Origin of the sequence: Micromonospora inyonensis, from assembly GCF_900091415.1 — a bacterium.
GTDB classification, from domain to species: Bacteria; Actinomycetota; Actinomycetes; order Mycobacteriales; family Micromonosporaceae; genus Micromonospora; species Micromonospora inyonensis.
This window is the reverse complement of sequence record NZ_FMHU01000001.1, coordinates 2908504-3022089: the sequence shown is the minus strand read 5'-3', so window position 1 is coordinate 3022089 and position 113586 is coordinate 2908504. Positions and strand designations below refer to the sequence as shown.

107 protein-coding genes, 1 tRNA gene and 5 pseudogenes (2 of these 113 cut by a window edge) are annotated in these 113586 nt (G+C 72.0%); 58 read left to right on the top strand and 55 right to left on the bottom strand.

The genetic code is table 11. From position 1 onward, the window contains the following. Positions 1-1320, bottom strand: partial view of a copper resistance CopC/CopD family protein gene (locus tag GA0074694_RS13690; RefSeq protein WP_091457980.1) — the 5' portion only. 357 nt of this gene lie to the left of the window's left edge; only the first 1320 of its 1677 coding nucleotides appear in the window; the start codon lies at positions 1318-1320; its stop codon lies beyond the left edge, outside the window. A 43-nt stretch (positions 1321-1363) separates the two neighbouring features. Further along, entirely contained in the window at positions 1364-2008 is a 645-nt protein-coding gene (locus GA0074694_RS33645) for a zf-HC2 domain-containing protein (RefSeq protein WP_141714095.1), read from the bottom strand. A gap of 164 nt (positions 2009-2172) precedes the next feature. Here GA0074694_RS33645 and GA0074694_RS13680 point away from each other — a divergent pair, with 164 nt between their 5' ends. From GA0074694_RS13680 to GA0074694_RS13650, 7 genes are all read left to right on the top strand, one after another. Continuing rightward, the gene (locus GA0074694_RS13680; protein WP_091459134.1) at positions 2173-2751 is read left to right on the top strand and encodes a sigma-70 family RNA polymerase sigma factor; all 579 of its coding nucleotides are present in this window, start codon (positions 2173-2175) and stop codon (positions 2749-2751) included. Between the two features lie 57 nt (positions 2752-2808). Then, positions 2809-3333: a MauE/DoxX family redox-associated membrane protein gene (locus GA0074694_RS13675; protein ID WP_091457972.1), complete on the top strand. Its 525-nt coding sequence runs from the start codon at positions 2809-2811 to the stop codon at positions 3331-3333. Then, positions 3326-4042 carry a DsbA family protein gene (locus GA0074694_RS13670; protein WP_091457967.1) on the top strand — a complete coding sequence of 239 codons (717 nt, stop codon included), beginning with the start codon at positions 3326-3328 and terminating at the stop codon, positions 4040-4042. Before GA0074694_RS13675 ends, GA0074694_RS13670 begins: the two co-directional genes overlap by 8 nt. After that, on the top strand, positions 4039-5160 hold the full coding sequence (locus GA0074694_RS13665) for a hypothetical protein (RefSeq protein WP_245714676.1): 1122 nt from the start codon (positions 4039-4041) through the stop codon (positions 5158-5160). Before GA0074694_RS13670 ends, GA0074694_RS13665 begins: the two co-directional genes overlap by 4 nt. A 35-nt stretch (positions 5161-5195) precedes the next feature. Continuing rightward, positions 5196-5672, top strand: a complete 477-nt coding sequence (gene bcp, locus GA0074694_RS13660; protein WP_091457963.1) for a thioredoxin-dependent thiol peroxidase — start codon at positions 5196-5198, stop codon at positions 5670-5672. A 73-nt stretch (positions 5673-5745) separates the two neighbouring features. Next, the gene (locus GA0074694_RS13655; RefSeq protein WP_091457960.1) at positions 5746-6660 is read left to right on the top strand and encodes a helix-turn-helix domain-containing protein; all 915 of its coding nucleotides are present in this window, start codon (positions 5746-5748) and stop codon (positions 6658-6660) included. Further along, positions 6646-6728 (top strand) — tRNA-Leu (locus GA0074694_RS13650). The genes GA0074694_RS13655 and GA0074694_RS13650 overlap by 15 nt, the downstream gene beginning before the upstream one ends. Positions 6729-6811: 83 nt before the next feature. On the opposite strand, the gene GA0074694_RS13645 is transcribed toward GA0074694_RS13650, so the two are convergent. The 5 genes from GA0074694_RS13645 to GA0074694_RS31615 all read right to left on the bottom strand — a co-directional run bounded on the left by GA0074694_RS13645 (position 6812) and on the right by GA0074694_RS31615 (position 10815). Further along, complete coding sequence (locus tag GA0074694_RS13645; RefSeq protein WP_091457956.1) at positions 6812-7636, bottom strand: MOSC domain-containing protein; 825 nt, start codon at positions 7634-7636, stop codon at positions 6812-6814. After that, positions 7633-8466 (bottom strand): class I SAM-dependent methyltransferase, encoded by an 834-nt coding sequence (locus GA0074694_RS13640; RefSeq protein WP_091457952.1) that lies wholly within the window; start codon positions 8464-8466, stop codon positions 7633-7635. The genes GA0074694_RS13645 and GA0074694_RS13640 overlap by 4 nt, the downstream gene beginning before the upstream one ends. 207 nt (positions 8467-8673) lie before the next feature. Then, entirely contained in the window at positions 8674-9102 is a 429-nt protein-coding gene (locus GA0074694_RS13635; RefSeq protein WP_091457948.1) for a hypothetical protein, read from the bottom strand. Further along, positions 9099-9944, bottom strand: a complete 846-nt coding sequence (locus tag GA0074694_RS13630; RefSeq protein WP_091457945.1) for a SurA N-terminal domain-containing protein — start codon at positions 9942-9944, stop codon at positions 9099-9101. The genes GA0074694_RS13635 and GA0074694_RS13630 overlap by 4 nt, the downstream gene beginning before the upstream one ends. Positions 9945-9984: 40 nt before the next feature. Beyond that, positions 9985-10815, bottom strand: coding sequence for a DUF8213 domain-containing protein (locus GA0074694_RS31615; RefSeq protein WP_176737897.1), 831 nt, complete (start codon positions 10813-10815; stop codon positions 9985-9987). 727 nt (positions 10816-11542) lie between these two features. Here GA0074694_RS31615 and GA0074694_RS13620 point away from each other — a divergent pair. The 6 genes and pseudogenes from GA0074694_RS13620 to hutH all read left to right on the top strand — a co-directional run bounded on the left by GA0074694_RS13620 (position 11543) and on the right by hutH (position 18758). Beyond that, entirely contained in the window at positions 11543-11956 is a 414-nt protein-coding gene (locus tag GA0074694_RS13620; protein WP_091457937.1) for a MurR/RpiR family transcriptional regulator, read from the top strand. Positions 11957-11970: 14 nt separating this feature from the next. After that, entirely contained in the window at positions 11971-13650 is a 1680-nt protein-coding gene (gene hutU / locus GA0074694_RS13615) for a urocanate hydratase (RefSeq protein WP_091457934.1), read from the top strand. A gap of 28 nt (positions 13651-13678) precedes the next feature. Further along, positions 13679-14926, top strand: coding sequence for an allantoate amidohydrolase (locus GA0074694_RS13610; RefSeq protein ID WP_091459129.1), 1248 nt, complete (start codon positions 13679-13681; stop codon positions 14924-14926). Continuing rightward, complete coding sequence (locus GA0074694_RS13605) at positions 14923-16284, top strand: formimidoylglutamate deiminase (protein ID WP_091457930.1); 1362 nt, start codon at positions 14923-14925, stop codon at positions 16282-16284. Before GA0074694_RS13610 ends, GA0074694_RS13605 begins: the two co-directional genes overlap by 4 nt. Next, positions 16281-17158: pseudogene (locus GA0074694_RS13600) on the top strand (amidohydrolase family protein). The gene GA0074694_RS13605 and the pseudogene GA0074694_RS13600 overlap by 4 nt, the downstream one beginning before the upstream one ends. A gap of 61 nt (positions 17159-17219) precedes the next feature. After that, positions 17220-18758, top strand: coding sequence for a histidine ammonia-lyase (hutH, locus tag GA0074694_RS13595; RefSeq protein ID WP_091457926.1), 1539 nt, complete (start codon positions 17220-17222; stop codon positions 18756-18758). Between the two features lie 144 nt (positions 18759-18902). Here hutH and GA0074694_RS13590 read toward each other — a convergent pair whose 3' ends face one another. The 4 genes and pseudogenes from GA0074694_RS13590 to GA0074694_RS13575 form a co-directional block, all read right to left on the bottom strand. Then, positions 18903-19826 (bottom strand): AEC family transporter, encoded by a 924-nt coding sequence (locus GA0074694_RS13590; protein WP_091457923.1) that lies wholly within the window; start codon positions 19824-19826, stop codon positions 18903-18905. A gap of 171 nt (positions 19827-19997) precedes the next feature. Continuing rightward, positions 19998-20614: pseudogene (gene rdgB / locus GA0074694_RS13585) on the bottom strand (RdgB/HAM1 family non-canonical purine NTP pyrophosphatase). 55 nt (positions 20615-20669) lie between these two features. Then, the gene (rph, locus tag GA0074694_RS13580; RefSeq protein ID WP_091457920.1) at positions 20670-21398 is read right to left on the bottom strand and encodes a ribonuclease PH; all 729 of its coding nucleotides are present in this window, start codon (positions 21396-21398) and stop codon (positions 20670-20672) included. A gap of 67 nt (positions 21399-21465) precedes the next feature. Next, positions 21466-22215: an MBL fold metallo-hydrolase gene (locus GA0074694_RS13575; protein WP_091457918.1), complete on the bottom strand. Its 750-nt coding sequence runs from the start codon at positions 22213-22215 to the stop codon at positions 21466-21468. A gap of 207 nt (positions 22216-22422) precedes the next feature. On the opposite strand from GA0074694_RS13575, the gene GA0074694_RS13570 reads away from it, so the two are divergent. Further along, on the top strand, positions 22423-22938 hold the full coding sequence (locus GA0074694_RS13570; RefSeq protein WP_091457914.1) for a hypothetical protein: 516 nt from the start codon (positions 22423-22425) through the stop codon (positions 22936-22938). A gap of 65 nt (positions 22939-23003) precedes the next feature. Here the strand turns inward: GA0074694_RS13570 and GA0074694_RS13565 are convergent, their stop codons facing one another. The 3 genes from GA0074694_RS13565 to GA0074694_RS13555 form a co-directional block, all read right to left on the bottom strand. Beyond that, positions 23004-23969 carry a PLP-dependent cysteine synthase family protein gene (locus tag GA0074694_RS13565; protein WP_091457911.1) on the bottom strand — a complete coding sequence of 322 codons (966 nt, stop codon included), beginning with the start codon at positions 23967-23969 and terminating at the stop codon, positions 23004-23006. 11 nt (positions 23970-23980) lie between these two features. Next, on the bottom strand, positions 23981-24328 hold the full coding sequence (locus GA0074694_RS13560) for a MoaD/ThiS family protein (protein ID WP_091457907.1): 348 nt from the start codon (positions 24326-24328) through the stop codon (positions 23981-23983). 69 nt (positions 24329-24397) lie between these two features. Continuing rightward, positions 24398-24886: a M67 family metallopeptidase gene (locus tag GA0074694_RS13555; protein WP_091457903.1), complete on the bottom strand. Its 489-nt coding sequence runs from the start codon at positions 24884-24886 to the stop codon at positions 24398-24400. Positions 24887-24923: 37 nt separating this feature from the next. Between GA0074694_RS13555 and GA0074694_RS13550 the strand changes: the two genes are divergently transcribed. After that, entirely contained in the window at positions 24924-25952 is a 1029-nt protein-coding gene (locus tag GA0074694_RS13550; RefSeq protein ID WP_245714675.1) for an aldo/keto reductase, read from the top strand. A gap of 116 nt (positions 25953-26068) precedes the next feature. On the opposite strand, the gene GA0074694_RS13545 is transcribed toward GA0074694_RS13550, so the two are convergent. The 4 genes from GA0074694_RS13545 to GA0074694_RS13530 all read right to left on the bottom strand — a co-directional run bounded on the left by GA0074694_RS13545 (position 26069) and on the right by GA0074694_RS13530 (position 28624). After that, positions 26069-26563, bottom strand: coding sequence for a DUF2017 domain-containing protein (locus tag GA0074694_RS13545; RefSeq protein WP_176737945.1), 495 nt, complete (start codon positions 26561-26563; stop codon positions 26069-26071). A gap of 2 nt (positions 26564-26565) precedes the next feature. Next, entirely contained in the window at positions 26566-26856 is a 291-nt protein-coding gene (gene clpS, locus GA0074694_RS13540) for an ATP-dependent Clp protease adapter ClpS (RefSeq protein WP_091457894.1), read from the bottom strand. Positions 26857-27020: 164 nt separating this feature from the next. Beyond that, positions 27021-28169 (bottom strand): hypothetical protein, encoded by a 1149-nt coding sequence (locus GA0074694_RS13535; protein ID WP_141714091.1) that lies wholly within the window; start codon positions 28167-28169, stop codon positions 27021-27023. Next, on the bottom strand, positions 28079-28624 hold the full coding sequence (locus GA0074694_RS13530) for a hypothetical protein (RefSeq protein ID WP_091457885.1): 546 nt from the start codon (positions 28622-28624) through the stop codon (positions 28079-28081). The genes GA0074694_RS13535 and GA0074694_RS13530 overlap by 91 nt, the downstream gene beginning before the upstream one ends. 205 nt (positions 28625-28829) lie before the next feature. Between GA0074694_RS13530 and GA0074694_RS13525 the strand changes: the two genes are divergently transcribed. From GA0074694_RS13525 to GA0074694_RS13495, 7 genes are all read left to right on the top strand, one after another. Next, a complete protein-coding gene (locus tag GA0074694_RS13525) occupies positions 28830-31508 on the top strand; it encodes a LuxR C-terminal-related transcriptional regulator (RefSeq protein WP_091457881.1) in 2679 nt (892 codons plus the stop codon). A gap of 16 nt (positions 31509-31524) precedes the next feature. After that, positions 31525-32811: a nicotinate phosphoribosyltransferase gene (locus tag GA0074694_RS13520; RefSeq protein WP_091457876.1), complete on the top strand. Its 1287-nt coding sequence runs from the start codon at positions 31525-31527 to the stop codon at positions 32809-32811. A gap of 18 nt (positions 32812-32829) precedes the next feature. Next, positions 32830-33411 carry an isochorismatase family protein gene (locus GA0074694_RS13515; RefSeq protein ID WP_091457873.1) on the top strand — a complete coding sequence of 194 codons (582 nt, stop codon included), beginning with the start codon at positions 32830-32832 and terminating at the stop codon, positions 33409-33411. 64 nt (positions 33412-33475) lie between these two features. Beyond that, positions 33476-34693, top strand: coding sequence for an MFS transporter (locus tag GA0074694_RS13510; RefSeq protein ID WP_091459124.1), 1218 nt, complete (start codon positions 33476-33478; stop codon positions 34691-34693). A 56-nt stretch (positions 34694-34749) separates the two neighbouring features. Further along, positions 34750-36408, top strand: a complete 1659-nt coding sequence (locus tag GA0074694_RS13505; protein ID WP_091457869.1) for an NAD(P)/FAD-dependent oxidoreductase — start codon at positions 34750-34752, stop codon at positions 36406-36408. Beyond that, positions 36405-37892: an ATP-binding protein gene (locus tag GA0074694_RS13500; RefSeq protein ID WP_091457865.1), complete on the top strand. Its 1488-nt coding sequence runs from the start codon at positions 36405-36407 to the stop codon at positions 37890-37892. Before GA0074694_RS13505 ends, GA0074694_RS13500 begins: the two co-directional genes overlap by 4 nt. Positions 37893-37983: 91 nt before the next feature. Further along, positions 37984-40023: a cation:proton antiporter domain-containing protein gene (locus tag GA0074694_RS13495; RefSeq protein ID WP_091457861.1), complete on the top strand. Its 2040-nt coding sequence runs from the start codon at positions 37984-37986 to the stop codon at positions 40021-40023. A 212-nt stretch (positions 40024-40235) separates the two neighbouring features. Here GA0074694_RS13495 and ctaD read toward each other — a convergent pair whose 3' ends face one another. Both ctaD and GA0074694_RS13485 read right to left on the bottom strand, forming a co-directional pair. Beyond that, positions 40236-41996: an aa3-type cytochrome oxidase subunit I gene (ctaD, locus tag GA0074694_RS13490; protein WP_091457858.1), complete on the bottom strand. Its 1761-nt coding sequence runs from the start codon at positions 41994-41996 to the stop codon at positions 40236-40238. A gap of 142 nt (positions 41997-42138) precedes the next feature. After that, complete coding sequence (locus GA0074694_RS13485; protein ID WP_091459122.1) at positions 42139-43245, bottom strand: FAD-dependent monooxygenase; 1107 nt, start codon at positions 43243-43245, stop codon at positions 42139-42141. 148 nt (positions 43246-43393) lie between these two features. Between GA0074694_RS13485 and GA0074694_RS13480 the strand changes: the two genes are divergently transcribed. Next, a complete protein-coding gene (locus GA0074694_RS13480) occupies positions 43394-43555 on the top strand; it encodes a cellulose binding domain-containing protein (RefSeq protein WP_245714674.1) in 162 nt (53 codons plus the stop codon). A gap of 74 nt (positions 43556-43629) precedes the next feature. On the opposite strand, the gene GA0074694_RS13475 is transcribed toward GA0074694_RS13480, so the two are convergent. Beyond that, positions 43630-44463 carry an aldo/keto reductase gene (locus GA0074694_RS13475; RefSeq protein ID WP_091459120.1) on the bottom strand — a complete coding sequence of 278 codons (834 nt, stop codon included), beginning with the start codon at positions 44461-44463 and terminating at the stop codon, positions 43630-43632. Positions 44464-44535: 72 nt separating this feature from the next. Between GA0074694_RS13475 and GA0074694_RS13470 the strand changes: the two genes are divergently transcribed. Beyond that, a complete protein-coding gene (locus GA0074694_RS13470) occupies positions 44536-45603 on the top strand; it encodes a DNA polymerase ligase N-terminal domain-containing protein (RefSeq protein WP_091457852.1) in 1068 nt (355 codons plus the stop codon). Between the two features lie 21 nt (positions 45604-45624). On the opposite strand, the gene GA0074694_RS13465 is transcribed toward GA0074694_RS13470, so the two are convergent. Further along, the gene (locus tag GA0074694_RS13465) at positions 45625-47406 is read right to left on the bottom strand and encodes a glycoside hydrolase family 15 protein (protein ID WP_091457849.1); all 1782 of its coding nucleotides are present in this window, start codon (positions 47404-47406) and stop codon (positions 45625-45627) included. A gap of 66 nt (positions 47407-47472) precedes the next feature. Further along, entirely contained in the window at positions 47473-47871 is a 399-nt protein-coding gene (locus tag GA0074694_RS13460; protein WP_091459118.1) for a cupin domain-containing protein, read from the bottom strand. Between the two features lie 456 nt (positions 47872-48327). Here GA0074694_RS13460 and GA0074694_RS13455 point away from each other — a divergent pair, with 456 nt between their 5' ends. From GA0074694_RS13455 to GA0074694_RS13425, 7 genes and pseudogenes are all read left to right on the top strand, one after another. Further along, on the top strand, positions 48328-49443 hold the full coding sequence (locus GA0074694_RS13455; RefSeq protein WP_091457846.1) for a transporter substrate-binding domain-containing protein: 1116 nt from the start codon (positions 48328-48330) through the stop codon (positions 49441-49443). Next, on the top strand, positions 49329-50405 hold the full coding sequence (locus GA0074694_RS13450; protein WP_176737896.1) for a hypothetical protein: 1077 nt from the start codon (positions 49329-49331) through the stop codon (positions 50403-50405). Before GA0074694_RS13455 ends, GA0074694_RS13450 begins: the two co-directional genes overlap by 115 nt. A 186-nt stretch (positions 50406-50591) precedes the next feature. After that, on the top strand, positions 50592-52799 hold the full coding sequence (locus GA0074694_RS13445; RefSeq protein ID WP_091457840.1) for a serine/threonine-protein kinase: 2208 nt from the start codon (positions 50592-50594) through the stop codon (positions 52797-52799). 18 nt (positions 52800-52817) lie between these two features. Next, positions 52818-53756 carry a zinc ribbon domain-containing protein gene (locus GA0074694_RS13440; RefSeq protein ID WP_091457832.1) on the top strand — a complete coding sequence of 313 codons (939 nt, stop codon included), beginning with the start codon at positions 52818-52820 and terminating at the stop codon, positions 53754-53756. Then, positions 53753-54928 (top strand): hypothetical protein, encoded by a 1176-nt coding sequence (locus GA0074694_RS13435; RefSeq protein ID WP_141714090.1) that lies wholly within the window; start codon positions 53753-53755, stop codon positions 54926-54928. Before GA0074694_RS13440 ends, GA0074694_RS13435 begins: the two co-directional genes overlap by 4 nt. Beyond that, positions 54925-56229, top strand: coding sequence for an ABC transporter substrate-binding protein (locus tag GA0074694_RS13430; protein WP_091457826.1), 1305 nt, complete (start codon positions 54925-54927; stop codon positions 56227-56229). Before GA0074694_RS13435 ends, GA0074694_RS13430 begins: the two co-directional genes overlap by 4 nt. Before the next feature lie 62 nt (positions 56230-56291). Continuing rightward, positions 56292-57071: pseudogene (locus GA0074694_RS13425) on the top strand (beta family protein). A gap of 88 nt (positions 57072-57159) precedes the next feature. Here the strand turns inward: GA0074694_RS13425 and GA0074694_RS13420 are convergent. Next, complete coding sequence (locus GA0074694_RS13420) at positions 57160-57447, bottom strand: adhesin (protein ID WP_091457822.1); 288 nt, start codon at positions 57445-57447, stop codon at positions 57160-57162. A gap of 403 nt (positions 57448-57850) precedes the next feature. Here GA0074694_RS13420 and dacB (GA0074694_RS13415) point away from each other — a divergent pair, with 403 nt between their 5' ends. Continuing rightward, positions 57851-58855, top strand: a complete 1005-nt coding sequence (dacB, locus tag GA0074694_RS13415) for a D-alanyl-D-alanine carboxypeptidase/D-alanyl-D-alanine endopeptidase (RefSeq protein ID WP_091457818.1) — start codon at positions 57851-57853, stop codon at positions 58853-58855. A 44-nt stretch (positions 58856-58899) separates the two neighbouring features. On the opposite strand, the gene GA0074694_RS13410 is transcribed toward dacB (GA0074694_RS13415), so the two are convergent. After that, positions 58900-59760 (bottom strand): recombinase zinc ribbon domain-containing protein, encoded by an 861-nt coding sequence (locus GA0074694_RS13410; protein WP_091457815.1) that lies wholly within the window; start codon positions 59758-59760, stop codon positions 58900-58902. 387 nt (positions 59761-60147) lie between these two features. Between GA0074694_RS13410 and GA0074694_RS13405 the strand changes: the two genes are divergently transcribed. Further along, entirely contained in the window at positions 60148-60588 is a 441-nt protein-coding gene (locus tag GA0074694_RS13405; RefSeq protein ID WP_141714088.1) for a hypothetical protein, read from the top strand. Between the two features lie 121 nt (positions 60589-60709). Here GA0074694_RS13405 and GA0074694_RS13400 read toward each other — a convergent pair whose 3' ends face one another. Next, the gene (locus GA0074694_RS13400; RefSeq protein WP_141714086.1) at positions 60710-61150 is read right to left on the bottom strand and encodes a type II toxin-antitoxin system HicB family antitoxin; all 441 of its coding nucleotides are present in this window, start codon (positions 61148-61150) and stop codon (positions 60710-60712) included. Between the two features lie 15 nt (positions 61151-61165). Beyond that, positions 61166-61357 carry a type II toxin-antitoxin system HicA family toxin gene (locus GA0074694_RS13395; protein WP_091457805.1) on the bottom strand — a complete coding sequence of 64 codons (192 nt, stop codon included), beginning with the start codon at positions 61355-61357 and terminating at the stop codon, positions 61166-61168. Positions 61358-61672: 315 nt separating this feature from the next. Here GA0074694_RS13395 and GA0074694_RS13390 point away from each other — a divergent pair, with 315 nt between their 5' ends. The 4 genes and pseudogenes from GA0074694_RS13390 to GA0074694_RS13370 all read left to right on the top strand — a co-directional run bounded on the left by GA0074694_RS13390 (position 61673) and on the right by GA0074694_RS13370 (position 65740). Then, positions 61673-62062, top strand: coding sequence for a transposase (locus GA0074694_RS13390; protein ID WP_141714084.1), 390 nt, complete (start codon positions 61673-61675; stop codon positions 62060-62062). 161 nt (positions 62063-62223) lie between these two features. Then, positions 62224-63492 (top strand): IS110 family RNA-guided transposase, encoded by a 1269-nt coding sequence (locus GA0074694_RS13385; protein ID WP_091457801.1) that lies wholly within the window; start codon positions 62224-62226, stop codon positions 63490-63492. Between the two features lie 75 nt (positions 63493-63567). After that, a pseudogene (locus tag GA0074694_RS13380) lies at positions 63568-64434 on the top strand (transposase); the annotation flags it as partial. Positions 64435-65032: 598 nt separating this feature from the next. After that, the gene (locus tag GA0074694_RS13370) at positions 65033-65740 is read left to right on the top strand and encodes a reverse transcriptase domain-containing protein (RefSeq protein WP_091457795.1); all 708 of its coding nucleotides are present in this window, start codon (positions 65033-65035) and stop codon (positions 65738-65740) included. On the opposite strand, the gene GA0074694_RS13365 is transcribed toward GA0074694_RS13370, so the two are convergent. Further along, positions 65737-66627, bottom strand: coding sequence for an IS3 family transposase (locus tag GA0074694_RS13365; RefSeq protein ID WP_091457792.1), 891 nt, complete (start codon positions 66625-66627; stop codon positions 65737-65739). The two genes, GA0074694_RS13370 and GA0074694_RS13365, sit on opposite strands and share 4 nt — an antisense overlap. Further along, positions 66624-66920 carry a transposase gene (locus GA0074694_RS13360; protein ID WP_091458880.1) on the bottom strand — a complete coding sequence of 99 codons (297 nt, stop codon included), beginning with the start codon at positions 66918-66920 and terminating at the stop codon, positions 66624-66626. Before GA0074694_RS13360 ends, GA0074694_RS13365 begins: the two co-directional genes overlap by 4 nt. Before the next feature lie 8 nt (positions 66921-66928). Here GA0074694_RS13360 and GA0074694_RS34180 point away from each other — a divergent pair, with 8 nt between their 5' ends. Together GA0074694_RS34180 and GA0074694_RS31610 are read left to right on the top strand one after the other, a co-directional pair. After that, a complete protein-coding gene (locus GA0074694_RS34180) occupies positions 66929-67261 on the top strand; it encodes a group II intron maturase-specific domain-containing protein (protein WP_091459114.1) in 333 nt (110 codons plus the stop codon). Between the two features lie 164 nt (positions 67262-67425). Next, entirely contained in the window at positions 67426-67596 is a 171-nt protein-coding gene (locus GA0074694_RS31610) for a hypothetical protein (RefSeq protein ID WP_176737893.1), read from the top strand. 788 nt (positions 67597-68384) lie between these two features. Here GA0074694_RS31610 and GA0074694_RS13345 read toward each other — a convergent pair. After that, on the bottom strand, positions 68385-69041 hold the full coding sequence (locus GA0074694_RS13345; RefSeq protein WP_091457789.1) for a hypothetical protein: 657 nt from the start codon (positions 69039-69041) through the stop codon (positions 68385-68387). A 12-nt stretch (positions 69042-69053) separates the two neighbouring features. Here GA0074694_RS13345 and GA0074694_RS13340 point away from each other — a divergent pair, with 12 nt between their 5' ends. Continuing rightward, positions 69054-69284, top strand: coding sequence for a hypothetical protein (locus GA0074694_RS13340; protein ID WP_141714082.1), 231 nt, complete (start codon positions 69054-69056; stop codon positions 69282-69284). A gap of 21 nt (positions 69285-69305) precedes the next feature. On the opposite strand, the gene GA0074694_RS13335 is transcribed toward GA0074694_RS13340, so the two are convergent. Beyond that, the gene (locus GA0074694_RS13335; protein WP_091457782.1) at positions 69306-70199 is read right to left on the bottom strand and encodes an IS982 family transposase; all 894 of its coding nucleotides are present in this window, start codon (positions 70197-70199) and stop codon (positions 69306-69308) included. Between the two features lie 68 nt (positions 70200-70267). Between GA0074694_RS13335 and dacB (GA0074694_RS13330) the strand changes: the two genes are divergently transcribed. Then, positions 70268-70840, top strand: a complete 573-nt coding sequence (gene dacB, locus GA0074694_RS13330; protein ID WP_091457779.1) for a D-alanyl-D-alanine carboxypeptidase/D-alanyl-D-alanine endopeptidase — start codon at positions 70268-70270, stop codon at positions 70838-70840. Positions 70841-70911: 71 nt separating this feature from the next. Here the strand turns inward: dacB (GA0074694_RS13330) and GA0074694_RS13325 are convergent, their stop codons facing one another. From GA0074694_RS13325 to GA0074694_RS13315, 3 genes are all read right to left on the bottom strand, one after another. After that, positions 70912-71229, bottom strand: a complete 318-nt coding sequence (locus tag GA0074694_RS13325) for a hypothetical protein (protein WP_176737892.1) — start codon at positions 71227-71229, stop codon at positions 70912-70914. Positions 71230-71386: 157 nt separating this feature from the next. Continuing rightward, entirely contained in the window at positions 71387-71836 is a 450-nt protein-coding gene (locus tag GA0074694_RS13320) for a pyridoxamine 5'-phosphate oxidase family protein (protein WP_091457777.1), read from the bottom strand. An 80-nt stretch (positions 71837-71916) separates the two neighbouring features. Continuing rightward, positions 71917-72531 carry a pentapeptide repeat-containing protein gene (locus GA0074694_RS13315; protein WP_245714673.1) on the bottom strand — a complete coding sequence of 205 codons (615 nt, stop codon included), beginning with the start codon at positions 72529-72531 and terminating at the stop codon, positions 71917-71919. A 41-nt stretch (positions 72532-72572) separates the two neighbouring features. On the opposite strand from GA0074694_RS13315, the gene GA0074694_RS13310 reads away from it, so the two are divergent. From GA0074694_RS13310 to GA0074694_RS13300, 3 genes are all read left to right on the top strand, one after another. Next, positions 72573-73805: a serine hydrolase domain-containing protein gene (locus GA0074694_RS13310; protein ID WP_091457774.1), complete on the top strand. Its 1233-nt coding sequence runs from the start codon at positions 72573-72575 to the stop codon at positions 73803-73805. A 261-nt stretch (positions 73806-74066) separates the two neighbouring features. Then, the gene (locus tag GA0074694_RS13305) at positions 74067-74708 is read left to right on the top strand and encodes an NAD(P)-dependent oxidoreductase (protein WP_091457771.1); all 642 of its coding nucleotides are present in this window, start codon (positions 74067-74069) and stop codon (positions 74706-74708) included. Between the two features lie 455 nt (positions 74709-75163). Further along, positions 75164-75427 (top strand): EamA family transporter, encoded by a 264-nt coding sequence (locus GA0074694_RS13300; protein WP_091457767.1) that lies wholly within the window; start codon positions 75164-75166, stop codon positions 75425-75427. Positions 75428-75435: 8 nt separating this feature from the next. Here GA0074694_RS13300 and GA0074694_RS13295 read toward each other — a convergent pair whose 3' ends face one another. Then, entirely contained in the window at positions 75436-76077 is a 642-nt protein-coding gene (locus GA0074694_RS13295; RefSeq protein WP_091457765.1) for a DUF6642 family protein, read from the bottom strand. A 420-nt stretch (positions 76078-76497) separates the two neighbouring features. On the opposite strand from GA0074694_RS13295, the gene GA0074694_RS13290 reads away from it, so the two are divergent. From GA0074694_RS13290 to GA0074694_RS13280, 3 genes are all read left to right on the top strand, one after another. Continuing rightward, the gene (locus GA0074694_RS13290) at positions 76498-77910 is read left to right on the top strand and encodes an amino acid permease (RefSeq protein ID WP_091457761.1); all 1413 of its coding nucleotides are present in this window, start codon (positions 76498-76500) and stop codon (positions 77908-77910) included. Between the two features lie 194 nt (positions 77911-78104). Continuing rightward, positions 78105-79295, top strand: a complete 1191-nt coding sequence (locus GA0074694_RS13285; protein ID WP_091457759.1) for an endonuclease — start codon at positions 78105-78107, stop codon at positions 79293-79295. A 157-nt stretch (positions 79296-79452) separates the two neighbouring features. Then, positions 79453-80400: a GlgX family protein gene (locus tag GA0074694_RS13280; protein ID WP_091457756.1), complete on the top strand. Its 948-nt coding sequence runs from the start codon at positions 79453-79455 to the stop codon at positions 80398-80400. On the opposite strand, the gene GA0074694_RS13275 is transcribed toward GA0074694_RS13280, so the two are convergent. Beyond that, positions 80323-81543 (bottom strand): RNA-guided endonuclease InsQ/TnpB family protein, encoded by a 1221-nt coding sequence (locus GA0074694_RS13275; protein WP_218105680.1) that lies wholly within the window; start codon positions 81541-81543, stop codon positions 80323-80325. The two genes, GA0074694_RS13280 and GA0074694_RS13275, sit on opposite strands and share 78 nt — an antisense overlap. 38 nt (positions 81544-81581) lie before the next feature. Between GA0074694_RS13275 and tnpA the strand changes: the two genes are divergently transcribed. The 3 genes from tnpA (at position 81582) to GA0074694_RS13260 (ending at position 84173) form a co-directional block, all read left to right on the top strand. After that, a complete protein-coding gene (gene tnpA / locus GA0074694_RS13270; RefSeq protein WP_091457753.1) occupies positions 81582-81977 on the top strand; it encodes an IS200/IS605 family transposase in 396 nt (131 codons plus the stop codon). Between the two features lie 506 nt (positions 81978-82483). Beyond that, positions 82484-83233: an alpha-amylase family protein gene (locus GA0074694_RS13265; protein ID WP_176737890.1), complete on the top strand. Its 750-nt coding sequence runs from the start codon at positions 82484-82486 to the stop codon at positions 83231-83233. An 85-nt stretch (positions 83234-83318) separates the two neighbouring features. Further along, the gene (locus GA0074694_RS13260) at positions 83319-84173 is read left to right on the top strand and encodes an aldo/keto reductase (RefSeq protein ID WP_091457749.1); all 855 of its coding nucleotides are present in this window, start codon (positions 83319-83321) and stop codon (positions 84171-84173) included. Between the two features lie 75 nt (positions 84174-84248). On the opposite strand, the gene GA0074694_RS13255 is transcribed toward GA0074694_RS13260, so the two are convergent. From GA0074694_RS13255 to GA0074694_RS13240, 4 genes are all read right to left on the bottom strand, one after another. Further along, a complete protein-coding gene (locus GA0074694_RS13255) occupies positions 84249-84764 on the bottom strand; it encodes a GNAT family N-acetyltransferase (RefSeq protein WP_091457747.1) in 516 nt (171 codons plus the stop codon). A gap of 101 nt (positions 84765-84865) precedes the next feature. Continuing rightward, positions 84866-85768, bottom strand: a complete 903-nt coding sequence (locus GA0074694_RS13250) for a hypothetical protein (RefSeq protein WP_091457743.1) — start codon at positions 85766-85768, stop codon at positions 84866-84868. A gap of 232 nt (positions 85769-86000) precedes the next feature. After that, entirely contained in the window at positions 86001-86903 is a 903-nt protein-coding gene (locus GA0074694_RS13245) for a hypothetical protein (protein WP_141714081.1), read from the bottom strand. 337 nt (positions 86904-87240) lie between these two features. Continuing rightward, complete coding sequence (locus tag GA0074694_RS13240) at positions 87241-88590, bottom strand: AAA family ATPase (protein WP_091457737.1); 1350 nt, start codon at positions 88588-88590, stop codon at positions 87241-87243. Positions 88591-88756: 166 nt separating this feature from the next. On the opposite strand from GA0074694_RS13240, the gene GA0074694_RS13235 reads away from it, so the two are divergent. Genes GA0074694_RS13235 through GA0074694_RS32860 form a run of 4 tightly spaced genes read left to right on the top strand, consistent with a single transcriptional unit; the run spans position 88757 to position 92869 of the window. Continuing rightward, complete coding sequence (locus GA0074694_RS13235) at positions 88757-89272, top strand: macro domain-containing protein (RefSeq protein ID WP_091457734.1); 516 nt, start codon at positions 88757-88759, stop codon at positions 89270-89272. A gap of 44 nt (positions 89273-89316) precedes the next feature. Continuing rightward, the gene (locus GA0074694_RS13230; protein WP_091457731.1) at positions 89317-89751 is read left to right on the top strand and encodes a VOC family protein; all 435 of its coding nucleotides are present in this window, start codon (positions 89317-89319) and stop codon (positions 89749-89751) included. A gap of 42 nt (positions 89752-89793) precedes the next feature. Then, complete coding sequence (locus GA0074694_RS33640) at positions 89794-90969, top strand: phospholipase D-like domain-containing protein (RefSeq protein WP_281189938.1); 1176 nt, start codon at positions 89794-89796, stop codon at positions 90967-90969. Further along, positions 90899-92869 (top strand): DUF3427 domain-containing protein, encoded by a 1971-nt coding sequence (locus GA0074694_RS32860; protein WP_342670934.1) that lies wholly within the window; start codon positions 90899-90901, stop codon positions 92867-92869. The genes GA0074694_RS33640 and GA0074694_RS32860 overlap by 71 nt, the downstream gene beginning before the upstream one ends. Before the next feature lie 51 nt (positions 92870-92920). On the opposite strand, the gene GA0074694_RS13220 is transcribed toward GA0074694_RS32860, so the two are convergent. Continuing rightward, complete coding sequence (locus GA0074694_RS13220; RefSeq protein WP_245714672.1) at positions 92921-93190, bottom strand: putative quinol monooxygenase; 270 nt, start codon at positions 93188-93190, stop codon at positions 92921-92923. Positions 93191-93373: 183 nt separating this feature from the next. On the opposite strand from GA0074694_RS13220, the gene GA0074694_RS13215 reads away from it, so the two are divergent. Next, positions 93374-94993: a hypothetical protein gene (locus GA0074694_RS13215; protein WP_091457726.1), complete on the top strand. Its 1620-nt coding sequence runs from the start codon at positions 93374-93376 to the stop codon at positions 94991-94993. A 92-nt stretch (positions 94994-95085) separates the two neighbouring features. Here GA0074694_RS13215 and GA0074694_RS13210 read toward each other — a convergent pair whose 3' ends face one another. The 6 genes from GA0074694_RS13210 to GA0074694_RS13185 all read right to left on the bottom strand — a co-directional run bounded on the left by GA0074694_RS13210 (position 95086) and on the right by GA0074694_RS13185 (position 103532). Then, a complete protein-coding gene (locus GA0074694_RS13210) occupies positions 95086-95844 on the bottom strand; it encodes a MerR family transcriptional regulator (RefSeq protein ID WP_091457724.1) in 759 nt (252 codons plus the stop codon). A 228-nt stretch (positions 95845-96072) separates the two neighbouring features. Further along, entirely contained in the window at positions 96073-96705 is a 633-nt protein-coding gene (locus tag GA0074694_RS13205) for a hypothetical protein (protein WP_091457720.1), read from the bottom strand. A gap of 170 nt (positions 96706-96875) precedes the next feature. Then, on the bottom strand, positions 96876-99176 hold the full coding sequence (locus GA0074694_RS13200) for a putative bifunctional diguanylate cyclase/phosphodiesterase (protein ID WP_245714671.1): 2301 nt from the start codon (positions 99174-99176) through the stop codon (positions 96876-96878). Between the two features lie 190 nt (positions 99177-99366). Continuing rightward, complete coding sequence (locus GA0074694_RS13195; RefSeq protein WP_091457716.1) at positions 99367-100905, bottom strand: hypothetical protein; 1539 nt, start codon at positions 100903-100905, stop codon at positions 99367-99369. Next, entirely contained in the window at positions 100902-101993 is a 1092-nt protein-coding gene (locus GA0074694_RS13190; protein ID WP_091457712.1) for a hypothetical protein, read from the bottom strand. Before GA0074694_RS13190 ends, GA0074694_RS13195 begins: the two co-directional genes overlap by 4 nt. Before the next feature lie 807 nt (positions 101994-102800). Beyond that, positions 102801-103532, bottom strand: a complete 732-nt coding sequence (locus GA0074694_RS13185; protein ID WP_245714670.1) for a nucleoside/nucleotide kinase family protein — start codon at positions 103530-103532, stop codon at positions 102801-102803. A 334-nt stretch (positions 103533-103866) separates the two neighbouring features. On the opposite strand from GA0074694_RS13185, the gene GA0074694_RS13180 reads away from it, so the two are divergent. Then, positions 103867-105165 carry a hypothetical protein gene (locus GA0074694_RS13180; RefSeq protein WP_091457709.1) on the top strand — a complete coding sequence of 433 codons (1299 nt, stop codon included), beginning with the start codon at positions 103867-103869 and terminating at the stop codon, positions 105163-105165. Positions 105166-105282: 117 nt separating this feature from the next. On the opposite strand, the pseudogene GA0074694_RS13175 reads toward GA0074694_RS13180, so the two are convergent. Beyond that, positions 105283-106113: pseudogene (locus GA0074694_RS13175) on the bottom strand (helix-turn-helix domain-containing protein). 147 nt (positions 106114-106260) lie between these two features. Between GA0074694_RS13175 and GA0074694_RS34175 the strand changes: the two are divergent. Next, positions 106261-106395, top strand: coding sequence for a hypothetical protein (locus GA0074694_RS34175; protein ID WP_425413595.1), 135 nt, complete (start codon positions 106261-106263; stop codon positions 106393-106395). Between the two features lie 712 nt (positions 106396-107107). On the opposite strand, the gene GA0074694_RS13170 is transcribed toward GA0074694_RS34175, so the two are convergent. From GA0074694_RS13170 to rox, 6 genes are all read right to left on the bottom strand, one after another. Beyond that, positions 107108-107341, bottom strand: a complete 234-nt coding sequence (locus tag GA0074694_RS13170; protein WP_091457706.1) for a zinc-ribbon domain-containing protein — start codon at positions 107339-107341, stop codon at positions 107108-107110. A gap of 38 nt (positions 107342-107379) precedes the next feature. Further along, entirely contained in the window at positions 107380-108210 is an 831-nt protein-coding gene (locus GA0074694_RS13165) for an SRPBCC family protein (protein ID WP_091457702.1), read from the bottom strand. Continuing rightward, on the bottom strand, positions 108207-108458 hold the full coding sequence (locus GA0074694_RS13160; protein ID WP_245714669.1) for a hypothetical protein: 252 nt from the start codon (positions 108456-108458) through the stop codon (positions 108207-108209). The genes GA0074694_RS13165 and GA0074694_RS13160 overlap by 4 nt, the downstream gene beginning before the upstream one ends. 41 nt (positions 108459-108499) lie before the next feature. Further along, positions 108500-109843, bottom strand: coding sequence for a class I SAM-dependent methyltransferase (locus tag GA0074694_RS13155; protein ID WP_091457699.1), 1344 nt, complete (start codon positions 109841-109843; stop codon positions 108500-108502). Then, positions 109840-111303: an FAD-binding oxidoreductase gene (locus GA0074694_RS13150; RefSeq protein WP_091459101.1), complete on the bottom strand. Its 1464-nt coding sequence runs from the start codon at positions 111301-111303 to the stop codon at positions 109840-109842. Before GA0074694_RS13150 ends, GA0074694_RS13155 begins: the two co-directional genes overlap by 4 nt. Before the next feature lie 124 nt (positions 111304-111427). Continuing rightward, on the bottom strand, positions 111428-112852 hold the full coding sequence (rox, locus tag GA0074694_RS13145) for a rifampin monooxygenase (RefSeq protein WP_091457696.1): 1425 nt from the start codon (positions 112850-112852) through the stop codon (positions 111428-111430). A 223-nt stretch (positions 112853-113075) separates the two neighbouring features. Between rox and GA0074694_RS13140 the strand changes: the two genes are divergently transcribed. Next, positions 113076-113360 carry a DUF427 domain-containing protein gene (locus GA0074694_RS13140; protein WP_091457691.1) on the top strand — a complete coding sequence of 95 codons (285 nt, stop codon included), beginning with the start codon at positions 113076-113078 and terminating at the stop codon, positions 113358-113360. Between the two features lie 42 nt (positions 113361-113402). On the opposite strand, the gene GA0074694_RS13135 is transcribed toward GA0074694_RS13140, so the two are convergent. After that, positions 113403-113586, bottom strand: partial view of a hypothetical protein gene (locus tag GA0074694_RS13135; RefSeq protein ID WP_091457688.1) — the 3' end only. 284 nt of this gene lie beyond the right edge of the window; the window shows 184 of its 468 coding nt (coding positions 285-468); its start codon lies off the right edge, out of view — the gene reads right to left on this strand; the stop codon is at positions 113403-113405.

Genomic DNA, 113586 nt, shown 5'->3' with positions numbered 1-113586 from the left:
GGCCGGCGTGGTCTGCACCAGCGTGGCGGTGACCCCGAGGACCACCGCGGCGACCGCCAGCTCCAGCCAGAGCGCCCGGCGCAGCGGCCTCGGCCGGGCCGCTTCCCGCCACCGGCGCACCAGGTTACGCGAGACCGCCGCCACCCCGACCACCAGCGCGAAGAGGGCGATCTTGGCGATCAGCAGCCACCCGTAGGTGGTGTCGACCAACGCGGCCGGGCTGCCCACCTCGATCAACGCGTTCACCGTGCCGGCGAGCAGGAGGGCGGCCACGGCGAGCGCCGCCCACCGCGACCAGACCGGCAGGATCGCGTCCAGCTCGTGCTCGTCGGCTCCGGGCAGCAGGAACCCGGCGAGCACCACCAGCCCGCCCAGCCACACCGCCATGCTGCCCAGATGCACGGCGTCGACGAAGATCGACAGCGGCGGCGCGGGCGAGGCCGCCGGGTGCCCGGCCAGCGGCCAGGTGAACAGCGCCGCGCCACCCAGGATGGCCAGGATCACCCGGTCCGCCCGGCCCCCGCGCCCGGCCAGCAGCGGTCGCAGCAGGAACGCCGACGCGGCGAGCAGCCCGAGCCGGACCAGGTGCGCCAGACCGAAGTCGCTGCCGAGCGCGTCCCGCAGGCCCGCGCCGTCGACGTCGAGCAGCCCTCCGCCCGTGGTGTACGGCACCTGGGCCCAGAGCCCCACCAGCGTGCCGACGGCCACCAGCCCGAACCCCGCCCAGGCGACCCGGGACGGACCGGTACGGGACAGCCGGCGCGGCCAGAACGTGCCGATCATCAGTACCGGGCCGACCAGCAACAGCAGGCCCGCGTAGGTGAGGTACTTGGCGACCTTGATCGTCAGCCCCACCACCGGGTCCGCCCGGCTGTCCGTCCCGGAATCGACCGGCGGTGTCGACGGCGCGCCGACCGAGTAGGTGAACGCTCCGGAGACCGGGTGGCTGTCTGCCGAGACGACCCGGTAGCTGACCAGGTACGTGCCGCGCGCACCGTCCGGGGCGAGCCGTACGGTCACCACCGAACCGTCGAAGGCCGGCTCACCCCGGTCGGCCCGCGACCCGTCCGGGGCGAGCACCCGGATCTTGCCGGGCACCTGCCGGACCGACTCGCTGAAGGTCAGCACCACCTCGGCCGGGGCGCTCGGCACCACGGCGGAGGCGGCCGGACTGCTGCTCACCAGCACCGCGTGCGCGCTCGCCGGACCGGCCGGGGCGAGCAGCAGCGCGACCAGGACGACCAGGAGGCCGGCACCGGCCGCCAGGCGGACGAGCGGATGCGCACGGGTGCGGCGCGAGAGGGGTGTCGGAGCAGTCATAGCGGCAATGCTCGCCGACGTGACCTGGCATCGCCGACCCAGGTCACCCCGGCCCCGCCACGGCGGGCGCCGCGAGCGGGCGGTCCACCTGGCGGGTGGTGCGGCCCAGCGCCCAGAGCAGACCGGCCTGGACCACCGCGGCCAGGTGACCGATCTCGTGCACCAGGGCGGTCGTCGAGTTGGCGATGTCCACCGCGCTGGTGCCGGCCAGGCAGACCGCCAGCACCAAGGCCACCGGCACGAACGCCTGGGCCCGTTCCGGCCGGTACGCGGCCAGCGCGAAGCCCACCGCGAGCGCCACGTCGAAGGAGGCCATCTCCCGGCTGGTGTGCGGGTCGACGGCCACGCCGAGACCGGCGAGGAGCATCGGCAGCGCGATGGCGAGCTGGGCCGCCGCGGCCACCCCCACCGCCACCCGGAGCACCTGCCGACGGGCCCGGACCGCCGCCATCGCCGCGGCCCGGGCAGCCTGCTGGTCGGCGGCCACCGCCGCCAGCACCGGGGCGGTCAGGTCGGGCACGGCCACGGCCTGCACCCGGACCAGTCGGGTCACCTGCTCGGCCCGGGCCAGCCAGCTGCGGCACCCGGCGCAGGTGGAGGTGTGCGCGTCCAGCGTGGCCGGCGGCGTGCCCGGATCCTCGCCGTCCAGCCGCGCCGACAGCGCCGCGCGTACGTCGTCGCATGTCATGGTGGGATAGTCGGTCTCCGGGTCCGATTGGTTCCCGGCGTGGCGCACGCCATGGAAGTGCCGAAGGTCTCTGTCCGCTCGGTCGTCTCCGCGTAACCTGGAGTGTCGTGATCCCCGCGCCGCTGGATGCCGCCGGGGTCGGCCGCACCGCCGACACCCCGGCCGTGCCCGCGTGGGATCCGCCGGGCAACCCGGCGGACCCCGCCGCCACCGGGCCCGACCCGGCGACCCGCTGGGCGCTCACCGCCCGCGACGGCGACCCGGTGGCCCAGGCCGCGTTCGTACGGCTCACCCAGGCCGAGGTGTGGCGCTTCGTCGCCGCCCTGATCGACCCGGACAACGCCGACGACCTCACCCAGGAGACCTACCTGCGGGCGTTCCGGGCGCTACCGGCGTTCGAGGGACGGGCCAGCGCGCGTACCTGGCTGCTCGGCATCGCCCGGCGGACCTGCGCCGACCACCTGCGCACCGTGGTCCGGCGGCGACGGCTCGACGAGCGGCTCGCCGCGCAGGCGTACACCGACCGGCCGCACCCCGACCCGGCCGGGCACCTCGGCGCCGCCGACCTGCTCCGTCGGCTCCCCGCCGACCGGCGCGAGGCGTTCGTGCTCACCCAGGTCCTCGGCCTGTCGTACGCGGAGGCGGCGGCGGTCGGCGGTGTTCCGGTGGGCACCATCCGGTCCCGGGTGGCCCGGGCCCGGGGCGACCTGCTCGAGGCGGTCGGCGACGCCCTGGGCAGTTGAGCCGGGGTCGGGGCAGTGGCACGGACCACGGAACTTCACGGTGGATCGGAGCGACCAATGACCGTGACCGCACCCCGCCCCCGGGTCGTGAGCTGGCCCCTCCTCCGTCCCTGGCTCGCCGTCGCCGCCCGGCTCGGTCTCGCCGCGGTGTGGTTCGCCGCGGGCGGCAGCAAGGTCGGCGACCTGGCCGCCTCCGGGCGGGCCGTCAACGCGTACCAGGTCATGCCGTACGACCTGGCGATGGCCGTCGGCGCGGCACTGCCCTTCGTGGAGCTGGCGCTCGGCGTCCTGTTGCTCGTCGGGCTGGCCACCCGGCTCGCCGCCGGCTTCTCGGCGGCGCTACTGGTGGTCTTCGTCGCGGGCATCGTCTCCGCCTGGACGCGGGGCCTCGCCATCGACTGCGGGTGCTTCGGTGGGGGCGGCGAACTCGCCGCCGGCCAGAGCCCCGCCTACCTCCCGGAGATCCTCCGGGACCTGGGTTTCCTGGCACTCGCCGGGTTCCTGCTGATCTGGCCCCGCACCCCCGCCTCGGTGGACGGGTGGCTGTCGGGCACACCGGCCGTGGAGGACGAGGATGAGTAGTCGCAAGGGGCAGAAGGACGCCTCCCGGGTGGTCCGCGAGCAGCTCGCCAGGGAGCGCCGCCGACGCCGCACGCTCTGGACCTCGGTGGCCGCCGTGGCGGTGCTGGTGATCGCCGGACTGATCGGCTGGAGCGTCTACGCCGCGCAGCGCTCCGACGACTTCACCGCGCCGACCGGCGCGAACGACGCGGGCACCGGCGTCGTGGCCGGCTCCGGCCCGGTCACCATCGACGTGTACGAGGACTTCATCTGCCCGGCCTGCAAGCAGTTCGAGCAGCTCAGCGGCCCGACCCTGGACACACTGATCGACCAGGGCAAGGTCCGGGTGGTGTACCACCCGGTGGCGTACCTCAACCGCTTCTCGTCCACGCAGTACTCCACCCGCTCGTCGGCTGCGTCCGGCTGCGCCGCCGAGGGTGGTCGGTACCGGCAGTACGCCAAGGCGCTCTTCGAGCGACAGCCGCCGGAGGGCGGCGCGGGGCTCAGCGACGACGACCTCGCCGACATCGCCGCCGAGGTCGGCATCGACCGGGACGGGTTCGCCTCCTGCCTGCGCGAGGGCACCTTCAAGCCATGGACCGAACACGTGACCGAGGAGGCGAGCCGGGCCGGGATCACCGGCACGCCGACCGTCCTGGTCGACGGCAAGCCGATCGAGAACCCCACCCCGGACGCCATCACCGCCGCCGTCGAGGCAGCCGCCCGGTGATCCGGTCGCTGCTGCTCCGGGCGGGAGTGCCCCTGGTCGGGGCGCTCGTCGCGCTGCTGGCCACCGCCGTCCCGGCCGCCGCGCACGGCGCGGACGCCCCGAACGGCAGCGACTACCGGGTCGGGGTGACCGGGCTGGCCCCGACCGTCGACGGCGTGGACGTCCGGACGGTGGAGGCGGGCGCGCGGCTGGAACTGCGCAACCACACCGACCGGACGGTCACCGTCCTCGGCTACTCCGGCGAGCCGTACCTCCAGGTGCGCCCCGACGGGGTGTACGAGAACGTCCGCTCCCCGGCGACGTACCTCAACCGGACCGTCGCCGGCGAGACCGCCGTGCCCGCCGACGCCGACCCGACCGCCGCGCCGTCCTGGCAGCGGGTGACGAACGAGCCGGTGGTCCGCTGGCACGACCAACGGGCGCTGTGGCGGGAGTCCAGCCCGCCGCCGCAGGTCGGCGCCGCCCCCGACCGGGAACACCGGGTACGCGACTGGGTGGTGCCGCTACGCGACGGCGAGACCGCCGTGGAGCTGCGGGGCACCCTGGACTGGGTGCCCCCGCCGGACCCGTACCCCTGGTGGGCGGCGGTGGCACTCGGCACGCTCGCGGTGGGCGCGCTCGGGCTGGCACCGGCGGGCACGGTGGCCGGCCGGCGGGCGCTGGCCGGGCTCGGCGCGCTGCTCGCCGTGGGTGGGCTGGCCGCCGTCGCGGTCGCGGTCGGCCGGGCCCTCGACGCCGGGGCCGACGGGGCCGGTGGGCTGCTCGTCGCCTTGCTGACCGGCCAGACCTGGGCCCTCATCACCGGCCTCGGCGCGGTCGCCGCCGGTGGCTGGGCGCTGACCCGGCACGCCGCCGCCGACTTCGGACTGGCCCTCGCCGGTGCCTGCCTGGCCCTGTTCGCCGGGGTGACCAACGCGGCGGTGCTCGCCCGCTCGGTGCCCCCGCTGCCCTGGCCGGCCCAACCCGTCCGGGTGGTGGTCACGCTGATCCTGGTCACCGGGGCGGGGGCCACCCTGGCCGGGGTGTTCCGGTTGCACGCCGCGAGTCGCGCGGTCGCCGAGGCGACCCGCCGCCGACCGACCGGCATCGGACACCTCCGACCCGAGCGGGCCGGTTAGGTGCCAGCCCGGACGGAGGCCGTAGGGTCTCGGGCATGACCGCGCCGCACCGTCTCAGCCCCGGCGACCCCGCGCCGGACTTCACCCTGCCGACCGACACCGGCAGCACGCTCTCCCTGGCCGACCTGCGGGGCCGCCGGGTGATCCTGTACGCCTACCCGGCCGCGATGACCCCGGGCTGCACCAAGCAGGCCTGCGACTTCCGCGACTCGCTCGCCTCCCTCCAGGCGGCCGGCTACGAGGTGGTCGGCATCTCCCCGGACAAGCCGGAGAAGCTGGCGAAGTTCCGCGAGCGCGACGCCATCACGTTCGCCCTGGTCGCCGACACCGACAAGGCGGTGCTCACCGCGTACGGGGCGTTCGGCGAGAAGCAGAGCTACGGCCGGACGGTGACCGGGGTGATCCGTTCCACCTTCGTCGTCGACGAGGACGGGAAGATCGAACGGGCGCTCTACAACGTGAAGGCCACCGGGCACGTCGCCAAGCTGCGCCGCGACCTCGGGCTGGACTGAGGAGCCACCGGCCGCCGTCCGGGCGGCCCGTCTCGACGCGGGAAACGTCGCACCGGGCCGCTACCGTCCGTACGTGGTCCGGTACCGGTACACCCCGGAGGTGCTCGCCGACGCGGCGGCGCGCGCCCGCAACGTCACCGACGTGATGCGCCTGCTGGGCGTACGGATCAGCGACGGCTCGCACGCCCACATCAGTCGTCAGCTCAAACGGTTCGGCGTCGACACCTCCCACTTCACCGGGCGTCCCCCTGGGCTGCGTGGTCCCCGCCGCCGGGTCTCCTCCACGATGCTGCTGGTCCAGCTACCGAAGGGTTCCCGCCGTACACCCGGCACCCGGCTGAAGTGGGCCCTGTGCGATATCGGCGTCCCGGAACGGTGCGAGGAGTGCGACGTCGGCACGACGTGGCGGGGCGGGCCGCTCACCCTGCACGTCGACCACATCAACGGTGACTTCCTCGACAACCGCCCGCCGAACCTGCGCCTGTTGTGCCCGAACTGCCACAGCCAGACCGCCACGTACGCCGGCCGCAACCGCCGGTCCGCTCTGGCGCCGGCGAGCGCCGGGCAGCCGCCGACCGGCCGCGAGCCGGACCGGATCGCCCACCCTCGGCCGCTCGATCCGCGGCATGTCGAGGCGCTGGTCCGGCAGGTGGCGGCCGGCGCGATGACCGCGGTGGAGGCCGGGCGGCGCATTGGCTGTCACCGCAACCACGTCTACCGGCTCCGCCACCGCCTGGAGCAGACCGGCACGACGGCGCCACGGCCACGCGTTCCTCACGGGTCCGTCGTCGACCACGCGCTCGTGGTCCGGTACGCGCTGGCGAACCCCGACCTGGGTCCGCGAAAACTCGCCGACCTGATCCGAGCCGCCACCGACGGACGGGAGAGGCCCAGTCACGGAACGGTGTCCAACGTCCTGCGGGCCGCCGGGCTCCACACGGCACGAGCGCGACGCACTAGACTCTCTGGGCAGGCGGGAGTGGTGTAACTAGGCAGCCACGCAGGATTTAGGTTCCTGTGCCTTCGGGCGTAGGGGTTCGAGTCCCCTCTCCCGCACGAGAACCGGCGACATGGCTGCCCGTGCCAGCGCAGGCACGGGCAGCCATGTCGATCGGCCACCGAGTGTCGCCCCACGGGGATCAGGACGTCGGATCGACCCGCACCGGATCGCCGACGCCGACCACGCCGGTCGACAAGGGGACGAGGTGAAGTCCGAACAGGATCTTTCGGTCGACACGGCGGTGCCGGACCAGGGTCCGCAACGGTTCGTGTCCGCGTACCCCGGTCTCCTGGTCGGTGGTGGTCACCACGCAGCGCGCGCACGTCCCGGCGGCGCGGAAGGTGGTCGCGCCGATCCGCAGGGTCCGACCGGCCCAGCCGTCCTCGGCCCAGGCCGGTGCGCCCTCGACCACCACGTTGGGCCGGAAGCGGGTCATCGGCACGGGCGCCGAGCCCGCCTCGGCCAGCCAGCCGTTCAGCGCTTCGAGCGACGCGGTGACGGTCAGCAGCAGCGGGTAGACGTCGGCGAAGCTGACCTGGTCGCCGGTGTCGTGGGCGCGCTCCCCCCGAGCGATGTGCCGGGTGGGTTGGGCGAGCCAGGTCAGCCGGACCGGCCTGCCGAGCACGGCGGTGAGCCAGGCGTCGGCCGCCGGGCCGGCGGGGAGGGCATCGACCGGCAGTTTCCGGTGCCGGAAGGTACGGACCGTGACCGGGGCGACACCGACCGGTTCCGGCACCTCCAGGTCGGGGCGGCCGGGGCCGCGTAGCACCAGCCCGCCGGGCCGGGTGACCGGCCGCAGGGTGGCCAGCACCGGGTGCTCCCGCTGGGTCACCCCGGTGCCGTCGGCGTCGACGATCATCCAGCGACGGTCACCGGCCAGGCCGCAGGGGTCGACCCGGGCCGTGTCGTGGTCGAGCCGGTGGCACCCCTTGACCGGGTACGTGTGGACGGACGCCAACCTCACCAGGCGACGCCGATTCCGTCACCGGGGTACCAGTGGTTGATCGGGGTCTCCCGGTAGGCGAGGAAACGCCGGCCGGTGCGCTCGGCGTGGTCGGCGAGGACGTGGGTGACGGTGACGTTGTCGGTGAGCAGCATGGCGCCCGACGCCAGCTTCGGCTCGACCGCGTCGAACTCCCGCTTCTCGTGGGCCTTGCTGTGGTCGCTGTCGTGCAGGAAGAGGTCGACCGGGCGGTCCAGCGCGTTGATGGAGGCGATCGAGTCACCGACGACCAAGTCGACCACGTCGGACCAGGGCGCGGTGCGGGCGAGGTAGCCGGCCTCGGGGTTGATGTCGAGGGAGGTGAGCCGGCCGGGGTGTCCCTCGGCGGCGTTGCGCAGGAGGGCTGCGGCGAGGACGCAGCTGCCGAGGCCCTTGTCCACGCCGGTCTCGACGACGTGCTGCGGGCGGCGGGCCCGGACGATGGCGTACCAGCCGACGCGGCGGGCGTAGCGGACCTGGCGGTCGGCGAGGCCGCGTCGAGCGGTGCCCTGGGTGGTCTGCTCGATGTGCCGGCGCAGGTTCTCGTCGCCCTCGATCTCCTGGATGTACGCCCGGATCCGCTTGACCGGGGTGTCGCAGACGACGCTGACGAACCAGGCGAGGTGACTCTTGCTCAGCCAGGTGAGGTCGTACGTGTAGTTGTGGTGCTCCCGGGAGGTCATCAGCCATCGGGCGGAGACCTTCAGCAGCTTGGTGTCGTGCCGGGCGACCCGGACCAGCCGCTTGGGGAAGGCGGCCACCGGAGCGAGCGGGGTGCGGGCGATGGCCCGACGAAGCTTGGTTGCGTCCACGGAAGGGTTTTACCACCCGTACCGGGGGGCGGGCGCCACCACGAGTTTCCCGCTTCCGGTCCGGACGGGCCGCGCAGGACCGCCGCCGAGGGGCAGGCACGGCGGCCGGAAGGGCCGTCACCTGGGGTCCGGGGTTCGGCGGCGGTGCGCCGGCGGCTGTCGGTGGTTCTCGTGGACGTCGGGTTCCCAACGGAGATGATCCGGACGTCAGTCACCCTGGTTGCCGGTCACTGCCGCCCGCCGCGAAGGGATGCTGGCCAGCACCGCTGCCCCCAGCAGCAGGGCGGGAAGGAGGAACCAGAGGCCGATGCCGAGGCCGAGCAGGAGGCCCCACGCCAGCATCACCAGGGCCCCGGCCGTCGTCGTGACGGCGACAGCATGGCCGACCAGGTCTGCGACCAGGGGACATGCGGCCGCCACTACCGGCACACCCAGCAGGTAGCTGGCGGACGCGCCACTGTCCGAGACCGTGAACGGCAGCAGCGCAGCGGCGATCCCGATGGTGGCGGCGAACGCCAGCAGTCTCAACACCCGACCGACGGCCCGAGGTGCGGCACGGTGCCTGCTCAGGTACATGAGCGCTGCCACGGCGATGAACAGCGCAAGAACTCCGCCAACTATCGCGGCTATGGTCATTTCGGTGGCTCCTCTGTCGCGGCGATGTCAGCGAGCCGGGTCTCGTACACCTCGACCGGCCACTTCTTCCGCAACGAGTCGGCGAGCCGGCGCAGGTGCTCCTCCTGACGATACGTGGCCATCGCCGACTTCACCTTGTAGGCCAGCACCGCGTCCCAGTTCATCTGCTTGAACGAGATGCGCTCGACGCGGACCACCCACCACCGGTTGTTCTGCGGGTCCGCGGACAGTCCGACTCCCCCGGCCGCGCCGACCGCGAAGGCCGCGCGCGAGATCATCGGATCGGCGCCCTCACCATGGTTGTCGATGGTGGCCGTGCCGCTGTCCTTCGCACCGCCCTCACGCACCAGTCCCTGAAACGTCGTCTGATCGGTATCAGCCGCACGCTCCAGAGCCGTTCTGGCCTGCGCAGGATCAGCGAACTCACCCCAGGCCACCTCGGCCTGTGCCACGTTTCCGAACAGGCTGCGGTGTTCCTGGTACCAGGCGAGGGCTTCCCCGTCGGTAATGCTCTCGGCGGCGAGGCCAGCAGCACCGCGCTGCTCCTGAGTGATCAGTTTGGCGATCTGTTCGGCCCTGGTCGACCCGCGCAGGCCCCGGCGAGCGGCTTCCCGCACCAGCAGCTCGTCCCGGATCGCCAGCTCCAGTGCCTCCGGCCACGGACCGGCGTAGCCGCCTGCCACCACCACCGCAGGCAGGGGACTGTCGGGAATCAGCGCCCGAACCTGCTCGACGGTGACGGGTTCGCCTCCCACGGTGGCCAGAGCGTTCGGCGGCGGGTCCACGGAACGGTCCGTGGACCCGCAACCGGTCGCCACCAGTGCGAGCGCGACGATCGACACGGTGAAAAGAAGTCGTTTCATCGTCCGAGAGGATCTGGCTCTAGCCGCACTGGTTCGTCGACCACAGGAAGTCGTCGTCGGCTTCCCAGTACTCGTCACCGCACTCGCTGTCCCAGGGGTCCGTCGATCCACCATGGACCCGACCGCAGCGATCGTGGTCAGCACAGTCGTAGGTGTAGCCGGTGATGATGAAGCACCCACCACCGCACTTGCCCATGCAGTCGTACGAGGCTGGGCCGACATAGACGGTCTCACCCAGGAAGCAGTGGCTGTCCGCATCGTGCAGCACCAGTTCGTTCACGTTGCATCCGGTGTACCAGATTCCGTCCTCGTTGCTTTCCTGGCAGGCGGCGATCACCGCCCTGCGCTCCGCGCTGTCCTTCACGGTGGCGAAGAGGCCCTCCTTGAGGCACGACTCCACCTTGGCGGCGCCTTCCGGAAGCTTCCGGTCACCGTATCGCTCCGCCGGGCGGGGCACGGCCTGGGTTCCGATCCTGGTGCCCGGGGGCGCCTCGGCAAGAAGCATGGCGAGGCGGATGGTCAGGTCCCGGTGCAACGAGATCGGTGCTTTCGTGGCACTGGCCGGTTCGACCCACTCCGACTCGAGGGCCTTGGCGAAGGCGTCGAGCGCCAGGTTCTCGTCCGGTTGCAACGCGGCGCCTTCTCCGGACCACTGGGCGGAGCCGCTCGCGATGTCCTTGCTGGCCGTGAACTTCTTCCCGCCGACGGAGAGCGTCACCTCCGTCGACACGGCACTCTCGGCCGAGGCCGCGAACTCGATCACCGTGGCCGAGCGGGCGAAGGTGCCGGTGTCGTGGCTGGCCGACGATGCGGTGATGCGGAAGTCGTTGCTGGCCAGCGGTTCCGCCACCGGCGCCGCGGAGGCTGCCGACGTGACCGGCGGCGTCACCAGGAGGAGCGCGGCGCCAACAACCAAGATCTTGGAGAGACGAAGAGGTGAGGAGATCCGACGCTTCATGCATTCCCCCATCGAAGTCCCGTGGGGTACGCATCAAAAGTGATCGCTCCCGAGGTTTCCGAACGAAGCGACCGCCGCGATGGCACCCGGATTGCCATTGGCGATAACGATCGTCGTTAATATATGTAACAGCTGTCAATGCCTGCCGTAAAGATCTTAAATGCGCGCCGACCCCTATCCACCGGGGGCGACTTCCGCCCCACCGGCCAGCACGCTCGCCGGAAGGCGCGCGAACCACCGCGCGCACCAGGCCACCGCCCGCCGCCCCGGACCCCACATCGGCCCGAACGCATTCCCCCGGAGGCCGGACTGTCCATTTACGGCAGGTTCCACCAATCAGCCGGAAAGACCGACCCAGTCGTTGGGTAGCAACTAACGACATAGTCATCCTTGAATGCGCAAGTGCTTTCCCGCCGGCCTGCGACCCCACGCTCGCCCAAGCCCCGGTCGCCGACCGGAAGGCACTCGCGGGGTGCCACCCCGGTCCTACCACGGCCGGTGGCGACAGCCCACGAGACCGGCACCGACTCCCGCCCCCTCGCCGCGTCACCGACCTGACCGACCACTCCCCGACGCCCCGGCCTTGCCTACTGAAAGTTCTCATGCATAGGGTCATGGTATGAATGGAACGGCCGCCATCGCGGCTGCGCCGAGCGACCGGCTGCTGGATCTGTTCCACGGCGCCCGGCTCACCCCGATGCAGCGCCGGATCGCGCACTGCCTGGTGCAGCACGCCGGCTCGGTGGCCTACCTCTCCGCCGCCGAGGTCGCCGAGCTGGCCGGGGTCAGCCAACCGTCGGTGACCCGCTTCGCCGTCGCGCTCGGCCACGACGGCTGTCCGGCGCTGCGCCGCCGACTGCGCGAGCTGACCGGCGCCGGTGGCACCGACCTGGTCTTCGACCTGCACACCGCCCCGATGGCCCTGGCCATGGTGGTGCTCCAGGCGATCTGCGACGCCGCGCCGACCGACACGCAGGCGCGGCTGGAGGCGTTCGAGGCGTCCGCCGCCCGCCGACAGTTGTTCCTCGGGTGAGAGGAGATCCGACGATGTACCAGCCCGCCCGTGCCGCTCGCGGCACCGAGCGCAGTGCGCGGGGGTGGCCGCAGGAGGCCGCCCTGCGGATGCTGATGAACAACCTCGACCCCGAGGTCGCCGAGCGTCCCGAGGACCTGGTGGTCTACGGCGGCACCGGGAAGGCCGCGCGGGACTGGCCGTCGTACCACGCGCTGGTGCGGACCCTGACCGACCTGCGGGACGACGAGACGATGCTGGTGCAGTCCGGTCGGCCGGTCGGCGTGCTGCGCACGCACGAGTGGGCGCCGCGGGTGCTGCTGGCCAACTCCAACCTGGTCGGCGACTGGGCCACCTGGCCCGAGTTCCGCCGTCTGGAGCAACTCGGCCTGACCATGTACGGGCAGATGACCGCCGGTTCGTGGATCTACATCGGCACCCAGGGGATCCTCCAGGGCACCTACGAGACGTTCGCCGCGGTCGCCGCGAAACTCGCCGGTGCGCGCGACGGCGGACAGCCGGCCGGGGACGGTTCGCTGGCCGGGACGCTGACCCTCACCGCCGGCTGCGGCGGGATGGGCGGAGCGCAGCCCCTCGCGGTCACCATGAACGGTGGAGTCTGCCTGATCGTCGACGTGGACCGGTCCCGGCTGGACCGCCGGGTGCACGACCGCTACCTGGACGAGGTCGCCGACTCCCTGGACGACGCGGTCGAGCGGGTGCTCGCCGCGAAGCGGGAGCGGCGGGCGCTCTCCGTCGGGGTGGTCGGCAACGCGGCCACCGTCTTCCCGGAACTGCTGCGCCGAGGCGTCGACATCGACATCGTCACCGACCAGACCAGCGCGCACGACCCGCTGTCGTACCTGCCGGAGGGGGTGGAGCTGGCTGACGCCCGGGAGTACGCGGCGGCGAAGCCGGCCGAGTTCACCGACCGGGCCCGCGCCTCGATGGCGAAGCACGTCGAGGCGATGGTCGGGTTCCTCGACGCCGGGGCGGAGGTCTTCGACTACGGCAACTCGATCCGGGGCGAGGCGCGCCTCGGTGGGTACGAGCGGGCGTTCGACTTCCCCGGCTTCGTGCCCGCGTACATCCGGCCGCTGTTCTGCGAGGGCAAGGGGCCGTTCCGGTGGGCCGCCCTCTCCGGCGACCCGGCCGACATCGCCGCCACCGACCGGGCGATCCTCGATCTGTTCCCGGAGAACGAGTCCCTGGCCCGGTGGATCCGGATGGCCGGGGAGCGGGTCGCCTTCCAGGGCCTGCCGGCCCGGATCTGTTGGCTCGGTTACGGCGAGCGGGACCGCGCCGGTGTCCGGTTCAACGAGATGGTCGCCTCCGGTGAACTCTCCGCCCCGGTGGTCATCGGTCGCGACCACCTCGACTGCGGCAGCGTCGCCAGCCCGTACCGGGAGACCGAGGCGATGGCCGACGGCTCCGACGCGATCGCCGACTGGCCGCTGCTCAACGCGCTGGTCAACACCGCCAGCGGGGCATCCTGGGTGTCCATCCACCACGGCGGCGGGGTCGGCATCGGCCGCAGCATCCACGCCGGTCAGGTCTGCGTGGCCGACGGCAGCGCGCTGGCCGGGCAGAAGATCGAGCGGGTGCTCACCAACGACCCGGCGATGGGCGTCATCCGGCACGTCGACGCCGGCTACGACCACGCCCACGAGGTGGCGACCCGTACCGGGGTGCGCGTTCCCATGGCCGAGCGGTAGGAGGGGCCCCTTGTTCACCAAAAACGCCCTGCAGGGGACCCCTGCTACCACCACCACCCGCTTCCGCGACCTGTGGGACGAGATCGCGCCGATCGGGCGGGACGCGCGCACCGGCGGCTACCTGCGGTACGCGTTCGGTGAGCCGGAGCGCCGGCTGCGGGAGTGGTTCCGGACGCAGGCCGAGCGGCGGGGCATGCCGGTCACCGGGGACGGCAACGGCAACCTCTTCGCCCGCTGGGGTGACCCGGACGCCACCGACGCGGTGCTCACCGGAAGCCACTTCGACTCGGTTCCGCAGGGCGGGGCGTACGACGGGCCGCTCGGCATCGTCAGCGCCTTCCTCGCCGTGGACGAGCTGCGCGCCGCGGGCGTCGCCCCGGACCGACCGATCGTGGTCGGCGCGTTCGTCGAGGAGGAGGGGGCCCGGTTCGGCGTACCGTGCCTGGGGTCGCGGCTGCTCACCGGGGCGCTCACGCCCGAGCGCGCGGCCGGGCTGCGCGACACCGACGGGGTCGCCTTCGCCGAGGCGCTCGGTGACCGGCCGGCGGGGGCCCGTCCGGACCTGCTGGCCGGGTTCGCCGCCTTCCTCGAGCTGCACGTGGAGCAGGGACGGGCGCTGGTCGACCTGGACGCGCCCGTCGCGGTGGCGACGGCCATCTGGCCGCACGGCCGCTGGCGGTTCGACATCACCGGCGAGCCGAACCACGCCGGGACGACCCGGATGGCCGACCGCCGCGACCCGATGCTCACCTACGCGTTCACCGTCCTCGCCGCGAACAAGGAGGCCCGGTTGCGCGGCGCGCATGCGACCGTCGGTCGGATCAGCGTCGAGCCGAACGCCACCAACGCCGTCCCGAGCCGGGTGACCGGCTGGCTGGACGCGCGGGCCGCCGAGGAGGGCACACTCGCCGAGCTGGTCGAGGCGGTCCGCGCCAAGGCCGTCGAGCGGGCCCGCCGGGACGGCACCGAGGTGAGCGTGACCGAGGAGTCGGCGACCCCGCTGGTGGGCTTCGACGCGAGCCTGGGCGGGCGGCTGGCGACGCTGCTCGACGCGCCGACCCTGCCCACGGCGGCGGGTCACGACGCCGGGGTGCTCGCCGGGCACCTGCCGACGGCGATGCTCTTCGTACGCAACCCGACGGGGGTGTCGCACTCCCCCGCCGAGTCGGCGACCGACGCCGACTGCGCCGCCGGAGTGACCGCCCTGGCCCGTGTGCTGGCGGAGCTGGCCGCTGATCCCGCCCCGGTCGGCCGCCCCCGCGGGGCGGCGGCATGACCGCCACCCGCTGGCTCGCCGAGTACGCCTGGCTGCCCGACGATCCCGAACCCACCGCCGACGTACTGATCGAGACCGTCGGGGGCCGGATCACCGCGGTCACCCCGCTGGCCGACCGAGCCACACCCGCCGCCGGGGTCGAGGTGCTGGCCGACGCGGTACGCCTGCCCGGACTGACCCTGCCCGGACTGGCGAACGCCCACTCGCACGCGTTCCACCGGGCGCTGCGCGGACGCACGCACGGCGGGCGGGGCGACTTCTGGACCTGGCGCGACCTGATGTACACGGTCGCCGACCGCCTCGATCCGGACACCTACCTCGCCCTCGCCCGGGCCGTGTACGCCGAGCTGGCGCTGGCCGGCGTCACCTGCGTCGGCGAGTTCCACTACCTGCACCACCGTCCGGACGGCGGCCGGTACGCCGACCCGAACGCGATGGGCGCGGCGCTGGTCGAGGCCGCCGCGCAGGCCGGCATCCGGATCACCCTGCTGGACACCTGCTATCTGACCGCGACGGTGGACGGCCGCCCGCTGACCGGCCCGCAACGCCGCTTCGGCGACGGGGACGCGGCCCGCTGGGCGGACCGGGTCGAGGCGTTCGCTCCGGCCGGCGACCACTCCCGGGTCGGCGCGGCGGTGCACTCGGTCCGTGCCGTCCCCGCCGACCAGCTCGACGCGGTCGCCGGGTGGGCGCGGCGGCACGACGCGCCGCTGCACGTGCACCTCTCCGAGCAGCCCGCCGAGAACGACGCCTGCCGGGCGGTGCACGGACGCACCCCGGCCCGCCTGCTCGCCGACCACGGAGTACTCGGCCCGACCACCACCGCCGTCCACGCCACCCATCTGACCAGCGCCGACGTGGGTCTGCTCGGAGGGAGCGGCACCGGGGTCTGCCTCTGCCCGACCACCGAGCGGGACCTCGCCGACGGCATCGGTCCGGCCCGCCGGATGGCCGAGGCGGGCAGTCCGCTCAGCCTCGGCAGCGACAGCCACGCCGTGGCCGACCTCTTCGAGGAGGCCCGCGCGGTGGAGCTGGACGAGCGGCTGCGCACCCGGCAGCGCGGCCACTTCGCCCCGGCCGCGTTGCGCGACGCGGCGACCGTGACCGGGCACGCCGCGCTGGGCTGGGCCGACGCCGGCCGGATCGCCCCGGGGGACCGGGCCGACCTGGTCACCGTTCGGCTGGACAGCGCGCGGACGGCCGGCGTACCCCCGGTGGGGGTGTTCTTCGCGGCGACCGCGGCCGACGTCACCCAGGTCGTGGTGGACGGCCGGGTGGTGGTCCGCGACGGACGGCACGCGACGGTCGACGTACCCGCCGAACTGGTCGCCACGATCCAGGCGGTGATCAGCAGGTGAGCAGCCTGCTGATCGACAACATCGGGGAGCTGGTCACCAACGTGGCCGGCACGGGGGAGGGCGGCCGGCTCGGCATCCGCCGCGACGCGGCCATCCTGGTCGAGGAGGACCGCGTCGCCTGGCTCGGCCCGGCCCGGTACGCCCCGGCCGCCACCCGGCGGATCGACGCCGACGGCGCGGCGGTGCTCCCCGGCTTCGTGGACAGTCACGCCCACCTGGTCTTCGCCGGGGACCGGGCCGCCGAGTTCGCCGCCCGGATGGCCGGGCAGCCGTACACCGGGGGCGGGATCCGGACCACGGTGGCGGCGAGCGGGGCGCGTTCGACGCCGACCACGCTCGGGCGATCCTCACCTGTGGACAGGCCGCCGGCCTCGGGGTACGGCTGCACGCCAACCAGCTCGGCCCCGGCCCGGGGGTGCAGCTCGCGGTGGAACTCGGCGCGGCCAGTGCCGACCACTGCACCCACCTGGACGCCGCCGACGTGGACGCGCTGGCCGGATCGGCCACGGTGGCCACGCTGCTGCCCGGCGCGGAGTTCTCCACCCGGTCGCCGTACCCGGACGCACGCCGGCTGCTCGACGCCCGGGTCACCGTGGCGTTGGCCACCGACTGCAACCCCGGCTCGTCGTACACGTCGTCGATGCCGTTCTGCCTCGCGCTCGCCGTACGCGAGATGGGCATGACCCCGGCGGAGGCGGTCTGGGCCGCGACCGCCGGTGGCGCGCGGGCGCTGCGCCGCGACGACGTGGGGGTGCTCGCCCCCGGGGCCCGGGCCGACCTGATGATCCTCGACGCCCCTTCCCACCTGCACCTGGCCTACCGGCCAGGGGTGCCCCTCATCCGCCAGGTTCTGCACAACGGAGTCCCGCTATGAACGCCCAACGCGCCTGCCGCACCGACTTCCGCCCCGCCGACACCCCTAGCGGGGTGACATCGTGAGCGTGGTGACCGTCCAGCCCACCGGGGTCTCCCCCGCCGACGTGCTCGCCGTGGCCCGGGGCACCGTGGAGGTCGTCCTCGACCCGTCCACCGTGGACGCGATGACGACCAGTCGCGCGATCGTGGACGGCATCGTGGCCTCCGGCCGCCCGGTCTACGGGGTCTCGACCGGGTTCGGCGCGCTGGCCAACACGTTCGTCGCCCCGGAGCGCCGGGCCGAACTCCAGCACGCGCTGATCCGTTCGCACGCCGCCGGGGTCGGTGCGCCGATGCCCCGCGAGGTGGTACGGGCGATGATGCTGCTGCGGGTACGCTCGCTCGCCCTCGGCCGCTCCGGGGTCCGCCCGCTGGTCGCCGAGGCCATGGTCGACCTGCTCAACCACGACGTCACGCCGTGGGTGCCCGAGCACGGTTCGCTCGGCGCCTCCGGTGACCTCGCGCCGCTGGCGCACTGCGCACTGGTGCTGCTCGGCGAGGGGTGGGTGCTCGGCCCGGCCGGCGAGCAGGTCCCCGCCGCCGACGCGCTGCGCCGGGCCGGACTGGCCCCGGTGTCGCTGGCCGCCAAGGAGGGGCTGGCGCTGATCAACGGCACCGACGGGATGCTCGGCATGCTGCTGCTGGCCATCCACGACGCCGCGCACCTGTTCACCATGGCCGACGTGACCGCCGCGCTGGCCATCGAGGCGATGCTCGGCTCGGAGCGGCCGTTCCTGCCCGAGCTGCACGCCATCCGCCCGCATCCGGGGCAGGCGACCTCGGCGGCGAACATCCACCGGCTGCTCCAGAATTCGGCGGTGATGGACTCGCACCGGGACGACCTGGCCCACGCGGTGCAGGACGCGTACTCGATGCGCTGTGCGCCGCAGGTGGCCGGCGCGGCCCGGGACACCCTCGCCTTCGTCGAGCAGGTCGCCGCCCGGGAGTTGGTGTCGGTGGTGGACAACCCGGTGGTGTTGCCGGATGGCCGGGTCGAGTCGACCGGCAACTTCCACGGCGCGCCGCTCGGCTTCGCCGCCGACTTCCTCGCCATCGCCGCGTCCGAGGTGGGCGCGATCGCCGAGCGGCGGGTGGACCGGCTGCTCGACGTGACCCGCTCCCGGGACCTGCCGGCGTTCCTCTCGCCCGACGCCGGGGTGAACTCGGGACTCATGATCGCCCAGTACACGGCGGCCGGGATCGTCGCCGAGAACCGCCGGCTGGCCGCCCCCGCCTCGGTGGACTCGCTGCCGACCAGCGGCATGCAGGAGGACCACGTCTCGATGGGCTGGGCGGCGACCAAGAAGCTGCGCACGGTGCTGGACAACCTGACCAGCCTGCTCGCCGTGGAACTGCTCGCGGCGGTACGCGGGCTGCAACTGCGCGCCCCGCTCACCCCGTCCCCGGCCGGTCGGGCGGCGGTGGCGGCCCTGGGCGAGGCGGCCGGGGAACCCGGTCCGGACGTCTTCCTCGCCCCGGTGATGGAGGTCGCGCGGGAGGTCGTCCGGAGCCCGCAGCTGCGCGCCGCCATCGAGCGGGAGGTGGGGAGGCTGGGTTGAGGCGTGGGGTGGTTGGCGGTTCCGTGTGATGGTTGCAGGGGACCCTTCCTCATCGAAATGCGGTAGCAGGGGGCCCCTGCAACCACCTCGGCGCCGTGCAACCAACCCGGCCGCCTGCAACCACCTCGGCGCGCTGCCGTCGCCTCAGTGGGTGCCGAGCAGTGCGACGCCGAGCAGCACGGGCACCGCGCCCACGGTCGACAGGAGTATCGCGTCGCGGGCCAGCACCACCCCCCGGCCGTAGCGGACCGCGTAGACGAAGACGTTCTGGGCCGTGGGCAGGGCGGCGGTGATCGTGCAGGCCAGCACGACCGGCTGCGGCAGCCCCAACACGAACCGGGCCACCAGGTACGCCACCACCGGCTGCACCACCGTCTTGAGGACCACGGCGAGCCGGACGTCCCGGCCGGTCTCCCCCGAGCCGGGTGCCGGGGCGCCGTGCAGCGACAGCCCGTACGCCAGCAGCGCGGCGGGCACCGCCATCGCCGCGACGAGTTCCACCGGCCGCAGCACCGGTTCCGGTGGCAGCCAACCGGTCAGCGCGCAGGTCACGCCGAGCGCACAGGCCACGGTGACCGGGTTCGCCAGCGGCTGCACCAGCACCCGGGCCAGCGATCGCCGGGTGCCGGTCGCCGTCTCCAGCACGGCGAAGGCGATCGGTGTCATCACCACAAGCTGGAACATCATCACCGGTACGACCACCGAGGCGTCCCCGAGGACGTAGACGGCGATCGGGATGCCGATGTTGGCCGCGTTGACGTACGACGAGGCGAGCGCCCCGACGGTGACCTCCGCCGCGGGCCGGCGCCACCACAGTCCGGCGACGACCGCGAACACGGCCACCACCACGGCGGTGCCCACCACCGTGACGGCCAGGGCGGAGGAGACGACCGCCAGCACGTCGGAGCGGGCCGTGGTCAGGAACAGCAGCGCCGGGGTGGCCACGAAGAACGCCACCCGGGACAGCACGGTCGACGCGTCCGGCCCGAGGGTGCCGCGCCGGCCGAGCAACCAGCCGACCGCGACGACGGCCACGATGACGGCGAATCCCGTCAGGACACCCGGCACGTCGTCCCTCTTCCTCCCGTCGGCCCGGTCCCGCCGCCCACGGCGCGCACCGAGGGTGCGCGCCGGGCTGACGATTCAGGGCGCCAGCGGGAGCGGCGGGGTGGCCGGTGTCGGCAGGTCAGGCGGCGGCGGCAGGTCAGCACACCGGTGGCGGGCCAGGTTGGCGAGGGGTCAGGACGCCGGCGGGAGCACCTTGGCGATCAGCTTGGCCAGGTCCCGCAGGGCCTTGCCGCGGTGGCTGACCGCGTCCTTCTCCTCCGGGGTCAGCTCGGCGTTGGTCCGGGTCTGCCCGTCCCCAGGAAGATCGGGTCGTAGCCGAACCCGCCCTCACCACGCGGCGCACGCAGCAGCCGGCCGGTCTGGCGACCGTCGACCAGGTGCTCCTTGCCGCCGGGCAGCACCAGCGCCACGGTGCAGACGAAGGCTGCGCCCCGGTGCTCGTCCGCCAGGTCGGCGATCTGGTCGAGGACCAGTTGCAGGTTGGTCAGGTCGTTGCCATGCCGGCCGGCCCAGCGGGCGCTGAGCACCCCGGGCATGCCGTTGAGGGCGTCCACCGCCAGGCCGGAGTCGTCGGCGACGGTGGGCAGGCCGGTACGGCGACAGCCCTCCCGCGCCTTGATCAGCGCGTTCTCGCCGAAGGTGAGGCCGGTCTCCGGCAGCTCGGGGTAGTCCTCGACGTCGTCGAGGCCGAGCAACGCGATCCGGTGCGCGCCGAGCGCCCCGTCGAGGATCCGCTGGAGTTCGACCAGCTTCTTCCGGTTACGGGTCGCTAGCAGGACCTTGTTCACGCTGGATCACCTTTCGTCACCGTCTGCGGGGCCCGACGGCCCACTCCTCGCGCGTTCACCGGCCGAGGGCTTCACGCTGGGCCCCGGCCAGCTGGTCGCACCCGGCCACGGCCAGGTCGAGCAGGGCGTCGAGCTGCTTGCGCGCGAAGACCCCGGACTCCCCCGTTCCCTGCACCTCGACGAAGTCGCCGGTGCCGGTGCACACCACGTTCATGTCGACCTCGGCGGTCACGTCCTCGTCGTAGGCGAGGTCGAGGCGGGGCTCACCGTCGATGATGCCGACGCTCACCGCGGCCACCGACCGGTGCATCACCTTCTCCGGCTTGCCGGCGAGCGCCTTACGCCCGGCGAGCCAGGTGACGGCGTCGTGCAGGGCGACGTACGCGCCGGTGATCGCGGCCGTGCGGGTGCCCCCGTCGGCCTGGAGGACGTCGCAGTCGAGCACGATCGAGTTCTCGCCGAGGGCCTTCAGGTCGACGCAGGCGCGCAGGCTCCGGCCGATGAGCCGGGAGATCTCGTGGGTCCGCCCGCCGACGCGGCCCTTGACGCTCTCCCGGTCCGAGCGGGTGTGGGTGGCCCGGGGCAGCATCGCGTACTCGGCGGTCACCCAGCCGAGCCCGGAACCCTTCCGCCAGCGGGGCACCCCCTCGGTCACGCTGGCCGTGCAGAGCACCCGGGTGTTCCCGAACTCCACCAGCACCGAACCCTCCGGGTGGGTGCTCCAGCCCCGGGTCAGGGTCACCGGTCGAAGTTGGTCGGGCTGCCGTCCGTCAGGTCGCGCCATGCAGGCACTCTATGCGGTGCCGTGATCGGACTCTCCCGGGGTGTCCCGCCGCCGCGACCGCGTCTGGTCAGATCTCGTAGCGGGAGCCGGGACGGACGACGTCCAACGGGCCGGTGTACGCGGCGCTGGCCGCCTCGACCGTCTGCGCCTCGCTGCCCCAGGCGGTGACCAGGTGGGTGAGCAGGAGCCGGCCGACGCTGGCCTTGGTCGCCGCCTCGCCCGCCTCCCGGCCGGTCAGGTGCAGGTCCGGCGGGTTCTCCACGCCGTCGAGATAGCTGGCCTCGCAGAGAAAGACGTCGGCGTCCTGGGCGAGCCGCAGCAGGGGCTCGCAGGGTGCAGTGTCCGAGGAGTAGCAGAGGACGCGCCCGTCGTGCTCCAGCCGGACCCCGTACGTCTCGACGGGGTGGTTGACCCGGTCGACGGTGACGCTGAACGGACCGATCGGGAAGGTGCCCGGCTCCAGCGCGTAGAACTGGTAGACGTCCTCCACACCCCCCTCCTCCTGGTGCCCGTAGACGGCGTTCAGCCGGTCCGGGGCGCCAGCCGGGGCGTACACCGGCAGCGGCGGGTACGGGCCGTCCGGGGCGTACCGGCGGACGACCACGTAGGAGGCGGCGTCGAGGATGTGGTCGCAGTGCAGGTGGGACAGGATGATCGCGTCCGGGGCGTGCAGTCCGGCGTAACGTTGGAGCGCGGAGAGCGAACCGGTGCCGAAGTCCAGCAGCAACCGGAAACCCTCGGCTTCCACGAGGTACGCCGAACAGGCGGACTCAGGGCCGGGAAAGCTGCCCGCGCAGCCCAGCACGGTCAATCTCATGCGGTCGCCCCGTCGCCACTGCCGGTAGTCAACCCCTCGAGACTCGCCCCGTCGATGATCTCTACCGACGCGTACGCCACGCTGCGCAGCCTACGCCGGTGACGGCGGTGGCAAGAATGATCTGATGGAAGTTGTCGCGAACGTGACACCCCTCCATGTCTTCCCCGTCCACTCCGTCACGGTTACCGGAGCGGACCGTTGCACACGGTGAAACCCGCCGACCGTCGGCGGGGGGTGAAGACGGGGGCGGAACAGATCGTGCTGACCGAGACGGAGGACGCCGGCCACCCGCCACGGACCACACCGGACCCGGTCCGGCGGTCCGATGCGGAGGCCGGGACGGCTCCGAGCCGGGTTCCGGTCGCCGTCGCGGTCCCGGCCGGTGGCCGCACCGCTCCGCCCCGGGCGGTGCCGGGCGGACGACACCGGGCGCCCCGGCGGGCGTGGTCGGCCGGCAGCGTCCGGCTCCTGGTGATCTACGGCTGGGCCACCGGCCTGGGGGCGGTGGCCCTCGCCTCGGGAGTACGAGGTCTGGTGCTGGTGCTGGCCGGGACCGCCCCGCAGTGGTACCAGCCGACCGTGGCCGCCCTGGGCTTCGGCGGGATCGCCCTGGGCGGCGTCGCCCTGCACGGTCCTGCCCGCCCGGGGCTGCGGTGGGCCGCCCTCGGACTGGCGAACCTGGCCGTCGGGGTGAGCGCCGGGCTCACCGCCAGCCTGCCCTGAGCCGACCGCCAGCGCAGTGCCACCGCGGGGGCCGGTGCGGGGCAGCGGGCCCCCGGCCCGAGCGGTCAGGCCCAGAGTTGCCCGTCGAGCGCCTCCTCGGCATCGGCCAGGGTGCCGCCGTACGCGCCGGTGGAGAGGTACTTCCAGCCACCGTCGCAGACCACGAAGGCCACGTCGGCACGACGGCCGTCCCGGACCGCCTCGTGCGCCACGGCGAGGGCGGCGTGCAGGATCGCCCCGGTGGAGAAGCCGGCGAAGATCCCCTCCACCTCCACCAGCTGCCGGGTACGCAGCACCGCGTCCCGGGTGCCGACGGAGAAACGCCGGGACAGCACCGTCGCGTCGTACAGCTCCGGGACGTAGCCCTCGTCGATGTTGCGCAGGCCGTAGACCAGCTCGCCGTAGCGGGGTTCCGCCGCGACGATCTGGATGCCCTCGACCTTCTCCCGCAGGTAACGCCCGGTGCCCATGAGCGTGCCGGTGGTGCCGAGACCCGCCACGAAGTGGGTGATCGTGGGGAGGTCGTGCAGCAGTTCCGGCCCGGTGGTCTCGTAGTGCGCCCGGGCGTTGGCCTCGTTGCCGTACTGGTAGAGCATCACCCAGTCGGGGTGCTCGGCAGCGATCTGCTTGGCCGTGGTCACCGCCTGGTTCGAGCCGCCGGCGGCCGGCGAGAAGATGATCTCCGCGCCGTACATCCGGAGGAGCTGGACCCGCTCGGTCGAGACGTTCTCCGGCATCACGCAGACCAGCCGGTACCCCCGCAGCTTCGCCACCATGGCCAGCGAGATGCCGGTGTTGCCGCTGGTCGGCTCAAGGATGGTGTCCCCCGGGCGGAGCCGGCCGGCGCTTTCGGCCGCCCGGACCATGAACAGCGCCGCCCGGTCCTTGATGCTGCCGGTCGGGTTCCGGTCCTCCAGTTTCGCCCAGAGCCGCACCGGCGGTGCCCCGTCGGGCACCGTCGGCGACAGTCGCGGCAGCCCGACCAGGGGCGTACCACCGCAGGCGTCGAGGAGGCTGTCGTACCGCGCCACCTCCGACGGCCTCAGCGGAGGGCGACGGAGGCGCGGCGGACGCTGCCGTGCCCGCTCATCGCCGCCATGGCGGCGAAGCCCAGCGCGCCACCGGCCACGGCCGGCAGGATCGTCACCGTGTCGCCGTCGGCGAGCTTGGCGTCGAGCGCGCCGAGGAAGCGGACGTCCTCGTCGTTGACGTAGACGTTGACGAAGCGGTGCAGCGTGCCGGTCTCGGTGACCAGCCGGGCGCGCAGCCCGCCGTGCCGGGAGTCGAGATCGGTGAGCAGGTCGGCCAGGGTGTCCCCGGCGCCCTCGACGACCTTCGCGCCGCCGGTGTAGCTGCGCAGGATGGTGGGGATGCGAACCTCGATGGCCATGATGTCGTAACTCCTCGTTCGGGTGTGCCTACGGTGACGGAGGTGCGGGTGTGCCGGACGCTGGACTTGTCAGCGGCCGGAACACTCGTAGTCGACCGTCGCCGGGCTCTGCCCGAACATGTAGGACTGGACGGCGTGCGGGTCCACGGCGGCATCCACGATCCGAACCGGCTCCTCGGTCACCACGCCGTCCACGATCCGGAAGGAGCGAATCTCCTCCGTGTCGGGGTCGCGGGTGGAGACGAGCAGGTAGTGCGCTCCCGGCTCACCGGCGAAGGACACGTCCGTGCGGGACGGGTACGCCTCGGTCGCGGTGTGCGAGTGGTAGATGACGACCGGCTCCTCGTCGCGGTCGTCCATCTCGCGCCAGACCCGCAACTGCTCCATCGAGTCGAACTCGTAGAACGTCATCGAGCGGGCGGCGTTGTCCATCGGGATGTGCCGGGTCGGGGTGTCACTGCCGGCGGGGCCGGCGACGACGCCGCACGCCTCGTCCGGGTGGTCCCGGCGAGCGTGGGCGACGATCGCGTCGACGATCGACCGGTCGATACTCAGCACGAGTCCCAGCCTAGCGCCTGGGAAGACCGGACCGAAGGTGGCAGCCGTCACCCTCACCCGCGCGGACCGGCCCGGTTTCCCCCACGCCCCGGCCGGGGACGCTGTCGGAGAGGTGGCGGGGACGCCGGGCATCCTGTCCGGTGGGCGGAACGACCCGTCCGGCTGGTGGGAACCGGCCAGGAGCGAGAACGAGGGGGCGACCATGCAGTACCGCCGAATCGGTTCGGTCGAGGTGAGCGCGATCGGACTCGGCGCGATGCCGATGTCGGTGACCGGGCGCCCGGACACCGACCGCGCCGTCCGGACCATCCACGCCGCGCTCGACGCGGGCGTGACGTTCATCGACACCGCCGACGCGTACGTGCTGGGGGCGGAGGACGTCGGACACAACGAGTCGCTGATCGCCCACGCGCTGGCCGCGTACGGCGGGGACACCACCGCAGTGCTGGTCGCCACCAAGGGCGGGCACACCCGTCCCGGCGGCCACGCGTGGGCGCTGGACGGCTCGCCCGAGCACCTCCGGGCGGCCTGCGAGGCGTCGCTCACCCGGCTCGGGGTGGACGCGATCGGGCTCTACCAGTTCCACCGGCCCGACCCCGAGGTCCCGTACGCCGACTCGATCGGCGCGCTGCGGGAGCTGGCCGACGCCGGCAAGATCCGGATGGCCGGCATCTCGAACGCCGACCCGGACCAGATCCGGCAGGCCCGGGAGATCCTCGGTGACCACCTGGTCTCGGTGCAGAACCAGTTCTCCCCGGCCTACCGCGACAGCGAACCGGAGCTGCGACTCTGCGCCGAACTCGGCCTGGCCTTCCTGCCCTGGTCGCCCCTGGGCGGTATCGGAAGGGCCGGCGGGCTCGGCGACCGGTTCGCCGCGTTCGCCCGGATCGCCGGGGAACGCGGGGTGAGCCCGCAGCAGGTCTGCCTGGCCTGGCAACTCGCCCTCGACCCTGTGGTCGTGCCGATTCCCGGCGCGAGCCGGCCGGAGACGATCCGCGACTCGGCCGCCGCCGCGGACCTGGTCCTCGACCAGCGGGAGATCGCCACGCTGCACGCCGCCGGCTGAGGTGCCGGCTGAGGTGCTTGTGGTTGCAGGGGACCCCTGCTCGACAAAAAGCGGTAGGAGGGGTCCCCTGCAACCACGCAGGGCGGGAGGAGCCGACCACGCAGGGCGGGAGACGGTCAGTCGATCAGGGCGTTGAGCAACGACTCCTGGAGGTAGCCGAGGTACGCGTAGACCGAGAGCTGGAACACCCGGGTCGAGGACGGGTCCGCGGCGACGGCGTCGTCGAGTTCCTCGCCGAGATCCGTCCCCTCCTTGACGCCGAGCCGGACCCCCATCGCCAGGCGGGCGTCGTTGAGCGCCCGCAACCACGCCTCGGCAGCCTCGGCGTCGAGGCGCACCTCGCCGCCCTCGTCCCCCGGAAGGGCGGCGAGGATCGCGCCGGCCTGGTCGATCTTGGCGGTCTTGAGGTCGCCCTCGGTGTACCGGCGGACCTCCGCGGCGCTGGCCGGGTCGTCGGCGTAGACGTCGGGGAAGAGCCGCCCCACCACCGGGTCGTCGTGGTCAAAGCCGTCGGTGAGCAGGCCGACCACCTCGGAGGCGACCTTGCGCAGTACCCGGACCTCGTCCACGGCGAAGGTGGCGACGTACCGGCCGCCCCGGCGACGGAACATGCTCACGAACGGTCCACCGTCGCCCAGAGCCCGTACGCGTGCAGCTGCGACGCGTCGTGCTCCATCCGTTCCCGCGCGCCGGTGGAGACCACGGCACGGCCCTTGTGGTGCACATCCAACATCAGTTGCTCGGCCCTCTCCCGGCTGTATCCGAAGAGCTTCTGGAAGACCCAGGTCACGTACGTCATCAGGTTGACCGGGTCGTCCCACACGATCGTCACCCATGGCCGGTCCGAGACCGGCACCTCTTCGGTGCCCGGCGTCTCGACCGGTGCCACCTGTGGAGCCGCCATGCCACCCATCGTGCCACCGGAATCCCGATTGCGATGAACCGGAACGCCGGGCGGATCCGGATCGGTGCCCGGATCCCCCTTCTCCGGTCCCTTCCGGGAGGCGGCCTGCGACCGAGGATCCGCCGCCTCGGCCCTGCGTCGTCCCGGCACGATCCGTCGACCGGTCAAGCGAGCAGGATGCCGTGGTCGACGGCCTCGGCGAACACCGCGCCCAGCGCCCGCCGGACCGCGTCGAGCCGGTGGGACACCTCGCGCTGCAACTCCCGGTCGAGCTCGCGCAGCACGTGCTGGAGCCAGGACCGCGCGCCGCCCGGGTCGGTGCTGCCAGGCCCCCAGAAGTGCAGGAAGCAACCGCCGGCGAGGGCCACCGCGACCGGCGGCAGGACGGCGGTACGTGGCGCGCCGGGGTACGCGTCGAGCGCGGCGAGCGCGCCGGCCCCGGTCACGTCGGCGATGTCGCCGGCACTGGTGACCAGGAGCACCCGTTCCAGGCTCCGGACCGCCCGCGACCCGGCCAGACCGGTTTGCACGGCGGCGCAGATCCGCCGGTGGGTCGCGTCCTGCGGTGGCCTGCCGAGGACCAGGGTGCCGGTGTCGCGCACCAACCGGTCCACCGCCTGGTCGCACTGCACGGTCGCGAGCTGGGACAGGGCGTGCACCTCCCGGTCGAGCACGCGCGGCAGTCCGGCGCAGCCCGCCCCGAAGACGATCTCCTGCACCACGCGCAGGTGGATGTGGGCCAGCTCGATGGCGAGGTGCTGGCGGATCCGCTGGGCGTGCGCGCGGACCTGCCGGTCGAGCCGGTCGGCCCAGTCCCGGGCGTGCGCGCCCGGCACCACCGGCACGGTACGGTGCGGGCCGGCCGGCGGCGCGGTGGCGAGCCGGCGCGGCCCCTCCCCGGCCGCCCAGGCGACCACGGCCCGGCGGAGTGCCCCGACCCCACCGGGGCGGGACGGGAACCAGGGCGCGACGGCCAGCTCCGGAACGACCGCGAGCAGGGCCGCCCGCTGTTTCCGCACGGCCGACCCGACCGGGTCGACGGGCGGCGTCCCGCCGGCGGAAGGCGTCCCCGTACCGTCCGCCGGAGCCGTGGCCGCCGGGGCCACGCCCCCGTGCCACCCCGTCGTTCCCGGGGTGACCACGAAGAAGACGGCCAGATCCGCCCGGGCTGCCCCGCCGAGCAGGTCCAGCTCCGCCGCGGTGAACACCTGGTCGGCGGAGATCACCACGAGCAGCGCGCCGCCCCGGCCGGCGACCTCACACAGCACCCGGCTCCCGGCGATGCCCAACGCGTCGGTGTCCGGCGCACCCACCAGCGCCACGTGTCGCAGCAGCGGTGCGGGCGGTGCAGCTCGACCCGGCGCGGCGGCCGGGGGAACGCCGGTCCGGCCGCCGGCACGTCGATCGTGAGGGCGTGTGGCTGCCGGTAGCCGGGCACGAAGGCGGCCCGGGTGGTCTCCGGGGCGTACCGGGCCACCAGGTAGCTGTCGTCGGGCATCGGCACGGTCGTCGGCGGCACGTCCAACAGCGCGGCGAGCACGTCCCGCCGGGCCGCCCCGGCCGGACCGGTGGCGATCACGGCCAGCGGCTCGTCCGGCGCCACCCGGACGCCCTCCGCCGGCTCCGTGCCCCGCTGTGGTGTCGAGGCGTCCATGGCGTCCGGGTCCACCGGGGCGTCGAGGGCGTCCGCCGGACGGTGGTCGCCGTCGGCGGCGTCAGCCTCCGCACAGCCCGTCCCGTTGTCGCCCCGCCGAGGACGTGACGTCATCGCGGACTGCCTCCCTGGCGAGTCGGGCCGGCGGGCCGCGCCGGCAGCGTGGAGTGTTCGGCCGACGCAGCCGAACGCCGGAAGACTACGGGCGGAAACCGTCCCGGAACGGAGAGTTCCGATACTCAGCGGTAACGAGAAGCCTACTCAACTTCGGTGCGTGACGGGCTGCACGCACAGCGAATCCGATGGATATGCTGCCCCGATGAGTCGGTGGGAGTTCATCGGCCGGTCAGCGGATCTGGGCCGTCTGCTCTCCGCGGTGACCGGGGGCGAGGGGCGGGGCCTCTTCCTGAGTGGAACGGCCGGCATCGGCAAGAGCCGGCTCCTGCGGGAGGGGATCACGGCACTACCTACCGACCGGTACGCGATCTGGATGGTGGCGGCCAGCGCCACCACCGCCACCATCCCGTTCGGCGGGCTGGTGCAGGTCCTGCCGACCGAGCAGCCCCGGGGGCTCTCCCCCGCCGGTGTCCTGCGGTGGGCGGTGGACGCGTTGCGGCAGCAGGCCGCCGGGCGGCCGATCGTGCTGGCGGTGGACGACGCACACCTGCTGGACCCGCCCTCGGCCGCGCTGGTGCACCTGATCGCCCGGCTGGACAACGCCACGGTGCTGGGGACGCTGCGCAACGGCGAGCAGGTGCCGTTGCCGATCCGCGCACTCTGGACCGACGACCTGGTCGACCACGCCGAACTGGCCCCGCTCGACCTGGCCGACACCACCGGGCTGCTCGCCGCCATCCTCGGCAGGCCGGTGGAGTCCTGCTCGGCGGACCGGCTCTGGCGGCTCTCCGGCGGCAACCCGCTGCTGCTGCGGGAGCTGGTGCTCGCCGCGCTGGGCAGCGGCGAGCTGCACGAGACGTACGGCATCTGGCGATGGACCGGTCGCCTGGAGCTGGCCCCCAGCCTCACCGACCTGATCGGCGTCCGGATCGGTCAGCTCACCCCGGAGGTCCGCACGGTGGTCGAGCTGGCCGCCTTCGGCGAGCCGCTCGGGCTGGAACTGCTCACCCGGGCCGCCGATCCGGCCGCCGTGGAGACCGCCGAGGAACGGGGACTGATCTCGGTGGTCCGCGACGACCGGCGGCTCGACGTCCGGCTGGCGCACCCACTCTACGGGGAGGTGATGCGCCGGCGGTGCCCGGTCAGCCGGACCCGGCGGTTGCAGGCACAGCTCGCCGACCTGATCGAGGCGGCGGGCAAGCGTCGTCGGGACGACGTGCTGCGGGTGGCGGTGTGGCGGCTCGACTCCGGCACCGGGCAGGATTCCGCGCTGCTGCTCGGCGCGGCCGTCCAGGCCTTCGCCCGGTACGACGTGCCGCTGGCGACCCGACTGGCCCGCGCGGCGCTGGAGGCCGACGGCGGGTACGCCGCAGCCGAGCTGCTGGCCACCATCCTGATGTTCGCCGACCGGCCGGAGGAGGCGCTCGACGTGCTCGACGCGGTCGCCGGCCAGCTCGACGCCGACGACCGGTACAGCCGGTGGCTGACCGTCCGGGGCATGGTCAGCTACTGGGGACTGCGGCAGGAGTCCACGGTGGAGGAGATGGCGGTGCGGGCGGCGGAGCTGACCGACATCGCCGACCAGACCCGGGTCCGCGCGTTCGAGGCGATCATGCGGCTGCACCGGCTCGACCTGGCCGCCGCCCAGCTGCTGAGCTGCGCGGTGCTGGACCGTCCGGCCGCCGGGGTGGCGTCCCGCGAGCTGGCCCGGTGCACGATCGCCCACCTCCAGGCCGCCCAGGGCCGGCTGGTGCTCAGCGCGGCGGCGATCACGGCGGTCGAGGCGGAGGCCGCCCAGTGGCGGGGTGACATGCCGTACCTGCAACTGGCGCTGGAGCTGGCGCGGGGCACCCGGCTGATGCTCGCCGGGGAACTCGCCGGCATCGACGCCATCGTGGTCGACGAGTTCGCCGACCTGGCCGGGGCGGGCGACTTCCGGTTGGGCACCGGCTACCTGGGCATCCTCCAGGCGTACGCGGCCCGGCTGCGCGGGCGCAGCGCCGAGGCGCTGAAGACCAGCCTCGGGGCCTGCGCGGTGTTGACCAGCAGTCGGGTCTACGCCGGCCTCGCCCACGCCGAGCGGGCGCAGGCGGCGGCGCTGCGCGGCGACGCCGTCGGAGCGGCCGAGGCGATGGCGGACGCCGACCGCACCCACTCACCCGGGATGGCGGTGCTCTACCCGTGGCTGGAACAGGCGCGTGGCGCGGTGCTCGCGGTCACCGGCGACCTGGCCGGCGCGGTGAAGCACCTCGCCGAGCTGGCCGACCGGCTGCGGGCGGACGGCTTCGCCGGGCACGAGGTGCTGGTCCTGCACGATCTGGTGCGGCTGGACGAGGCGACCCTCCCGGTCGGCCCGCGCTGCTCCGACGGGCACCGGCGGACGGTCGCGCAGCGGCTGACCGAGCTTACCGAGCAGGTGGACGGGGTGCTGCCACCGCTGCTGGCCCGGCACGCGCGGGCCGTGGCCAGCGGGTCCCCGGACGATCTGCTGGCCGTCGCCGACGAGTTCGCCGACCACGAGCTGAACGTCTTCGCCGCGGAGGCGGCGGCACTGGCGCTGCACCGCCTGCGCCGGCAGCGGGCGGCGACCTCCGGCGCCGCCCACGACCGCCTCGGCGACCTGCTGGGCCGCTGCGACCAGCTCCGGACGCCGGCGCTGCGGCTCGGTCAGCCCGCGCTGACCGACCGGGAGTGGCAGATCGCCAGCCTCGCCGCCGACGGCGTGGCGAGCCGCCGGATCGCCGAGCAGCTCTTCCTCTCCCCCCGCACGGTGGAGAACCATCTCCAGCGGATCTACGGCAAGCTGGGTATCGCCGGGCGGCCTGAGCTGCGGGCCGCGCTGCGCTGCATCCCGGGCCACGGGGACGGCGCTTCGCACTGAACTCTAGGCTGGGGTCGTGAGCACCCTTCGCCCCGCGCTGCTGACCGACCACTACGAGCTGACCATGGTCAGCGCCGCCCTGCGGGACGGCACCGCCGACCGGCGCTGTGTCTTCGAGGTGTTCGGTCGGCGGCTGCCGACCGGCCGCCGGTACGGGGTGGTCGCCGGCACCGCCCGGCTGATCGAGCTGATCCGCGACTTCCGCTTCGACGAGGCGGAGGTGGACTTCCTCCGCCGGACCGGGGTGGTCGACGACGCGGCGGCCGACTGGCTGTCCCGCTACCGTTTCACCGGGGACGTCGACGGGTACGCCGAGGGCGAGCTGTTCTTCCCCGGTTCGCCCGTGCTCACCGTCTCGGGCGGCTTCGCCGAGTGCGTGGTGCTGGAGACGCTGGTGCTGTCGGTGCTCAACCACGACTGCGCGGTGGCCGCCGCGGCGGCCCGGATGGTCACCGCCGCCCGGGGCCGGACGCTGATCGAGATGGGTTCCCGGCGGGCGCACGAGGAGGCGGCGGTGGCCGCCGCGCGGGCCGCGTACCTGGCCGGTTTCGCGTTCACCTCGAACCTGGCCGCCGGGCAGCGGTACGGCATCCCCACCGCCGGCACCGCGGCGCACGCGTTCACCCTGCTGCACGACGACGAGCGGGCCGCGTTCGCCTCGCAGGTCGCCACGCTGGGCAGGGACACCACGCTGCTGGTGGACACGTACGACATCAGGCAGGGCATCCGCAACGCGATCGAGGTCGCCGGGCCGGAGCTGCGGGCGGTCCGGATCGACTCCGGGGACCTGGCGGTGATCGCCCAGCGCGCCCGGGAACTGCTCGACTCGCTCGGCGCCACCGAGACCAAGATCATCGTCTCGGGTGACCTCGACGAGTACGCCATCGCCGCACTCGCCGCCGAGCCGGTCGACATGTACGGCGCGGGCACCGCCGTGGTCACCGGCTCCGGCGCGCCCACCGCCGGACTGGTCTACAAACTGGTCGAGGTCGACGGCCGTCCGGTGGTGAAGCGCTCCGAGCACAAGGCCACCATCGGCGGACGCAAGATCGCCGTCCGGCGGCACAAGCCCACCGGCACCGCCACCGAGGAGGTCATCGTGCCGCAGGGCGTGCCCGACCACCTCCCGCACGACCGGCTGCTCCAGCGGTCGTACCTGGTCGACGGCGAGCCGGTCGACCTGCCCCGGCTGGACGAGTCGCGGGAGCACCTGCGGCAGTGCCTGATCTCGATCCCCTGGGAGGGGTTGAAGCTCTCCGCCGGGGACCCGGCGGTGCCCGTCACCGTCGTACCCGCCGGCTGACCGGAAAGGAACGCTCCGATGGCCAACGCGCTGATCATCGTGGACGTACAGAACGACTTCTGCGAGGGCGGCTCGCTCGCCGTGGCGGGCGGGGCCGGCGTGGCGGCCGGGATCTCCCGGCTGCTCGCCACGGCACCCGAACGCTGGGACCACGTGGTCGCCACGAAGGACTACCACGTCGACCCGGGCGCGCACTTCGGGAACCCGCCCGACTTCGTCGACTCCTGGCCCCGGCACTGCGTCGTGGGTACCCCCGGATCGGAGTTCCATCCCGAGCTGGACACCACGCGGGTCGAGGCGGTCTTCCACAAGGGCGAGCACGCCGCCGCGTACTCGGGTTTCGAGGGGCACGCCGCCGACGGCGAGTGCCTGGCCGACTGGCTGCGCCGGCACGACGTGGACCGGGTCGACCTGGTCGGCATCGCCACCGACCACTGCGTCCGGGCCACCGCGCTGGACGCCGCCCGGGAGGGCTTCCGTACCACCGTGCTGCTGGAGCTGACCGCCGCCGTCGCGCCGGCCACCACCGACGTGGCGTTGCGGGCCATGGAGGGGGCCGGGGTCACCCTGCACGGCGAGCCCGTGATGCCGACCGCATGAGCCGTTGACCGGTGGCTCCCGTCGTACCCCCCGCCGAGGATGGTCGGCGGAGGTGCCCACCGTCATGAATCTCACGCCCTACCGGGACGCCCTCGCGGTGCCCGGGATCCGGTCGCTGCTGCTCGTGGCGGTGCTGGCCCGCATCCCGCACACCGCGGCGGGCATCGCTCTCACCTTCTACGTGCTGCTCGACCTCGACCGGGGGTACGGCGCCGCCGCCCTGGTCGGCGCCGCCCTGACCGTCGGCGCGGCCCTCGGCGCACCGTTGCTGGGCCGGCTGATCGACCGGCGGGGCCTGACCATGGTCCTGGTCCTCACCACAGCCGGCGAGGCGCTGTTCTGGACGAGCGCTCCACAACTGACGTACGCGCTGCTGCTGCCCGCGGCGTTCCTGGCCGGGCTGCTCGCCCTGCCGCTCTCCTCGGTGATCCGGCAGTGCATCGCCGCGCTGGTGCCGCCGGACCACCGCCGTCCGGCGTACGCGCTGGACTCGATGTCGGTGGAGTTGTCGTTCATGGTGGGCCCGGCACTGGGCGTGGCGCTGGCCACCGCCATCGCGCCCCGGGTCACCCTCTGGGCGGTGGGTGGTGGCATCGTCGCCGCCGGGATCGCGCTGATGGTGCTGAACCCTCCGGTGCGCACCGCCGAGGAGGCAATTGCCGGCCCGGCCCGGCGGACCCCCCGGCGGGAGTGGCTCAGCCCGCGCCTGCTCGCCGTACTCGCCGTCAGCACGGCGTGCACGCTGGTGCTCGGCGGCACCGACGTGGCGGTGGTGGCCGCGCTGCGCGACGACGGCGAGGTCGGCTGGACCGGTGCGGTGCTGGCCCTCTGGGCGGTGGCTTCCCTGGTCGGCGGGTTCGCCTACGGCGCGGTCAGCCGGCCGGTGTCGCCGCTGGCCCTGATGGCCGCGCTGGCCCTCTGCACCGTGCCGATCGGCCTGGCCGGGGGCCACTGGTGGCTGCTCGGCCTGGCCCTGCTCCCCGCCGGTCTGCTCTGCGCGCCGACGCTGGCCGCCACCGCCGACGCGGTGAGCCGCCTCGCCCCCGGTCCGGTCCGGGGCGAGGCGATGGGGCTGCACGCCTCGGCGATCACCGTCGGCGTCGCCTTCGGGGCCCCGCTGGCCGGCGCGATCATCGACCGCACCACCCCGGCGTGGGGCTTCGCCGGCATCGGCCTGATCGGCGTCCTGGTCGCGCTCGTCGTCCTCCCGGCCGAGCTGCGCCACCGACGTCGGCTGCCGGACACCGCGGAACCCGTCGAACTGACCAACGCCCCCCGCTGAACCCGCAGGCCACCGGCACTTTGGGCCGCCACCGGCCTGGGTGCTTTGATGGGGGCGTGGCGAATCCGGTGATCCTCACCATCGACGACGACCCGGCCGTCTCCCGTGCCGTGGCCCGGGACATACGACGGCGTTACGGCGACCGCTACCGGGTGGTCCGCGCCGGTTCCGGCCCGAGCGCCCTGGAGACGTTGCGCGAACTCAAGCTCCGGGGGGAACAGGTGGCGGTGCTGGTCGCCGACTACCGGATGCCCGAGATGACCGGCATCGAGTTCCTCGAGGCCGCGATGGACCTCTTCCCCGCCGCCCGTCGGGTGCTGCTCACCGCATACGCCGACACCGACGCGGCGATCGACGCGATCAACCTGGTCGACCTCGACCACTATCTGCTCAAGCCGTGGCACCCCCCGGAGGAGAAGCTCTACCCGGTGGTGGACACCCTCCTCGACGCCTGGGCGGCCACCCCGGAGGCCGCCGCCGCCGAGCTCCGGGTGGTCGGGCACCGCTGGTCCGCGCCGTCCTTCGCCGTCCGGGACTTCCTCGCCCGCAACCTCGTCCCGTACCGCTGGCTGCTCGCCGACGACCCGGAGGGCGCGCGGCTGCTCAACGCGGCCGGCGCGACGGCCGAGGACGTGCCGGTGGTCATCGCCCCGGACGGCCGGCACCTGTTCCACCCCACCGAGGCCGACCTGGCCACGCTGGTGGGCCTCCGGGTGGCCCCCACCGAGGAGTTCTACGACCTGGTCGTCGTCGGCGGGGGCCCGGCCGGGCTGGGCGCGGCGGTCTACGGCGCGTCCGAGGGGCTGCGCACGGTGCTGGTCGAACGGCGGGCCACCGGCGGGCAGGCCGGGCAGAGCAGCCGGATCGAGAACTACCTCGGGTTCCCGGAGGGGGTGTCCGGCGCGCAGCTCACCGACCGGGCCCGCCGGCAGGCGTTGAAGTTCGGCGCCGAGCTGCTCACCACCCGGGACGTGACCGGGCTGACCGACGCCGGCTCGGCCCGACTGCTCACGTTCGGCGACGGCAGCACGATCGCCGCGCACGCGGTGGTGCTCGCTACCGGCGTGTCGTACCGGGTGCTCGACGCGCCCGGCCTGGCCGAGCTGACCGGCCGGGGGGTTTTCTACGGCTCGACCGCCACCGAGGCGCCGAGCTGCGTCGACCAGGAGGTCTACATCGTCGGCGGGGCGAACTCCGCCGGGCAGGCGGCGGTGCACTTCTCCCGGTACGCCACCCGCGTGCACCTGCTGATCCGGGGGGCCGACCTGACCGCCTCGATGTCCCGGTACCTGATCGACCAGCTCGACCGGAACGACCGGGTGGTGGTGCACCCGCACACCGTGGTCGCCGCCGGGTCGGGCGTGGAGCACCTGGAGCGGCTCACCCTGGCCGACAGCCGCACCGGTGAGACCCGTGAGGTGGACGCCTCCTGGCTGTTCATCTTCATCGGCGCCCAGCCCCGCACCGACTGGCTGGACGGTGTCCTGGTCCGCGACGAGCGCGGCTTCGTGGTGACCGGCCCGGACCTGGTCGCCGGTGGGCGCCGACCGCCGGGCTGGCCGCTCGCGCGGGACCCGTACCACCTGGAGACCAGCCTGCCCGGGGTCTTCGCCGCCGGGGACGTCCGGGCCGAGTCGGTCAAGCGGGTCGCCTCGGCGGTCGGTGAGGGCGCGATGGCCGTCTCACTGGTGCACCGCTACCTGGAGTCCCAATGAGCACACCCGTCGGCGGGGTGGGCGACCCCGGGCCCGCACCGGGTGACGGTGCCCGCCCCACCGTCGCGCAGCTGCGCACGCTCTTCCTCTTCGAGTCGCTCGACGAGGGGCAGCTTGACTGGTTGGCCGAGCACGGACGGGTGGAGACCCGCCGCGCCGGTACCGCCGTCTACACCGAGGGCGAGCCGGCGACCTGCTTCTACGTCCTGCTCGACGGCACGGTGACGATGACCCGGCGGGTACGCGGCGACGAGGTCGAGGTCATCCGCACCGCCCAGCGCGGGGTCTACGGCGGGGCGACGCAGGCGTACCTGGGCGACCAGGTGCCGCAGGTCTACATCAACTCGCTGCGGGCGGTCGGGGAGGCCACCTTCCTGGTGCTGCCCGCCGAGACCTTCGCGCACGCCGTCCGGTCCTGGTTCCCGATGGCGATGCACCTGCTGGAAGGGCTCTTCATCGGCATGCAGCAGACCCAGGTCCGGGTCGGGGAACGGGAACGGCTGCTGGCGTTGGGGGCGCTCTCCGCGGGTCTCACGCACGAGCTGAACAATCCGGCCGGGGCCGCCGTCCGGGCCACCGCGGTGCTGCGCGAACGCGTCGCGGGTATCCGGCACGAGCTGGCGACGATCGCCGACGGCCGGCTCGACGGTGACGCCCTGCACCGGCTGGTGGCGTTGCAGGAGGAGGCCGTCCGGCGGGTCGCCGACGCGGCGACGCTGTCGCCGCTGGCGGTCAGCGACGCCGAGGACGCCCTGGTCGACTGGTTGGACGAGCGCGACGTCGCCGCCGGTTGGGAACTCGCCGGCACGCTGGTCGCCGGTGGGGTGGACGGCGCGTGGCTGGACCGGGTCGAGGCGGTCGTGGGGCCGGGGAACCTGGAACCCGCCCTGCGCTGGCTGACCCACACGATCGACACCGAGCAGTTGCTCCGGGAGATCGACGAGGCGGTCACCCGGATCTCCGGCCTGGTCGGCGCGGCGAAGCAGTACTCCCAGCTGGACCGGGCGCCGTACCAGGTGGTGGACGTGCACGAGCTGCTGGACGCGACCCTGGTGATGCTCCGGGGGAAGATCCCGCCGGGCGTCCGGCTGGTCCGGGAGTACGACCGCGCCCTGCCGCCGGTGCCGGCGTACGCCGCCGAGCTGAACCAGGTCTGGACGAACCTCATCGTCAACGCGCTCGACGCGATGGGCGACACCGGCACGCTCACCGTCGCCACCGGCCGGGACGGCGACGCGCTGGCGGTGGCGGTCGGCGACACCGGTCCGGGCATCCCGGCGGACGTCCGGCCCCGGATCTTCGAGCCGTTCTTCACCACCAAGCCGGTCGGCGAGGGGACCGGCCTGGGGCTGGACATCTCGTACCGGATCGTGGTCCACAAGCACCGCGGGGACATCCGGGTGGATTCGGTACCCGGCTCGACCACCTTCCGGGTGCTGCTGCCGTTCGCCACCGCCCCGGCCGCACCCGCCCCCACCGACTGATCGGCGGCTCAGCCGAGCCCCGGACGCCCCGGCGCGGGGGCGGACCTCGTCGCCCTCGGCATCGGGCCGTCGCCGCGTTAGCATTCGGCCAATGCAGCAGCTCCTGGCCTCCGAAGCGGGCGGCGGACCACCGGCGTTCCTCGTCGAGGTCGTCGCGTTGATGCTCGCCGCGGCGGTGATCGGCTACCTGTCCACCAGGCTGCGGATCGTGCCGATCGTCGGGTTCCTGCTGGCCGGGGTGGCCATCGGTCCGCACGCCCTCGGGCTGGTCCGCAGCCAGCAGGCCGTCGACGTGGCGGCCGAGGTCGGGGTGATCCTGCTCCTGTTCACCATCGGCATCGAGTTCTCGCTGGGTCGGCTGGCCGCGATGTGGCGGCTGATCGTGATCGGCGGTGGCCTCCAGGTGCTGCTGACCGTCGGCGTCGCCGTCGGGGCGCTCGCCCTGTTCGGGGTGTCCTGGCAGGTGGGGGTCTTCACCGGGTTCCTGGTCTCGCTCTCCTCGACCGCGATCGTGCTGCGGCTGCTGGCCAGCCGAGGCGAGACGCAGAGCGCCACCGGGCGCACCGCGCTGGCGTACCTGATCTTCCAGGACCTGGCCATCGTGGTGATGGTGCTGGTCGTGCCGATGCTGGGCGACGGGGGCGGCTCCGCGCTGAACATCGCGACGGCCCTCGGTACGGCGGTGGCGGTCGTCGCCCTGGTGCTGGTGGTCGCCCGCTGGGTGATGCCCCGACTGCTGGAGACGGTCGCCCGGGCCTGCTCGCCCGAGGTGTTCCTGCTGGCGGTGATCGCGATCTGCTTCGGCACCGCGTACCTGACCAGCCTGGCCGGGGTGAGCGTGTCGCTCGGGGCGTTCCTCGCCGGCATGGTGGTCAGCGAGAGCCGGCACTCCGAACACGCGCTCGGCGAAATCCTGCCGTTGCAGATCCTCTTCTCGGCGACCTTCTTCGTCTCCGTCGGCATGCTGCTCGACCTGGGCTTCCTCGCCACCAACCTGCCCCTGGTGCTGGCCGCCGTGCTCGGCGTCGTGCTGGTCAAGGGGCTCGCCACCGCCGTGTCGGCCGTGGTGCTCCGGGTCCGGCCGGCGGTCGTGGTGGCGCTGTCCCTGCTGATCGTGCAGGTCGGCGAATTCTCCTTCGTCCTGGAACGGGTGGGACGCGAGGCCGGTCTCACCCCGGCCGGGCTCGGCGAGGACGGCACCCAGGCGTTCATCGCGGCCACCGTGCTGCTGATGGTCGCCACCCCGTGGCTGGGCAGCGGGGGCCGCCGGCTCGGCATGGCGGTCGAGCGCCACGTCGGACCCGACCCGGCCCGGCTCGCGCCCGCCGAGGTCCCCGACGCCGCTTCCGGCCCGCAGGGCCACGTGGTGATCAGCGGGTACGGCGCGGCCACCCGCGCCCTCGCCGCCGAACTGGCCGCCGCCGGTGTCCCGCTGGTCGTCGTCACCCTCAACCCGGACGGGGCCGCCGAGGCGGAGGCCGACGGGCACCGGGTGCTCCGGGGCGACTCGACCCGGCGGCACATCCTCGACCAGGCGGGCGTGGCGGCGGCCCGGGTGGTGGTGATCCCGGAGGACGAGCCGGAGGACGCGCGCCGGATCGCCTCGGTGGTCCGTACCCTGTCGCCCGAGGCTCGGATCGTGGTCCGTTTCGACACCGCCACCGACCTCGCGGAGCTGGTCACCGCCGGCATCGACACGGTCGTCCGGAACGACCGGGCCGGCCACACCGCGCTGGGTCGGACCGTGCTGGACGCGCTGCCGGGTGCCGCCGACCGGTTCGTCGCCGCCGAGGCGCGGCGACCGGGCCGTACCCGGGTCGACGTGGACCGGATCGTCATGTTCCGCCCCGACCCGGAAACAGCCTGCCCGCACACCAGCATGATCCAGCCGGTGCTGCCGTCCGCCACCGGCTGCGAGGACTGCCTGCGCGCCGGCACCTCCTGGGTGCACCTGCGCACCTGCCTCACCTGCGGGCACGTCGGCTGTTGCGATTCCTCACCCGAGCGGCACGCTTCCCGGCACCAGCAGGACCGCGACCATCCGATCATGGCCTCGGCCGAACCGGGCGAGGAGTGGGCTTACTGCTACCTCGACGAAACGCTGCTCCCGCCGGCTGCGATCCGGGGGTGAGGTGGTAGCAGGGGTCCCCTGTTACCGCTTTCTGTCGAGGAGGGGGCACCCGACACGGCAGCGCGTAGCCGACACGGCAGCGCGCGGCAGTGCACACCCGACACGGCAAGGCGCGCTGAGAAGGCGGCACCGCCATGGCGCACAACGCGACGGGCGCCGCACCCCGGTCGGGGTGCGGCGCCCGTCGTACGTGCCGTGCGTGGGCTCGCCGGTCAGTTCTTCCGGTCGAGGTCGCTGGCGGTGTCCTCCTGGTAGGTGGCGCCACCGTCGGACTCGCTGGTCAGCGGCTTGGCACCACCCTCGGGGGGCCCGGCCAGCGACTGGCCGGCGGCCAGCTCGGGGAACTTTTCGTCGAACGCCGGCCGCTCGGAGCGGATCCGGGGCATCCGGTCGAAGTTCCGCAGCGGCGGCGGGCAGCTCGTCGCCCACTCCAGCGAGTTGCCGTGGCCCCACGGGTCGTTCACCTCGACCACCGGACCGGTCTTGTACGACTTCCAGCAGTTGTAGATGAACGGCAGGGTCGAGATACCGGTGATGAACGCACCGATGGTCGAGATCATGTTCAGCGTGGTGAAGCCGTCGCTGGGCAGGTAGTCGGCGTACCGCCGGGGCATGCCCTCGTTGCCGAGCCAGTGCTGCACCAGGAAGGTGGTGTGGAAGCCGATCGTCGTCAGCCAGAAGTGCACCTTGCCGAGGCGCTCGTCGAGCATCCGGCCGAACATCTTCGGGAACCAGAAGTAGATGCCGCCGAAGACCGCGAACACGATCGTGCCGAAGAGCACGTAGTGGAAGTGGGCCACCACGAAGTACGAGTCGTGCAGGTGGAAGTCGAGCGGCGGGCTGGCCAGCAGCACACCGGTCAGACCACCGAAGAGGAAGGTGACCAGGAAGCCGAGCGCGAAGAGCATCGGCGTCTCGAAGCTGACCTGGCCCCGCCACATGGTGCCGATCCAGTTGAAGAACTTCATACCGGTCGGCACGGCGATCAGGAAGCTCAGGAAGCTGAAGAACGGCAGGAGCACCTGACCGGTGGCGAACATGTGGTGCGCCCACACGCTCATCGACAGGCCGGCGATGGCGATCGTCGCGCCGACCAGTCCCTTGTAGCCGAAGATCGGCTTACGGGAGAAGACCGGGATGATCTCGGTGATGATGCCGAAGAACGGCAGCGCGATGATGTACACCTCGGGGTGGCCGAAGAACCAGAAGAGGTGCTGCCACAGCATCGGTCCGCCGGTGTCGGGGCTGAACACGTGCGCACCGAGGATGCGGTCGGCGGCGAGCGCGAAGAGCGCGGCGGCGAGCAGCGGGAAGACCAGGATCACCAGGAGGCTGGTGACCAGCATGTTCCAGGTGAAGATCGGCATCCGGAACATGGTCATCCCGGGGGCGCGCAGGGTCAGGATCGTGGTGATCAGGTTGACCGCGCCGAGGATGGAGCCGAGACCGGAGATGGCCAGGCCGACCACCCACATGTTGGCCCCGATGCCCGGGGAGTGCGCCTCGGTGCTCAGCGGCGTGTACGCCGTCCAGCCGAAGTCGGCCGCGCCGCCGGGGGTCAGGAAGCCGGCCAGGGCCATCGTCCCGCCGAACAGGAAGAGCCAGTAGGCGAAGCTGTTCAGCCGGGGGAACGAGACGTCCGGGGCACCGATCTGCAGCGGCACCACGTAGTTCGCGAAGGCGAACACGATCGGCGTCGCGAAGAAGAGCAGCATCACCGTGCCGTGCATGGTGAAGAGCTGGTTGTACTGCTCCGGCGAGAGGAACTGCATGCCGGGACGGGCCAGCTCGGCGCGAAGGATCAGGGCCATCAGGCCACCGATCATGAAGAACACGAAAGCGGTGACCATGTACATGATCCCGATCTGCTTCGCGTCCGTGGTACGCAGCATCCGCGCGATGGCCGAGCCCTTCACCGGCTCTCGGACCGGCCAGGGCCGGGTCACGACCGGCTTGGGTGCGACGGTGGTCACGAGTGGCCTCCGGTTCTCGTTCGTCCCCCTCGGCACGCGCTGGTAATTGCGAGCCGTAGTCCGAAGGAAGGATAGTCCCCGGCAGGTCGACACGCCGCGCCGGGTGGTCGGACACGCCCTGCAGCCGTCGGCTGGTCGGGGCTCACAGCGGATCGACCAACAGCCGGTAGTGCTCCTGGAAGATGCGCCCGCCCCGCCCGCGCAGCAGTGGGTCGCGCAGCGCCGGGGGGACGTCCCGGGTCCGGTCGCGGTCGCGGGTGCGGTCCCGCACCCACTTGGTACGCGGCCGGCGGCGGCTCTCGTACGCCACCAGCGCCGACTCCACGCTGCCGGCGGCGTGCAGCGACTCGGCGAGCACCACCGCGTCCTCCAGTGCCATCGCCGCCCCCTGGGCCAGCGTCGGCGCGGTGGCGTGCGCGGCGTCGCCGACCAGCACCACCCGCCCCCGGGACCACCGACCCAGCTCGACCTCGTCGGTGGGCCCGACGTGCACCCGGTCCAGGGCGTCGAGCACCCGGGGCACCGGACCGCCGTAGGAGCCGAACACCTCGCGCAGCCGGGCCAGCGGGTCGGCCGGCGGCGTGGTGCCGACCTCGTCGGCGTAGCAGTAGAGCCGTCCCCCGCCGACCGGCATGACCACGAACCCGGCGCGCTGGCCGAGCAGGGCGGTCCACTCGGCCACCGGTGGCCCGCCCCGGACCATCCCCCGGTAGACGATCTGACCGGCCGGACGGGCCGGACCGCCGAGCGCGGCGAGCGTGCGCACGCCGGACCGGGGGCCGTCCGCACCGATCACCAGGTCGTACTCGGTGACGGTGCCGTCTCCGAAGGTGACGGTGACCGCGTCGGCCGCGAGGTCGAGGGTGCGCACCTCGGCCCCGTGGTGGACCGCCCCGCCGGCCCCGGTGAGCAGGACGCGGTGCAGGTCGCTGCGGGGCAGGGCCCGGCACTCGCCGACCCCGGCCCAGAGCCGGTTCAGGTCGACCTCGCAGAGTTCACTGCCGGCGGCGTCGAGGAACCGCTGCCGGTGGATCACCTGCCCGAGTGGACGGACGGGCAGGTCGAGGTCGAGCCGGCGCAGTGCGCGGGCGGCGTTACCGGGGAGGTAGAGGCCACTGTCCGGCGGTTCCGTGACGGTCCGTCGCTCGGTGACGTCCGGGCGGTATCCCGCCATTCGCAGGGCCCGGGCCGCCGCGAGCCCGGCGATGCCCGCGCCGACGACGAGAATGCGCAGGGGGGATCCACCCATGCTGGTGTACGCCTCCGAGGGGAGCGGCACGCGTTGAAGGCAAGAGACTACTCCCCGCAACCGACCCATGGAAGATCCGATCGGATGGCGCGGGATCTCCCCTTCGACCGAGGGGTGGACCCAGGGCGCACGAACCGGAGCGGTCCAGTTGACCCAGAACGGCAGCACGGTGACCGCGCGGAACCTCAGCTACAACGGCACCGTCTCCCCCGGCGCCCCGGTCACCTTCGGCCACCATGCGTCGATGAGCGACAGCTACTCCGCGCCGAACGGCTTCACCCTCAACGGCACCACCTGCACCCGTATCTGACGTACCCGGCGCTCCGGCGGCAGGACCGGTGGGACGGACCCCGGCGAGCGGACCGACCGGCGCGGAACGCCGACCTAGACGATGAAGTCGGTCGGTGCGTTACGCCTGTCGCCGGGGTCCCCCGGGCCGCCCAGGGCGTCGATCGTGCTCCGCTCCTCGGGCGTCAGCGCGAAGTCGAAGATGTCGGCGTTGGCCCGGATCCGGGCCGGCGTGACCGACTTGGGGATGACCACGATCCCGTGGTCGACGTGCCAGCGCAGCACCACCTGGGCCGCGGTGACGCCGTGCGCCTCGGCGACCCCGGTCAGCACCGGGTCGGTGAGGTCGGTGGTCTTGAACGGGCTGTACCCCTCCAGCACGACCCCGCGTTCCCGGTGCTCGGCGTGCCGCCGGGCGTCGTACAGCATCGGACCCCAGCGGATCTGGTTGACCGCCGGGGCCTCCGCCGTCGCCTGGATCAACTCGTCGAGCTGCGCGGTCGAGTAGTTGCTCACCCCGGCGGCACGGGTCAGGCCGTCGTCGCGCGCCTTGAGTACCTGCCGCCACATCCGCACGCTGTCGCCCGGAGCGGCCGGGGGCCAGTGGATCAACCACAGGTCGACGTGGCCGGTGTCGAGGGCGGCCAGGCTGGCCTCCAGGACGTGCCGTTCGCGCCCCACCCCGTCCGAGGGGATCTTGGTGGTGACGAAGACGTCGTCCCGGTGCAGCCCGCTGTCCCGGATCGCCCGTCCCACCTCCTTTTCGTTGCCGTACATGGTGGCGGTGTCGACGTGCCGGTAGCCGGCGGCGAGGGCGGTCCGCACGGCGTCGTAGGCGGACTGGCCGGACGCCTGCCAGGTGCCGAAGCCGAGCAACGGCATCCGGACGCCGCGGGGCAGGACGACGGCGGGTTGGTCCGACGGGCTCATACCGGTCCGCGTACCCACCTGCTCCGGTCCCATGCCGCTGCGGAGGCGTCCGGATTCGCGGACAATGTCCCCATGGCCGACCGGCTGCGCGAGTACCGGTGCAAACGCGACGCCGGACGGACCCCGGAGCCGGTGCCGCGACGCTCGCCCAGGGGGCCGGACCCGGGCGACGGGCGGAGCCGGTTCGTGATCCAGCAGCACCATGCCCGCAGCCTGCACTGGGACCTGCGCCTGGAGCGCGACGGCGTGCTGGTCTCCTGGGCCGTGCCGCGTGGGCTGCCCCGCGAGCCCGGCCGCAACCATCTGGCCGTGCACACCGAGGACCACCCGATCGAGTACCTCGACTTCCACGGCGAGATCCCGGCCGGCGAGTACGGCGGCGGTCGGATGACCATCCACGACCGGGGCACGTACCGGTGCGAGAAGTGGCGCGACGACGAGGTGGTCGTCCGACTGTCCGGTGAACGCACCGCCGGCCGGTACGTGCTCTTCGCCACCGGCGGCACGGACCGCGACTGGATGGTCCGGCGTACCGACCCGGCGCCGGAGGGCTGGGTGAGCATGCCGGACCGGATCGCGCCGATGCGCCCGACGGCCGCCGGACAGCTGCCGGCCGACGGGGCCGCCTGGGGGTACGAGCTGCGCTGGGACGGGGTACGCGCGCTGGCGTACGTCTCCGGCGGCCGGCTGCGGCTGCTCGCCCCGACGGACGCCGACGGGGAGCCCGACGTCACGGCGGCGTACCCCTGGCTGCGGGACATGGCCGAGGCGCTGGCCCCGACCGAGGTGGTGCTGGACGGGATCCTGGTCGACATCGACGCCGCCGGTCGGGTGCGTCCGCCCCGTCCGGCGCGGGCCGGACGCGTCGACCCCGCCGGCCAGTACCTCGTCGTCGACCTGCTCTGGCTCGACGGGGTGTCCAGCGTGGACGTTCCGTACGCGCAGCGCCGGGAGCTGCTGGACGGGCTCGCCCTGGGCGGACCGCACTGGCAGACCACGCCATGGTTCCCCGGTGCGGGCGCGGAGACCCTGGCCACCGCCCGAACGCAGGGGCTGCCGGGCGTGCTGGCGAAGCGGTTGGACACGACGTACGAGCCCGGCCGGCGCAGCCCGCACTGGCTGAGCGTCGACGCACACTGAAGCTCCGCGCTGCCTGCCGGGTCAGTCGCCCCCCGGTTCGGTCAGCTCCCAGGCGGCGTTGATCAGGCCGATGTGCGAGAGCGCCTGCGGGAAGTTGCCGAGCATCCCACCGGTGACCGGGTCGACCTGCTCGGCAAGGAGCCCGAGGTCGTTGGCGTGCCCGGCCACCCGGGTGAAGAGCGCCTCGGCCCGCTCCCGCTCGCCGGCCAGGACGAGGCACTGCACCAGCCAGAACGAGCAGAGCAGGAACCCGCCCGGGTCGGCCGACCAGCGCCGGACCAGCCCGTCCGGAGTAGCCAGGTCCCGCTCCACCGCCGCGATGGTGGCCCGCATCCGGGGATCGGTGGCGGGCAGGAAACCCACCACCGGCAGGTAGAGCGCGGAGGCGTCGAGTTCGTCGGAGCCGAACGCGCCGGTGTACGCGCCGATCCGCTCGTTCCAGCCCCGCTCCAGGACCGTCGCGCGGATCTCGTCGCGCACCGCCCGCCAACGCACCGGGTCGGCCCGGTCCCCGAGCTGGGGGGCCAGCTCCACCGCGAGCCGCATGGTCACCCAGCAGAGCGCCTTGGAGGAGACGTGGTGGCGCTCGTCCTCCCGGGTCTCCCACATTCCCCGGTCCGGCAGCCGCCAGGTCGCGGCCACCTGCTCGGTCAGACCGACCACCGTCTCCCGCAGCTCGTCGTCGAGCCGCTCACCGAGGTACTCGTGCAGCCGCCAGACCGCCGAGACCACCTCGCCGGGCACGTCCAGCTGACGCTGCCGCCAGGCGTCGTTGCCCAGCCGCACCGGCCGGCTGTCGGCGTACCCGCGCAGGTGGGTTATCTCGTGCTCGGCCAGGCCACGCTCCCCCTCGAGGCCGAAGAGCACCGGCACCGGATCGTCGCCGAGCTGGCCGATCGACCGGGACGCCCAGGCGAAGAGGCGGGACGCCTCGTCCGGGCAGGCCGCCACCCAGAGGGCGTGCAGGGTCATCGCGAAGTCGCGCAGCCACGAGTAGCGGTAGTCGTAGTTGCGGTCTCCCCCGAGCCGCTCGGGCAGGGAGGTGGTGAGGGCGGCGGCGACCGCGCCGCTGCGGGTGTACGTCAACCCCTGGAGCACCGTCGCGCTGTGCCGTACCAGCCCGGCGTGGCGGCCCTGGTAACGGTGCGACTCCCGGAACGCCTGCCAGGCGAGGACCGTGTCGGCGAGCGCGTCGACCGGGTCGAGGCGAGCGGGGACCCCGCCGTACGCCGGGGCGTACGCCAGGTCGAAGCCGAGGCGGTCGCCGGCGGAGACCGCGAAGTCCGCCCGGACCCGGTCCCGTTCGACGTGCAGTGGTGGGCCACCCCGCAGTGCCAGGGCGACCGGGCCGGCCTCGGCCCGTACCGTGCCGTCCGGCAGCTTCCGCAGATGCGGCGTGAGCAGCCCGTACTCGGGCCGGGGGGTGAAGTCGAGGCGCATCGGGACCCGCCCGCTGAGCCCCTCGACGACCCGGAGCAGCACCGCCGGGGAATTGTGCCCCAGCTGGTGCGCCCGGGCACCGGGCTCGGCGGCGAGCGCGTCGGTGACCGCGACGCTCCCCTCGGGCGTGTGGTGCACGGTCCGCAGCACCAGGGTGTCGGGCAGGTACGCCCGCTCCACCCGGCCGGTGCCGACCGGGGCGATCCGCCACCGGCCCGCCGCGTCGTCGAGGATCCGCCCGAACACGGCGGGCGAGTCGAACCGGTCGGGGCACCACCAGTCGACCGAACCGTCCCGGCCGACCAGTGCGCCGGAACGGCAGTCGGAGAGGAATCCGTAGTCGGAGATCGCCGGCCGGTCCACCTGCCCGGCGTACCCCGATCCGCCCTGTTCAGACCCTTGGTCCGCCGCCTCCGGAGCGCGCGGGGGCTACTGGGCCGTGGTCGGCGGCTCGTCCTTGCCGGCGGCCTCCATCTCGTCGGCCTCCTCCTTGGTCCGGTGCACGACCTGGTCGGCGTGCTCGGGCGGGCCGTAGACGGTGTACAGCACCAGCGGGTTCGGGCCGGTGTTGACGAAGTTGTGCTTCGTGCCGGCCGGTACGACCACCAGGTCGCCCTGGTTCACGGCCTTCGTCTCGTCCGCGACCCGGGCCTCGCCGGTGCCGCTGACGAAGGTCAGGATCTGGTCGGTGTCCTCGTGGACCTCCTCGCCGATCTCCCCACCCGGCGGGATCGTCATGATCACCAGCTGGGTCTGCTGTCCGGTCCACAGGACCCGACGGAAGTCGGGGCTCCGCTCGGCGACGGTCGCGATCGTGTAGTGCTCCATGTCCTGCCCATACCCGGTGCCGACCCTGGTCACGCCGCCACCTGGACAATGGAGGACTTTTCCACAGCGGTCAGGTTTGCGGCCTCCCGGAAGGGGCATCATGCAAGCTGACCGACGCGGCACGCCGGAGGTCGGTCGAGCCAGGTCCCCGCTGGCGTACCGCCGCAGGCTGCGACGGTGGGAGACGGCCAGAGCGCGGCGACGTGACGACCCCGCAGCGGGGTTCGGAACGGCGCCGCGCGCTCATGTCCGGCGTCGGCTGCCGGCCCTCCGCCAGCCCCTGCTGACACCACACGCACCGCGCCGCCCACACCACGAGACCACCGACCCCACCTCGGCCGTCGGGACGAGAGTCGGATACCCGCCTGCGGCGACCCGGCACGCGATTGTCCGCACCGAACCCGCAGACCCCACAATGGAGGGCCGGTCACCGGTGCGGCAGCGGGAGGAACGAGCTTGAGTCAGGAGACTGAGCCGAGCGCGGCGACGACGACCGCCCCGTCGAGCACCCGATCGCGACAACTCCGGCTGGTGGCGTTGACGGTCGTGCTGACCGTACTGGCGGTGGCCCTGGTCCCCGTCGTGCTCGACACCGGGCCCCCGACCCGCGACGAGCTCATGGAGCGGGCCGGGATGAAGGGCAAGCGGGAGCTGCTCATCGGGGTCAAGGACGACCAGCCCGGCATCGCGTTGCAGCTGCCCGGGGGCGGCTGGCGGGGCTTCGACATCGACATCGCCTACATGATCGCCAGCTATCTGGACTTCGACCGCAGCAAGGTGGTGCTGCTGCCGATCGAGAGCGAGGATCGGGCCCGGCGACAGGCCCCCTACAACAACCGGTTCGTCACCGTCGACATGGTGATCGCCTCGTACAGCGTCACCGACGAACGGACCCGGGAGGGCGCCACCTTCTCCGCGCCGTACCTGCACACCGAACAGTCGGTGGTCACCCTGGCGGACGAGCCCGGCCCGGTCAGCAGCCTGGAGGACCTGCGCGGGCGGCGGGTGTGCACGCTGACCACCTCGACCTCGCAGAACCGGCTGCGCGACGTGGGCGCCGAGGCGTACGGCCGGAACAAGATCAGCGAGTGCGTCCAGGAGTTGTACGACGGGCGCACCGACGCGGTCACCACCGACGCGGCGATCCTGGCCGGCTTCGTGACCTCCAGCCAGGACCGGGACGCCTTCCCCACCACCCTGAAGAACGTCAAGCCCCTGCGGCACTGGGACATCGGCTCGTCACCACAGGAGCGGTGGGGCGTCAACACCGGCCCCAACACGGCCCTGCGTGACCTGGTCGACCTCGCTCTGCACGCGTCCGCCAAGGACGACGAGGACAAGGTCTGGGAGGAGGCGTACGACGACAACCTCCGCTGGCAGCAGCCGTTCAACCGGCCGCAGTCGGTCGCCGAGGAGCAGCAGCCCGAGCCGAGGAAGGTGGAGGTACGGCAGTGGCCGTGGGAGAGGTTCGCGCTACCGCTGCCGGGTCACCCCGGACCGCCGGTGGCCCCGGTACGGACGGCCGCCCGCGCCGGACGGCAGGGGCGCGGCAGGCGCAGCAGTGGCTGCTGACGCTCGTCCCGGCGTTCCCCGTCCTGCTGCTGGTGCTGCGGCTGTGGCAGCTCAGCCGGCAGGACAGTTCGACGATGCTGCTGCTGGTGCAGTACGTCAGCCCACTCGGGCTGCTCAGTGCCCTGCTCATCGCGCTGGTCTGGGCGGTGCCGCTGGGCGTGCTGGTGGTCGGGGTGCTCGGCCGGCTGCTGCGGCTGAGCGCGCCGGAGCAGTTCGACCCGGAGCGCTCGCTGCTCGCCTCCGGCACGGCCCGTACCCCGGGCTGGGTCCTCACCGCCGCGGTGTCGCTGGCCGCGCTCACCTGGCAGCTGCGGTTCCTCCCGGCCCTGCTGATGCTCGCCCTCTGGCTGCTCGCCCTGCGCACCCGGTACCTCTACCCTGACCGCCCGCTGCGGATCATGCTGGTCGGCGTGGGGCTGCCGGTGGCGGCGGCCGTGGTGGCGTACGCCGTGCTGGGGCCGGCCATCTGGGCGGCGGTCCGCGCGGACGAGTGGAGCACCGTGGCCCTCCTGGCCGTACCACCGGCCGCCGCCGGCGTGCTGACCGGCCCGCTCCCCCGCCGGGCCGCCCCGGCCCTGACCCACGGGCTGGCGTACACCGTCGCCGCGGCGCTTCCGCTGGTGATGGGGGCGGTGTTCCTGCGGGTGCCCGTCCTGCCCACCGCCGCGATCGAGGTCGCGTCGACGGAGACCGGCCCGGCGGCCGGCGTCGTGCTCGGACACCTGATCACGGTGACCGACACCTCGACGGTCGTACTCGACCGGGGCGGCGTGATCCGGTTCCTGCCCAACAGCCGGGTCCGGACGCAGACCCTCTGCTCCGGGGCCGCCCGGGTCCCGTTTAGCGTGGTCAGCGTGCACGGCTGGCCGGTGGAGGAGACCGCCCTGGACTGGATGATGCCCCGCCGACCGGTCACCCCGCCGGACCAGCGCTGTTCCGGCCGACTGGGCCCCCGATCCTGACCGGCACGTCCGGGTCGTCGCCTGCTCCGCCGAACTGACCGGGGACATCGCGCGGCGCGACCGGTACCGTCGGGCACACGACCTGCTCCGGACCGGCCCGGCCGGGGCGGTCCACGGGTAGGGCGACGAGGTGCGCCGTGCCCTCGACGACCGGTCCGGCGACGAGTCCGACGGGGGGTCCGCCCGATGTTCTGCACCCGTACCCCGGACTGCACCGGCACGGTCGACGAGACCGGTTTCTGCGACCGGTGCGGGCTGGCCCCCCGCCGCGCCGACCGGTCGCCCCGGCGCGGGTCCGGGACGACGCCGCCGGCCGCTGGCGAGACCTGGACGGTGGCCGATCTGGTTCCGCTCCCCGTGCTGGAGTTCCCGACCGACGAGCGGGTCCTGCGCGACCCGGTGGTCCCCGAGCACCAGCGGTTCTGTGCCCGCTGCGGCGGCCCGGTCGGGCGGGGTGGGAAGGACCGTCTGGACCACGGCTTCTGCGTCCGCTGCCAGACACCCTTCGCCTTCGTGCCCGACCTGGAGCGCGGCGACCGGGTCGCCGACCAGTACGAGGTCGTCGGCTACCTGGCCCGGGGCGGCCTCGGCCAGGTGTACCTCGCCAGGGACACCCATCTGGACGACAACCCGGTCGCGCTCAAACGGCTGATCAACAAGACCGACCGGCACGCGCTGGCGGTGGAGGTCGCCGAGCGGCGCTACCTGACCACACTCGACCATCCCACCATCGTCCGGATCTTCAACTTCGTCACCGCCCCGGACCGGCTCTTCGGGGGGCAGGCCAGCTACCTCGTCATGGAGTACCTCAACGGGATGTCCCTGGCCGAACTCTGCCGGGCCGCCCATGACCCGGCCCGGCCGGACATCTCGCTGCCGCTGGAGCACATCCTCGCGTACGCTCACGAGATCCTGACCGCGCTGGACTACCTGCACCGCCGTGGGTTGCTCTACACCGACCTGCACCCCGGCAACGTGATCCGCACCGCCGACCGGATCAAGCTGATCGACCTCGGTGGGGTACGCCGGGTCGACGACCGGTCCAGCCCGCTGGTGGGCACCCCGCTGTACCGGGTCAGCGACCGGGAGGTGGAGACGCACGGCGCCACGGTCCGCTCCGACCTGTATTCGGTCGGGGTGCTGCTGGCAGAGCTGAGCCGTGGTCTCGTCCCCGGGCCGGGGGCCCCGGCCGCCGAGGTCGGGGTGGAGTCGTTCCTCCGGCTGGTGCGGCGGGCACGGCACGCCGAGCCGGAACGCCGCTTCGCCTCCGCGACCGAGATGTCGGAGCAGATCCGGGGAGTGCTGCACGAGCTGCTGCCGACCCGGTCGGTGCACGAGCAGCCCGCGTCCTCCACCGTGTTCTCGCCCACCCCCACGCTCTTCGACGCGGGTCTCGGCGCCGTGCCGCCGCTGGCGCACTGGACCAGGCCGGGGGCCAGCATCCTGCGCGCGCACGGCCAGCCCGCTCCGGCTGCCGTGGCCACCGGTCTGCCGGTGCCCCGTCCCGCGTCCGGCGACCCGGCGGCCGAGTTCCTCACCACGGTCGGGGCGCTCGACCCGGAGAGCCTGCTGGACGGCCTCGACGCCTTCGACACCCCCTCCGTCGAGATCGAACTCGCCCGGTGCCGGGCCCGGCTGGAGCTGGGCGACCCGCCCCGCGCCTGGGACGCGCTCACCGCCGCCGAACGGCAGCTCGGCGACGACGCCTCGGTCGACTGGCGGATGACCTGGCACCACGCGTTGCTCGCGCTCACCCAGGGCGACGTCTCCCGGGCCGGCGACCTCTTCGACCAGGTGTACGGGGAACTCCCCGGGGAGATCGCGCCGAAGCTGGCCCTCGCCTACTGCGCCGAGCACACCGGTCACGCCGGCCGGGCGACCCGCTACTACGAGGCGGTGTGGCGACGGGACCGCTTGACGGCGAGCGCCGCGTTCGGTCTGGCCCGGCTCCGGTTGGCCGGGCGGGACCGGACCGGGGCGGTGGCCGCCCTCGACGGCGTCCCCCGCTTCTCCCGGCACCACGACACCGCCCGGATCGCCGCCGTCCGGGCGCTCACCACCTGGCTCGGTGACGAGCCACCCGACGCGGCGTCGCTGAACGCGGCGGTCGGACGTCTCGCGGAGCTACGGCTCGACGGCGGCAGCCCGCACGGCGAGGCCCGCGACCGGCTGACCACGACCGTTCTCGAGGCGGCGCTGGAACGGATCCTGGCTACCGGACCGGACGGGCTGGACGGTGGCGGGACGTTCGGGGAACCGCCCTCGGAGACCGCCCTGCGGCGGCGGCTCGCCCGGTCCTTCCGCGGCCTCGCCCGGCAGCAGGCCCGCAACCGCAACGACCACGGCGTGCTGCTCGACCGGGCGAACACCGTCCGTCCCCTGACCCTGCTGTGACGCGTGAGGAGTGATTCGGTGTCGACCGTCCCCCTCGGCTTCGACCTGCACCTGGAGTACGACCACCTCCTCTCCCCCGCCGACCGCGAGCTGCACGGGATCCTCACCGTCACGGCACGCGCCCGGGACCGGCGGCCGGCGGCCGGGACGGACCGGCCGCGGCTCGCTCTGGTCGACGGATCGGAGTCGACGGCCCGCCCGCCGACCGGGATGCCCGTCGCCCCGACGGCCGCCGCGATCGTGGTGCCGCAGGTCCGGCTACGGATCAGGACCGTCGCCCCGAACCGGGTGCTGTTCTGCCGGCAGGTCCACCCGACGGTGCGGGACCTGACCGGCGTACCGGTCGACGACCGGACGGTGGACCACCCGACCGGCTCGTGGGGTGAGGAACGCCGGGAGTACCACCTCTGCCTGGCCGTGGACGGCACGGACCGGCCCCGGGACGAGGACCTGTTGGCGGCCCGGATCGACCTGATGGTGGCGGACACCGCGCAGACGCCCCCGGTGGCCGCGCTGGTGCGCTGGACGGACGACCCGACCCTGCCCGGTCAGGTCGACCCCCGAACCGCGTACGACACCGGTCGCAAGGATCGGAGCCGCGAGGTCGTCGACGACGGCGAGGGCCACGACAGCGACGACCTCTCGGCCGCCGGCCCGCTGGGGCGGGCGGTCAGGCTGGCCGCCGTGGCCGGTGACACCCGCCGGCTCGGGGAGCTGGGACTGCTGGTCGACGCCGAGGATCCTGCGCCGGGGCAGGTGCCGGGGCGGGCCGACCCGTCCCGGCCGGAGCCGGTCGGTTGGTCGTACCCCCGGCACGACGGCCCGCCTCCGGCGGAGCCGGGAGCGACCGGCGGCGCCGTCCGGACCTGCCGGTGCGGCCGCGGGTCACCACCGGGCGCCCGGTACTGCGAACGGTGCGGGACGGAGTTCGACGTGCCGGGACCGGTGCCGGCGTGAGCGCGGCCACCTTGACCAGCACCACCCGGCGGGATCTGCGGCGCCACCGGCGGGCCCTGCTGGTCGCGACGGCGGTCGCGCTGGCGGGCTGCCTCTCGGTCTTCCTCGTCGTGCACCGGACCGCCGACGCGGTTGCCCGGCAGTCCGTGCCGTCGGTCCTGGCCGTCTACGACACCCAGGTCGCCCTCCGGGCCGCGCACGGCGCGGCGCTGGCCGGTTTCTCCGACGGCACCCGACTCCTCGGCGGCCCCGGCGAGGAGTACCAGAACCGGATCGCCGCCGCCGGACAGCACCTCGCCGAGGTCGCCGAGCGGAATGCGGCCGGTGAGACGGGCAGCGGCGACATCCAGGTGGTCGAGGCGCTCCTGGTCACCTACACCGGCCTGATCGCCCGGGCCGACGTGCACTTCCGGCAGGACCGGGACAGCGCCCTCGGCACCGCCTCGCTCTGGGACGCCGCCAGCCTCCTGGAGGAACTCCTGCTCCGGCTGGACCGGCTCCGGGAGGCCCAGCTGAGGGCCCTGGACGACCAGGTCGGTCGGGTGTGGACCAGTCCGGCCGCGGCCGGGGTCTGGCTACTGCCGGTGCTCGTCCTGGTCGGGTTGCTGGTACGGGCCCAGCGGTTCCTGCGCCGACGGTTCCGCCGCCGGCTGAACGCCCCCCTGCTGCTGGCGACCCTCTTCGTGGTGCTGATGGGCGTCGCCACCTCGTCGAGCCTCTGGTCCGCCGGGCAGCTCACCGCCGCCCGGGAGTCGATCAGCGAGGTCGACGGGCACCGCCGGGAGCAGCTGGCCCTGCTGGCGGCCGGGGACACCGACCGCCTCACCGACCGGCTCGAGGCGGCCTGCGGAGGGCGGGACGGGTGCCCGCGCACCATCGACCTGGTCACCGCGGCCGGCGGCGCTCCGCCGGACGGCGACACGCAACCGGCGGGGCCGAAGGGGGGCACGGAACCGGCTGGGCCGAAGGGTCGCGCCGAACCGGCGGCGACCACCGCCGACCCGGCCGGCGACGCACGGACCAACGGCGACGTCGCCATCGACCGGGCCACCCGGGCGGCCAACAGTTTCGGCGGCGAGATCGTCCTGTCCGTCGCGGCGCTCTGTGCCGCGGTGGCCGTACTGCTCGGCTTCCAGCCGCGCCTGGATGAATACCGGTACCACGAACGATGAGACGCCGAATCGGTCTGCTGCTGCTCCCGGCCCTGTTCGCCGTCGGGGGCGTCGTCGCCTGCGCGGACGCGACCCCGACCGGACGGGTCACGGTCATCGCCTCCTGGTCGGAGGCGCCCGCGGACGACGGGGGAAAACCCCCGGACACCGAGGCCGCCGCCTTCGTCGCGGTGCTCGACGAGTTCGAGCGCAGGACCGGCATCACGGTCGACTACCGGGGCACCCGGGACGTCAGCCAGGTGCTCCGCTCCGGGGTCGACCGGGGCTCCCCGCCCGACGTGGCGGTGCTGCCCCGGCTCAACGACCTCCAGACGTACGTGCCCAGCCGCAAGCTGCACTCGTTGGACGACGTGCTCGGCGGGGACCGGCGGACGGATCTGGAGCCACAGCTGGTCACCCTCGGCGGACGGGTCTACGGGCTCTCCGTCAACGTGATCCCCAAGAGCCTGGTCTGGTACGCGCCCGACCGGCACCCCACCCTGGCCCGGCGTCCGCCGGCCACCTGGGAGGAGCTGGTGGCGTTCAGCGGCGGACGGCGCACCCCGTGGTGCCTGGGCATGGGCGCGCCACCGCTGTCCGGCTGGCCGGGCACGGATTGGATCGAGGACCTCTTCCTGCACCGGTGGGGGGCGGCGACATACCAGGCGTGGACGGCTGGCGACCTGCCGTGGGACTCGCCGCAGATGCGCGAGGTCTGGCAGGCGTGGGGCGAGGTGACCCGGGCCGGCCGGAGCACCCCGAACGCCCTGCTCACCGGCTTCAACGTCGCCGGTCTCGGCATGTTCGCCGAACGGCCGGAGTGCCATCTGGACCACCAGGGCTCCTACATCGTCCGCGACTACCGGCGACAGGCCCCGGACCGGTTCGACTTCTTCCCGTTCCCGCCGTTCGCGGCGCGTGGGGGCACCGCCACGACCACCGAGATCGCCGAGGACGTGGTGGGGATGTTCCAGGACACTCCGGAGGCCCGCGAGTTGATCCGTTTTCTCGCCGGGGAACGGGCGCGACAGGTCTGGCGGGAGGCCAGCGGTGGCCTGTCCTTCACCCTGAACCGGGGCACCGATCCGGCGAGCTACCCGGATGCGGTGTCCCGCCGGATCGCCGGGACCCTGACCCGGGGCACCCTCTGCCGGGATGCGTCGGACCTGATGCCGGCGGCGATGACCGCCGCGTTCCACCGGGCCGTCCTGCACCACCTCGACGACCCCCGGGACCTGGCGACCCTGCTCCGCGAACTCGACACCGTGCGGGACCGGATCCCGGACGAGGAATGGCTGGACCTGCCCTGCCTGAGCCGATAGACCATGGGCCGGGCGCGATGCCACCGGTTGACCGGCAGATCAGCCGAACGGCGCTGTGAGACATGGTCATCGCTCGATACATTGGAGGCCCGTGCGGCCCGGACGCGGCCACGGCGGCCGTGGAACGCATCTGGCGGCGTACCGGACTGATGCCGGAACAGTGCGACCTGCTGCTCGACGCGGGCGAGGTCTGTTGCATGGCGGATCTGCGCGCGGCCGAGCCGCGGGTGCGCCGGTTGGTCGACTGGGCCCGCCGGCACGCCTGGCGATCGGTGACGGTGGCGGCCGGGGCGATGCCTCCCGCCCTGCCCGGACTCCCCGACGGCGAGCCGGTCCGGTTGACGCGCTGGGACTGACGGCTCTGGCAGAACCTCACCGGGCTCGGCGTCGGCTACGCCGACTACGGCATCCGCACCGCCACCCCCGGCCCGCCCGAGCGGCTGCCCGGCATGCGGTACACCGCCGACGGGGCCTGGTGGATCTACCAGTGGTCCCGCCGGGGCGGACGGGGGGACGACCGGGTCGCCGAGTTGTGCCGGGCGGTGGTCGCCGCGCCGCACTGGCCGAGGGCCGGGGCCGGCTTCTCCTGGGGCGACCACGAGATCCTGCGCCGTGCGCGGGGCGCCGCCGGGGCCGGTTCGGCGACCAGCTGGGCGGCCTGGGGGACCTCGCACCACCTGGCCCACGTGCTGGCCGCGCTCCGGCAGCCGGCCGGACCACCCCCGTCGTCTGCGAACGATCGCCGGGGGGAGCGCCCCGACGGCCACCGGCCACGCGGACCGCGCCACGGCGGACGACCGGCCTGGCCGTCGCGGGGCGGCGAGTCCGGGCGGACCGGCTGACGGCGCCCGGCGGCGACCCGGTCCTCACCGGCCGCCGGGCGGAGCCGGCCCGGTGGTCAGTGGGGCGCCGGGCAGCGTCGCCCGGTGGTCAGTGGGCCGGCTTCTCGGTGAAACCGAACTGCACCACCCCCTCCTCGTCGACGCTGGCGTCGACGGAGGTGTCGTTGAGCAGTTCGGCGGCGTCGGAGTCGAGGAAGATCCGGGCACCGTCGGTGTCCACCACCTGGTCGTCCCGGGCCGGCTGCCCGACCAGTTCGACGGCGAGCGAGCCAGCGTCCAGGTCGGCCGTGATGCGCAGCCCACCGGCGTCGGAGACGTCCTGCTGCGCGGCGAGGTCACGGATCACGAGTACGGCGTTGTCGGTCATGGTGAGCATGGCGGATCTCCTCACTGGTGGTCGGGTGGTCGCCGGTGGCCGGCGATCGGTCCCGTCGGACCAGCGCCGGTCGCGGGGCCCCGGTCACACCACCCGGCGGCACGTCCGGACACGGGGCCGCCAGGAACGGGCCCCTCCGGTACGCGGGCGGCCCGGAGCACGGGCCCGCCACTCGCTACAAACAGGGCAACTCGTACCGCCCCCTCCGGCCAACGGTGCCCGCTGCCGAGAGATCCGTCAAGCGGACTCCGGTCATCCGCGCGGTCCGGGCCAATACGTCCCGGACGTGCCGGTCACCGCCGGACTGCGAAGGTCCATCCGGTAGGCGGGGCCGCACCCGGCACGGCACAAATCTTCGCGCTCGGAGCTGTGCTGAAAAGAACCTCCATAACAGCATCGACGGATGCAACGTCGTCGCTACCCTCGGGCCCTCGCGCTGGTCGCTCTCGCCACCGCCCTCGCCACCGCGACCACCAGTGCCGCGCCCACGGCCACCGCCGAGTCCCCCGCCCCCGCCGAGACCCGGCTCAGCGCCACCATCGACGCGATCCTCGCCGACGCCCGACTGGACGGCGCGCAGGCGGGCGTGGTGGTCGCCGACGCGACCACGGGGGACACCATCTACCAACGCAACGGGGATCGCCGGCTGATCCCGGCATCCAACACCAAACTCCTCACCTCGGCCGCCGCCATGGAGCTGCTCGGTGCGGGGCACCGGTTCACCACCGACGTCCTGCACACCGGCGCCCGACGCGGCACCGTCCTCACCGGGGACCTCCACCTGCGCGGCGGTGGCGACCCCACCATGCTCGCCGCCGACTACGACGCGCTCGCCGCCCGGGTCGCGGCGGCCGGCATCCGGGTGGTCGGCGGCAACCTGGTCGCCGACGACACCCGCTACGACGCCACCCGACTCGGCCCGGACTGGACCTGGGACGACGAGCCCTACTACTACGCGGCCCAGGTCTCCGCGCTGACCGTCGCCCCGGACACCGACTACGACGCGGGCACGGTGATCGTCACCGCGACACCCGGGGCGGGTGCCGGGGAACGTCCGCAGATCAGCCTCACCCCGCCGAACGGGTACGTGCGGATCGACAACCGCGCCACCACCGTTGCCACCGGTACGACGAACGTCTCCTTCGACCACGAGCACGGCACCAACACCGTCGTGGTGACCGGCCAGGTCGCCGTCGGCGCCGCCCCGACCAGCGACTGGGTGACGGTCTGGGAACCCACCGGGTACGCCGCCGACGTGTTCCGCACGGCGCTGCGCCGGCAGGGCGTACAGGTGCTGGGGCGGACCGTGCTCGGACGGGCGACCCCAGCCAGCGCGACCGGCATCGCCCGTCACGACTCGATGCCGCTGTCCGAGCTGATGGTGCCGTTCCTGAAGCTCTTGAGGTGACCCTTAACACGCATCGACAAACAGCCTCTGGCCAGCGAAAACGCTCAGGCAACCTGGCTCCACGTGTCGTCCACCTCGACGCGGAACGGCTTCGACCACACCCGCACCCGCGAGATCAGCTTCCGCAACGCATCTCGCCGCGCCTGCACCGGCAGCGTCGGCCACTCCTCGATCAGACCGTGATAGGCGGCTGGCTCAACCCGGCGGATCGGCTGAACCTCCCGCTGCACCTCGTCAAGTTCGGCGGCCAGCCGGTCGCGAACACCTTGAATCTCGTCGGCGGCAGCCTTGTAGGCGTGCTCGGGGACAAGCTGCCTAGCCCGGTCAACGGTTAGTTGGGTGAGCGCCTTGTCCTGCTCGGTGATCTGTCTGCGCAGATTCTTAGCGCGGTCTTCGGCGACGTCCCAGCGCCGTTGCTGGGCTTGCGCCGTGCGGGTAGCTGCGTCCAGGTCACCGATGAACTGCGTGAGCCACGCGAACACGTCAGCTTCCACGTCCGCGATCTTCACCATGCCGTTGCGGCAGCCCCGCTCGCTGCGTGACTTGCACCGGTACCACATGGTGCCGCGCCGGTCGGGGCGGGCGGTGAGGGCAGTCAAGCATTCCCCGCACTTGACCAGGCCGACCAGCACGTGCGGAGAGGCTTTCGACCTGGACGGCATGACCGACCGGGTCTCCCTCGCTGCTAGGTAGTCCGCCCATTCCTTGCTGGTGATCACGGGATCGTGGACGCCTTGTAGAAGCTGGCCTCGGTGCACGAAGAACCCGGCCCCGAAGCCCGTGTCGAGCATGAGCTGCACGGCTTGGTAGCGGAACGGGCAGCCGTAGGTGGTTTGATGTCCGTGGTCGTTCAGCCAGCGGGCTATGGCGGTGAAACCTTGGGACCTCTTCCGGCGGGTCCTCATGTTCGGACGGAAGCTCGGTGTCACCGGTGTCGCTCACGGCGGTGACGGCACTATCGCAAGCTGCGGTGGCTGCCCCGTGATCCGGAGCCTTCTTGCCGCAGGTGTGCCGCTGGTTTACAAGCCGGCAACGCACACCTTCCCGGCGCGTGCAACCAGTAACGCGACAATGACCGGTCGTTGAGGTGACTCGCAGCGGACGGCAGGATCACTCGGTGACCGACTCCGCCGAGTGGCAGACACTCTTCCCCAGCGTTCCTGACCGTCCCTGCGGGCAGCGGCCCGGCAGCAGCCCCTCCCAGCATCCCCGACCGACAGGAGTCAGGTTGGAGATAAACGCTTTACGCCGTCGACTACGGCGTGCGTGCTCCTAGCGGAAGCATGAAGGCTATGGATATGCGTCCGTTCCTCGACGCCCTGGCCGCAGCATGGGACAGCTGCCCGCCGTGCACCACGCACCACTGCCGGGCGGTGGCGGCAGACCCGGCGCTTACGGTGCACGTTGTGGGAGTGGCCCTGTGCGGGCTTGGCCACGACCTGGCCACCGCCCGTCAACTCCTCTGCAAGCTCGACCCGGACGGCGCTGCTATCGCCCTGACGATCCGAAACAGCGGGCTGCTGCCGGCCGTTGAGATCGCCACGGAGATGGGGCCAGATCGGCGGGAGAGCGCCGCTAGGATCGCTATGAACGCCATCGTCTCGGCAGGCTGGTACGACGTACCGGTGTCGAACTTCGTTCCCCCGGTTAACCGGCCATCGACAGATCACCTCCGCGACGACGAGATGCTGGCAACCTTGCGCAGCGACGGCTACCTGCCATACGGGCACTGACAGGGTTCGGAGGGGTCGGGCTCGCCACATGCGCCCGGCCCCTTCCGTCTCAGTCGCAGTAGTTTGGCCCCGGACCTGGTGGCGAACCACCGGGCCGGGGCCATCGCAATTCACACGCGCGTCAGGAGACAACCCGCCGCTTCCGGCTCGGCGTCCGCTCCGCGCTGCGCTTGCGGTTCTCCTTGCGTGGCTTACAGCCAGAGGACGTCAGCTGCGACACCCGCTGCGGGGAGATCCCGAGCAAACTACCGGCGTCCCGCACCGTGTAGCCCTGCTCCAGCAGCGTCTTCGCCGCGTCCACCGTCGCCTTCTCCGCTGACCTCTCGGCCTCCACCAGCCTGGCCCGCGCCTGACGTGCTGCCGCCACCTCGGCTGAAATCTCGGGCCGAACCTCAACCTCGAAGCTGCGCGGCGACACGTCGAGCATCAGCGCGATGGCTTCACGGGCCATGGCCTCCACCTGGTCGAGCCTGCGCGCCTGCGAGTGAACACCTCGAAGCTCGGGCACACTAATCGACCACCAGTTCCCTGAGCGCACGCATACGGCGGTGTACTTCGTCATCGGCGGTAGTCCCTTCTACCTGAGGCCGAGGTCGCGCAGGATGCCCCGCGCGGTCAGTTCGTTGATCTCCTTGTGTCGGGGTATGACGACTTGCTGCGAGCCGTACCGGTAGATGGTGTGGTTGCCACCTTCCCGCACGAAGTCAAAGCTGATGCCGGCGTTGGCGGCGGCTTTGCTGAGCTTCGTGAGGAGGTCCGCCCGCTTCATGCCCTCAAGTCTAGTTCGGTAGACGAGTTCAGTCTAGCAAGGTGGACGCGTGTTTGGGCAGGTCAACCGGTAGGAACGCCGGGCGATGTTGGCGGCAGCAGACCGGCGGCGCGGGCACGAGCCAACCTCTCAACGGCCGACCTCCTCATTCCTGACGCGGCCGGTGTGGGCGGTGGCAGCATGCGCGCCCGCTCCCTGGGTGTCAGGGTTGGGTGAGACCAGCGGTTCAGAGCAAGTAGCCCTCCCGGGGCGAGGATGGATCTTCTCTCGATGACGATTTCCAGCGCGCAACTGTCCGTCGGGCACGATGGGGCCATGACCAGTGAAGGACCTCGCGCAGATCGGCCACGGCGGCGTCGGTCGTTCACGGTGGCGGAGAAGCTGCGGCTGCTCGCCGGATACGAGCAGGCCGTCGCCGAGGGGGACGGCAACGGCTACCTTCGCCGTAACGGCTTGTACTCGTCGCTGATGAGTGAGTGGCGTCGCGCCCGTGACGCCGGCCTGCTCGAGGGCAAGAAGCCCGGTCAGAGCGTCGGCCGCCCGAGTGGGGACCAGGCCGAGATCGCCCGGCTGCGCCGGGAGTTGGAGCTGGCGAACCGGAAGATCGCCCGGACCGAGGCCGCGTTGGACATCATGGGAAAAGTTCCTCTGCTGCTCTTTGAGCGGGCCCGTTCCGGGTTGAAAATGATCATGGCCGCTCGCTGACGCCGTGTGCGCTTGGTCTTCGAGGCCGTGGAAAAGTCGGGTGTGGGGAGCTGCGTCATGGGCCCTTCAATGTTGCTTCGAGCACGCGGATCAGCTTCGCTTTCGACTCCAGCAGCTCCCGCGGGTGGCCGCCCTGTGACCGTTCGGGTGGAAGGACTGGCGTGCTGGAATCGAGTCAGGACAACGAGGAGATCATCGAGCGGATCGCGGCGCTCGATATCGGCAAGGCCGAGCTGGTGTGTTGCGTTCGGATCCCAGGTCAAGGGCCTGGGGGTCGGCGGCGGCAGGAGGTGTCGACCTACTCCACGATGACCCGGTCGTTGCTGACGATGGCCGACCGGCTCCGGGAACTGGGCGTCACCCGGGTCGTGATGGAGTCGACCTCGGACTACTGGAAACCCGTGTTCTACCTGCTCGAAGCAGCCGGCGTTGACACGTGGCTGGTCAATGCCAAGGACGTCAAGCATCTACCCGGACGTCCGAAAACCGACCGGCTCGACGCGGTCTGGCTGTGCAAGGTCGCCGAACGGCAGATGATCCGGCCGAGTTTCATACCGCCGGCGCCGATCCGTGAGCTGCGGGGCTTGACCCGGTATCGGGTCGATCTAATCGCTGCCCGAACCGCCGAACGTAGCCGGGTCGAGAAGCTGCTGGAGGACGCCCAGATCAAGTTGAGCGTGGTGGCCAGCGACATCTTCGGAACCTCCGGGCGGGACATGATGGCCGCGCTGATCGCCGGGCAGCGCGACCCGAAGGTGTTGGCGCAGATGGCCCGCAGCCGGTTACGCAAGAAGATCACCCAGCTGGAGGACGCGTTCGTCGGGCGTTTCAGCGAGCATCACGGGTTCCTGCTCGCCAGGATGCTGGCCCGCGTCGACGCGATCACCGCGGACATCGCCGAGGTGAACCAACGAATCGAGCAGCAGATGAGTCCCTTCGGTGAGTCCGCGCGTCGTCTGGACGAGATTCCCGGCGTCGGTCCGGCCACCGCTCACGTGATCATCGCCGAGGTCGGCGTCGACATGAGCAGGTTCCCCACCCCCGCTCACCTCGCCTCGTGGGCGCGCTTCGCTCCAGGGGTCAAGGAATCGGCGGGTAAGAGCAAAGGCTCCGGTTCCACCGGCCACGGCAACTCCTACCTGGCCAGAGTCCTGGGTGAGGCCGCCGTCGCCGCCGGTAAGACCGACACCTTCCTCGGCGAACGCTATCGACGTATCGCCCGACGCTGCGGCAACAGACGCGCTATCGTCGCCGTCGGCCGATCCATCCTGACCATCGTCTGGCACCTGCTCCGCGACCCGGTTACCCGCTTCAACGACATCGGCTCCGACTTCTACGACACCCGCGTCAACCCCGAACGCCGCAAACGCAACCACATCCGCCAACTCGAAGCCCTCGGCTACACCGTCACCCTCGCCCCAGCCGCCTGACCGACCCAGATCAAGAACCCGTCCCGGCTCCGCCGGGACGCTGCCGCCTGCCCACTCACCGTCCATTTTCGGATCAGCACACGCGCTCTTGGCCGAGATCTCCGAGAGCGCGGACACCGACACCACGCCGACCAAGCCCTGACCGATGCCCACACGGCGTTGCTGGCCGCGCAGACGTCGACGCGTGCAGCGGCCCGGCTGACCGGGATCGCCCGCAGCACCGCGCACCGACGCTCCCGCACCCCGGTGACGTACGCACCCACGCCTCGGCCGGTGCCGGCGAACCGACTGTCCGACGCCGAACGCGCCCGGATCCTGTCCGTGCTCGACAGCGACCGGTTCGTCGACACCACCCCGACCGAGGCATTCGCGACGCTGCTCGACGAAGGCGTCTACCTGGCGTCGATCTCCACCCTCTACCGCATCCTGCGCACCAACAATCAGGTCGTCGACCGGCGCCGCCAGGCCCGACACCCCACCCGGGCCCGCCCGGAGCTGACCGCCACCGGGCCGGGGCAGGTGTTCACCTGGGACATCACCAAACTGCCCGGCCCGACCAAGGGCGTCTACTACGACGCCTACGTCATGATCGACATCTGGTCGCGGTACATCGTCGGGCACCACGTCGCCGCCAGAGAAAGCGCCGAGATCGCCCACGACTTCATCACCGAGGTCATCGCCATGCACGGCGTCCCACAGGTCGTGCACGCCGACCGCGGCACCTCGATGACCTCCAAACGCGTCGCGGCGCTGCTGGCCGACCTCCACGTCACCCGATCGCACTCCCGCCCGCGCGTGAGCAACGACAACCCATTCTCCGAAGCCGCGTTCAAGACCGTGAAGTACCACCCCACGTTCCCCGAACGCTTCGGGTCACTGGCCGACGCCCGCGCGTTCTGCGACACGTTCTTCGGCTGGTACAACCACGAACACGTGCGCCACGAGGCGCCATATGACCGTACGGAGGTGAAAGACCACCGTCGCCGGGCCGTCGCAGCGGCTCGGTAGAAGCTGGGGGCAGCCTGAGCCGGGGGACACCGGGGAGGGCGGGAAGCGGCCCCGACAACGCCGGAACGGTTCGGAACTGCCAGACGGGCCGGGTTCGGCAAGCGAGATCAGAGGGTGTAATGCGAGTGAACCAGCGGCTGAAGTCCCGTAATGGTTGTGCCGGCTCGAACCTGGTGGATCTGGGCCGGTTTGCAGCGCTCGTACCCCTGGGTGTTCGAGGGGACGTCTCCGAGGCCGGATGCGTCGGCCGGTCCGGAGGCCGCGGTGAAGGACTGCGGCGTAGCCGCGGCGATGCTGCCGGGATAGAGCTGGGCACCGTGCTGATCGATCGGTCATGTGGTGAACGTGGGAACCGTCCCTGGTCGCCCCTGGTGCGGGCATCCAGTCCGTCTCGGGGGCAGGTCTGTCGCCGACTGGTGGCCGTGGGGCGGGGCGGAGGCCCCGTAGTAGTCCGAGGCTGGGAAAGCCGGTCACATGGCGAAGGGGGCCAGCAAGTCGGCAGTGAGGATGCTGGAATGCCGGGAGGACGTTGGTGAACACCGACGATCTGGAGGCCGCCGCCTACCGGGCGGAGCGCCGGGTACTGGAGATCCAGGCCAAGCTGCACCGTTGGGCACGTGAAGACCCTCATCGCGGGTTTGATGACCTTTTCAATCTCGTTGCTGACCCCGCGTTCTTGCTGACCGCGTGGATGCGGGTGCGTGGCAACAAGGGGGCGCGCACGCCCGGCGTGGACGGTCGCACCGTCTTCTACGTCGAGAACGTGCGAGGCGTCGAGGACTTCCTCGACGAACTACGGTCGCAGGTCAAGGACCGCAGTTTCCGTCCGATCCCGGTGCGCGAGCGCATGATTCCCAAGGCGAACGGCAAGCTCCGCCGTCTGGGGATCGCGTCCGTGGCCGACCGGACGGTCCAAGCGTCCCTGAAGCTGGTGCTGGAGCCGATCTTCGAGGCGGACTTCCACCCGTGTTCCTACGGGTTCCGCCCGATGCGCCGGGCCCATGACGCGATCGCCGAGACTCGCCTGCTCACATCCAAGAGCTACGAGTGGATCGTGGAGGGCGACATCACGGCGTGCTTCGACGAGATCGACCACACGGCCCTGATGGGTCGGGTGCGTGCACGGATCGCGGACAAGCGCGTCCTGGCCCTGGTCAAGGCGTTCCTCAAGGCGGGCATCCTCAGTGAGGACGGCCAACTGCGAGCTGTCAATCCCCTGGAAGCGTGGAGGGCTGTTTAAGCTGCCTGAGCCAGGCGGGCTTGGGCGATGAAGCGTTCGTAGTCGATGGGTGACATGCCATCGCAGGCGCTGTGGCGTCGGCGGGTGTTGTAGAAATCGACGATCCAGGTGGCGATCTTGAGTCGGGCTTCGGCGCGGGTGCGGAACCGCTGCCGGTGGATGTACTCGACCTTGATGGTGGAGTTGAACGCCTCCGCGGCGGCGTTGTCCAGGGCGCAGCCGACCCGGCCCATCGATTGCAGGACACCCAGCCGGCGGCAGGCGGTGGCGTATTCGGCGGCGGTGTACTCGCTGCCGCGGTCGCTGTGGAAGATCACTCCGTCCACGGTGCCGCCGCAGGTCGCGGCGGCCATGCTCAGGGTGGCCTGGGTCAGGTCGGCGTCGTGCCGGTCGCCCATGGCGTAGCCGAGCAGCCGGCGGGAGTGCAGATCGATCACCGTGGCCAGGTACAGCTTGCCCTCGTCGGTAACGATCTCGGTGATGTCGCCGCACCACAACACGTCCGGTGCGACGGCGGTGAACTGCCGCCGGACCCGGTCCGGTGCCACCGGCCGTTTGCCCTGCTTGGTGAGGGCGCGTCGGCGGCGCGGGGTGCGTCCGGCCAGACCCAGCCGCGCCATGCGGGCCGCGACGGTGTTGACCGACACCTGCCACCCGTCGGCGTGCAGGTCCTGGGTCACCCGCGGGGAGCCGTAGGTGCCGCCGGAGGCGTCGAACGCTGCCCGGATCGCCTCGTCGAGGGCATCGCGGCGGGCCTGCCGTGCGGTGGGTCGCCGGTCACGCCACTTGTAGAACCACGACTGCGACAGCCCCAGCGCCCGGCAGGTCACCGCGTGCGGCACGGCATGCTCGGTCCTCTGGGCGGCGACGAAGCGGGCCACGGTCACTTCGTCGCCTCCTTGACCCACAGGACCACGGATCGCTTGAGGACATCACGCTCCATCGCCAGCTCAGCGTTTTCCTTACGCAGCCTGGCCAGCTCGGCGCGTTCGTCCTCACCGAGACCACCCGCGGCGGCCTCGCCCCGAGCCCGACGCTCCTGCGCCACCCAGTTCGCCAAAGTGCCGTTGTTGATACCCAGATCCCGAGCGACCTGCGCGATCGGCTTACCCGTCTCCCGCACGATCCGCACGGCGCCCTCACGGAACTCCCGGTCGAACCGTCTCCTCGTTTCAGCCATGACCATCTATCCCCTTAGGTCTGGCCTCCACACTATCGGGGGAACCTCACCCGCTGCTGCAACTCAACCGGCAACTGCGGGGCTGGTGCGCATACTTCCGGCCCGGGGTCTCGCACGCCGCCTTCCACTACCTGAGCCACTACACCTGGGCACGGGTTATCGGATGGCTGCGCCGCAAGCACCCCAAGACCAACTGGAAGGACCTCCGCCGCCGCTACTGCGACGGACGGTGGTGGCCACACGGCCAGGAACGGGAACTGTTCGATCCGGCGAAGGTACGCACCACGCGCTACCGCTACCGGGGAACAGCCATCCCAACCCCCTGGCCGGCGGGCGGATGAGGACAGACCACACGACCACATGACTTGTGGAGAGCCCGTTGCGTTGAGAGGCGCACGGCGGGTTCGGCGAGCGGCCTGGAGAGACGGGCTGGTGGCAACACCAGCACCGCGCTCCAGGCCGACTCAACCACCACTCCGGGATCGGCCTGCACACCCCCGCCTCCGTGCACTACGACACCGCCAGCGCCGTGCACGACCAGCGGCAGGCCACCCTCGACGCCGCCTGGCGGGCCCACCCCGACCGCTTCACCCGCCGACCCCGACCACCAGCCCTACCGACCACCGTGTGGATCAACAAACCAGCAGCTCAACCCACCGAACTACAGAACACCTGACCACGAAAACGTCTCACTTGACTTGACAGGTTCCGTTCACTTCGCGGTGCAACAGTGTTTAACGGCCCCGCGCTTGTGTAGCTGTCCAGCACCCGAGCGTGGCTGGCCGCCCTCGCCGAGCAGGGCGTCACCGCCGGGGCGCTGTTTCGCCGGATCGACAAGCACGGGCAGCTCGGACGCGCCCCGCACGGCCGAGGCCCAGCCGACGGCCGGACCTCCGGGCAGGCCGCGGCCATCATTGTCCAGCGGACCGCGCTCACTGCGGCGTCGACGGGGCATCGCTGTTCAGCGGCCACTCACTCCGGCGCGGCTTCGCCACCTCCGCACGTCAGGCCGGACACGACCAGATCCGCATCGGCCGGCACGGCGGCTGGAAGGACGGCTCCCCCACGCTGGCCGCCTACATCGAAGACGTCGACCGTTGGACCCAGAGCCCGCTGACGGGAGTAGGGCTGTGAAGCTCCATCAACATGACCGCTGCGGACGGCCAACGAAGCGCACCGGAACGCCGTGCCGGCAGGGTTTCACCATCATCGGAAGCGTCTGGGGCCCAGCCTGCCGCAACCACATCACTGCGGAGGAGCTGGCCGCATCACTGCGGAGGAACTGGCCGCGCTGAACGCTGAGGCCGAGCGCTGCGCCGCCCGGGTCGTGAGCAGCGCGGTGGTGGATGACGCGCCAGCGTGCGCCAGTTGGTCGGTGACCGACAACGACCTGTCGGCCTGCCCGCGCACGTCGCGGACGTTTGTTGACGAGTGGTTGCTAGTCCCGGATCGCGTTGATGGAGGTCACGGCCGTGCGTCGGCCCGCGCCGACTTCGTTTGTTCATCCATCACGGTAGCTATTGCGAAGCCCGGGGAACTCAGCCCATGATCGCATCGAGTAATAGCAGCAGTACCTTCCGCTGCTATGGGATCTATCGAAGGGACCAGCATGACTCGACCGGAACGGGTCCGGCGGCTGCCGCGACGTTCGCAAACAGGTGGACGGGTTGCGAAGGCTCTGCGCCGCCTCGGGGCGGTCACGGTGGCCGCCATCACCCTCGGGATCATCTCGGCGGTGACGGTCGCGACGCCAGCCAGCGCGGCGACAACGACCATCTGCAAGAGTTCCCCCATGCCCGCCGGGTACGTCATCATCGCCGAGGGCTCGTCGATATCCTGCCCCGGCAGCTTCCCCAACACCTGGACGATCACCACCCCGTCCACCACGGGAACCACCGTGATGTGCAAGGTCTCCGCCGTCCCGAGCGGGTTCGTCATCATCGCCGAGGGCTCGTCGATCTCCTGCCCCGGCAGCTTCCCCAACACCTGGACCATCCGCACTCCGGCGGCCTCTGGCACGACGGTCATCTGCTCGGTTTCGCCGATCCCACCGGGATACGTCGTGGTCGGCACGGGCTCGTCGATTTCCTGCCCCGGCAGCTTCCCCAACACCAGGACCATCCGGCTGCCCTGATGCCGGCACGAGTGGTCCCGCCGAACCTCCGGCGGGACCACTCGACACGACCCGGACGCCCCCGCGCCAACCCGTCCACCGCCACCAACCAAGACTCACGCTGGCTCTTTCCCGGCCGCCGTGCCGGCCAGCCACTGCACCCCAGCACCCTCGCCGCGCTGGTCCACTTCCTCGGCGTCCCGACCACCGCTGGCCGCGCCGCCGCGATCCGCCAGCACGTCCTGGCCTAGACGAGTAGTTCCGAAACCCGGTCAGTGGTCGTAAGCGATCAGTGACCGGGTGACGGGGGCGCCGGTCTTGTTGTTGTGCCAGATCGCGGCGGCCATGGCGAGCAGGCGTTGGGCGACACGGACAGCAACACCGGCGAAGGTCCGTCCGCCGTGTTGTTCCAGGTCAAGCTGACCCTTGAGGGTGTCGTTGACCGACTCGATCAGTTGTCGGACCTTCTTGAGCATCGGCTCGCCGTAGCGGGCCTTCTCCCGCTTGCGCGACGGGCGCAGCAGTTCGATGCCCTGCTCGGCCAACTGTCGCTCGAACGGCTTGGAGGCGAAGCCCTTGTCGCTGATCAGCAGGATCCCGTCGTGCTCGGCGACCACGCCGGCCTCGACGTCCAGCATCGCGGCGAGGACCTCGCGTTCGCCGATCTTCGGGTTGGCCAGGGCCCACAGGATCGGCATGCCGGTCGGGGTGCACACCAGGTAGAGCCGCAGGCCCCAGAAGAAGCGGGAGTGTGAGGCGCAGTAGCCGTATCCGGCCCAGCCGGCCAGGTCGGAGCGTTGCACGGTGGGGCGGGACATACCGCAGGGTATCGGCGTGGAGTCGACGATCCAGTGGTTGTCGAACCAGAAGTCACTGTCGCGGGCCAGGTCCCGGATCGCCTTCTTGATCAGTGGGAGGGCGGCGCGGAGCCGTTTGTTGTAGCCCGATCGCTGCGGCAGGTAGGGGAACATGCCGGCCAGGTGGATACGGGCGTAGCGGATCCAGTGGGCCTCCGAACGGGCACCGAGCAGGACCTGCGCCACGGCCAGGCAGACCAGCTCGGAGTCGGTGAGCAGCGGTGGCCGGCCTCGCCACCGGGGCGTCCGGATGGTGTCGTCGATCTTCACGTAGAGTGCGGTCAAGAGGGTGTCCGAATCTTGCGTCACAACACGATCTTGGACGCCCTCTCTTCATGCCCAGACATCGACCTCCGACTTCGGAACTACTCGTCTAGGTGGGCAGGTCAGCGTTCCCTCTCACTCGTGAAGAGTCCCCCTGGTCCGCCGGGCTCGCCGAGATCAACGGCTACGTGGCCGGTGCCGGCATGGACACCGGCACCCTGCGCCAGCGCGACGGCTCGGGGCTGTCCCGGCGGAACCTGGTCCCGCCCACCGAGTTCGTCGACCTGCTGGTCGCCGTACGTGCCGAACCCTGGTTCGACGCCTGGTACGCCGCCCTCCCGGTCGCCGGCAACGCGGAACGCTTCGTCGGCGGCACGCTGCGCAGCCGGATGCGGGGCACCCCGGCGGCGGACAACGTACGCGCCAAGACCGGCAGCCTCACCGGGGTCTCCGGGCTCTCCGGTTACGTCACCGACGCCGACGGGCGGCGGCTCGTCTTCTCCGTCGTGCTCAACAACTACCTGGCCTCCTCGGTGAAGAGCCTGGAGGACCAGATCGCGATCGCGCTGGCGTCGTACAACGCCACGGGCGGCACGGCGGCGCGGACGGCACCCCCGGCGGCACCGGAGATCCCCCGGACGCCGGACGGCGTGGAGTGCTCCTGGCTCAAGCCGATCACCTGCTGAGGTGCCTGCAGGGGCCCCCTGCTCGACAAAAAGCGGTAACAAGGGGCCCCTGCTACCACCCCAACCTCGACTCAGGCGACCGGCGGCGGGACGGCGGCGGGGTCACCGCGCTCGATGAGCGCGTCGATGTCGGCCGGCCGGAGCCCGCGCAGTGCCAGCACGCGTCGTCCCCAGCGGTGCAGGCGGCACGGGTGCGGGCTGGCATCGTTACGGCACACCGTCCCGCCGGACCACCGGCGCGGCGCGTGCACCACCACCGCCCGGACGGCGAACTGCGCATCCTCGCCCGTGACGTACGGCGGTAGCGGGATCTCCCGGAGCACCTCCCCGTTCGGCTCGCCACCGACGCGCGGGGCGGGGGGCCGGACGGTACGGGTACTCGTGCTCATCAGCGAAGCCTCCCGAGGTCGTCGAATCTCCACAACGGAAAGTTATGACCTGATCGACGGACCGCGACGGACAAACTGTCCCGGCCCGAGCGCCACCGTCCGGGCGGCAGGCAGGCCGGCGGCCCCCTGGCACCGGCAGCCCCTTGGCACCGGCGGGCTAACGGCGGATGCGGCGGTGCAGCCCCCGCCCGGGATGCCAGCTCTCGATCACCAGGTGGTCGGCCGGCTCGCCCACCCGGGTCAGCACCACCTCGGTCAGCTCGACCCGGAACCGGTGCGAACCGTCCTCCGGCGGCGGCAGTTCGTGCGCGATCCCGGCGATCTTCGCGTCCCCGTCCCAGGAGCCCGGGTCGTCCTCCGGGGTGTCCTCGGTCGGGCAGTGCAGCGCGACCCGGGGATCTCGGCGCAGGTCGAGCGCCTTGAGCGCGCCGGGCATGCTGCCCACCCGCAGGTCCCCGTCCTCGAACTGGAACTCCGTACCGCTGATCCGGGGTGAGCCGTCCCGACGCAGCGTCGCCATCGTCCCGTGCTTGCGGACCGCGAAGCGGGCGCGTACCCGCTCGGCGAAGTCCGGTTCCTCGTCGACCAGATCCGACCACCATGCCATGCACCGAGGGTGACAGCCGCACCTGACACCGTGTGGCAGGTTTTCCCACGCCGCCGTGCTTTCCGCGATCCCTCGCGGCGTCAGCGGATCTCGAAGCCGAGCGTCCGGGCCAGCACCAGCGCCTGGTCCGGGTTGATGATCGCGCCGGCCCGTTGGACGGTCGTCGGGTCGACCGCGCTCAGGTCGCTGCCGCGCAGGTCGCACCGGGTGAGGCGGGCACCCGAGAAGTGCCCGCCGGAGAGGTCCGCGTTGGTGAGGACGCCGCCGGTCAGGTCAGCCGCGCTCAGGTCCACCTCCCGCATCCGTACGCCGTCGAGGCGCACGCCGCGCAGGTCGGCACGGGACAGGGCGACGAAGGACCAGTCCCCGCCCTCGACCCGCAGCGGACGCAGCTCCCACTCGGTGAACGTGCTGCCGACCAGCTTGCAGCCGGTGAACTCGGCCTCGAACAGGACGCACCGGGTGAAGACGCAGCGGGTGAACGCCGAGTCGACGTGCCGGGAGGCGTTGAAGCGCACACCGGCGAAGGAGCACTCGGTGAAGACCGCGCCCCGGGTGGTCGCCTCGGTCAGGTCGATGTCCTGGAACGAGCAGCGCACGAAGTGCCGGTCGACGATCTCCTCGCCGTACCAGTCCCTCGTGGCGGAAGGACGCGTCCTCGGTGAGCTCCGGCACGGTCCCGAGACTAGCCGCACCCCTTTCGGGAAGCCCCTACCAGCTAGTAGGTTCAGCTGTCGTGGACGTGGCGCGGAACATCGACCCGGACGAGATCGGCTTCGACCCGGCCCGGCTGTCCAGGATCGACGAGCACTTCGGCCGGTACGTCGACGCGGGGCAGCTCGCCGGCTGGCAGATCGTGGTGACCCGGCGCGGGCACGTCGCGCACTCCTCGACGTACGGGATGCGCGACGCGGAGGCGGGCGCTCCGGTGACCCCGGACACGCTCTGGCGGATCTACTCGATGACCAAGCCGATCACGTCGGTCGCCGCGATGATCCTCTGGGAGGAGGGCCGCTTCGAGCTGACCGACGAGATCAGCCGGTGGCTGCCCGAGTTCGCCGACGTCCGGGTCTACGCCAAGGGCTCGAACCTCAAGCCGTACACGGTGCCGGCGGTCGAGCCGATCCGGGTCTGGCACCTGCTCACGCACACCGCCGGCCTGACGTACGGGTTCATGCAGACCTCGGTGGTCGACGGCCTCTACCGGGCCGCCGGCTACGACCTGGGCTGGCCGCCCGGCGTCGACCTGGCCGCCGCCTCGGTGGCCCTGGCCGAGCTGCCGCTGCTCTTCCGGCCCGGTAGCGCGTGGGGCTACTCGGTCGCCACCGACGTGCTCGGCCGGCTCGTCGAGGTGGTCTCCGGGCAGCGCCTCGACGACTTCGTCGCCGACCGGATCCTGCGCCCGCTGGGCATGACCGACACGCACTGGTGGGTCGACGGGGAGGACGCCGAGCGGCTCGGTGCGCTCTACGTACCCGACCCCCGGACCGGCCGGATCCTGCGGCACGACCAGTTCGGGGCGGTCGCCCGCCAGAAGCCCACGCTGCTCGCCGGGGGAAGCGGCCTGATCTCCACCGCGTACGACTACCACCGGTTCACGCAGATGCTGCTGCGCGGGGGCGAACTGGACGGAGCGCGCGTGCTCGGTCCGCGCACGGTGCGCTTCATGACCCGCAACCACCTGCCCGGCGGACGCGACCTGGACGCCCTCTCCACCGGCGGCTTCGCCGAGTCGATCTTCGACGGGGTCGGTTTCGGTCTCGGCTTCGCGGTGGTGCAGGACCCGATTCCGGGCCGGGTGCCGAGCAGCGTCGGCGAGTACTACTGGGGTGGCGTGGCCAGCACCGCGTTCTGGGTGGACCCGGCCGAGGAGATCACCGCGATGTTGTTCACTCAGCTCATGCCGTCGAGTACCTATCCGCTGCGCCCCCGGTTGCGCCAGCTCGTCTACTCCGCCCTGGTCGACTGAGCCGCGTCCCCGCGACGGCCGGCTCGCGGGACCGGGCAGGACCACGGGAACGCGCCGGCTCGCGGGGCCGGGCAGGACCGCGGGAACGCGCCGGCTCGCGGGGCCGGGCAGGACCGCGGGAACGCGCCGGCTCGTGGGGCCGGGTGGGGCCCGGGACCGGGTGGGGCCGGCCGGTGGGCCGGGGATCGCCGTTCCGCCGCCCGGCCGACCGATCGCTCCCTAGCCTGGAGACGGACCAGTCCGTCGGACCGGGAGGCGGTCATGAGCAGCATCGTCGTGTTCGGTGCCGGAGGCACCGCGGGTTCCCGGGTCACCGCCGAGGCGTTCGACCGGGGACACCGGGTCACCGCCGCGGTCCGGCGGCCGGAGGCCACCTCGTACCTGCCTGCGGGCGTCCGGGTGGTGACCGGCGACGTCACCTCCGCGCGGAGCGTACGGGAACTCGCGCCGGAGGCGGACGTGCTGGTCGTCGCGGTCGGCGGCGGCGAACGGACGCTCTGGGCGGACGCGGCCCGCACGCTGGTGACGACGCTACGCGAACTGCCCGACCCGCCCCGGATCATCCACCTGGGCGGCGGGGCGACCCTGCTCGCCCCGGACGGCACCCGGTTCCTCGACGCGCCGGACTTCCCCGAGCGGTACCGGGACCCGGCGCTGGGGCAGGCCGAGGCGCTGGACCGCTACCGGTCCTCGGCCGACGGGGTGCCCTGGACCTATGTCTCACCACCGCCGCTGGAGTTCCACCCGGGCGAGCGCACCGGGCACTACCGCACCGGCGGTGACCACCCGGTCACGGACGCCCAGGGTCGGTCCGTGCTGTCGTACGAGGATCTGGCGGTGGCCGTGGTCGACGAGATCGAGAACCCCCGCCACCTGAACACCCGGTTCACCGTCGCCTACTGATCTCAGCGCGCCGGCCGCCCGTCGAGGAACTCATTCGGAAACTTATCAGAAGCGGGTTGCTCGCTACGTTATGTTGCCATCCGATCAATCACACACGACGCCAACCCGAACCCGTCGGAGCGCAATTCCTCACACCCATCGCCCCGTTACCTTTTTGATCGTCCCCAGCCGGGGACTCCTCGGTCGCCCGGCCCGGTATGACTTCCTGCCCTGTCGTACGCATGATCCGGGGGGTGTTGTCGCCGGGTCGGGTGGCGTCGGCGGACCGCTGATAGGGACACGGCCACCTGTTCTGTTGGGTAGGTCTCTTCGTAACGTGGCTGCCGGCAGTCCGACGCCTGACCAGCGGCCGGGGCCACGGGACGATGCGTGGAGGCGGGTGTGGTGCACGACGGATACGGCGTCTGGAATGGACGGGCCGGGGTCATTTCGGCGGTGGGGACCTGACGCACGACGTGCTGCTCGCCAGTACCGGCCTGGTCACGGCCCTGCCGCTGGCACTGTTCGGGTTCGCCGCGGTGCGCACGCCGCTGACCGTCATGGGCATGCTCCAGTTCCTGCTGCCGACGATCCAGTTCGTCATCGGCTACTTCGGCCTGCACGAGTCGGTCACCCTGGGCGCTTTCGGGGCGTACTGCCTGGTCTGGATCGGCGCGGCGGTGTTCCTGGCCGCGTACGCGGTTGCCAGCCGGCGAGCGGAGGCGCCGAACCGCAGGTGAGGGTGGTCTCACTGGGGGTGGGCACCGGTGCTGTCGCGGGCCGGCTGGGCGGGCACGCGGGGACGGGCCGCCGGCCGCCACTCCCGGCCGTTGGCGTAGATCACCCGGAAGCCCAGGTACGACGCGAGCGACGCCCAGTGCGCCGACCCCATCCGCAGCTCGGCGGCGTTGTGCCGGTGGCCGTTGGCGAGGACGTCGAGCAGGACGGTCTCGAACGCCGCCGACTCCACCCAGTCGACCTCCCGGGTGAACCCGCAGACCAGCGCCGCCCCGGTGACCGACAGGAAGTCCCGCATCGCAGAGTTGGAGGCGCGCAGCACCGAGCAGCTGCCGAAGTAGAGCCGCTTCCCGGCGCACCGGCCGGCCATCCGCTCCGCGACGTCGGTCAGCTCCACCGAGTGCCAGTCGGTGAGGCAGAGCCGGCTCGGCTCACCGTGCATGGCGAAGAAGCCGACCCGGTAGTCGGCGTACTGCTTGAGCAGCCAGCGGTCGAGGAAGTAGTTCAGCTCGTCCGGCGTGGCGGCGTCCTTGTGGATGAACCGGATCCGCCCGAGCCGCTCCAGCAGCTCCAGCGTCGGCAGCACCGACCCGCGTTCGTTCAGGTCACGGTGCCACTGACCCTCCAGGCAGAAGATCCCGCCGCGCGCCATGCCACCTCCTGCGTCCCCCGGCCCTGGACGTTACCGCCGCCGGCCGGTTCAGACCAGTTCGGGCGTCGTGGGACGAGCAGGGCCACCTGAACCCGGTTGTTCAGCTCCAGCTTCGCCAGCAGCCCCGGGCCGGGCTGTGGCTGCTGATCATGATCGCCGCCGGGCTGGTCCGGACGATACGCCGGGAGGTGTCCCTTCCGGCGGACCCGGGCCGGACCGGGGTGACCGCCGGGCAGCGGGCGGGGAGACGACGCGCCGCTGGCCGTTTCCCCGCCCGCTCCCAGGGGTTGATTCCGTTGGATGCGCCCGGGGTATTGGCGCCGCGTCCGAGCGGCACCGGGTCACGTCGCGGCGGCACCGTGCCGCGCGCCGAGCGGCACCGGGGCGCACCACAACGGGATCGGGTGAGGGAGGAATCCGATGACCTCCGGACGGGACGTCGGTGGCGGGACGGGCATCTTCCGCCGCAAGCCGGTCGAGGAGATCACCGAGGAGGCCGGGGAGGGCTTGGCCCGGTCGCTGGGGCTCTGGCAGCTCACCGCGATCGGGGTGGGCGGCATCATCGGCGCGGGCGTCTTCGCGTTGGCCGGCGCGGTCGCCAACGAGACGGCCGGTCCGGCCGTCCTGCTGTCGTTCCTGATCGCCGGGGTGGCCAGCGCGGCGGCAGCGCTGTCGTACGCGGAGTTCGCCGGCATGATCCCGAAAGCCGGCTCGGCCTACACGTACGGGTACGCCGTGCTCGGCGAGGCGGTCGGCTGGTTCATCGGCTGGGACCTGCTGCTGGAGTACACGGCGATCGTGGCGGTGGTGGCGATCGGCATCTCCGGCTACTTCAGCTTCCTCGTGGGCGAGCTGGGAGTGGAGCTGCCGGCCTGGATGCTCGGCGCGCCCGGCACCGGCGAGGGTCGGGTGGTGGACCTGTTCGCCGTGCTGCTCTGCCTGCTCATCGCGTTCCTGCTGAATCTGGGGATCCGTAACGCGGCCCGCTTCGAGACCTTCGTGGTCGGGTTGAAGGTCGCCGTGGTGGTCCTGGTGATCGTGGTCGGTTTCTTCCACGTACGGACCGAGAACTACTCACCGTTCTTCCCGTTCGGCTTCGGTGGCGCGCTGACCGGTGCCGCGACCGTCTTCTTCGCGGTCTTCGGTTACGACGCGATGAGCACCGCCGCCGAGGAGTCGAAAGACGCCCGCCGGCACATGCCGAAGGCGATCGTCTACTCCCTGGCCATCTCGATGGTGCTCTACGTGCTGGCGACGCTGGTACTGACCGGCATGCAGAACTACACCGAGATCGACCCGGAGAGCGGCTTCTCCTCGGCGTTCGCCTCGGTGGGCCTCTCCGGCCTGGGCAGCGTGATCGCGGTGGGCGCGATCATCGGCATCCTGACCGTGATGTTCACCTTCATGCTCGGGGTGACCCGGGTGTGGTACTCGATGAGCCGGGACGGCCTGCTCCCCGGCTGGTTCGCGAAGCTGCACCCGGTACGCCGGGTGCCGAGCCGGGTCACCTGGATCGTCGGCGTCGGCTCGGCGGTGATCGCCGGGTTCCTGCCGATCCGGCAGGCCGCCGAGCTGACCAACATCGGCATCCTCCTCGCCTTCGTGGTGGCCTGCGTCGCGGTGATCGTGCTGCGCTACCGCCGCCCGGACGCTCCCCGGACGTTCCGGCTGCCCGGGATGCCGGTGGTACCGGCGATCGGTGCGCTCTTCTCGCTCTGGCTGATCACCTACCTGGCGGCGGCGACCTGGCTGCGCTTCGGCCTCTGGTTCCTGCTCGGGGCGGTCGTCTACGCCCTCTACGGCTACCGCCGGTCCCGGCTGGCCCACAGGTGACCCGTGGCGGGGCTCCGGTCGACCGGAGCCCCGCCGCACGGTCGAGTCGCTGTCGCCGGAGAAGCAGCAGGCGTTGAACCAGTTCACCCTGGCGGTGGCTACCGGAGCGCCCCCTTCCGCTCACCACCCCGTCGACGGAATGTCCAACGGATGATCTTCCCGAGTGCTCACCCCTGCCGATAGCATCGCTGACCATGAATATTAGGAGCATGGCCCGCTCGCGACCCGGGCGGATGATCACTGCCATCGCACTGACCGTGGCGGTGGCGGTACCCGTCGTGGTGACCTCCGCCTCGGCCGCGGCCACCCTCACCGTGACCCAGGCGCTCGCCACGCAGGACGGGCGCACGGCGACCGTGACCGGGTACGTCATCGGCCAGCCGACGTCGACCACGACGGTGCTCAGGTCCGGCTTCACCGCCGACACCGCGATCGCCATCGCCGACTCGGCCGCCGAGACCAGCACGGGCCGGATGCTCTACGTCCAGGTGACCACCGCGTACCGCAGCACGTTCGGGCTGCTCACCAACCCGGACCTGCGGGGCAGGCAGATCACGGCGACCGGCACGCTGACCGCGTACTTCAGCCACGGCGGATTGAAGAACCCGACCGCGATGAGCCTCGGGGGCACCACCACGCCGTCCCCGACATCGTCCCCCACCCCCCTCCCGACCAGCACCGTCCCGGGGGGTGACTACGACTCGACGTACTACGCCGCCGCGATCGGCAAGACCGGCACCGCGCTGCGCAGCTCGCTGCACTCCATCATCAGGGTGCAGACGAAGCTCTCCTACGACCAGGTGTGGGAGGCGCTCAAGGACACCGACCAGGACCCCGCGAACACCAACAACGTCATCCTGCTCTACACCGGACGCTCGCAGAGCAAGAGCAGCAACGGCGGCGGCGTGGACGACTGGAACCGCGAGCACGTCTGGGCCAAGTCGCACGGCGACTTCGGCACCTCGACCGGCCCCGGCACCGACGTGCACCACCTGCGCCCCGAGGACGTCACGGTGAACTCGACCCGGGGCAACAAGGACTTCGACCTCGGCGGCAGCACGGTCGGCGAGGCCCCCGGCAACTACACCGACGCCGACTCGTTCGAGCCGCGCAACGCGGTCAAGGGCGACGTCGCCCGCATGATCATGTACATGGCCATCCGGTACGAGGGGAACGACGGCTGGCCCAACCTCGAGATGAACAACTCGGTCAACAACGGCACCGCGCCGTACCACGGGAAGATGGCGGTGCTGCTCCAGTGGCACCAGGCCGACCCGCCGGACGCCTTCGAGAAGCGCCGCAACCAGCGGATCTACGAGCGCTGGCAGGGCAACCGCAACCCGTTCATCGACCACCCGGAGTGGGCCCCCTCGATGTGGGGCTGACCCCGCAGCGGCCACGGTCGGTCCCGGCCCTGCCGGGACCGACCACGGGCCATCGATGCAAGTCGAAACCCTTTACCGCGTTGAAATCGACTGTTATCTTTCCGACAATCGCTGCAAGGTCTTGCGGCACCCGGACCCCGGACGTCGGAGAAGGCCCATGCCCACACCTCGCGCCCGGCGTACCCGGGCCGCCCTCGCCGCCGGACTCGCCGCCGCGCTGGCCGCCGTGGCCGCGCTGGCCGCGCCCCTGGCCACCGCGCCCGCACCGGCCGTCGCCGCGATCGACGCCCGCGCCCTCGGGGCGCGGTACGACAGCAGCGGATCGCAGATCACCTTCCGGGTCCACTCCGCCGCCGCCACCCGGATGACCGTCGACCTCTACGCCAACCCCACCGGCACGGGTGAGAACGCCGCCTACCTGCTCACCCGGGACTCCGCCGGGGTGTTCAGCGCCACCGTGGACGTCGCCGCGCTGCGCGCCGCCGGCATCAGCGGCACGGTCTACTACGGCTACCGGGCCTGGGGGCCGAACTGGCCGTACAGCAGCGCGTGGACCAAGGGCTCGTCCGCCGGGTTCGTCGCCGACGTCGCCGCCGCCGGCAACCGGTTCAACCCGAACAAGCTGCTGCTCGACCCGTACGCCCGGGAGATCAGCCACGATCCGCTCCGGCCCGGCATGACCGACCAGACGGTGTACGCCACCGGGCCGGCGTACCGGAACACCGACAGCGGCCCGCACGCGGCCAAGGGTGTCGTCCTCGCCGCCACCACCGCGGACGTCGGCAGCAGGCCGACCCGGGCGCTCAAGGACGACCTCGTGTACGAGGTGCACCTGCGCGGGCTGACCCGCAACGACCCCTCGGTGCCGGCCGCCTACCGGGGCACCTACCGGGGCGCCGCGCTGAAGGCCGGTTACCTCGCCTCGCTCGGGGTGACCGCGGTGGAGTTCCTGCCGTTGCAGGAGGCGCGGAACGACACCAACGACGTCGACCCCACCGGTACCGCGGGCGACAACTACTGGGGCTACTTAACGATCCCCACGAATGAATCCGGGGGATTTTCCTCCGGGGCCAGGCCCTGGATTCCCAGCTCGGACCGCACCTGATCCACCGTCCCGGAAGGAGGCGATCAGATGTCTTACGTCGTCGGCACTGGCACGGTCGCGTTCGGCCGTGGCGAGGATCGTCCTCGCGGCGTTTCGGTCGCGGCATGCGGTATAGCCGCATGCCGCGCACTCGAAGGTACGGATACCCAGTCCGAGGCGAAGATTGGCTCTCTCGCCGCACTCGGAGCAGGTCATCGTGGTGTAGGCGGGCGGTACCAGCACCACCTTGCGGCCCGCCCGCGTACCACGCTCGATCAGTTCTTTCTTACATGCGCCGATCGCCGCGTCGGCCGCTTTGCGGGCCATCGTGGTGCGGGCGAGGAATGTCGGCTTGAAGTCCTCGACTGCGATCAGCGCGTGGTGGTCAGTGACGTTCTTGGCCCAGACGCGGGCGTCGTGGGTGTTCTGTCGGGCGGCCTTTGTCGCGACCCGGGCGGCCTGCCGCTTCGCGGTCTGGTAGCCCTTCGACGGGGCGTGTCCCTTGGGACGACGGCGGCGGGCCATCGTGCGCTGGGCCTTGGCCATCTCGGCGGCGCACCGCCGGCGATGGCCGAGGTGCGGCAGGTCGAACGCCGGGTCGGTCGTGGCGGCGGTGGTCTTGATACCCCAGTCGACGCCGATACCCGGCGAGTCCGACTCGGGTGCGGTGGTGATCTCACGGCGGACCACGAACGAGGCGTACCAGTGGCCGAGGGTGTCTTGGTAGACGCGCACGCTGGTCGGCTCGGACGGCAGTTCCCGCGACCAGACGACCGCAACGGTCACCGTGCCCGGCAGGCACAGCCGGCCGTCTTTGATTCGGAAGCCGCGGGTGGTGTACTCCAGGGTCGGCAGCGAGTCCTTGAGCCGCTTGACCTTCGGTCGGCCCCGGCCCTTGACCGTGAACGAGTGGGCCAGGGCGGCACCATAGGTGCGCAGTGTCTGCTGCTGTGCGACCTGTGATCCCTCGCGCAGCCAGGCATGACGGCTGCGGGCCTCGGTCAGCAGTTTCGACAGCTTCCCGAACGTCGGCTTGCGGCCGGTCTTCTGCTGGTGCACAGCTTCGTTCCACAACCACCGGCACCGGCCCCACTCGTCGAGCAGTGCGGCCTGCGCGATACGGCCGGGCCGCAGGCGACAGGTGTAACGCACTGTCTCGTCCACCCCGAACACTATACACCACACTGCTATATAGTCTCGGCGTGGACGAGGTCAGGTCGAACAACAACGTCGTGTACCGCTGCCACTACCACGTCGTCTGGTGCCCGAAGTACCGGCGCAAGGTCATCGACGGCACGGTGGACGAGCGGCTCAAAGAGATCATCCGTGAGGTTTGCGCCGAGCGGAACGCACCGATCGAGGCGATCGAGACGATGCCCGACCACGTGCAGCTGCTCGTGGTCGTGGACCCGCAGTACGGCATCCACCGCCTGGTCAAGCAGATCAAGGGTCGATCCTCCCGTCTGCTGCGCCAGGAGTTCCCGCACCTCAAGTCTCGGATGCCGACCCTGTGGACCAACTCGTACTTCGTCGCCACGACCGGCGGCGCCACTTCGGAGGTGGTCAAGAGGTATGTCGAGAACCAGCGCAACGTGTGACCAGACGCCCATCCGCCTTGGCGGCGAATGGGCTATCCCTGACCTGCTCCGCAGGGGTTCCGTTTCCTCCCCACGGCCAGAGCCGGGGGTTTCCACGGAAGACATCCGATGACCCTCAACTACTTCGCCCCGGACCGCCGGTACGCCTACGACCGCTCCCCCCGCGGGCCGACCCGGGAGTTCCAGCTGCTTCTCGTACAGCCGCACCGACCCGAACACCGCACTCAACCGGATCACCCGGGAGATGCCACCCCGACCGGCCGGCGGCGGCGCGGGCGTGGACTGGATCGCCGAGCCGTGGGCCCTGGGGGACGGGACGTACCAGGTGGGGAACTTCCCCGCCGGCTGGTCGGAGTGGAACGGGCGGTACCGGGACACGCTGCGCCGCGACCAGAACAAGCTCGGCGTCGACCCGGTCACCCCGGGGGCAGCTCGCCGACCGGTTCGCCGGCTCCTCCGACCTGTACGGCGACGACGGCCGGCGGCCCTGGAACTCGGTCAACTTCATGGTCGCCCACGACGGGTTCACCCTGGCCGACCTGTACGCCTGCAACAGCAAGAACAACAACCAGCCGTGGCCGTACGGCCCGTCGGACGGCGGCACCGACGACAACATCTCCTGGGACCACGGCGGGATCGCCGCCGACCAGCGCCGGGCGGCGCGCAACGGGCACGCGTTCCTGATGCTCTCCGCCGGCACCCCGATGATCACCGGCGGGGACGAGGTGCTACGCGGGCTGCGCTGCAACAACAACCCGTACAACCTGGACTCGTCGGCGAACTGGCTGGGCTGGAGCCCGACGGTCGACCAGACCACCTTCCGGACCTTCGCCTCCCGGCTGGCCGCCTTCCGCCACGCGAACCCGGCACTTCGGCCGGTGAACTTCTACTCCGCCGTTGACACCAACGGCAACGGGATGGCCCAGCTCGCCTGGTTCACTCCGGCGGGCAGCGCCCCGGACGCGGCGTACTGGGGCAACGCCGGCAACCACGCGCTCGGCTGGCGGATCGACGGCACCGAGTTCGGCGACCCGGCGTCGGCGATCTACGTCGGCTACAACGGCTGGTCCGGGGACGTGAACTTCACCCTTCCGTCGCCGGGTGCCGGGAAGCAGTGGTACCGGGTCACCGACACCGCCAGCTGGGCCGAGGGACCCAACCAGGTCGCCGTACCCGGGTCGGAGACGCCCATCGGCGGCCAGGGCACCTCCTACCTGCTGCGCGGTCGCAGCCTGCTCCTCCTCGTCGCCCGGTAGACATCCACCGCGCGTGGCAGGTGAGCCCTCGGGCAGGCGGGGTACGACAGCACCGGGAGACCGCGACCAGGCGCAGAGGAGTGGCATGGCCACCAACACGATTCCGGACATCACGCTCAACGACGGCAACACCATCCCGCAGCTGGGGTTCGGGGTGTTCCAGATCGAGCCACGGGACACCGTCGCCGCCGTACGCGAGGCGTTGGGCGTCGGCTACCGGCACATCGACACCGCCCAGATGTACGGCAACGAGTCCGAGGTCGGGCAGGCGATCCGGACCTCCGGGCTGGAACGGGAGGAGGTCTTCGTCACCAGCAAGCTCAGCAACGCCTTCCACCGCCCCGGCGACGTCCGCAAGGCGTTCCAGTCGACGCTCGACGAACTGCGGTTCAACTACGTCGACCTGTTCCTGATCCACTGGCCGCTGCCGACGCTCTACGACGGCGACTTCGTCTCCACCTGGAAGGCGATCGAGGAGTTCAAGGCCGACGGGCGGGCCCGTTCGATCGGCGTGTCGAACTTCCAGGTGCCGCACCTGGAGCGTCTCGCCGCCGAGACGGGGACGGTACCGGCGGTGAACCAGGTCGAGGTGCACCCGTACCTCGGCAACGAGCAGGTCCGCGCGTACGGGCGGGAGCACGGCATCGTCACCGAGGCGTGGTCGCCGATCGCCCAGGGGAAGGTGCTGGACGACCCGGTGGTGACCGAGATCGCCGGGAGACTGCGCCGCACCCCGGCCCAGGTGGTGCTCCGCTGGCACGTCCAGCGCGGCGACGTCGTCTTTCCCAAGTCGGTCACGCCGGAGCGGATCGCGGAGAACTTCCGCGTCTTCGACTTCGCCCTGGACGACGACGACATGGCCCGGATCGGTGCCCTCGACCGGGGCGAGGCCGGACGCCAGGGCGCCCACCCCGACACCTTCGACTGGGTGCCCGCCTGAGGGTCCGCGTTGGTGCGGGGTCTGGTGGTAGGAGGGGTCCCCTGTTACCGCTTTTTGTCGTGCAGGGGTCCCCTGCTACCACCCCAGCCCGGCAGTGAGGTCCAGCCGCCAGTCGTGTGAGCGCATCAACCGGCCGGGCGGGAACTCGAAGTCGGTCTCCCCGAGCAGGGTGAACCCGGCCTTACGGCAGACCGCGTTCGACGGGGCGTTGTCGACCGAGGGGAAGGCGTGCGCCCACCGGTGCGTCCGTCGGGCGCGGACCTCGGCGACGGCGGCGACGAGCGCGGCGGTGGCCAGCCCCCGTCCCTGGTACGTCGGCAGGATCGACCAGCCCAGCTCGTAGACCGTCGCACCGCGCCACACGCGTTCCCAGTAGCCGATGCTGCCGACCGCCTCGCCCTCCGGCAACGCGACCACCCGGAACATGCGGCCCTGACCGGTGCCGGCGAACTCCACGTACTTCCGGTGGCGGGCGAGCACCTTCTCCTCGGTCTCCGGGCCGCCCAGGTGCCGCTTCATCTCCGGGGTGTTGATCCGCCGCAGCACGTCGAGGTCACCCTCCTGCCACGGCTCGATCCAGACCAGGTCCACCGGGGCTCCTCCCGTCGGGTTCTCTCCCGCACAGTGAAGCCCACTTCCCCGACAGCGTGGTGCCGCCCCGGCACGGGGGCAGCACCACGTCGGGTCCGGCGTCAGCGGTCGGCGCAGATCGCGAACGACCGGATGTCCCAGTTGCCGGCGAACGGGTCCTCCTCGTACGCCCCGGAGACCACCAACACCGGTGCGGTCGCCACACCGCCGTTGGGAGTGAAGTCGTCCACCACGGCCTCACCGGTGGCGCCGTTCACCTCGAATCCTCCACCGGTCAACACCTTGCCGGTCGGGCACGCGGCGACGACGCTGCGGAAGTCGCCGGAGTCGATGGCACTGAGCACGGTGATGCGCGACAGCCCGGCGACCGGGTTCGCGCAGATCGCGTACGCGGCCGCAGTCCAGTTGTCGACGAACAAGTCCGCCTCGTACGCCCCCACCGTCACCGCCGTCGGCGCGTTGACGGTGCCCCCGTTCGGGCGGAAGTCGTCCACCACGCCCTCACCCGTCACCCCGGTGAGTTCGAATCCGGCTCCGGTCAGCACCTTGCCGGTCGGACAGGCGGCGGTGACACTGTGAAAGTCGTTCGAGTCGGTCGGGCTCAGGGCAAAGACCCGCACCAGCCCGGCCAGCGGGTTCGCGCAGATCGCGTACGCGGTGACGGTCCAGTTCCCGGCGAACGCGTCCGCCTCGTACGCCCCCACGGTGACGGCGGTGGGGGCGGTCAGCGTGCCGCCGTTGGGAGTGAGGTCGTCCACCACCACCTCGCCGGTCGCCCCGGTGATCTCGTACCCCGTTCCGACCAGCACCTTCCCCACCGGGCAGGTGGCGGTGACGCTTCGGAAGTCGTTCGAGTTGCTGGCGCTGGTCGCGGAGATCCGGACCAGTCCGGGGACGGCGGCCGAGGCCGGGCTCGCCGGGGCGAGGACCCCCACGACGGCGACGCCGACCGCGAGGGCGAGCCTGCGGGTTCCGAAACGCGGGAACCCTGTCTGATCTGACATCGTTGCTCCTGTTCCGCTACCCCGGTTGCGGCACCGCGTGCCTCTGGTATCCGGGGCCACTGCCGTGACGCGCTGACTCTAGGTAGTCAGATGAACTGGGGTTATCCGGAAATTGACTACGACAGGTAACCGACCGATTCCTCTCTTTTCGGTACTTGCCGGCAATGTCAGACGAGGTGCCGGCAAAGCCGTGCCGCTCCCGGGAACGGGAGCGGCACAGCGCGAACAGTCGTCAGAGGCTCGCGCAGATCCCGAACGACCGGATGGTCCAGTCCTCGTCGTAGGGGTCCTCCTCGAACGCGCCGGTGATGACGGACACAGGCGCGGTGGCCGGGCCACCGCCGGGAGCGAAGTCGTCCACCATGACCTCACCGAACGCGTCCCTCAGCTCGAACCCTCCGCCGAGCAGCACCTTTCCCGGAGGGCAGACGGCCACGACGTTGGTGAAGTCGGTCGACGCGGGGACGCTGATCGCGGTGGCCTGAACCAACCCGGGGATCGGGTTCGCGCAGATGGCGTACGCGGTCGCCGTCCAGTCACCGTAGAAGGGGTCAGCCTCGTAAACCCCGAGGGTGACCGCGGTCGGAGCGCTGACGAGGGTGCCGTTGGGCCGCAAGTCGTCCACGATGCCCTTGCCGACCACCTCCCTCAACTCGAACCCGGAACCGGTCAACACCTTGCCCACCGGGCAGGTCGCGGTGACGGTGTTGAAGTCGGTCGAGTCGTCCGGGGTGGTCACCGCGACCCGCACCAGCCCGGCGATCGGGTCCGCACAGACCGCGTACGCCTTGACCATCCAGTTCTCGGCGTACTCGTCGATCTCGTACGCGCCCACCGTCACCGCGGTCGGGGCGGTGGTGGGGCCGCCGTTCATCCGGAAGTCGTCCACCGTCACCTCACCGTTCCCGCCGAGGATCTCGTACCCCGTCCCCACCAGCACCTTTCCGAGCGGACAGACGGCGGTGACGCTCTGGTAGTTGAAGGAACTGCTGGCGCTGGTCGCGGTCATCCTCATGAGGCCGGGGACGGCGGCCGAGGCCGGGCTCGCCGGGACGGCCACCCCCGCGAGGGCGACGCCGAGCACGAGGACGAGCCCTCGGGGCCCGAACCGCCGGAACCCTGTCTGATCTGACATCGTTGCTCCTTCTCCTCAGCCCGGTCCCGCCACCGCGTACTCCAGGCTTCTCGGTCGGCTGGCATGGCGTCCGGTTGGCCGGCGAGCCGACGCGTGGGTGGCCGTGGGGACAACCAGATGTCGCCATGGTCATCCCCGCCGCGTTCCACCTCGTCAACACGGGAGCCCGCACGATTGACCGCAGAATGACGCCGAGGCGTTCCACCCGGCGGGCGGGCCGGGGTCACCCTGTCGGTGCGCGCCGTGCGGAGAGCACGAGCCGCCGGATCCGACCGCCCGGACGTGCGGTCAGGTCGGTCGGGTCGGTCGGCCGGAGAAGGATTCCGCCCGGGTGCGGCTACCCGCGGTCGACCGGGAGTGCTGAGGACCCCGCCACCACGCTGGTCCGCCTCAGCATCGACAGGATGCCCTGGTTCGCCTCCCAGCCGTCCGGGAACCGGACCGGGACGTCGAGGTGCACCGGCTCGGTCGACGGGTGGGCGTCGAGCAGTTCCGCGATCCCGGCCCGGGCCACCACGACGCACGCGTGCCGGTGCCGGCTGGTCAGCACGCAGAGCCGCCCCGACTCCAGGTGGAACGCGGTCGCGTCCCGCCGGCCGGAGAGCGGGTGCAGGACGACCGTCACGTCGTACTCGCGGCCCTGGAGCCGGTTGGCGGTGTCCACGGTGATGCCCGCGCCGGCCGCACCGAGCCGGGCGCGGATGGCCGCGACCTGGTCTCGGTGGGCGGCCCCGACGGCGATCCGGGTCGCGTCGACCGGCGAGGTCTCCCCGGAGGAGTACGCCACCGCGCCGCGTTCGAGCATGCGCAGGGCCAGGACGGCGCAGGCCGCCGCCGCCTCGCCGTCGGTGCGCACCGTGTGCCGGGCGGGCAGTTCGTAGAGCGCCCAGCCCGACGACGCGGCCAGTTCCACCGTCGCGTCGAGGAGGTCGCCCGGTCCGGCCTCGGTGAACGTGAGCACCCGGTCGTCCGGCCCGGTCCCGGCGCGGAACCCCGTGAACGGGTAGAAGGCCTCCGCCACCACCGGAGCGGCCGAGGCGGGCAGTCGCCAGGACACCGGCAGCCGGTGCACCGGCAGGTCCGGGTTGTGTCGCAGCAGCACCGCGACCGCGGACTGCATCGGATCCCAGGTCAGGCCGGTCCAGCGCGCGGTCTCGACGGTCGAGAAGGGGTCGAGCTGGCCGGGGTCCCCCACGAACAGGGCCCGCTCGAACCTGCCGGCCACGCGCAGCAGGGCGTCCGATCGCATCTGGTACGCCTCGTCCACGATCGCCCACCGCCACGTGCCGTCGGCGACGGTGGCCCACTTCGCGGCCGTACCGACGATGACGGCCGGACCACCGAGGTCGGTGACCTTGGCCGCGACCCGGACGGTCTCGTGGGCCCTGATCCGCTCGGTCGGCCGGTAGTCGGCGGCCGAGAGGCGGCCGATCCGCAGCTCGGGGGCCTTGCGGGCGAGCCGGTCGATCAGGTCGTCGACCTGCTCGTTGGTCTGCGCGACGATGATCAGCGGCTCGCCGGCCTCGGCCAGTTCGACGGCGGCCCGGACGACGAGGGTGGACTTACCGGCTCCGGGCGGCGAGTCGACCACCACGCCTCGGTGCGCGCCGGAGCGCAGGTCGGCCAGGACTGCCGTGATGACCCGTTCCGCCTCGACGGCCGGCGGTAGATCCAGGGCGGCCCGCATCGTCCTCCACCTCCCGCTCGTCTCCACCGGCCAACTGGGAACCCGCTCACGATACGAGCGCAGCCCGTCCCGATCCAGTCGCGCCACCTGAGGCGGCAGCACCTTCCACCCACGGAGGGATCCTGCCGTCTCACGGCCTGTCGTACCTGGGTGATAGCCATGGCGTGTGCTCACCATAAGGCAGGGGAACCTGCTCGACTCGGACGCCGAGGCTCTCGTCAACGCGGTCAACACCGTCGGGGTGATGGGCAAGGGCATCGCGCTCGCCTTCCGGGACGCGTACCCCGAGAACCACGCCCGCTACCGGGACGCCTGCGCGTCGGGCACCGTGCGCCTGGGGCGGGTGTTCCTCTACGACAGCGGTCGCGTCGGGCCGCGCCGCTACGTCATCAACTTCCCGACCAAGGGGCACTGGCAGACCACGTCTCGGCTGTCCGACATCGAAGCCGGGCTGCACCATCTGGTCCGGGTGGTCCGGGATCTGGAGATCATGTCGCTGGCGGTTCCCCCGCTCGGCTGCGGCAACGGCGGCCTGGACTGGTCCGACGTGAGACCGGCGATCGAGTCGGTCTTCCGGGAGCTGCCCGAGGTGCAGGTTCACCTCTACCCACCGTCCGGGCAGCGGAAGGCGGCCGGGCAGCGTCGCTCGATCAGGCAGCTCTGGGGTCGGGGGCGGAGCTGACCTGAACCCGCCACGCGCCGGGCCATCGGCGGTACGGTGCGGAGGTGGAGCAGCGGATCAGCCTGATCACCCTCGGTGTCGCCGACCTGGCCTGCGCCCGCGCCTTTTACGAACGGCTCGGGTGGCGCGGCCAGGAGGTCGAGCAAACCGTCTTCCTCCAGGCGGGCGGCCTCGCCCTCGTGCTCTGGAGCCGGCAGAAGCTCGCCGAGGACGCTGGCCTCACCGACCCCGGCGGCGACGGTTTCGGCGGGATGAGCCTGGCGCACAACGTCCGCACCCGGGACGAGGTCGACGAGGTGCTGGCCGAGGCCGCAGCGGCCGGAGCAGCCATCACCAAGCCGGCCCGGGAGACGTTCTACGGCGGGTACGCCGGCTGCTTCACCGACCCGGACGGGCACGTGTGGGAGATCGCCCACAACCCCGGCTTCACGCTCGGCGTCGACGGGGCGATCACCGTTCCCGACTTCGGTCAGATGTGACCCAGGGCAACGAGACCGGTCAGCACCCGCTACCGTGCCCCGGTGACCGAACCGGCCCGGGGCATCTACGAGCACCTGATCACCCATGAGGTGGCCGACCGGTTGCGGCATGTCGATCCGGCCCTGATCGCGCGCGGTGAGCTGGAACCGGTCGACGCGCCGGACGTCCTGGCCCGGCACGTCGCCGCCCTCGCCCGGCGGGCGTTGCGCGCCGTACCCGGTGGCAGTGACCAGTTGGCCCGGCAGGTCGAGGTGGCCAACCAGATCGCCGCCGGCATCGCCGCGCTCGCGCCGGCGGCGGCCGGCGTCAGGGACCAGGTGGCCGACGCCAGGAACCTGTTGCACGCCATCGCTGCCCCGCCGGTCCCGCCCGCGCCGCCCACCTTTCCGGTACGCCCGACCGCTCCGCTCTGCACCGGAGCACTCCTGGTGAACGGACGGAACCAGCCCCGGATCGGGCACGAGGTGACCCGCGAGATGGCCTCGGCCGACCAGGTCGACCTGCTCTGCGCGTTCGTGAAGTGGTACGGGCTCCGGATCGTCGAGCCGGCGGTCCGGGAGCTGATCGACCGGGGTGGCACCCTTCGCGTGATCACGACCACGTACCTGGGGGCGACGGACCAGCGGGCGCTGGACCGGTTGGTCGAGCTGGGGGCCGAGGTGAAGGTCTCCTACGAGACCCGAACCACGCGGCTGCACGCCAAGGCGTGGCTGTTCCGCCGCGCTAACGGCCTGAGCAGCGCGTACGTCGGCTCGTCCAACCTGTCCAAAGCCGCGCTGGTCGACGGGCTCGAATGGAACGTCCGGGTCGCCGAACCGGAACAGCCTCACGTCGTCGGCACGTTCGCCGCCACGTTCGAGGACTACTGGAACGATCCGGCCTTCGAGGCGTACCACCCGGGTCGCGACGCCGACCGGCTGCGGACCGCGCTGCGCGGGGAGCGGGCCGACGACAGCGGCGCCGCGATTGCGAACCTGGACGTGCGGCCGTACCCGTACCAGGCGGAGATCCTGGCCGACCTGGACGCGGAACGGCGGGTGCACGGCCGCTACCGCAACCTGGTGGTGATGGCGACCGGCACCGGCAAGACCGTGGTGGCGGCGCTGGACTACCGCCGCCTGAACCGCGGCCGGGCACGTCGACTCGCTGCTCTTCGTCGCACACCAGGAGCAGATCCTGCGGCAGAGCCAGGCGACGTTCCGGCAGGTGATGGGTGACGGCAGCTTCGGCGAGCTGCTGGTCGGCGGACGGGAGCCAGCCAGCTGGCGGCACGTCTTCGCGTCGGTCCAGTCGCTGCACCGTCGGGATGTCGACCCCGGGGCGTACGACATGGTGATCATCGACGAGTTCCACCACGCGGAGGCGCCGACGTACGCCCGGCTGCTGGAACGGCTGCGCCCGCGTGTCCTCCTCGGGCTGACCGCGACCCCGGACCGGGCCGACGGTGGTGACGTACGGCGGTGGTTCGACGGCCGGACCGCCGTTGAGCTGCACCTGTGGGAGGCGTTGGAGCGACAGTTGCTCGCGCCGTTCCAGTACTTCGGCCTGCACGACGACGTGGACCTGTCGCACCTGCGCTGGAAGCGGGGCCAGGGCTACGAGCGGACGGACCTGGAAGGCGTCTACACCGGCAACGACGCGCGCGCCCGGATCGTGCTCCGGGCGGTACGGGACGCCGTCGACGTGGGGCGGATGCGGGCGCTCGGCTTCTGTGTCAGCATCGGGCACGCCGAGTTCATGGCCGACTGGTTCACCCGGCACGGCGTACCGTCGGCGGCGGTGACCTCGGGCGTCGACCGACCGGCGCAGCACGGCCTGCTTCGCGACTTCCGGACCGGCCGGCTGCGCGTGCTGTTCACCGTCGACCTGTTCAACGAGGGTGTCGACCTGCCGATGGTCGACACGATCCTGATGCTGCGCCCGACCGAGAGCGCGACGATCTTCCTCCAGCAACTCGGCCGTGGCCTGCGGCTCGACGACGGGAAACCGTGCCTGACGGTGCTGGACTTCATCGGCGGCCAGCACGCGAACTTCCGCTTCGACCTGCGGTGGCGGGCACTGACCGGAGTGAGCCGGCGGGCCGTGCGGGAAGCCGTCGAGCAGGACTTCCCGATGCTGCCGAGCGGCTGCCACATCCAGCTCGACCGGGTCGCCAAGACCATCGTGCTCGACAACCTGCGGTCGGCGATGCCCACCTCGCGGAAGGGTCTGGTCGCGGAGCTGCGGCAGCTCGGAGACGTCACCCTGGCCGGCTTCCTGCGGGAGACCGGGCTGGAGATCGAGGACGTCTACCGGTCGGGGTCGCTCGGCGGCTGGGCCGGGCTGCGTCGTCTCGCCGGCATCGATCCCTCGACGCCGGGACCGGACGACCGCGAGCTGGGCCGGGCGATCGGCCGGATGCTGCATCTCGACGACCCCGACCGGCTGGACCTGCTGGCCCGGGTCGCGGCGGGCGACCGGCCGGAGCCGGGGCGACGCTGGGACCTGTTGCACTTCGACCTGTGGGGACCGAACGCCCGTCTGTCGTCCCGGGAGGAGCGGCTGGTCCGGCTCTGGGCGGAGCCGGTCCGCTGTGCCGAGCTGCGCCAGGTGGCCGAGGTGCTGCGGAGCCGGGTCCACCGGGTCACGAGGCCGTCGCCGTCGCCCGGGGTGCCGCTGCGGGTGCACGCCCGGTACAGCCGCAACGAGGCGTGCGCGGCGTTCGGCATGTCCAACCCCGGCTCGCTGCGGGAGGGCGTGAAGTGGTTGGAGACGGAGCGTGCCGACCTCTTCTTCGTGACGTTGGTCAAGTCGGAGCGGCACTACTCCCCCACCACGATGTACGCCGACCGGGCCGTCACCGACCGGCTCTTCCAGTGGGAGTCGCAGAGCACCACCTCCGCCCACTCACCGACCGGCCAGCGGTACGTCCACCACGTCGAGCGGGGCTCGACGGTGCACCTGTTCGTCCGGGAAAGCCGGATCGCCGACGGTGACCTGGGCGCACCGCCGTACCTGTACGCCGGGCCGATGACGTACCGGGAGCACAGTGGGGACCGGCCGATGCGGATCCTCTGGGAGTTGACCCACCCGCTTCCCGCCGACGTGTACGCCACCGCCCGCACCATCGCCGCCTGACAGATCCACGCCGGAGGGTGGCGAACGCCGGAGGGTGGGCCCGGAGCAGGGTCAGGGGGCTTCGACCGCGGAGATGCGGTACTTGTGGACTGAGGCGTCGCGGATCGCCACGGTCTGCTCGTCGCCGGGCCCGCAGTCCCGGAACGCGAGGAGCTGCTCGTCGGAGGCCCACCGTTCGCAGACGATGATCCGGCCGGGGTCGAGCAGGTCTGCCGTCAGCGCGAAGTCGAGGCAGCCGTCGGCCGCCCGTGCGGCGTCGACCGTCGACAGCGACTCGGCGCACCGACAACAGTGCCCCACGGCCGAGAGACGGCCTCGCACGCGACATTTTCTCACCAGTACGAATATGACGGTTGCGCACCAAGCGCAAATTGGCGGACCGCCAGGATCCGACAGTTCTATAGGGCAGAGCATCGACGCCTGGAATGTTCTCAGCCAGGAGGCTCCTACTGATCTTTCCTACCACTCGAGATGAGGAAGAAAGTGAAAAGAATACGGGACGCCATGGCTCTGGCCGGGTGCGGAATCCTGTTGGCCAGCCTGCTCGTCGGCATCGAGGTGGCCGCCGCGAGCCCACCCACCGCCGGCTCGGCGGAGGTTGCGGTCGCCGCCGCCGGTCGCGGCCACGCCTCGCCGAGGCTCATCGACCAGCGCACCAATCCACCAGCCCGCCAAGCAGCCACCACCGGCGACCAGCCGACCCGGGGAGTCGACGGCAGCCCCACCGGCGAGAACCTGCCCGCCCGCGTCAGCACGGCCGCCAAGTCATCCGCCACGACCACGAGCGCCGGCGTTCCGGGCGGTCCGAACACCGGCGGATCCGGCCTGCCGCGCGCCCCGTCACCGCGCACCATCAACTCCAACTTCGCCGGCATCGACCAGGCCGGCGGTGGTGGCGCCCAGCCCTCCGACGTCAACGCCAGCGTCGGACCCACGCAGATCCTGGAGACGGTGAACCGGCGGGTCACCGTGTACGACAAGGCCGGCGTGCAGCAGTGCACCAACACCCTGGCGGGGTGGCTCGGGCTCGGCACCACCAACGTGTTCGACCCGCGCACCCTCTACGACAACCTGAACAACCGGTTCGTCATCATCGCCACCACCACCGGCACGGCCGGCACGGCTCCCCGGCTGTTCCTGGCTGCGAGCACCAGCGGCAACGCCTGCGGCGGCTACTTCGTCTACACCCTGACCTTCAGCGGCGCCCTGTTCCCACTCGGGACGCTGTTGGACTACCCGTACCTGGGCCAGGACCGGGTCGCGATCCTTTCCTCCACCAACAACTTCAATCCGGGGTACGTCAACTCCACCGCCTGGTCGGTGTCCAAGGCGCTGGTGTACGCCGGAGCGGCGGTCACCTTCCCCGCCTTCCCGGTCGCCTTCTCCACCGCACCGGTCACCGTGGTCGGCATTCCCATCGCCCCCACCGCGAACACCTTCTACGTGGCCGGTGTCCCCGGCACCGGATACCGGCTCTACCGCATGAGCAACAGTGCCGGTCCCGGCACCACGCTGGTCCTCCAGGCCACTGTGGCGTCCGCCTACGCCAGCCCCAGCCGGCGGGTCAACCAGTGTGGTACGGCCACCACCCTCGACCCCCTCGACGGACGCATAGCCTGGGCGCCGGTACAGGCGGCGAACTCGCCGTTCATCTGGTTCACCCACGGCACCGACATCGCCGGATACCCCGGCGTCCGGTACGGAGCCATCAGCACCTCCACCAACACCGCCACCGTCGCCAACGCGTTCCACAGCGGCACCAGCGACGACTTCAACCCGTCCCTCGGCGCCTTCGAGGTCACGCCGAACTCGTTCCAGATCTGGCTCAACTGGGCCTACACCGACACCGGAGCCAGCACCTGCCGGAACACGTCCATGGCGTTCGACGGCGTGCTGCCCGGAGGGGGCGTGCCCGCCCTCACCAACACGGACGTCACCCTGGTCGTCGGTTCGAACACCAACAGCAACACCCGCTTCGGTGACTACTCCAGTGTCCACGTCGACCCGGTCGCCGCCAGCGCCACCTGTCCGGCCGGCCGGACCGCGCTGCTCGCCCAGCAGTACTTCGTCGGCGGGACCTGGGCCACCCGCCTGGTTCGCGTCAGCTTCGGCCCCGGCTGCTGACCGACACCGTACGGATGCCCGACGGCCGCGTGCCGTCGGGCATCCTCGGGGCCACGGGCGCCGCCAGGCCGACGCCCGACGCGGAAGGTCCGTCAGGCCCGGGTGATCGCGTTGGCGTGGATCGCCTCGTGCAGGTACGCGGTCAGCCCCGGCCTGATCGCCTCGTAGTGGGCGGTGAAGCGGGGGTCAGCGAGGTACATGTCGGCCAGCCCGGTGTGAATCTCGTAGCCGCACTCGTAGAACCAGCGGCTGATGTGCGCCCGGTGCTCCTCGGCCAACTCCACCGCCTCCGGGCCGTCCGCCGGGGCGCCGGCCTCCATCACCGCCACGACCCGCCGTCCCCACTCCTCGGTCTCGTCCTTGATGCGCAGCCAGTCGGCCTTGGCGTAGCCGGCGGTGCGCCGGGTCGACTCCCGGTACGCCTCGCTGCCGCCCCAACGCTGCTCCGCCTCCTCGGCGTGGGCATCGGGGTCGAAGTCCCCGAAGACCTCGAACCGCTCCTCGGGCGTGAGTCGGATGTTCATCTTCTTCGCCTCCATCGCGAACTCGATCGCCGTGACCATCTCCTCCAGACGCTTGATCCGTACGGTGAGCAGCTCGTGCTGTCGCCGCAGGTGCGCCGCCGGGTCGACACCCGGGTCGTCGAGGATCCTGGCGATCTCTTCCAGCGGGAACCCCAGCTCGCGGTAGAAGAGGATCTGCTGGAGCCGCTCCAGGTCCGCGTCGTCGTAGCGGCGGTACCCGGCCGGGGTCCGCCCGCTCGGCGAGAGCAACCCGATCTCGTCGTAGTGGTGCAGCGTCCGCACGGTCACCCGGGCCAGCCGGGCGACCTCTCCCACCGTGTGCGTCATGGTTCCTCCCTTCTGCTGAACCACGTTCCGGCCTCCCGCAGCGTGAGGGTCAAGCGCGATTCTGCGCCCGCCCCAGGTGGATGCAGGGGCCCCCTCCTCGACAAAAAGCGGTAGCAGGGGACCCCTGCTACCACGCGACCCCGCCTACTACCCAACCCTGCGACCGGGAGCGGACAGGGAAACGCCCCCGGCGGGTGGCCGGGGGCGTGCGGCTCGGGGGCCGGCGGGTCAGACGGTGGCGCGGTCGCGCTGCGGGGCGGCGAACGCCTCGTTCTCCGGCGTACGGGCAGCGTGCACGAAGCCGGCGATCGAGAGCAGGAACAGCAGGCCCGAGCCGATGTACATGGCCAGCGCGCCCTGCTGGGCCTTGACGCCGAACTCGCTGAAGCCGTACGAGGTGAGCAGCAGGCCGCGCAGCGTCTCGCCCTTGAAGACGGTGTCCCGCTGGCCCTTGATCTGGGCGAGCTGCTTCTCCAGCTCCGGCAGGGCCGGGTCCTTGGCCGCCCGGGCCGCCTCGATCTTGCCCTGGATCTCGCGCTCCGGCGTGCCGAGGGCGGCGTAGGTCTGGCCGCCGGCGATGGACTTCAGGTGCGACCCGATGTACTCGTTGGCGTAGCACTCGGCCTGCTTGCCGGTGGTCATCAGCTTGCCGGCGTTCTCGACGAGGCAGTCGGCCTTCTTCTCCTCCTCGCTGAGACTCTCGGCCGGGGCGAACCGGATATTCTGCTCGCTCAACTGGTCGCGTACGTAGTCGTTGGCGAAGTTGGCGTTGGCGGTCAGCACGATGCCGACGATGAGCAGGAGGACGGCCAGCCCGAGGCCACCGATGCTGAACAGGATGTCGAGGGTCCGGCGCTTCATGTGATTCTCCCCGGGTCGCTGGTGCCGTGGTCTGTCTACGTATCGATTACTGGTACATAGTCGGACCTCCCGCACGGCGGGAGACAGGGCCGAAAATCCCCGACCGGAGCGGGACCTTGGCCCTGCCGCCCCGGGGACCACGGCCGGGTGGGCCCCAGCTGAGTGGAAACTCAGGATCCGGTGAAGGCCGCGCGCAGGTCGGCGAGGCTGCCCGGCCGGCCGTAGAGGTAGCCCTGCCCCTGGGCGCAGCCGATCGCGACGACCGCGTCGTGCTGCCGGTCGGTCTCCACACCCTCCGCGACGACGCGCAGGTCGAACGCGTCGGCGAGGCTGCTGACCATGTTGACCGTCGCGTACGCCCGCGCGTCGTGGTCCAGCCGGGCCACGAACGACCGGTCGATCTTCAGCTCGGTGGCCGGGATCCGGTGCAGGTAGCTCAGCGAGGAGTAGCCGGTGCCGAAGTCGTCGATGGCGATCCGGATGCCCAGCTCGCGGAGTTGACGGAGCCGGTCCAGCACCGTCTCGCTCCCCTCGATCAGCGCCGACTCGGTCAGTTCCAGGGTCAACGCGCGCGGGGCCAGCCCGGCGGCGGCGGTCGCCCCGGTGACCGTGGCGATCAGGTCGGGACGGCGCAGGTGGGCGGCGGCGATGTTCACCGCGATCGTCGCGTCCGGGGCACCGCGTCGCCAGACGGCGGCGGCCCGGCACGCCTCGTGGATCACCCAGCGGTCGATGGGGAGGATCAGGCCGGTCTCCTCGGCCAGCGGCAGGAACCGGCCCGGGGACAACATCCCGAGCCGCGGGTGCCGCCAGCGCACCAGCGCCTCGGCGCTGCGGACCAGGCCGGTCCGCAGGTCGACGATCGGCTGGTACTCCAGTTCGAGCTGGCCCTCGTCGACCGCCCGACGCAGGTCGGCGATCAGCTCGGCCCGGCTCACCGCCGACTCGCGCAACGCCGGGGTGCAGATCCGGTACGCGGACTTGCCGGCCGCCTTCGCCGCGTACATCGCGATGTCGGCGTCGCGGAGCAGGTCGCTGTGGGTGGCGTGCTGGGGGCCGTACTCGACGATGCCGATGCTGGCCGACGGGTGGGTGCCGACGTCCTCCTCGTCGTCGGCCGGGCGCAGCGCGGTGAGCATCCGCTCGGCAAGCCGTTCCGGGGACACCGGCCGGTCGGCGTCGACCAGGACGGCGAACTCGTCCCCGCCGAGGCGGGCCACCGTGCCGTCGCCGTCGACCGCGTCGCGCATCCGGTCGGCGATGCTGACCAGCAACGCGTCCCCGGTGGCGTGGCCGAACCGGTCGTTGACCTGCTTGAAGCCGTCCAGGTCGAGCAGCAGGACGGAGACCGGGGAGTCCTCCCGGATGGCCCGGCGCAGCCGGCGGGTGAACATCAGCCGGTTCGGCAGGCCGGTGAGCTGGTCGGCGTAGGCGAGCTGGCGGAGCTGGGCGACCAGCCGCAGGTTCTCGTTGGCGGCGAGCCCCTGCCGCAGGGCCAGGACGGCCAGCAGGCCGAGCACGCTGACCAGGATCAGCGGCGGGGTCTGGCCGGTGGGCCGACGGGCCAGCAGCACCGCGACGATCGCCCCGCCCACCGGCAGGTACGGCAGGGCCACCCGCCACCAGGGCGGCACCGGCGGGACGATGGTCTCGTCGGTGTCCGCGCCGTCGGCCGGCGGCGCGTACCGGGTGGACACGCCGACCAGCAGGCAGGTCAGCGGCCAGCCCAGGTCGACCAGGTGCCCGGGGACGTAACTGCCGTGTGCGAGCAGCCAGACGTAGCCGATGTCGGCGACGGCCCGGACGGCGAGGCTGCCGCCGAGCACGGTCAGCGGCCGCCACATGGCGCGGGACGACCCGGCCACCGCCGCCAGGATGGTCAGCTGCACCAGGTCGAACATCGGATAGACCAGGGCGAGGGCGTGGTCGGGCTGGGTGAGTTGGGCGGCGGCGACGTCCTGGAAGACCACCACCCAGCCGATCGGCACCAGGGACAACCCGACGATCACCCCGTCGAGCACGGCGCGGCCCCGGCCGACGGTGCTGTGCGGCGCGCAGGGGCTGGACAGGATGGCCACCGTGCCGAGGACGATCCCGGTGAGGAAGACCAGCCCGACCAGCGGGGTGTGCGGGGTCTCCCCGCTGCCGATCCGGCCCAGCGCCCACAGGGCCCGGGAGACGGCGGACAGCGCCATGGTGACCGCGAGGAGGGTCCAGAAGCGGCGCAGCGACGGCGGGTGGCGACGGGCCACCCCGGCGCAGGCGACGGCGGCCCAGCCGGCCACCGCGAACGCGCCGAGGTCGGCGACGAGCGCGGCGGCGGGTAGTCGGGCGGCGAGCCAGAACGCCTCGACGAGGACGACCGCCACGGCGACGGCCAGGCCCATCCACCCGGAGCCGAACGACCCCGGCGACGTACGGGTCGAACCGGTCGACCCGACGGTGTCCCGGTTCACCTCCTGCGGCGGCACGGCGATTCGCTCCGGCTCTCTCTCCTGAGTCCACGCTGGACGGCGCGTACCGGTCACGGGTGGCGAACGAGCAAAGCCTAGCCAGCGCTCCGCGCCCCCGCTACCACTCGGACTGACCCCCTGCTCAGTCGGCGTGCCCCGGACCTGCCCTGTCGACCGGTTTGGGATGCCTCACGGCGGTCGGCCCCTCTCAGTCCCACTCCTCGGCGGCGGCCGGGTCGTCCGGGCGGTCGACGACGTCCGGCTCCACCGCGTCCGGGTCGACGGCGATCGGCGGCGGACCGCCGTGCGTCCACGGGGTCTCCTCGACCGTCGGGAACGCCCCGGCCGGCAGGAACGCGTCCGACAGGGTGGTGTAGCAGAGCCGCTCCCCGACCTCGGGGACCGTCCCGGGCGGCGGGGTCAGCCCGCGCCCCATCCCGCCGGACAGCTCCAGCACCACCTCGGTCTTCGACTCCCCCACCCGGTTGACGAAGACCACCTTCGCCTTCTGGCCGGGCCGGGCCGGCGACCAGAGGGTCGCGCCGACCGGCATCGGCACCGGTTCGTCGGTGACCACCTGGATCCGGGGACGCAGCACCGGCCGTTTGCCGCTGTCGTCCACCCGGGTCGGGTCGGCCAGGGTGACGTCACCGACGAACGCCTCCCCGGTCAGCCGGTGCTCGGCCATCACCAGCGGGTCGTCGTAGGCGCGCTGGACGGCGTAGGCGGTCAGCGCCCGTTCCAGCCTATGCAGCTTCTGCGCCGCGGCCACCGCCCCGTCCCGGCGGGGTTGCGGCGCCCCGCCCGCGTCGACGTGCTCGGCGAAGGCGGTGAACGCGTCCCGGTCGCCGTCCCAGCGGCCGGCGACCCGCGCGCCGGGCCGCAGTGCGTACAACAGCGCCAGTCCGCGCCACATCAGGTCCCAGGTCGGCGCGAGCTGGCCGCGCAGCAGCTCCGCCAGTTCCGCGTACGCCGCCCGGCGGGCGTCCGGGTCGTCGCCGGCCGCCGCGTACGCCTCGATCGCCGGGTACAGCCGGGCGTTGTCGAACTCCGGGTCGGTGGCCGGGCCGGCCGGCGGGCAGACGGCCGGGTCCTCGGCGCGGGCGGCGGCCTGTGCCCCGGTGAGCCCCGGCGGTGGGTCGATCCAGCCGAGCAGCGCCGGCAGGTGCAGGTCCTCCAGCACGCTCTGCCCGGTCGCCCAGTGCAGGGTCAGCGCCTCGGTCAGCGCCAGCAGCGCCGACGAGCCCGGATGCTCGGCGCGGTCGGCGAAGAAGGTCAGCCAGCGGCCGAGCAGCGGCACCGCCGGGTGCACCGGGTACTCCCCGTCGACGCGGCGGAACCGGGTGGCCCGCCCGAACAGGCGCAGGAACGTCACCCCGGCCGGGTTCGGCACCACCAGCTGGGGCGCGTCGACGTACCGCTGACGCACGTCCCGGCCCCGGTCGACCGGGACGTCCTCGGTCGCGCCCCGGTGCCCGTCGATCCAGGGCAGCACGATCCCGGCCAGCTCGGCGGCGAAGGCGAAGCGCTGGTCCCGGTTGCGGGGTTGCGGCACGACCAGCAGCCGGGGGTCGTCGTGGGCGGTGCCGACCAGCGCCGCGAGGGGGGCGTTCGCCTCGCCCGCCATGGCCAGCGGCACGAGCACCAGTGGTCGGGCGGTCACGTGCAGGTGCCGGACGGTGGCGACCGGCTGGGCCCGCCCGGTGGCGAGCGCGCGGGCGCGGGCGAGGGCGCGCAGCGTACTCACGTGGGTGCCCCGGCCAGGGCCTCGGCCCGCAGCCGGGCCGCGGCCCGCAGCAGCGCGGCGGCCTCTGCCTGGTCCGGCGTCCCGGCGTGGTCGCCGTCGGCGAGTGCCAGCGCCTCGGCCACGCTCGCCACCCCGCCGAGCGCCTCGCGGACCGGTCGGCCCAGCGCTGCGGTGTGTCCGCGCGCCTCGTCGCGGCAGAAGAACGCCAGCTCACAGGCGGCCAGGCACTCCGGGGCGTAGTGCGCCTCGACGGTGCGCAGCGCCGCGACCAGGGCCGCCGGCTCGGCGGTCGGGTCGACGGTGAAGTCCTCCGGTACGGCGGCCAGCAGCGCGTCGAGCCGGGCCATCCGGGCCAGCTGCCGGCGCAGCACCAGCAGTTGCCGGCGTACGTCGACCAGGCTCGCCACCGGCTGGTTGGCGAAGTCGCGCGGGCAGACCAGCACCACGTCGGCGGAGACCAGCTCCGGGTCGTGCCCGGCGGCGGCGAGCAGCTCGCGCAGGGCCAGCACGTAGACGGCGGACTGGATCGCGGCGGCGGCCACCTTGCCCGGGTCGGCCTGGCCGTCGACCACCGGGAACGACTTGATCTCCACGACGTGGTAGCGGCCGGCGAGCCGGGCGGCGACCAGGTCGGGTTCCAGGTAGACCCGCGCTCCGGCGACGTCCAGACTGAGCAGCGGGTGGTCGAACAGGGCGGGTGACGGGTCGTCGGCGCAGGCGGTCAGCAGGTCCCGCGACCGCTCGTGCCGCTGTGTGAGGTCGTCGGCGTTCAGGTCGGTCCAGGTCACCGGCCCGCCCGGCGGCACCCCGAGCCGCTCGGCGACCAGCCGCAGCAGTTCCGCGCCGCCGTCGGCCTTGACCTGCACCTCGAACGCGTTGCCCCGGCTGATCGCGAACCGGGACTGCCCGAACCGGGTGGGGAAGCCGATCCGCTCCGCCAGCCGGGGCTTGTCCACCCCGGCCCCGTCCAGCACGGCCCGCCGGGCGCAGCCCGGGTTGCCGGTCAGCGCGGCGATCGTCCGCGCGTTGTGCCGGCGGGCCGGCACGTCGCCCCGGATGGCGGCCAGTCGCTGCTCGGTGGTCGTCACGACAGGCCACGATAGGCGCTCCGGTCCCCTCCCGCCCGCACCGGCACCCGGGACGTCGCGGTCCGCCCCCGGCGCACCGGAGGGGGCCTGCCCGTAGTTTCCGGACCAAAAACAACTCGCTAAGGACCGAGATTGATCTGGGTCTGACGGACCCGTAGCCTCCCGTCCGTTTGGTGAGCACCGTCCGGGGGCCGCAGAGTTGTCACGTCTTGTGGGTTGTCAAAACCGCCCGGCGAACCCGGCATTCCGCGCGTTTGGCAGGCGTCCGGACCAACCGCCGACCGTTCGGCAGTCAGGATTTCCACGGCTTACCTCAGGGGTGCCGGCGGTGTCCTCGGTTCCTCGGGCGTCCGCGCGGAGGGCGCTCCGGAAACTCCGAAAATCCTGGCCCCAAAGTTTTCTAACCCGTACGGACAGCGGGTGCCCGACCATCCCGGTGACCGCTGGAGCACCCGGGGGAGGGGACCGGGGCCCGGGGTCCACGAGCACCAGGCCCTCGCGCAAGCGCGCGTGGGCGCGTAGGCGCGTCTCGAAAGTCTCGAACTCGGCCGCTACCCGGCTGGCCGGGCCATGCGGCGCAGGACTTCCCGGGAGCCGACCGGAGTCAACGCGCGCAGCGTCAACCGGTACGCCGAGCGCACGAGCAGGTGCGCGTAGTGCGGTGCGTTGAAGGATGGGGTGTGAGCTGGCCGGGTTACTGGTGGTCGGTGACGAGCGGTCGCCATACCGGCTTCGAGTCCTGGGTGGGAGCGCGACGTGGCGATGATGCTCGACTTCGATCCGGCGGTGGTCGTCTTCGGCGTCACCTCAACACCGCTCCCGCACGATCCTGGGCTCGTCGAAACGGGTGTTGTCGACGACGATGTCGGCGTGACTGACGGGATCCACCTCCACGAGGTAGACACGTTCCGCCGCCTGGTACCGATCACAGTGCACCGCCTCCGCGTCCTGGCCCGCCCCCGCCAGGTCGCGCTGTACTCCCCGCCGCACCGCCAGTTCAGGGTCGATATCCAGCCAGACTCGGAAGTCCCAGTATCTATTGATATCGGGCCGGAAGGCGAACACGCCATCGACGATCAGCACAGCATCTGGCGTCGCGGGTGTGACAACGTTCGAGTGGTCCGCTTGGGTCAGCGGGTCGATGCTGCACAGGACGCACTCGCCCGACCCGTTGACGCCGGCCGGTTCCAGCAGCAGGTTCTTGACCGCCTCGTAGTCGAAGGCGTTGCGGTAGTACCCTTCACCGGACTCCCGGTCATACCGGTGGCGGTCCCGCCACGGCCGTTTGAAGTCATCTAGGCTCGTCCGCAGCACAGGCCGACCCGTACGACAGATCCGGCCAGCCAACTCATCACCGAAGCTGGTCTTGCCCGCTGCGGTCAACCCGTCGATACCTACTCGCAGTCGGCCGTGCCCCCGCGCCAGCACGCCCATCGCCACGTAATCCAGCAACGCCCCGCGTGTCGCCGATGCCTCTGGCGGCACCGGCTGCCGCCATGTCGAGACCGACCGGTACACCGTCGCGTCGCCCGCAGCCACAACGCAAAGCTACGCGGCGCACAACGAGCTGCCGACCCCCTGGGACCCCCGGCGCCGTGTCCCCACGGACATCACCCCCCGGGGAGGGCCGGTTCCTCGAGCGGGCCGCCGTGGCGGCCGACGTACAATCCAGCAGCGCGAGCAGCTCCGGGCCGCGCGGGGTCTGTGGTCCCAGGTGGGTCGCGGGTCAGGTGGCCTCGCGGCGGGATCAGGGCCTCGACCTGGTCAAAGGATTGACTGACCACTCAGTCACCGGTGATGATCACATCACCGGCGCTCGCCTGATGCGCCGACCTTCGCGTCCCCACTCGCTTCTCTCGTTGGGCGGCCCGGCATGGATACCTACTCCGAACAAATCTCCCGCTGGACTCTCGATCATCTACCGGCGCGCATAACCGAAGCGCTCAACAGCCTTGCCGCGTTCGAGCGGCTCGCCGCCGACATGAGCCATCGTCTCGCTGCGCTGCCAGCCCGCCCGGACGACGTGCCCACGCTGACATGTCGGCGACTACTCGTCGATCTCGGCTTCTGGGGCAGCGCCCTGGTGCGACTCGCACGAGTCCACAGCCGCACCGACGCTGTGCTCGATAGTACGGCGGCTGGCGACCTTTCTTTCCGCCACTATTACGCCCGACTCGCCGCCCAATCTGCTTCTGGGCACCCACCGTGGCAGTCGTTCACGTCGATCATTACTTGGAACGTTCCCACGGTCGAGGTCCGCCTCGATGGTGACCTGCACAGCCGGTCCGAGGGCATATTCGACGGCCCGCAGGTGCGTACGTGGACCGGCACTGCCAGCGAAGTGATGCTGTGGGAACTATTCAAAGTCGGCGCGGCGCTCGGCTCCGCCGCCAACAGATCGCTGGACCCGATCGTTTCTGGCGCGGTGTCAGCGCTGTCGGAAGAGTCACTGTCGCGCCTGCTCGCTAGTCACGCTTTCCTACGGAGCTTTCGTCAGCGGATGGTGAACTTTTCCCGCGGGCAAGATCCACGGGGGAAGTTTTCCGTCGACGTTTTTATGAACCAGATCCGACAGTTCGGTGTGCCGTGGCAATCCGAGGCGGAGGCTCCAAGCGGCCCACATGACGTGGAGTCGCTGGCACGGGACGCCATATTCGGTATGCCACAAATCCGACACGAACAATGGCGGCGTGATCGGTCCGGGTCGATGATGTCCGCTGAAGGAAAGCGCTTGGAACAGGCGGCCGACGCGCCGACACTCGGCGAGGTCATTCAGCGGAGCGTGGCCAAGACACGACCATTCGACGACCTGACCGTGTCCGTCCTGGTCGCGGCGCACGACATTTACGAAGAACGGCGGAAGCTGTCCGCAGCTCACTACGGGATAGCTCGCAAAATGCTGTACCGTCCGCAACGTGTGCAATCGTCGGACCGTGCTGACACGCCCACGCTCGCGGTCGACAACTCTCAAGGCATCACAGGAATGTCGGATCATGACGTCCAGAGGTTCGACCATGCGCGCCGCGTGAATCCGCTGGAGAACGTCTTGGCCGCGCTGCCATCCGACGAGATCAGCCATGCCCGCAGCCTCATTCAGGAGTCGTTGTCCACCCACTCTGTATCAGTTACCTTGCGACACCCCGGCACCGCGACATCCTGCGCCCAGGCTTAAGCCTCCGCAACGCACCGTGGCGGGCAAGCGGTGAATACAAGACGATTGGATTACCACACCCTGCCAGTCCCAAGGGCCTAGCTAGTGCTTTGACCACGAACGTTTGCGGTGTTGGGGTCAGGCCGCGCGGGTGGCGGGTGGGCCCCAGCGTCGTTGTCGTTCGCTGCGGGTCCGGGCGCGTTCTCGGCGTTGTGCGGCCAGGACGTCGGGATGGCGGTCGCTGGCGTTGCGCCAGCGCAGGTAGGCGTGCAGTTTTCCGGGTCAGCGCGGGGTGGTTGGGGTGGTTCGAGCCGGCGATGACGAAGGTGCGTAGCGGCCCGAACTGGGCCTCGATCGGTTGGCCCAGGAGGCGTAGGTCGGGGTGAAGCAGAGCTCGACCTTGTTCCGGGTCGCCCACCTGCGGATCTTAAGGCCCTTGTGCGCGGACAGGTTGTCCAGAATGACGTAGATCGGCGCCCCGTCCGGCCGGGCGGCGCGGATCGACTTCAAGGCGGCGAGGGTGTTCGCGGCGCTCTTACGGTGCAGGATCTGCCGCAGCCGTTCCCGGCCCACGCGGACCCGTCGGTTGGAGTGAACGCGCAGGTGGTCGGCGAGCTTGCGGATGCTCCAGCGGGTGAACGGCCGCCCCAGCTTCTCGGGGCGGGTGTTGGCCGTCTCGACGATGAACTGTTCCTCGTCAGGACTGATCTGGCGGGGACGGCCACCCGCCCACTAAGGGTCCAAGCAGGCCATCCCCATCTCGTTGAACCGGTGGATGACCTGTCTGATCGTGTCCTCGTCGGCTTGCACGAGGCGGGCGATCGCCGGCACCGTGTTCCCGCCCGCCGAGGCGAGCACGACCATCGCCCGCCGTAACCGGATCGGCGAACCGGTACCTCTACGAGTGATCCCCAGCAGCTGCTGGCCTTCCTGGTCACTGAGCCGCCGAACGCGAACGGGTTCTGCCACCACCACAGCCTGACCGCCGCGGCACAACCCAGCCGGCAGGCCAGACGGCGTGTCAACCAACACCGTGAACGTTCGTGGTCAAAGCACCAGGTACGAGATGAACCCGCCGCTACGGCCCGGCCGTGAGATAGGAGAGGAGGTAACGGGATGAGCATGTTGGGCGACGAGGAACTGCGGGCCGAGATGGAGGCTACGGATGGTGACGATGGTGGCGTCGATGGCGTTGACGAGGTCGTCGTGAGCGTTGGCCACGTCTTCTTTGCGTTCGTAGGGGCGTTGTAGCCGGTTGAAGGCGTTGTGCCAGGCGTTCGTGCGCTCGATGCGCTACCGCCGGGTGGCCTGGACCGGAGCTTTGACGCCCTTGCGGGCGGCTGTGACAGACCGGCGTGACCCCCGGCCGGACAGCCAGACACCCTCCGGGTCTTGAGGGGTCCCTCATCTCCGCTGAGGCGGGGCACAGGCGGGCCCGGGATTCCCCGTCCGGTCCGCTGACGATTTCGGCAGCCTCCCTGGGGGATCCCCGGGGGGCCGTCCTGAGGGGGCGGCAGAGTTGTCACGTCTTGTGGGTAGCCGCCGGAGCTGCGTTTGGCTGCGGCGTCCGGACCCCCCTCACCCCGGGGTCTACGAGCACCAGGCCCCTCGCGCACGCGCGCGTAAGCGCCTCGCGAAACTCGCAAAACTCGGTCAGCAGCAGCCCGACCGGAGCGGGTGCCGCCGCGGCCCCAACGGACTCCAGAGCCCGGGAGGGTGTGCCGGTCGCGCCCCGGAGGGGACCCCTGCAAACACCTCAGCGGGCGGCGGCGGGGAGCGGCACGGTCAGCGGCCGGTGGACCGGTTCCGGGGAGAACGGGGCAGCCGCGCCCCGGCGGACGGTCGGCGGCGGCGTCGACGTCGCCGACCGGGGGTGCAGGGCGGCCGGGACACCGTGTGGGTGGGGGGCTCGTCGGGCGTGGTCGGGGCGCGGCCGATCAGCCAGCAGAGGAAGCGGGTCATCTCAGCCGACCGGGAGGTGTCGCGCCTCGTGCTTTCCGATGACGTACTCCGCGCCGCAGAACGAGCACTGCCGCACGTAGCGGGTGCGGATCGGGATGAGCGGGACGAAGAACACGCTGAACCTCGTCGACCGCTTGGTGATCACCTGAGCGGCGTGGTTGCCGCAGTTGGGGCAGACCATGGCGACCACACCCGAGCGGCTGACCGAGGTACGGAGTCCGAAGATGAGGAACATCGACGGGCAGTACCCCGATCGGCCGGCCGCTAACGGCGTCAGAGCCAGATCGGTCGCCAGTCGGGCACCTCGTGGTAGCGGCGGAGCTCGGCGAGCCCGGAGACGGAGCCACCCCAGGCGGCGTACGGCGGGTTCTGCTCGTCGAAGCCGCTCTGCACGAAGGTGAGCCGGGTCCGGCCGGCGGACTCGGACAGCTCCCAGGTGGTGACGCCGGGCGGTCCCCAGTCGACCGAGATCCGCCGTCCCGGTTCCAGGTCGACGACCTTCGCCGCGTGCCCGGAGTCGAAGCCGCCCATGGCGTACCGGCCGCCGACCCAGGGCTCGATGCCGATCGGGTACCCGAACCAGGCGCTGGCCTGGTCGGAGTCGGTGAGCGAGGTGTAGACCGCGTCCGTCGGCGCGTCGATGAGCAGCTCGCCGCGCAGGTCGGTGGAGGTGAAGTCGACCTTCGGCAGCAGAGGGCGCCCCTCCAGGTGGGCGGCGAGGTTGGCGATGCCCAGCGACCACCAGGTCTGGAACACACCCCGGATGTTGCTGCCGCTGATCGCCTCGGCGAAGTCGAAGTGGGTCTGGGTGAGGGTGAGGATGGTCGCGTCCGGACCGTCCTCGGCCAGGTTGATCGTGGTGGTGGTCTCCTCCCCACCGAGCAGCCAGGTGAACCGCAGGTCGTGGTCGTCGGCGTGCAGCAGCCGCTGGTGCGGGGCATCGCCCTCGGGGGTGTGCCGGCCCCAGAACGCGTACCGGTGCGGCAGCTCGACCTCGGCGTACTCGGTCAACCAGACGCGCAGCTCGGCCGGGTCGGTGAGGGCGTGGTGGACGGCCTTCACCGGCGCGGCGAGGCGGGCCCGGATGGTCATCGGTTCAGTCACGGTCTTCTTCTCCCCCTGGGATAGCAGGCGACGGCGAGCTTGAAGGCGTCGCCCTCGGCGCCGCCGTACCGGGTGAACAGGTCCTGGAGGGTGCTCCGCAGGTCGGCGAGGAACTCCTGGCGACGCTCGGCGGGCACCCGGATCTCCCCGGACACCCCGATGCTGGGCAGCTCGGGGGCGGAGCGGTCGAGTGCCGCGACGTCGGCCTGGACCTCCTCCGTCAGGTCGAGCAGGTGGCCGAGGCTCAACTCGTCGCGGGCGGCCCCGTGGACCGCCCGCGTCCGGTTCGTCAGGGCGTCCAGTCGGGACGCAGCGGGTAGTCGTCCGCCCCGTCGGGACCGTTCGCGGTCGCCAGCACCTGGTGCAACTGGATGCCGTTGCGTTCGAACGCCAGCCGCGAGCCGGCCATGTAGAGCCCCCACACCCGGGCGGTGCCCGCACCGACCTCGGCCACGCAGGCGTCCCAGTGCGCCACCAGGTTGCGGCACCAGGCGGCCAGGGTCAGCGCGTAGTGCCGGCGCAGGTTCTCCTCGTGGTGCACCTCCAGCCCGGCGTCGTGGATCTCGCCGACCAGCCGCCCCGGCCCGGCCAGCTCGCCGTCCGGGAAGACGTACCGGTCGATGAACGCGCCGGAACGGTGCGGGGCCCGGTTGTCCGCCCGGGTGATGCAGTGGTTGAGCAGCCGGCCCCCGGGACGCAGCCGATCCCGCAGCGCACCGAAGTACACCGGGTAGTTGCGCACCCCGATGTGCTCGGTCAGCCCGATCGAGGAGATCGCGTCGAAGGGCCCGGCCGGCGCGTCCCGGTAGTCCAGGTGCCGCACCTCGGCCAGCCCGGTGAGTCCCTCCCGCTCGATCGCCACCCGCGCCCACGCGGCCTGGGCCCGGGACAGGGTCACCCCGACAGCGTGGACGCCGTACTCGCGGGCCGCGTGCCGGACCATCCCGCCCCAGCCGCAGCCCACGTCGAGCAGACGCATCCCCGGCCGGAGCGCCAGCTTGCCGGCGACCAGGTCGTACTTGGCCGCCTGGGCCTGCTCCAGGGTGTCGTCCGGGTCGCGGAACAGCGCGCAGGTGTACGTCATCGACGGACCGAGCACCAACTCGTAGAAGGCGTTGGAGACGTCGTAGTGGTGCGAGACCGCGCAGCTGTCCCGGGAGCGGGAGTGCCGCAGCCCGTTGACCACCCGCCGCCAGCGCGGAACGGCCTCCTGTGGCGGGGGCGGCGGCGGGCGCAGCCGCTCCCAGCCCAGCCGGCGCACCAGGGCCAGCCCCTCGGCCAGCGACGGCGGGCGCACCGTCAGCTCGTCCTTGAGCACCCGCAACGCCTCGTACGGGTCGCCGGGGTGCACGCCGCCGAGGGCCAGGTCGCCGCTGACGTACGCCCGGGCCATGCCCAGGTCACCCGGGGCGGTCAACAGGTACGACAGCCCGCGCTCGGAGCGGATCGCCAGGGTGATCCCGGCGTCGGCCGGGCCCACGGCGCTGCCGTCGTATCCGGTGATCCGCACCGGCAGGGGCCCGGCGGTGACGGCGCGCACGACGTCGGCCACGGTCGGCCCGGACGGCCGGCGACGTGCCGGCGGTACGGAGGGGACGCCCACCGTCCCCTGTTCACGGTCGATCAGGCTCACTGTCGTGCCACCGCCTTCTCGTAGAGTCCGGTGAGCCGGTGTTGCGGGTCGTAGCGGTCCTTGACGGCGCGGTACGCGGCCCCGCCGTAGAGCCGGTCGAACTCCGTCCGGTCGTAGTACGCGTCGGAGTAGAGGGACTTGTGTCCGCCGGCCCGGGCGACCGCCCGCTCCACGGCCCGGTTGACGTCACCGTCGGCGGCCCCCCCGGTGATGGGCACGGTGCCCCAGAACCCGACGTTGACGTACGTCTCGCCGGGGCGCAGCGGGTACAGCGGCCAGACCCGGGCCGAGCCCGGCCCGGCCGGCTCGCGCAGCCGCAGCGGGCAGAGCCAGACCGGCGACATGCCCACCTCGCGGGCGAACCAGCGCAGGAAGTCGGCGGTGCCGGCGAGCGGGATCTCCACGTCCTGCACCACCCGCTCACGGGGCGGCCGACCGCGCCAGCGGTCCACCCGGGCGACGACGCCGTACCGGTGCTCCAGCCGGACCAGGCGGTGGTAGACGTCGCTGCGCCGCCAGCGGGCCGGCCAGAGCCGGCGCACCACCGGATGCTGCGCGCCGAACGCCCGGGAGCACCAGAACCAGTCGGTGTCCCAGCGCCAGAGGTAGTCGTGGATGGTCAGCAGGTCACGGTCCCGCCGGCGCAACGACCGGTAGTAGATCTCCCGGCCGGTGTAGTCGCTGGCCGGCCCACCCCGGCCACCGCCCGGCCGCCCGCCGCCGAGCGGGCCGGCCCCGCCCACCGGAGGCCCGTCGACGGCCGGGCGCGCGTCGTCGGTGAAGGTGGCGAGCACCAGGTACGCCTCGTCCGGGGCGAACATCACCCCGTCCATCGCGTCGACCGGACGGCCCGCCCAGGCCCGGGTGGCGGTCACCTCGCCGATCGCGTCGACCAGCGCGTCCAGGTCGGTGAAGCGGACGTTGCGCAGGGCGACGTACCGGCGCACCGGTTGCAACCCGATCCGCAGCCGGGTGGCGTAACCGAGGCTGCCCAGCGAGTTCGGGAAGGCCGCGAAGAGGTCGGCGTACGGGCCGTCCGGGCCGGTGGTGAGCAGGTCACCGGAACCGGTGAGGACGTCCATCTCGACCACCGACTCGTGCGGCAGGCCGTTGCGGAAGGAGGTCGACTCGATGCCGAGGCCGGTCACCGCCCCACCCAGGGTGATGGTGCGCAACTGCGGCACCACCAGCGGCATCAGCCCGTGTGGCAGGGTGACCGCGACCAGGTCCTCGTAGGTGCACATGCCCTGCACGTCGGCGGTACGGGCAACCGGGTCGACCCCGAGCACCCCGGTCAGGCCGCCGACGTCCAGTCCGGGGGACGCGGTGGCCGCCCGGGGACGGAACAGGTTGGAGGTCCGCTTGGCCAGCCGGACCGGTTCGCCGGCCGGCACCGCCGCGTACGACCGGCGGAGCGCCCCGACCGCCCGGCCGTGCCGGTCACCGGACTGTTCCCGCAGGTCACCAGCCCTATCCACACGCAACGCACACACGCCGTCACCCTACGCCGGTCACGGCCGTCCCGCTGGTTGTCCACGATGGGTTCTCCCAGGTCCGACACCCTTTCGGACCACGACCGCGCGGTCAGCCGGCGGCGGTGCCGAACCACCGTGGCAGATGGGCGAGGAGATCCGCCTGGTCGTCGCCGACCCAGGCCACGTGGCCGTCCGGCCGAAGCAGCACGGCGGGCACGCCCAGTTCCCCGCTGCCGTCGACGACGTGGTGGACCCGGTCCGCCCAGCCCGCCACCGAGAGCCGACCGGTCCGGTCGAGCAGCAGCCCGCGGCCGCCGTGCGTCAGCTCGTAGAGGCGCCCCCGGCTCAGCGTGACGTCCCGCATCCGCCGGCCGAGCAGCTCGTGCCCCTCGCCGAAGTCGTAGCGGACCCCGAGCGCGGTGATCTTCTCGATCAGGTGCCGGTTGACGTCCTCGAAGTCCATCAGTTCCGCCAGCAGCCGGCGCACCGCCTGCGGGCCCGGTTCGACGGAGAGCAGCACGGCCTGTGCACGGGTGTTGTCCAGCACGTCGGCGGCCACCGGATGCCGTTCGGTGTGGTAGCTGTCCAGCAGCCCGTCCGGTGCCCAGCCGTTGACCTCGGCGGCCAGTTTCCAGCCGAGGTTGAACGCGTCCTGGATGCCGACGTTGAGCCCCTGCCCGCCCATCGGCGGGTGGACGTGCGCCGCGTCGCCGGCCAGCAGCACCCGGCCGGCGCGGTAGCGCTCGGCCAGCCGGGTGGCGTCGCCGAAGCGGGACAGCCAGCGCGGTGAGTGCACGCCGAAGTCGGTGCCGGCGTACACCCGCAGCTGGTGCCGGAACTCCTCGATGCCCGGCGGGACCGAGCGGTCCCCGGTCACCCCCGCCGCGGGCACGACGACGCGGTACACCCCCTCCCCGAAGGGCCCGAGGCCGAACCCCTTGTGGGTCTCGCGGACCTCGGCCACCGCGGCGGCCACCGTCTCGGGTGACGCCGTCACCTCCATCTCGCCCAGGAGCCACTCGACCCTGGCGGGCTCGCCGGGGAAGCCGACGCCGAGCAGCCTGCGGACCGTGCTGCGACCGCCGTCGCAGCCGACGAGGTAGCGCGAGCGCAACCGCGTGCCGTCGGCCAGCTCGACGGTCACCCCGTGGTCATCCTGGCGCAGCCCGGCCAGCTCGCAGCCGCGCCGGATCTCGGCACCGAGTTCGCTGGCGCGCTCGGCCAGCAGGCGGTCGGTGACGGGCTGCGGGATGCCGAGGACGTAGCCGTGCGCGGTGTCCAGTTCAGGCGCGGGCTTGACGATGCCGGCGAAGAAACCGCCGACCGGGTGCTGCTGGCCGTGCGCGAGGAACCGCTCCAGCAGACCACGCTGGTCCATCACCTCGATACTGCGTACGTGCAGTCCGAGCGCGCGGACATACCGGGGCGGCTCCGGCTCCCTCTCCACCACGAGCGCGTGCACACCGTGCAGCCGCAATTCGCTGGCCAGCATCAACCCGGTCGGACCAGCGCCGACCACGATCACGTCGATCATGAGACTCCCATTCGAGGAAAAAGGAATTCGGCCAGCCTGCGGTACGACCCGGGTCTTGTGGCAAGGCCCCCGGTGCGATATATGTTGAGAGTGGCAAGGAGCGAATGACCTCCTTGCCTTTGCTTTTTCCCTTCCCGATCGGCCGGTCGGCCCGCCGCCCGGGCGCGTGAACCGCGAGCAGGTCACGATGGTTCGGGCGACCGGCGGGGCATAGCCTGGACAGATGCCGAAAGCCATCTGGAACGACCTGGTGATCGCCGAGAGCGACGACACGGTGGTGGTCGAGGGCAACCACTACTTCCCCCGGGCCGCGCTGCGCCAGGACGTCGTCCGCGATTCCGCCACCCACACCCGCTGCCCCTGGAAGGGCACCGCCTCCTACCTCAGCCTGGAACACGGCGGCCGGACCAGCGCCGACGCCGTCTGGTACTACCCGGACCCGAAGCCGGAGGCGGAGATGGTCCGCGACCGGGTGGCCTTCTGGAAGGACGTCACCGTCGTCGAGTGACGGCACCGGGACCGGCCCGGCGGGTCAGCCACACCGGGCCGGTCAGCCGCTGGGGCGCAGGGCGCGCAGCTCGGCCAGGTGCAGCGGCAGGTGCACCCGGCCGTGCAGGTCGAGGGTCCGGCCCCAGGGCAGCGCCTCGTCCACCCGCAGCTCGAACCCCTCCCGCAGGTGGGTCTCGACAAGCGTCTGCGCCGCCGGGCCGAGCTGGTCGGCCAGCGCGCAGAGC

Excerpts from the sequence above, each read along its gene's own strand:
- clpS (WP_091457894.1), bottom strand. The coding sequence starts at position 26,856 with ATGGCGGCTCCACAGGTGGCACCGGTCGAGACGCCGGGCACCGAAGAG.
- GA0074694_RS13205 (WP_091457720.1), bottom strand. The coding sequence starts at position 96,705 with ATGAAGCGCCGGACCCTCGACATCCTGTTCAGCATCGGTGGCCTCGGG.
- GA0074694_RS13340 (WP_141714082.1), top strand. The coding sequence starts at position 69,054 with ATGCCGGCACGAGTGGTCCCGCCGAACCTCCGGCGGGACCACTCGACA.
- GA0074694_RS13560 (WP_091457907.1), bottom strand. The coding sequence starts at position 24,328 with ATGGCCATCGAGGTTCGCATCCCCACCATCCTGCGCAGCTACACCGGC.
- GA0074694_RS33645 (WP_141714095.1), bottom strand. The coding sequence starts at position 2,008 with ATGACATGCGACGACGTACGCGCGGCGCTGTCGGCGCGGCTGGACGGC.
- GA0074694_RS13390 (WP_141714084.1), top strand. The coding sequence starts at position 61,673 with ATGACCAGTGAAGGACCTCGCGCAGATCGGCCACGGCGGCGTCGGTCG.
- GA0074694_RS13605 (WP_091457930.1), top strand. The coding sequence starts at position 14,923 with ATGACCGCCACCCGCTGGCTCGCCGAGTACGCCTGGCTGCCCGACGAT.
- GA0074694_RS13510 (WP_091459124.1), top strand. The coding sequence starts at position 33,476 with ATGAATCTCACGCCCTACCGGGACGCCCTCGCGGTGCCCGGGATCCGG.
- GA0074694_RS13320 (WP_091457777.1), bottom strand. The coding sequence starts at position 71,836 with ATGGCATGGTGGTCGGATCTGGTCGACGAGGAACCGGACTTCGCCGAG.
- GA0074694_RS13485 (WP_091459122.1), bottom strand. The coding sequence starts at position 43,245 with ATGGGTGGATCCCCCCTGCGCATTCTCGTCGTCGGCGCGGGCATCGCC.
- GA0074694_RS13460 (WP_091459118.1), bottom strand. The coding sequence starts at position 47,871 with ATGGAGCACTACACGATCGCGACCGTCGCCGAGCGGAGCCCCGACTTC.
- GA0074694_RS13245 (WP_141714081.1), bottom strand. The coding sequence starts at position 86,903 with ATGTCAGATCAGACAGGGTTCCGGCGGTTCGGGCCCCGAGGGCTCGTC.
- GA0074694_RS13325 (WP_176737892.1), bottom strand. The coding sequence starts at position 71,229 with ATGAGCACGAGTACCCGTACCGTCCGGCCCCCCGCCCCGCGCGTCGGT.
- rph (WP_091457920.1), bottom strand. The coding sequence starts at position 21,398 with ATGGCGCGACCTGACGGACGGCAGCCCGACCAACTTCGACCGGTGACC.
- GA0074694_RS13400 (WP_141714086.1), bottom strand. The coding sequence starts at position 61,150 with ATGACGAAGTACACCGCCGTATGCGTGCGCTCAGGGAACTGGTGGTCG.
- GA0074694_RS13280 (WP_091457756.1), top strand. The coding sequence starts at position 79,453 with ATGCCCACACCTCGCGCCCGGCGTACCCGGGCCGCCCTCGCCGCCGGA.
- GA0074694_RS13265 (WP_176737890.1), top strand. The coding sequence starts at position 82,484 with ATGGTCGCCCACGACGGGTTCACCCTGGCCGACCTGTACGCCTGCAAC.
- GA0074694_RS13170 (WP_091457706.1), bottom strand. The coding sequence starts at position 107,341 with ATGTTCCTCATCTTCGGACTCCGTACCTCGGTCAGCCGCTCGGGTGTG.
- GA0074694_RS13545 (WP_176737945.1), bottom strand. The coding sequence starts at position 26,563 with ATGTTCCGTCGCCGGGGCGGCCGGTACGTCGCCACCTTCGCCGTGGAC.
- GA0074694_RS13295 (WP_091457765.1), bottom strand. The coding sequence starts at position 76,077 with ATGGCGCGCGGCGGGATCTTCTGCCTGGAGGGTCAGTGGCACCGTGAC.
- GA0074694_RS13405 (WP_141714088.1), top strand. The coding sequence starts at position 60,148 with ATGGATATGCGTCCGTTCCTCGACGCCCTGGCCGCAGCATGGGACAGC.
- GA0074694_RS13290 (WP_091457761.1), top strand. The coding sequence starts at position 76,498 with ATGACCTCCGGACGGGACGTCGGTGGCGGGACGGGCATCTTCCGCCGC.
- GA0074694_RS13180 (WP_091457709.1), top strand. The coding sequence starts at position 103,867 with ATGGATACCTACTCCGAACAAATCTCCCGCTGGACTCTCGATCATCTA.
- GA0074694_RS13420 (WP_091457822.1), bottom strand. The coding sequence starts at position 57,447 with ATGCTCACCATGACCGACAACGCCGTACTCGTGATCCGTGACCTCGCC.
- GA0074694_RS13410 (WP_091457815.1), bottom strand. The coding sequence starts at position 59,760 with ATGAGGACCCGCCGGAAGAGGTCCCAAGGTTTCACCGCCATAGCCCGC.
- rox (WP_091457696.1), bottom strand. The coding sequence starts at position 112,852 with ATGATCGACGTGATCGTGGTCGGCGCTGGTCCGACCGGGTTGATGCTG.
- GA0074694_RS13140 (WP_091457691.1), top strand. The coding sequence starts at position 113,076 with ATGCCGAAAGCCATCTGGAACGACCTGGTGATCGCCGAGAGCGACGAC.
- GA0074694_RS13210 (WP_091457724.1), bottom strand. The coding sequence starts at position 95,844 with ATGACGCACACGGTGGGAGAGGTCGCCCGGCTGGCCCGGGTGACCGTG.
- GA0074694_RS13620 (WP_091457937.1), top strand. The coding sequence starts at position 11,543 with ATGAATGGAACGGCCGCCATCGCGGCTGCGCCGAGCGACCGGCTGCTG.
- GA0074694_RS13530 (WP_091457885.1), bottom strand. The coding sequence starts at position 28,624 with ATGACGTCACGTCCTCGGCGGGGCGACAACGGGACGGGCTGTGCGGAG.
- GA0074694_RS13395 (WP_091457805.1), bottom strand. The coding sequence starts at position 61,357 with ATGAAGCGGGCGGACCTCCTCACGAAGCTCAGCAAAGCCGCCGCCAAC.
- GA0074694_RS34175 (WP_425413595.1), top strand. The coding sequence starts at position 106,261 with ATGAGCATGTTGGGCGACGAGGAACTGCGGGCCGAGATGGAGGCTACG.
- GA0074694_RS13260 (WP_091457749.1), top strand. The coding sequence starts at position 83,319 with ATGGCCACCAACACGATTCCGGACATCACGCTCAACGACGGCAACACC.
- bcp (WP_091457963.1), top strand. The coding sequence starts at position 5,196 with ATGACCGCGCCGCACCGTCTCAGCCCCGGCGACCCCGCGCCGGACTTC.
- GA0074694_RS13475 (WP_091459120.1), bottom strand. The coding sequence starts at position 44,463 with ATGAGCCCGTCGGACCAACCCGCCGTCGTCCTGCCCCGCGGCGTCCGG.
- GA0074694_RS13635 (WP_091457948.1), bottom strand. The coding sequence starts at position 9,102 with ATGACCATAGCCGCGATAGTTGGCGGAGTTCTTGCGCTGTTCATCGCC.
- GA0074694_RS13345 (WP_091457789.1), bottom strand. The coding sequence starts at position 69,041 with ATGGTCCTGGTGTTGGGGAAGCTGCCGGGGCAGGAAATCGACGAGCCC.
- GA0074694_RS13670 (WP_091457967.1), top strand. The coding sequence starts at position 3,326 with ATGAGTAGTCGCAAGGGGCAGAAGGACGCCTCCCGGGTGGTCCGCGAG.
- GA0074694_RS13285 (WP_091457759.1), top strand. The coding sequence starts at position 78,105 with ATGAATATTAGGAGCATGGCCCGCTCGCGACCCGGGCGGATGATCACT.
- GA0074694_RS13250 (WP_091457743.1), bottom strand. The coding sequence starts at position 85,768 with ATGTCAGATCAGACAGGGTTCCCGCGTTTCGGAACCCGCAGGCTCGCC.
- GA0074694_RS13215 (WP_091457726.1), top strand. The coding sequence starts at position 93,374 with ATGGCTCTGGCCGGGTGCGGAATCCTGTTGGCCAGCCTGCTCGTCGGC.
- GA0074694_RS13495 (WP_091457861.1), top strand. The coding sequence starts at position 37,984 with ATGCAGCAGCTCCTGGCCTCCGAAGCGGGCGGCGGACCACCGGCGTTC.
- dacB (WP_091457818.1), top strand. The coding sequence starts at position 57,851 with ATGCAACGTCGTCGCTACCCTCGGGCCCTCGCGCTGGTCGCTCTCGCC.
- GA0074694_RS13445 (WP_091457840.1), top strand. The coding sequence starts at position 50,592 with ATGTTCTGCACCCGTACCCCGGACTGCACCGGCACGGTCGACGAGACC.
- GA0074694_RS13515 (WP_091457873.1), top strand. The coding sequence starts at position 32,830 with ATGGCCAACGCGCTGATCATCGTGGACGTACAGAACGACTTCTGCGAG.
- GA0074694_RS13470 (WP_091457852.1), top strand. The coding sequence starts at position 44,536 with ATGGCCGACCGGCTGCGCGAGTACCGGTGCAAACGCGACGCCGGACGG.
- GA0074694_RS13240 (WP_091457737.1), bottom strand. The coding sequence starts at position 88,590 with ATGCGGGCCGCCCTGGATCTACCGCCGGCCGTCGAGGCGGAACGGGTC.
- GA0074694_RS13305 (WP_091457771.1), top strand. The coding sequence starts at position 74,067 with ATGAGCAGCATCGTCGTGTTCGGTGCCGGAGGCACCGCGGGTTCCCGG.
- GA0074694_RS13360 (WP_091458880.1), bottom strand. The coding sequence starts at position 66,920 with ATGGCTGAAACGAGGAGACGGTTCGACCGGGAGTTCCGTGAGGGCGCC.
- GA0074694_RS13575 (WP_091457918.1), bottom strand. The coding sequence starts at position 22,215 with ATGAGATTGACCGTGCTGGGCTGCGCGGGCAGCTTTCCCGGCCCTGAG.
- GA0074694_RS13500 (WP_091457865.1), top strand. The coding sequence starts at position 36,405 with ATGAGCACACCCGTCGGCGGGGTGGGCGACCCCGGGCCCGCACCGGGT.
- GA0074694_RS13430 (WP_091457826.1), top strand. The coding sequence starts at position 54,925 with ATGAGACGCCGAATCGGTCTGCTGCTGCTCCCGGCCCTGTTCGCCGTC.
- GA0074694_RS13675 (WP_091457972.1), top strand. The coding sequence starts at position 2,809 with ATGACCGTGACCGCACCCCGCCCCCGGGTCGTGAGCTGGCCCCTCCTC.
- hutU (WP_091457934.1), top strand. The coding sequence starts at position 11,971 with ATGTACCAGCCCGCCCGTGCCGCTCGCGGCACCGAGCGCAGTGCGCGG.
- GA0074694_RS13525 (WP_091457881.1), top strand. The coding sequence starts at position 28,830 with ATGAGTCGGTGGGAGTTCATCGGCCGGTCAGCGGATCTGGGCCGTCTG.